This is a genomic window from Kineococcus deserti, from assembly GCF_050871945.1.
GTDB lineage: Bacteria > Actinomycetota > Actinomycetes > Actinomycetales > Kineococcaceae > Kineococcus.
Window position 1 is genome coordinate 114,987 of record NZ_JBJLSI010000005.1, and the last position, 90,120, is coordinate 205,106.

Annotated in this window: 82 protein-coding genes, 4 tRNA genes and 1 pseudogene; 40 read left to right on the plus strand and 47 right to left on the minus strand. The window is 73.8% G+C overall.

All coding sequences use genetic code 11. The features are described 5' to 3' along the window. Positions 1-27 precede the first annotated feature (27 nt). Genes ACRYR2_RS06030 through ACRYR2_RS06045 form a run of 4 tightly spaced genes read right to left on the minus strand, consistent with a single transcriptional unit; the run spans position 28 to position 2,125 of the window. The gene (locus tag ACRYR2_RS06030) at positions 28-480 is read right to left on the minus strand and encodes a hypothetical protein (protein ID WP_432561929.1); all 453 of its coding nucleotides are present in this window, start codon (positions 478-480) and stop codon (positions 28-30) included. Positions 481-525: 45 nt separating this feature from the next. Further along, positions 526-687, minus strand: a complete 162-nt coding sequence (locus ACRYR2_RS06035; protein ID WP_432561930.1) for a hypothetical protein — start codon at positions 685-687, stop codon at positions 526-528. Positions 688-689: 2 nt separating this feature from the next. Beyond that, complete coding sequence (locus ACRYR2_RS06040) at positions 690-1,397, minus strand: class E sortase (RefSeq protein WP_432561931.1); 708 nt, start codon at positions 1,395-1,397, stop codon at positions 690-692. Next, the gene (locus ACRYR2_RS06045; RefSeq protein WP_432561932.1) at positions 1,397-2,125 is read right to left on the minus strand and encodes a DUF881 domain-containing protein; all 729 of its coding nucleotides are present in this window, start codon (positions 2,123-2,125) and stop codon (positions 1,397-1,399) included. Before ACRYR2_RS06045 ends, ACRYR2_RS06040 begins: the two co-directional genes overlap by 1 nt. 137 nt (positions 2,126-2,262) lie before the next feature. Between ACRYR2_RS06045 and ACRYR2_RS06050 the strand changes: the two genes are divergently transcribed. Both ACRYR2_RS06050 and ACRYR2_RS06055 read left to right on the plus strand, forming a co-directional pair. Beyond that, a complete protein-coding gene (locus tag ACRYR2_RS06050) occupies positions 2,263-2,595 on the plus strand; it encodes a cell division protein CrgA (RefSeq protein ID WP_432561933.1) in 333 nt (110 codons plus the stop codon). Between the two features lie 112 nt (positions 2,596-2,707). Further along, positions 2,708-3,673 (plus strand): glycosyltransferase, encoded by a 966-nt coding sequence (locus ACRYR2_RS06055; protein ID WP_432561934.1) that lies wholly within the window; start codon positions 2,708-2,710, stop codon positions 3,671-3,673. 290 nt (positions 3,674-3,963) lie between these two features. On the opposite strand, the gene ACRYR2_RS06060 is transcribed toward ACRYR2_RS06055, so the two are convergent. Then, entirely contained in the window at positions 3,964-4,791 is an 828-nt protein-coding gene (locus ACRYR2_RS06060) for a rhomboid family intramembrane serine protease (RefSeq protein WP_432561935.1), read from the minus strand. Between the two features lie 48 nt (positions 4,792-4,839). Further along, positions 4,840-5,364, minus strand: a complete 525-nt coding sequence (locus ACRYR2_RS06065) for a peptidylprolyl isomerase (protein WP_432561936.1) — start codon at positions 5,362-5,364, stop codon at positions 4,840-4,842. Positions 5,365-5,536: 172 nt separating this feature from the next. Here ACRYR2_RS06065 and ACRYR2_RS06070 point away from each other — a divergent pair, with 172 nt between their 5' ends. Then, positions 5,537-6,427: a hypothetical protein gene (locus tag ACRYR2_RS06070; protein ID WP_432561937.1), complete on the plus strand. Its 891-nt coding sequence runs from the start codon at positions 5,537-5,539 to the stop codon at positions 6,425-6,427. A gap of 56 nt (positions 6,428-6,483) precedes the next feature. Here ACRYR2_RS06070 and ACRYR2_RS06075 read toward each other — a convergent pair. Both ACRYR2_RS06075 and ACRYR2_RS06080 read right to left on the minus strand, forming a co-directional pair. Further along, positions 6,484-6,556, minus strand: a tRNA-Ala gene (locus ACRYR2_RS06075). Between the two features lie 8 nt (positions 6,557-6,564). Next, positions 6,565-6,684 carry a DLW-39 family protein gene (locus tag ACRYR2_RS06080; protein WP_432561938.1) on the minus strand — a complete coding sequence of 40 codons (120 nt, stop codon included), beginning with the start codon at positions 6,682-6,684 and terminating at the stop codon, positions 6,565-6,567. Positions 6,685-6,792: 108 nt separating this feature from the next. Between ACRYR2_RS06080 and ACRYR2_RS06085 the strand changes: the two genes are divergently transcribed. Genes ACRYR2_RS06085 through ACRYR2_RS06105 form a run of 5 tightly spaced genes read left to right on the plus strand, consistent with a single transcriptional unit; the run spans position 6,793 to position 13,037 of the window. Beyond that, positions 6,793-7,914, plus strand: a complete 1,122-nt coding sequence (locus ACRYR2_RS06085; protein ID WP_432561939.1) for a glycosyltransferase — start codon at positions 6,793-6,795, stop codon at positions 7,912-7,914. Continuing rightward, on the plus strand, positions 7,911-9,266 hold the full coding sequence (locus ACRYR2_RS06090) for an O-antigen ligase family protein (protein WP_432561940.1): 1,356 nt from the start codon (positions 7,911-7,913) through the stop codon (positions 9,264-9,266). The genes ACRYR2_RS06085 and ACRYR2_RS06090 overlap by 4 nt, the downstream gene beginning before the upstream one ends. Further along, positions 9,254-10,378: a glycosyltransferase gene (locus ACRYR2_RS06095; protein WP_432561941.1), complete on the plus strand. Its 1,125-nt coding sequence runs from the start codon at positions 9,254-9,256 to the stop codon at positions 10,376-10,378. The genes ACRYR2_RS06090 and ACRYR2_RS06095 overlap by 13 nt, the downstream gene beginning before the upstream one ends. Next, positions 10,375-11,520 (plus strand): glycosyltransferase family 4 protein, encoded by a 1,146-nt coding sequence (locus ACRYR2_RS06100; RefSeq protein WP_432561942.1) that lies wholly within the window; start codon positions 10,375-10,377, stop codon positions 11,518-11,520. Before ACRYR2_RS06095 ends, ACRYR2_RS06100 begins: the two co-directional genes overlap by 4 nt. Further along, complete coding sequence (locus tag ACRYR2_RS06105; protein ID WP_432561943.1) at positions 11,520-13,037, plus strand: lipid II flippase MurJ; 1,518 nt, start codon at positions 11,520-11,522, stop codon at positions 13,035-13,037. The genes ACRYR2_RS06100 and ACRYR2_RS06105 overlap by 1 nt, the downstream gene beginning before the upstream one ends. Here the strand turns inward: ACRYR2_RS06105 and ACRYR2_RS06110 are convergent. Together ACRYR2_RS06110 and ACRYR2_RS06115 are read right to left on the minus strand one after the other, a co-directional pair. Then, positions 12,987-14,126, minus strand: a complete 1,140-nt coding sequence (locus ACRYR2_RS06110; RefSeq protein WP_432561944.1) for a glycosyltransferase — start codon at positions 14,124-14,126, stop codon at positions 12,987-12,989. The genes ACRYR2_RS06105 and ACRYR2_RS06110 overlap by 51 nt on opposite strands. Beyond that, positions 14,123-15,523 carry a sugar transferase gene (locus ACRYR2_RS06115; protein WP_432561945.1) on the minus strand — a complete coding sequence of 467 codons (1,401 nt, stop codon included), beginning with the start codon at positions 15,521-15,523 and terminating at the stop codon, positions 14,123-14,125. The genes ACRYR2_RS06110 and ACRYR2_RS06115 overlap by 4 nt, the downstream gene beginning before the upstream one ends. Positions 15,524-15,701: 178 nt before the next feature. Between ACRYR2_RS06115 and ACRYR2_RS06120 the strand changes: the two genes are divergently transcribed. Further along, positions 15,702-17,093 carry a tyrosine-protein kinase domain-containing protein gene (locus ACRYR2_RS06120; protein WP_432561946.1) on the plus strand — a complete coding sequence of 464 codons (1,392 nt, stop codon included), beginning with the start codon at positions 15,702-15,704 and terminating at the stop codon, positions 17,091-17,093. On the opposite strand, the gene ACRYR2_RS06125 is transcribed toward ACRYR2_RS06120, so the two are convergent. The 12 genes and pseudogenes from ACRYR2_RS06125 to dnaA form a co-directional block, all read right to left on the minus strand. Continuing rightward, positions 17,090-17,728 (minus strand): arsenate reductase/protein-tyrosine-phosphatase family protein, encoded by a 639-nt coding sequence (locus ACRYR2_RS06125; RefSeq protein WP_432561947.1) that lies wholly within the window; start codon positions 17,726-17,728, stop codon positions 17,090-17,092. The two genes, ACRYR2_RS06120 and ACRYR2_RS06125, sit on opposite strands and share 4 nt — an antisense overlap. Continuing rightward, a complete protein-coding gene (locus ACRYR2_RS06130) occupies positions 17,725-18,735 on the minus strand; it encodes an AAA family ATPase (RefSeq protein ID WP_432561948.1) in 1,011 nt (336 codons plus the stop codon). Before ACRYR2_RS06130 ends, ACRYR2_RS06125 begins: the two co-directional genes overlap by 4 nt. 45 nt (positions 18,736-18,780) lie before the next feature. Then, a complete protein-coding gene (locus ACRYR2_RS06135; RefSeq protein WP_432561949.1) occupies positions 18,781-19,203 on the minus strand; it encodes a VOC family protein in 423 nt (140 codons plus the stop codon). A gap of 77 nt (positions 19,204-19,280) precedes the next feature. Continuing rightward, positions 19,281-19,357: transfer RNA gene (locus ACRYR2_RS06140), tRNA-Ile, on the minus strand. A 70-nt stretch (positions 19,358-19,427) separates the two neighbouring features. Next, positions 19,428-19,799 carry a DUF3566 domain-containing protein gene (locus tag ACRYR2_RS06145; protein WP_432561950.1) on the minus strand — a complete coding sequence of 124 codons (372 nt, stop codon included), beginning with the start codon at positions 19,797-19,799 and terminating at the stop codon, positions 19,428-19,430. Positions 19,800-19,930: 131 nt separating this feature from the next. Then, positions 19,931-22,594, minus strand: a complete 2,664-nt coding sequence (gene gyrA / locus ACRYR2_RS06150) for a DNA gyrase subunit A (protein ID WP_432562011.1) — start codon at positions 22,592-22,594, stop codon at positions 19,931-19,933. 122 nt (positions 22,595-22,716) lie between these two features. Beyond that, on the minus strand, positions 22,717-24,783 hold the full coding sequence (gene gyrB, locus ACRYR2_RS06155) for a DNA topoisomerase (ATP-hydrolyzing) subunit B (RefSeq protein WP_432561951.1): 2,067 nt from the start codon (positions 24,781-24,783) through the stop codon (positions 22,717-22,719). Positions 24,784-25,038: 255 nt separating this feature from the next. Then, positions 25,039-25,668: a DciA family protein gene (locus ACRYR2_RS06160; protein WP_432561952.1), complete on the minus strand. Its 630-nt coding sequence runs from the start codon at positions 25,666-25,668 to the stop codon at positions 25,039-25,041. After that, positions 25,622-26,851 (minus strand): DNA replication/repair protein RecF, encoded by a 1,230-nt coding sequence (gene recF, locus ACRYR2_RS06165; RefSeq protein WP_432561953.1) that lies wholly within the window; start codon positions 26,849-26,851, stop codon positions 25,622-25,624. The genes ACRYR2_RS06160 and recF overlap by 47 nt, the downstream gene beginning before the upstream one ends. 20 nt (positions 26,852-26,871) lie before the next feature. After that, positions 26,872-27,798, minus strand: a pseudogene (gene gnd / locus ACRYR2_RS06170) (phosphogluconate dehydrogenase (NAD(+)-dependent, decarboxylating)); the annotation flags it as partial. Positions 27,799-27,868: 70 nt separating this feature from the next. After that, positions 27,869-28,996: a DNA polymerase III subunit beta gene (gene dnaN / locus ACRYR2_RS06175; RefSeq protein WP_432561954.1), complete on the minus strand. Its 1,128-nt coding sequence runs from the start codon at positions 28,994-28,996 to the stop codon at positions 27,869-27,871. Between the two features lie 830 nt (positions 28,997-29,826). Continuing rightward, the gene (gene dnaA / locus ACRYR2_RS06180) at positions 29,827-31,395 is read right to left on the minus strand and encodes a chromosomal replication initiator protein DnaA (protein WP_432561955.1); all 1,569 of its coding nucleotides are present in this window, start codon (positions 31,393-31,395) and stop codon (positions 29,827-29,829) included. 565 nt (positions 31,396-31,960) lie between these two features. Here dnaA and rpmH point away from each other — a divergent pair. The 8 genes from rpmH to ACRYR2_RS06220 all read left to right on the plus strand — a co-directional run bounded on the left by rpmH (position 31,961) and on the right by ACRYR2_RS06220 (position 37,834). Further along, a complete protein-coding gene (gene rpmH, locus ACRYR2_RS06185; RefSeq protein ID WP_432561956.1) occupies positions 31,961-32,098 on the plus strand; it encodes a 50S ribosomal protein L34 in 138 nt (45 codons plus the stop codon). 16 nt (positions 32,099-32,114) lie between these two features. Further along, on the plus strand, positions 32,115-32,465 hold the full coding sequence (rnpA, locus tag ACRYR2_RS06190; RefSeq protein ID WP_432561957.1) for a ribonuclease P protein component: 351 nt from the start codon (positions 32,115-32,117) through the stop codon (positions 32,463-32,465). Between the two features lie 79 nt (positions 32,466-32,544). Then, complete coding sequence (gene yidD / locus ACRYR2_RS06195; protein WP_432562012.1) at positions 32,545-32,775, plus strand: membrane protein insertion efficiency factor YidD; 231 nt, start codon at positions 32,545-32,547, stop codon at positions 32,773-32,775. Positions 32,776-32,806: 31 nt separating this feature from the next. Further along, entirely contained in the window at positions 32,807-33,817 is a 1,011-nt protein-coding gene (gene yidC, locus ACRYR2_RS06200; protein ID WP_432561958.1) for a membrane protein insertase YidC, read from the plus strand. Between the two features lie 52 nt (positions 33,818-33,869). Next, positions 33,870-34,478, plus strand: a complete 609-nt coding sequence (locus ACRYR2_RS06205; RefSeq protein WP_432561959.1) for a Jag family protein — start codon at positions 33,870-33,872, stop codon at positions 34,476-34,478. Positions 34,479-34,525: 47 nt separating this feature from the next. After that, positions 34,526-35,281 carry a 16S rRNA (guanine(527)-N(7))-methyltransferase RsmG gene (rsmG, locus tag ACRYR2_RS06210; protein WP_432562013.1) on the plus strand — a complete coding sequence of 252 codons (756 nt, stop codon included), beginning with the start codon at positions 34,526-34,528 and terminating at the stop codon, positions 35,279-35,281. Positions 35,282-35,300: 19 nt separating this feature from the next. Beyond that, complete coding sequence (locus tag ACRYR2_RS06215) at positions 35,301-36,680, plus strand: ParA family protein (protein ID WP_432561960.1); 1,380 nt, start codon at positions 35,301-35,303, stop codon at positions 36,678-36,680. Then, positions 36,677-37,834, plus strand: a complete 1,158-nt coding sequence (locus ACRYR2_RS06220) for a ParB/RepB/Spo0J family partition protein (RefSeq protein ID WP_432561961.1) — start codon at positions 36,677-36,679, stop codon at positions 37,832-37,834. The genes ACRYR2_RS06215 and ACRYR2_RS06220 overlap by 4 nt, the downstream gene beginning before the upstream one ends. Positions 37,835-37,970: 136 nt before the next feature. Here ACRYR2_RS06220 and ACRYR2_RS06225 read toward each other — a convergent pair whose 3' ends face one another. After that, on the minus strand, positions 37,971-38,504 hold the full coding sequence (locus ACRYR2_RS06225; protein WP_432562014.1) for a D-alanine--D-alanine ligase family protein: 534 nt from the start codon (positions 38,502-38,504) through the stop codon (positions 37,971-37,973). A 740-nt stretch (positions 38,505-39,244) separates the two neighbouring features. On the opposite strand from ACRYR2_RS06225, the gene ACRYR2_RS06230 reads away from it, so the two are divergent. Beyond that, positions 39,245-39,907 (plus strand): GNAT family N-acetyltransferase, encoded by a 663-nt coding sequence (locus tag ACRYR2_RS06230; protein WP_432561962.1) that lies wholly within the window; start codon positions 39,245-39,247, stop codon positions 39,905-39,907. 46 nt (positions 39,908-39,953) lie between these two features. Here ACRYR2_RS06230 and trxA read toward each other — a convergent pair whose 3' ends face one another. From trxA to ACRYR2_RS06255, 5 genes are all read right to left on the minus strand, one after another. Continuing rightward, entirely contained in the window at positions 39,954-40,280 is a 327-nt protein-coding gene (gene trxA / locus ACRYR2_RS06235) for a thioredoxin (RefSeq protein WP_432561963.1), read from the minus strand. Positions 40,281-40,297: 17 nt separating this feature from the next. Then, positions 40,298-41,326, minus strand: a complete 1,029-nt coding sequence (gene trxB / locus ACRYR2_RS06240) for a thioredoxin-disulfide reductase (protein ID WP_432561964.1) — start codon at positions 41,324-41,326, stop codon at positions 40,298-40,300. A gap of 109 nt (positions 41,327-41,435) precedes the next feature. Beyond that, positions 41,436-42,161 carry a hypothetical protein gene (locus ACRYR2_RS06245; protein ID WP_432561965.1) on the minus strand — a complete coding sequence of 242 codons (726 nt, stop codon included), beginning with the start codon at positions 42,159-42,161 and terminating at the stop codon, positions 41,436-41,438. 51 nt (positions 42,162-42,212) lie between these two features. Further along, positions 42,213-42,812: an RNA polymerase sigma factor SigM gene (gene sigM / locus ACRYR2_RS06250; protein WP_432561966.1), complete on the minus strand. Its 600-nt coding sequence runs from the start codon at positions 42,810-42,812 to the stop codon at positions 42,213-42,215. Then, positions 42,809-44,506, minus strand: a complete 1,698-nt coding sequence (locus ACRYR2_RS06255) for a protein kinase family protein (RefSeq protein ID WP_432561967.1) — start codon at positions 44,504-44,506, stop codon at positions 42,809-42,811. The genes sigM and ACRYR2_RS06255 overlap by 4 nt, the downstream gene beginning before the upstream one ends. A gap of 82 nt (positions 44,507-44,588) precedes the next feature. Here ACRYR2_RS06255 and ACRYR2_RS06260 point away from each other — a divergent pair, with 82 nt between their 5' ends. Continuing rightward, positions 44,589-45,539 carry a hypothetical protein gene (locus ACRYR2_RS06260; RefSeq protein ID WP_432561968.1) on the plus strand — a complete coding sequence of 317 codons (951 nt, stop codon included), beginning with the start codon at positions 44,589-44,591 and terminating at the stop codon, positions 45,537-45,539. A gap of 6 nt (positions 45,540-45,545) precedes the next feature. Here the strand turns inward: ACRYR2_RS06260 and ACRYR2_RS06265 are convergent, their stop codons facing one another. Continuing rightward, positions 45,546-46,619 (minus strand): C40 family peptidase, encoded by a 1,074-nt coding sequence (locus tag ACRYR2_RS06265; protein ID WP_432561969.1) that lies wholly within the window; start codon positions 46,617-46,619, stop codon positions 45,546-45,548. An 89-nt stretch (positions 46,620-46,708) separates the two neighbouring features. Here ACRYR2_RS06265 and murJ point away from each other — a divergent pair, with 89 nt between their 5' ends. Continuing rightward, entirely contained in the window at positions 46,709-48,367 is a 1,659-nt protein-coding gene (murJ, locus tag ACRYR2_RS06270; protein WP_432561970.1) for a murein biosynthesis integral membrane protein MurJ, read from the plus strand. Here the strand turns inward: murJ and ACRYR2_RS06275 are convergent. Together ACRYR2_RS06275 and ACRYR2_RS06280 are read right to left on the minus strand one after the other, a co-directional pair. Further along, a complete protein-coding gene (locus ACRYR2_RS06275) occupies positions 48,332-50,524 on the minus strand; it encodes a DUF6049 family protein (RefSeq protein WP_432561971.1) in 2,193 nt (730 codons plus the stop codon). The two genes, murJ and ACRYR2_RS06275, sit on opposite strands and share 36 nt — an antisense overlap. Then, positions 50,521-50,997, minus strand: coding sequence for an NUDIX hydrolase (locus tag ACRYR2_RS06280; RefSeq protein ID WP_432561972.1), 477 nt, complete (start codon positions 50,995-50,997; stop codon positions 50,521-50,523). Before ACRYR2_RS06280 ends, ACRYR2_RS06275 begins: the two co-directional genes overlap by 4 nt. A gap of 73 nt (positions 50,998-51,070) precedes the next feature. On the opposite strand from ACRYR2_RS06280, the gene ACRYR2_RS06285 reads away from it, so the two are divergent. Together ACRYR2_RS06285 and ACRYR2_RS06290 are read left to right on the plus strand one after the other, a co-directional pair. Next, a complete protein-coding gene (locus ACRYR2_RS06285) occupies positions 51,071-52,582 on the plus strand; it encodes a CCA tRNA nucleotidyltransferase (RefSeq protein ID WP_432561973.1) in 1,512 nt (503 codons plus the stop codon). A gap of 100 nt (positions 52,583-52,682) precedes the next feature. Further along, positions 52,683-54,635 carry a GAF domain-containing SpoIIE family protein phosphatase gene (locus tag ACRYR2_RS06290; RefSeq protein WP_432561974.1) on the plus strand — a complete coding sequence of 651 codons (1,953 nt, stop codon included), beginning with the start codon at positions 52,683-52,685 and terminating at the stop codon, positions 54,633-54,635. 7 nt (positions 54,636-54,642) lie between these two features. Here the strand turns inward: ACRYR2_RS06290 and ACRYR2_RS06295 are convergent, their stop codons facing one another. Both ACRYR2_RS06295 and ACRYR2_RS06300 read right to left on the minus strand, forming a co-directional pair. Further along, a complete protein-coding gene (locus ACRYR2_RS06295; protein WP_432561975.1) occupies positions 54,643-55,293 on the minus strand; it encodes a PilZ domain-containing protein in 651 nt (216 codons plus the stop codon). A 95-nt stretch (positions 55,294-55,388) separates the two neighbouring features. Beyond that, positions 55,389-56,027: a VOC family protein gene (locus ACRYR2_RS06300; RefSeq protein ID WP_432561976.1), complete on the minus strand. Its 639-nt coding sequence runs from the start codon at positions 56,025-56,027 to the stop codon at positions 55,389-55,391. A gap of 17 nt (positions 56,028-56,044) precedes the next feature. On the opposite strand from ACRYR2_RS06300, the gene ACRYR2_RS06305 reads away from it, so the two are divergent. Continuing rightward, positions 56,045-56,635, plus strand: coding sequence for a hypothetical protein (locus ACRYR2_RS06305; protein ID WP_432561977.1), 591 nt, complete (start codon positions 56,045-56,047; stop codon positions 56,633-56,635). On the opposite strand, the gene ACRYR2_RS06310 is transcribed toward ACRYR2_RS06305, so the two are convergent. Beyond that, the gene (locus tag ACRYR2_RS06310) at positions 56,632-57,060 is read right to left on the minus strand and encodes a ChaB family protein (RefSeq protein ID WP_432561978.1); all 429 of its coding nucleotides are present in this window, start codon (positions 57,058-57,060) and stop codon (positions 56,632-56,634) included. The genes ACRYR2_RS06305 and ACRYR2_RS06310 overlap by 4 nt on opposite strands. Positions 57,061-57,087: 27 nt before the next feature. Continuing rightward, positions 57,088-58,620 carry an MFS transporter gene (locus tag ACRYR2_RS06315; protein ID WP_432561979.1) on the minus strand — a complete coding sequence of 511 codons (1,533 nt, stop codon included), beginning with the start codon at positions 58,618-58,620 and terminating at the stop codon, positions 57,088-57,090. A gap of 98 nt (positions 58,621-58,718) precedes the next feature. Here ACRYR2_RS06315 and ACRYR2_RS06320 point away from each other — a divergent pair, with 98 nt between their 5' ends. Beyond that, entirely contained in the window at positions 58,719-59,303 is a 585-nt protein-coding gene (locus ACRYR2_RS06320) for a TetR/AcrR family transcriptional regulator (protein WP_432561980.1), read from the plus strand. 90 nt (positions 59,304-59,393) lie between these two features. Beyond that, positions 59,394-60,632, plus strand: coding sequence for a sensor domain-containing diguanylate cyclase (locus ACRYR2_RS06325; RefSeq protein ID WP_432561981.1), 1,239 nt, complete (start codon positions 59,394-59,396; stop codon positions 60,630-60,632). On the opposite strand, the gene ACRYR2_RS06330 is transcribed toward ACRYR2_RS06325, so the two are convergent. Further along, positions 60,629-62,419, minus strand: coding sequence for an ABC transporter ATP-binding protein (locus tag ACRYR2_RS06330; RefSeq protein ID WP_432562015.1), 1,791 nt, complete (start codon positions 62,417-62,419; stop codon positions 60,629-60,631). The genes ACRYR2_RS06325 and ACRYR2_RS06330 overlap by 4 nt on opposite strands. A gap of 115 nt (positions 62,420-62,534) precedes the next feature. Here ACRYR2_RS06330 and ACRYR2_RS06335 point away from each other — a divergent pair, with 115 nt between their 5' ends. Both ACRYR2_RS06335 and ACRYR2_RS06340 read left to right on the plus strand, forming a co-directional pair. Continuing rightward, positions 62,535-62,999: a MarR family winged helix-turn-helix transcriptional regulator gene (locus ACRYR2_RS06335; protein ID WP_432561982.1), complete on the plus strand. Its 465-nt coding sequence runs from the start codon at positions 62,535-62,537 to the stop codon at positions 62,997-62,999. A 38-nt stretch (positions 63,000-63,037) separates the two neighbouring features. Further along, positions 63,038-65,047 (plus strand): SpoIIE family protein phosphatase, encoded by a 2,010-nt coding sequence (locus ACRYR2_RS06340; RefSeq protein ID WP_432561983.1) that lies wholly within the window; start codon positions 63,038-63,040, stop codon positions 65,045-65,047. On the opposite strand, the gene ACRYR2_RS06345 is transcribed toward ACRYR2_RS06340, so the two are convergent. Together ACRYR2_RS06345 and ACRYR2_RS06350 are read right to left on the minus strand one after the other, a co-directional pair. Beyond that, on the minus strand, positions 65,044-65,529 hold the full coding sequence (locus ACRYR2_RS06345) for a GNAT family N-acetyltransferase (RefSeq protein ID WP_432561984.1): 486 nt from the start codon (positions 65,527-65,529) through the stop codon (positions 65,044-65,046). The genes ACRYR2_RS06340 and ACRYR2_RS06345 overlap by 4 nt on opposite strands. Positions 65,530-65,556: 27 nt before the next feature. After that, positions 65,557-66,690: a PucR family transcriptional regulator gene (locus ACRYR2_RS06350; RefSeq protein WP_432561985.1), complete on the minus strand. Its 1,134-nt coding sequence runs from the start codon at positions 66,688-66,690 to the stop codon at positions 65,557-65,559. A gap of 90 nt (positions 66,691-66,780) precedes the next feature. Here ACRYR2_RS06350 and ACRYR2_RS06355 point away from each other — a divergent pair, with 90 nt between their 5' ends. Genes ACRYR2_RS06355 through ACRYR2_RS06370 form a run of 4 tightly spaced genes read left to right on the plus strand, consistent with a single transcriptional unit; the run spans position 66,781 to position 70,191 of the window. Next, a complete protein-coding gene (locus ACRYR2_RS06355; protein WP_432561986.1) occupies positions 66,781-67,698 on the plus strand; it encodes a proline dehydrogenase family protein in 918 nt (305 codons plus the stop codon). Between the two features lie 15 nt (positions 67,699-67,713). Further along, positions 67,714-69,348 carry an L-glutamate gamma-semialdehyde dehydrogenase gene (gene pruA / locus ACRYR2_RS06360; protein ID WP_432561987.1) on the plus strand — a complete coding sequence of 545 codons (1,635 nt, stop codon included), beginning with the start codon at positions 67,714-67,716 and terminating at the stop codon, positions 69,346-69,348. Between the two features lie 55 nt (positions 69,349-69,403). After that, positions 69,404-69,874: a phage holin family protein gene (locus ACRYR2_RS06365; protein ID WP_432561988.1), complete on the plus strand. Its 471-nt coding sequence runs from the start codon at positions 69,404-69,406 to the stop codon at positions 69,872-69,874. Beyond that, the gene (locus ACRYR2_RS06370) at positions 69,871-70,191 is read left to right on the plus strand and encodes a DUF3618 domain-containing protein (protein ID WP_432561989.1); all 321 of its coding nucleotides are present in this window, start codon (positions 69,871-69,873) and stop codon (positions 70,189-70,191) included. The genes ACRYR2_RS06365 and ACRYR2_RS06370 overlap by 4 nt, the downstream gene beginning before the upstream one ends. Before the next feature lie 186 nt (positions 70,192-70,377). On the opposite strand, the gene ACRYR2_RS06375 is transcribed toward ACRYR2_RS06370, so the two are convergent. After that, positions 70,378-71,424, minus strand: a complete 1,047-nt coding sequence (locus ACRYR2_RS06375; RefSeq protein WP_432561990.1) for an LLM class flavin-dependent oxidoreductase — start codon at positions 71,422-71,424, stop codon at positions 70,378-70,380. A 110-nt stretch (positions 71,425-71,534) separates the two neighbouring features. Here ACRYR2_RS06375 and soxR point away from each other — a divergent pair, with 110 nt between their 5' ends. Together soxR and ACRYR2_RS06385 are read left to right on the plus strand one after the other, a co-directional pair. Continuing rightward, positions 71,535-72,029 carry a redox-sensitive transcriptional activator SoxR gene (gene soxR, locus ACRYR2_RS06380; RefSeq protein WP_432561991.1) on the plus strand — a complete coding sequence of 165 codons (495 nt, stop codon included), beginning with the start codon at positions 71,535-71,537 and terminating at the stop codon, positions 72,027-72,029. A gap of 20 nt (positions 72,030-72,049) precedes the next feature. Beyond that, positions 72,050-74,110 carry a SpoIIE family protein phosphatase gene (locus ACRYR2_RS06385; protein ID WP_432561992.1) on the plus strand — a complete coding sequence of 687 codons (2,061 nt, stop codon included), beginning with the start codon at positions 72,050-72,052 and terminating at the stop codon, positions 74,108-74,110. Here the strand turns inward: ACRYR2_RS06385 and ACRYR2_RS06390 are convergent. The 6 genes from ACRYR2_RS06390 to ACRYR2_RS06415 form a co-directional block, all read right to left on the minus strand. After that, complete coding sequence (locus tag ACRYR2_RS06390) at positions 74,032-74,496, minus strand: hypothetical protein (protein ID WP_432561993.1); 465 nt, start codon at positions 74,494-74,496, stop codon at positions 74,032-74,034. The two genes, ACRYR2_RS06385 and ACRYR2_RS06390, sit on opposite strands and share 79 nt — an antisense overlap. A 24-nt stretch (positions 74,497-74,520) precedes the next feature. Then, positions 74,521-74,593: transfer RNA gene (locus ACRYR2_RS06395), tRNA-Gly, on the minus strand. Between the two features lie 17 nt (positions 74,594-74,610). After that, positions 74,611-75,576, minus strand: coding sequence for a glycoside hydrolase family 6 protein (locus ACRYR2_RS06400; protein ID WP_432561994.1), 966 nt, complete (start codon positions 75,574-75,576; stop codon positions 74,611-74,613). A 215-nt stretch (positions 75,577-75,791) separates the two neighbouring features. Further along, a tRNA-Val gene (locus ACRYR2_RS06405) sits at positions 75,792-75,866 on the minus strand. 28 nt (positions 75,867-75,894) lie between these two features. Then, on the minus strand, positions 75,895-76,437 hold the full coding sequence (locus ACRYR2_RS06410) for an FBP domain-containing protein (RefSeq protein ID WP_432561995.1): 543 nt from the start codon (positions 76,435-76,437) through the stop codon (positions 75,895-75,897). A 42-nt stretch (positions 76,438-76,479) separates the two neighbouring features. Next, a complete protein-coding gene (locus ACRYR2_RS06415; RefSeq protein WP_432561996.1) occupies positions 76,480-79,254 on the minus strand; it encodes a putative bifunctional diguanylate cyclase/phosphodiesterase in 2,775 nt (924 codons plus the stop codon). A 223-nt stretch (positions 79,255-79,477) separates the two neighbouring features. Between ACRYR2_RS06415 and ACRYR2_RS06420 the strand changes: the two genes are divergently transcribed. Next, a complete protein-coding gene (locus ACRYR2_RS06420) occupies positions 79,478-81,241 on the plus strand; it encodes a putative bifunctional diguanylate cyclase/phosphodiesterase (protein ID WP_432561997.1) in 1,764 nt (587 codons plus the stop codon). A 59-nt stretch (positions 81,242-81,300) separates the two neighbouring features. Beyond that, positions 81,301-82,737 carry an APC family permease gene (locus ACRYR2_RS06425; protein ID WP_432561998.1) on the plus strand — a complete coding sequence of 479 codons (1,437 nt, stop codon included), beginning with the start codon at positions 81,301-81,303 and terminating at the stop codon, positions 82,735-82,737. 47 nt (positions 82,738-82,784) lie between these two features. Here ACRYR2_RS06425 and ACRYR2_RS06430 read toward each other — a convergent pair whose 3' ends face one another. Then, complete coding sequence (locus ACRYR2_RS06430) at positions 82,785-84,044, minus strand: allantoate amidohydrolase (RefSeq protein ID WP_432561999.1); 1,260 nt, start codon at positions 84,042-84,044, stop codon at positions 82,785-82,787. A gap of 182 nt (positions 84,045-84,226) precedes the next feature. Beyond that, positions 84,227-84,988 carry an IclR family transcriptional regulator gene (locus ACRYR2_RS06435; protein WP_432562000.1) on the minus strand — a complete coding sequence of 254 codons (762 nt, stop codon included), beginning with the start codon at positions 84,986-84,988 and terminating at the stop codon, positions 84,227-84,229. Between the two features lie 147 nt (positions 84,989-85,135). Here ACRYR2_RS06435 and ACRYR2_RS06440 point away from each other — a divergent pair, with 147 nt between their 5' ends. The 5 genes from ACRYR2_RS06440 to ACRYR2_RS06460 form a co-directional block, all read left to right on the plus strand. After that, positions 85,136-86,110 (plus strand): zinc-dependent alcohol dehydrogenase, encoded by a 975-nt coding sequence (locus tag ACRYR2_RS06440; protein ID WP_432562001.1) that lies wholly within the window; start codon positions 85,136-85,138, stop codon positions 86,108-86,110. Continuing rightward, positions 86,107-86,814, plus strand: a complete 708-nt coding sequence (locus ACRYR2_RS06445) for an SDR family NAD(P)-dependent oxidoreductase (RefSeq protein WP_432562002.1) — start codon at positions 86,107-86,109, stop codon at positions 86,812-86,814. The genes ACRYR2_RS06440 and ACRYR2_RS06445 overlap by 4 nt, the downstream gene beginning before the upstream one ends. Before the next feature lie 41 nt (positions 86,815-86,855). Continuing rightward, complete coding sequence (gene hisD / locus ACRYR2_RS06450) at positions 86,856-88,202, plus strand: histidinol dehydrogenase (RefSeq protein ID WP_432562003.1); 1,347 nt, start codon at positions 86,856-86,858, stop codon at positions 88,200-88,202. A gap of 5 nt (positions 88,203-88,207) precedes the next feature. After that, positions 88,208-89,617, plus strand: a complete 1,410-nt coding sequence (locus ACRYR2_RS06455) for a purine-cytosine permease family protein (protein ID WP_432562004.1) — start codon at positions 88,208-88,210, stop codon at positions 89,615-89,617. Between the two features lie 35 nt (positions 89,618-89,652). Next, a partial coding sequence (locus tag ACRYR2_RS06460; RefSeq protein WP_432562016.1) for an alpha-hydroxy-acid oxidizing protein occupies positions 89,653-90,120 on the plus strand: 468 nt, incomplete at its 3' end.

Consider the following 90,120-nt stretch of genomic DNA (forward strand, 5'->3'; position numbering starts at 1 on the left):
CGCGAGCCCTTCACACTCGAACGGAACTCAGGGGACCGCCGGGAGCGACTGCACGCCGTTCTGCTCGTTCAGCCGGTCCACGCACTGCTGGGTCGCGGCCTGGTCGCCGTTCGCCTCCAGCAGGCAGTCCCAGGCCTCGCCGCCACCGTTGTTCAGCACGTAGGCCAGGCCCGCGACGAGGAACGCCGTGATGACCGCGCTGACCAGCAGGGCCAGCACGTTGAGCACCAGGCCGGTGAGGGCCACGCCGCGGTTGGTCGCCCGGCGGCGTCCGACGCGGCGGAAGCCGATGATGGACGCGATCAGGCCGATGACCGCCAGGAGCAGGCTGACCGGGGCACCGATCACCGTGAACAGCAGCAGCAGCGCCACGATCCCCAGGACCAGACCGGCCACGCCGGCGCCGTTCTTCGGGGCCGCGTACGGCTCGCCGTAGCCCTCGTTGCCGTACCCGCCGCCCGGTGCGTACTCGCTCGACATCCCGTCCCCCTGGTCGCTTGCTGCGATGCTCCCAGAGGGAACGGGTCACTGCCCCTCGACGGTTCCGTCGTTGATCGCCAGGTGGTCCGCGATCGCCGGGAAGACGACGGTGAAGCACAGCAGCACGACCCCGGCGGCCACCAGCAGGCTGATCAGTGCCCGCAGCCACCACGGACCGGGCAGGACCCGCCACCACAACCCGTACACGCTCAGTTCCCTCCCACGGCGGCCAGCGACGCCGGTGCCCCCGCCGACCGGTCCTGCACCGACTCCAGCTCGGCGTGCACGACGAACCGCTGCCGCGCCGAGTGCTTCGGGTGGCAGGCCGTCATCGTCAGCCACGCCTGCGTCGGGGTCGCCCCCGGCTGGTCCGGCACGGGCGCGATGACGGAGACCTGCCGGGGGCTGACGATCTCGTGCGAGCGCACCCGGTAGGTGAACCACTGCGTGGCCGTGGCGACGACGACGGCGTCGCCGTCCTGCAGCTCCTCGACGCGGTTGAACGGCTTGCCGTAGGTCACGCGGTGACCCGCGATCGCGAAGTTGCCGACCTCACCGGGCATCGCGGTGTCGGCGTAGTGCCCGATGCCCTCCTTCAGCTCCTCGGTCCCGGTGCCCTCCACGACGGGCACGGCGTAGTCACTGCCCCACCGCGGGACGTAGACGATGGCGAACGCGTCCCCCGTCGGCGGCGTCTCGTCGACGTCGACCGTCGGGGCCGTCGCGGTCGCGGTCGGGGCGGTCGGGGTCGGGGTCGGCGCCTGCGCGGCCCACTGCTGCTCCAGGGAGCTGACGGTCGAGGCCTGCGCCCGGCCCGAGGTCAGGTCCGTCCAGTACAGCTGCCAGACGACGAACAGCAGCGTCAGCACCCCCGCGGTGACCAGGAGCTCGCCGAGCACCGACACGGCGCGGCGCATCACCGGCCTCCCCCGGTCGCCGGGACGCGGGCGTAGGTCGCCCGCGTCGTGCCGTCGAAGGCGGGCACCTGCAGGTCGTCGACGTCGGACACCTGGTAGCCGAGCCCGTAGGCGGCCACGTACTGCTGGTAGATCGAGACCTCCGCGGAGTCGTCGAGGGCGGCGTGCAGGCGGTCGACGTCGCCGATCGCGCTGATCCGGTAGGGCGGGGAGTACGTGCGGCCCTGCAGCACCAGGACGTTGCCGACGCAGCGCACGGCGGACGTCGCCACGATCCGCTGGTCCATGATCACCATGGCCTCCGCGCCACCGGCCCACAGCGCGTTGACGACGGCCTCGACGTCCTGCTGGTGCACGACGAGGTCGTCGGGGGTCGCGCCGGCCGGCCGCGGCTCCTCGGTCGGGGCGTCGTCGAGGGTGACGGTCAGGCCCGGGCCGGTGACCGCGAGCGCCCCCGAGGCCGTCCCCAGGCCCGGGTCGGCCAGCGGGTCCTCCCCCGCGTCCCCTCCGAGGGGCTGCTGGGCGTCCCGGCTCAGGGCGTCGACCTCCGAACGCAGGGCGGAGACCCGGGTGGCGCGCTCGGAGTTCTCCTGGGATCGCTGGGCCACGAGCGATCCGAGGTCGGCCGCCTCCGAGCGCAGGTCCGTTCCGCCGGAGGTCAGCGCGCTGGTGGCGAACAGCAGACCCGCCGCGGCGAGCACGGCGGCCACCCCCGCGTGACGGAGCACGCGTCGGCCCGTCCGACGACCAGTCACACGCCCCCCTGATGAGCGACCCGGAGACCCACCGCACAGCGATCGTCGCACTACGCTTACCAGGGAGGGGACGTGACCCGTCTCCGTCCACCCCCGACTGGAGGTTCGCCGTGGCCCGCCGCAAGAAGTCCGACGAGACGGACGTGACGAGCGACGCCGCCGGCGAGGTCACGGGGAAGGTCACGGGCGGCCGGCGCGGCCGCAGGGGCGGGTCCGGCGGTGCCGTGGCCGACGCCGAGGGCGCGATCAAGCGGAAGAACACGCTGACGCCCCGCTGGTGGATCTTCCTCATGGTGGCCTTCATGGTCGTGGGGTTGCTGTGGATCGTGGTCTTCTACCTGTCCAGCGCCCTGCTGCCGGTGCCGGGCTGGGAGAACTGGAACCTCGTCGCCGGTTTCGCGCTGGTGCTCGTCGGGTTCGCCATGACGACCCGCTGGCGCTGACGCTGCGACGACGGGTTGCTCACTTCGGGTGACGCCCGAACGCGGGACGTCATCTCTTCCCCCGCGTCACGGTTACGCTGTCGCCGCCGATCGACACCGACCAGGGGGCCGAGTGCTGCACGTCGTCTACAGATCCCACGGCGGTGAGAACGCCAAGGGCCGACCGTCCTGGTACTCCAAGCAGCTCGCGCTGCAGTCCTTCCTGCGGGCCGTCGCCGAGGCGGACTCGCCGGTCGACGTCGTCTTCCTGAACGACGGCCCGATCCCGGCCGACCGGCTGTCGCTGATGCGGGCCCACGGTCGCGTCCACGCCATCACCGGCGGCAGCAACCGGGCCAGCTACCTGGCGGCCCTGAAGCTCGCGGTGCGCTCGGAGTGGGCCGACAGCGACGCCGTGCTGTTCGCCGAGGACGACTACCTGTGGCGCCCGGACGCCCTGCGCTCGCTGGCCACGGCCGCCGGCCGCGGCCGGGTGGAGTACTTCGCGCCCTACGGGATCGGGACCCACGACGACATCGAGGGCCGGGTGCCGGAGTGGCGTCGCCCGCGCACCGAGCGCGGTGAGGACTCGGTGCCGGCCGACGTGGTGCGCTGGGTGCCGCACGAGAGCACCACCAGCACGTTCGCCGTCCGCCTGGGGGCGCTGCGCGAGGACCACCTGCTGCTGGTGCTGTGCTGCCTGTCCGGCGGCGACTTCGACCACACCAGCCTGCTCGCCGTGCAGGGCATCCCCCGCTTCACGGCCCGCGACCTGGTCCACCACCACCCGGGCGGTTCGACCAACCCTGCGGTGCGGCTGGCCCGTGCGCTCTACCTCACGCTCACGCGCGGGGCGGTGGACCTGGCCTCCCTGCGCCGCCCGTCGCGGCGTCGCCGGCTGGCCGCGGCCGACCCCGCCGTGTGCACCCACATGGAGGACGGCTGGCTCGCCCCGGCCCCGGCCGGGCGGCCGCGGTACTGGGAGGACCTGGCGGCCCAGACGTCGCGGTGGGCCGAGGGCCGGGACGCCCCGTCGGTCCCGCCGGTCGCCCGGGGAGCCGCCGAGGACGTTCCCGACACCGCGGACAAGGTCGGCTGAGCGCCGCCAGGAGGTCGTTGGGCGCGCGGGCGGGTTGTCCACTGCTTGGGGACGAGTTGTGGACAGCTGGGGATGACGGCGCCGTTGTCCACAATCACTGTCCACCGCTTCGTCCACACCCTGTGGACGGCTGTGGGTAACGGGGGTGGGAGTCCACAAGGGTGCCCACAACCGGTGGACGACGACGAGGTGTTCGCACACCTGTGCGAAAAGCCTGTGGACAAGGCGGGAGCGCCGTCCGCGCGTGGCGCCGAGACCCGGAGGAAGCGGGCGCGGGCAGGTCCGCTGGGTCAGAAGGGCGAACGCGTCGCCGCGTAGGCCAGCAACCCCAGGACGACGAGCGCGACGGCGCCCGTGCCGACCCACTGCACCAGCGGCTTGCCGCGCCGGCCACGGGCCATGCACGCCGCGACGGCCGCGCCGGTGAGCAGACCCCCCAGGTGGGCCTGCCAGGAGATGTTCGCGACGAACACCCCGATGAAGAAGTTGATCGCGATGAGCGCGGCGATCTGGCCGGTCTGCCGCCCCAGGTGCCGGTTGACGACGAACAGCGCCGCGAACAGCCCGAAGATGGCTCCCGAGGCGCCGACCAGGGTGCTGTCCTCCGTCCCGGGCAGCAGCAGCCCACCGGCCGCCCCGCCGAGGGCGGAGACCACGTACAGCGCGGTGAACCGGGCCCGGCCCAGCAGGGGTTCGAGGTACTGACCGGTGATCCACAGGGCGTACACGTTCAGCAGCAGGTGCAGCACGCCGCCGTGCAGGAACGCCGACGTGATCGGCTGCCACCAGGTGTCCGGGCTGAAGGCGTTGAGGTAGTACCCGTTGACCAGGGGCAGCCAGTCGTAGACCGACCCCGGCAGCACGTACCGGCCGGCGAACATCACCAGACAGGCGCCGATGAGCACCTTGGTGACGAGGGTGTCCCGGCTGCTGAGGGCACCGCCGAAGGTGCCCCGGGGCTGCCGGACCCCCTTGTTGCCCTCGGCCACGCAGTCGACGCACTGCACGCCGACGGCCGCGGGCCGCTGGCACTGCGGGCAGGTGGGCCGGCCGCAGCGCTGGCAGCGCACCCACGACTCGCGGTCGGGGTGGCGGGGACAGACGGGGACGTCGCTCACGTGAGGATCAACGCGCGGGACGCCCCCGTCGTTCGAGTCCAGGTGTCCTCAGTCGCGCTCGACGTCGACCGAGGTGATGACGACCGGGTCGCGCGGGGCGTCGGCCGGCCCGACCGGAACGGTCGCGATCGCGTCCACGACGGCGCGGCTGGCGTCGTCGGCGACCTCGCCGAAGATCGTGTGGCGGCCGTTGAGGTGCCCGGTGGGGGCCACGGTGATGAAGAACTGCGAGCCGTTGGTGCCGTGCCCGGCGATCTTGCCGGCGTTGGCCATGGCCAGCAGGTACTTCTTGTCGAAGCGCAGGTCGGGGTGGATCTCGTCGTCGAACTGGTAGCCCGGGCCGCCGCGGCCGTCCCCACGCGGGCAGCCGCCCTGGATCATGAAGCCGTCGATGATGCGGTGGAAGGTCAGGCCGTCGTAGAACGGCTCGCTCTTCTTCTCACCCGTGGCCGGGTCCTGCCACTCCTTCGTGCCTTCGGCGAGGCCGACGAAGTTCGCCACCGTCTTGGGGGCGTGGTTCTCGAACAGTTCCAGGCGGATGTCGCCGTGGTTGGTGTGCAGGGTGGCGTACATGCGCTCATCCTTCCACGGCTCCTGCACGGCGCTCGCGGGGCTCTACTGGCGCGATGGGCGCACCTGCGGTGGGATGACGGGTGGTGATCGTCGCCGACAGGACGCCCGGGCACGAGTTCGGCAGCCCGCGCGTTCGCGACGGCAGAGCAGGACGAGGCACGAGGAGGATCGGATGTCGCTGACGAAGAGCCAGAGCCGGACCGAGAAGCTGCAGGCCCAGGGCACGGCGCTGGCGGAGAAGGTGGGTCCCGCGGTCGGTACCGCCCGGGACTGGGCGGCGCCGAAGGTCGAGGCCGCCGTCGACTGGGCCCAGCCCCGGCTGGAGAAGAGCTGGCACAGCTCCGTGGAGGCGGCCGCTCCCCGCGTCGAGGTCGTCGTGCAGCGGGTCTCCCCCGCGGTCGACAGCGCCCGCGACAAGGTCGTGGACGAGCTGCTCCCCCGGATCGTCGAGACGGTCCAGGAGGCTGCGCACACCGCCAGGGAGGCCGCCACCCCGGCCGTCGCCGCCGCCACCACGGCCGCGGGCACCGCCGCGGCGACCACCGTGGCCTCGGCCAAGACCGCCCAGAAGACGGTGCAGACCGCGAGCAAGGCCGCCGGGGCCGCCGGGAAGGCCGCGAGCAAGACCGCCGCGGCCGGCGCGCTCGCGGGCGGGAAGGTCGCCCAGCAGCGCTCCGCGGACGCGCTCGCCGTGCTGAAGGGGGAAGCCGTGGTCAAGAAGAGCGGGAAGGCCGGCAAGAGCGGACGGGGCAAGAGGTTCCTCGTGCTCACCCTCATCGCCGCGGGCGGCGCCGCCGTCTACGCGGTCGTCAAGGGACGGCAGAAGGAGGACCCGTGGGCCGCGCCCGGCGCTGCGTGGACCCCCGCGCCGCCGACGAGCACGCCGACCACCCCGGCGACGGCCGCCGCCACCGAGAACCTCGAGAAGGCGACCGGGATCCAGGACACGGTCGACCCGACCGTCGAGGACGCCGTGGCCGACGTCAAGGAGGTTCCCGACTCGCAGAAGACGACGCCGGGCACCGTCGAGGACGCCACGCCCGACGAGCTCAAGGGCAACTGAGCCCGCACGCACCGAGGCCGGTCACGCGTCCGCGTGACCGGCCTCGGCCGTTCCGGTGGAGGCAAGGGGACTCGAACCCCTAACCCCCTGCTTGCAAAGCAGGTGCGCTACCAATTGCGCCATGCCCCCGGGTGGGTTCAGCGCACCGTGTCGGTGGCTTCCGCCCACAGGTCGCGCTCGGCCTTCTGCGACGCCTTGCGGCGCCACACCAGCGCGGCGCCGGTGAGACCGGCCACCACCAGCAGCAGCTTCTTCACCAGGACCTCCTCGCCAACCCGACACGACCTGCGGAAACGCTAGCACGCAGCACAGCGTGTGACCGTCCCGCTCAGGTCGGGCACGCCGGTGCCGACCGGAGGGGTGCCATGACCTCCCGCCCGGCCCTCCCCCCGGCCACCGCCAGGCGCACCGCCGTCGTGCACGAGTGGATCGCCGCCCGCGCCGGTGCGGAGCAGGTCTTCGAGGTCCTCGCGGGGATGTGGCCGGCGGCGGACCTGCACGCGCTCAGCGCCGAACCGGGTGTCCGGCTCGACCTCGGTGGGCGGCCGGTGCGCACCACCGCCCTCGACGTCCCCGCGCTGCGCCGGCACCGCGCGCTGTCGCTGCCGCTCATGCCGGCGGCCTGGGCCACCCACGCGCGCGACGTCGCGCGCCGCTACGACCTCGTCGTCACCTCCCACCACGCCTTCGCGACGTCGAACCGGCTCGTGGCCCCGGGCGGTGCCCACCTCGCCTACGTCCACACCCCCGCCCGCTACGTCTGGAGCCCCGAGCTCGACGGCCGCGGCGCCTCCCGCGCCCTGGCCCCGGCGCGGGCGGCCCTGGCCCACGCCGACCGCCGGGCCGTGCGGTCGGTGACGGCGCTGGCCGCCAACAGCACCGAGGTCGCCCGCCGCATCGAGCGGTTCTGGCACCGCGAGGCCGTCGTCATCCACCCGCCGGTCGACGTGGACGCCTTCGCGGCGCCCGGCCCGGACACCCTCGACCTGCCCGACGGGTTCCTGCTGGCCCTGGGCCGGTTCGTCCCCTACAAGAACCACCTGCTGGCCGTCGACGTGGCCGAGCGGCTGGGCCGCCCGGTCGTGGTCGCCGGGCGGGGACCGCTGCTGGGCCGGCTGCGCGACCGGGCCGCCCGCGCGCGGGTCCCCGTGACGGTCCTGGACGGCCCCTCGCGCGAGGTGACCCGCGAACTCCTGCGCCGGGCCGCGGTGCTGCTGTTCCCCACGGTGGAGGACTTCGGGATCGTCCCCGTCGAGGCGATGGCCGCGGGCACCCCCGTCGTGGCCCCGGCCCGCGGCGGCGCCGGGGAGACCGTCGTCGACGGCCGCAGCGGGGCGCTCGTGCCGGACCTGCGCGTCGAGGAGCTGGCCGGTGCCGTCGCCCGCGCCGAGACGTGCTCGCCGGCGGCCTGCCGGGAGCGGGCCGCCGCCTTCGCGGTCGACCGCTTCCGCGAGGCGGTGCGCGGCTGGGTCGGGGAGCACACGTGATCCTCGCGGTGGTGGTGGCCGTGGCCGCGGCCTTCACCGGCCTGCTGTGCTGCGTCACCGCCTCGGACCGCACGCGGCTGCAGATCGCCGCCTTCCTGGCCGTCCCGCAGGGGTTCGTCGGTCCCCTCGGCACGCTGAACCTCCCGCTCAGCCAGTGCTGGACGCTGCTCATCGCGGCCTGCTGGCTGGCCGAGCGCAAGGAGCTGCCCCTGCGCGACCCGGTGTTCCGCGCCGTCCTGGTGCTGACCGCCGCGCAGGGCGCGGCGATCGCCTGGTCGCCGGACCCGATGGTCGGCCTCCTGGAGGTCATGCGGCTGCTGTCGTTCGCCTTCCTGCTGCTGTACGCCACCCGGGTCGAACGCGGCCGGCCCGGCGCGCTGGCGGGCCCGTTCACGGTCGTCCTGGGCTGGGCCGTCCTGGACGCGGTGCTGGTGTGGGCCTTCCGGCTGTCCCCGGCGCTGGAGTCGGCCTACCTGCGCTCACCGCTGTCCAGCCTGGTGGCCGGCCCGAACGCCATGGCGGCGTTCTTCGCCGACGGCGCCAACAACGTCACCGACCCGACCAAGTCGGGTGGGTTCTTCATCAACGCCAACGTGTCCTCGATGTTCCTGGGCGTGGCGGCGTTCTGCTTCCTGGCCCTGGGCGTCGGAGCGCGCGGAACCCGCCGCCGCTGGTACGCCGCCGGCGCGCTGGTGTGCTGGTCGGCGACGTTCGCCACCGGCTCCAAGACCGCCGCCGCCCTGGCGCTGCTGCTGCCGGTGGCGGTGCGCGGGGTCCAGGTGCTGGGGCGGCCGAACGCCCGCTGGTTCCTGCCCCAGGCCGCCGGCCTGGTCGGCCTCGGGGTGTGGCTGCTGCCGGGTGTGCTGGAGCGGTACGTGCCCGGCTACGCCGACGCCTCGGCCGAGAGCCTGCAGAGCCGGCAGCCGATGTGGGACTTCGCGCTGCAGATGTTCCGCGAGCACCTCGTCCTCGGGCTGGGGTTCGGCGGCTGGCAGCGCACCATCGAGCAGTTCGCCGCGCTGGGCATCGAGACCCTCCCCCCGCACAACCTGTTCATCGCGGCCTGGGCCGCCAGCGGGCTGCCCGGGGTCGCGGCCCTGCTGCTGCTGGCCGGGACGATCCTCGTCGTCCTCACCGCGGCCGTCGTGCGCCACGTGGGGCTGCCCGTGGCGCGCACGACGGCGTTCGCGCTCGGCGCCTGGTGGTGGGTGCTCGTGCACGGGATGGGCGACAACACCGCCGTCTACGGGGAGGGCAAGTCGATGATCCTGCTGGCCATGCTGCTGGGACTGGTCGCCGCCCGCCTGCCGCTGGCGCGCCGTGGACCCGCGGGGGTCCCGTGCCCCGCGTAGCGGTCCTGCGCCACCGGTTCGGGATCCCGTCCGAGCCCTTCGTCCTCGCCCAGGCCCGGGCGTTCAGCCGCTGGGAACCCGTCCTGCTGTCCCGGGACGCCCTGCCCGAGGGGCTGGAGGGCTTCTCGCTGCGCGCGGCCGCCGGTGCGCGCGCCGCGGCCCTGCACACCGCCGGGCTGGCGTCCGGGCCGCTCGCGCAGGCGCTGCGGGACCTGCGGGTGGACGCCGTGCTGGCCCACTTCGGGGTCGAGGCGGCCTGCGCGCTGCCCGCCGCCCGCCGGGCCGGGGTACCGCTGGCCACCGTGTTCCACGGCTTCGACGCCACGACCGGGCCGCTGGACCTGCTGCGCGCGCGCAAGGCGAGCTGGGCGACCTACGTGCGGCGCACGCGCCGGCTGGCGCGGCAGGGGGACCTGTTCCTGCCGGTCTCGGACCACCTGCGCCACCGCGTCCTGGACCGGGGCTTCCCCGCCGACCGGACGATCACCCACCACCTGGGCATCGACCTGTCCGCGCTGCCCGCAGCGGCTCCCCCGCGTCAGGCGACCGTCGTCCACGTCGGCCGGCTGGTGGCCAAGAAGGGGCACGCCGACCTGCTGCGCGCCCTGGCCGACCTGCCCGGGGTGCGGCTGGTGTGCGTCGGCGACGGACCGCTGCGACCGCAGCTGCAGGAGCTGGCGCGGACGACGGGCGTGGCCGACCGCGTGGAGTTCGCCGGCGCTCTGGACCACGGCGCGACGCTGCAGCGCATCGCGACCTCGACCGTCCTGTGCCTGCCGAGCCGGACCGCGGCGAGCGGCGACCAGGAAGGGCTGGGGCAGGTCCTGCTCGAAGCCGGTGCCCTGGGCCGTCCTGTCGTCGCCACCCGGCACGGCGGCATCCCCTCGGCGGTGCTCGACGGCCGCACCGGGATCCTCGTGCCCGAGTCCGACCCGCTGGCCCTGGCCGCCGCGCTGCGCCGGGTGCTGACCGACGACACCCTCGCCCGCGCGCTGGGAGACGCTGCGGCGCAGCACGTCCGGGGGAACTTCGACGTCACCGTCCAGACCCGCCGCCTCGAGGACCTGTTCGACGGCCTGCTCGCGGGTCTGCTCGGGGAGACCCGCCGGTGAGCCGCGTCGTGGTCCTGACCCGGGGGCTGCCGCTGCACCACGCCGGCGGCATGGAGTCGGTGGCCTGGGACCTGTGCCGGGACCTGGCCCGCCGGCACGAGGTGACCGTGCTCACCACCGCCGTCCCGGGCCGGCCCGCCCGGTTCGGCCAGGACGGGGTGCAGGTCCGGGCGCTGCCGGCGCCGCCCGGACGCTACTCCCGCGCCTGGTTCGCCCGCTCGCGCGCGGCGCTGCACGACGAACTCGACCGCGGCGGGGTGTCGGGCGTGCTGTCGATCTCGGCCGGCGCGTTCGGCGCGGTCGACCTGCCCGCACGCTTCGGCGCCCGGACGGTGATGCAGGCGCACGGCACGTCGATCATGGAGCTGACGTCCAAGCTCGGCAGCCGGCGGATCCGCCCGACGGTGTCCGCCGTGCGGAACGTGTCCGGCCTGCTGCGCGACGTCCGCACCTACCACCGGTTCGACGACGTCGTCGCGGTCGGCCCCAGCGTCCTGCGGTCGCTGACCAGCGCGCCGCTGGGCCGCGTGGTCGCCATGCCGCCGGTGCACCTGGTGGAGAACGGCGTCGACCGCGCCGTCTTCCGGCCCGACCCCGCGGCGGCGGCCGCCGCCCGCGCCGCCCTCGACGTCCCCACCGGGGCGACGGTCCTGCTGGTGGCCGGTCGGCTGCACCCCCAGAAGCGGGTGGACCGCTCGCTCCGGTTGCTGCCCGCCCTGCCCGGGGCCGTCCTGGTCCTGGCCGGCGACGGACCCGACCGCGCCGGGCTCGAACTCCTGGCGGAGAGCCTCGGGGTGCGCGAGCGCGTCCGGTTCCTGGGGGCCGTCGACCGTTCCCGGCTGCCCGGGCTGTACGCGGCGGCCGACCTCTCCCTGCTCACCTCCCAGTGGCGCGAGGGCCTGCCGATGGCCGTCCTGGAATCGCTCGCGTGCGGCACCCCGGCCGTCACGGCCCGCACGACCGCTCCCGTCGCCGACGCCGGAGACGCCGTGGCGCGCGTGGACGCGGGCGACCCGGACGCGCTCGCCGCCGCCGTCCGCGGTGTCCTGGGCCAGGGCCGACCGAGCGGCTCGCTGCTGCCCACGCGCTACGACCTGTCGACGGTCACCGACCGCTACGCCGCCCTGCTGGGTCTGCGCTGATGCGCGACGCCGTCCGCCGCCTCGTCCTCGGCGGTCTCCTCGGCAAGCTCCTGGGCCTGCTGCGGGAGGTGCTGCTCGCGGCGGCCTACGGAACGGGTGCACCGGCCACGGCCACCCGGGTCGCCCAGACCGCCACCCTCGTCCCCGTCGACCTGTTCACCGCCGACGTCCTCACCGCCGGTTTCCTGCCGATGCACAGGGAGCTGCTGCGCACCGACCCGCGCCGCGCGGCCGTGCTGTTCCAGTCCCTGCGGCGGACGCTGTGGGTCCTGGGCCTGGCACTGACCGCCGTCTCGCTCGTGCTCGCCGGACCCGTCGTCGGCGTGCTGGCGCCGGGGCTCGATCCCTCGACCGCGACGACCGCGGCGCAGTTCCTGCAGGTCATGGCGCTGGGAGTCCCCAGCTACCTGCAGTACGCGTTGCTGAGCTACCTGGAGATGTCGCACGGCGGGTTCCGGCTGTCCAGCGTGCGGGCGACCGTGCAGAACACCGGCCTCATCGCCTCGCTGGGCCTGGCCTGGGCGTTGCAGACCCCCGTGCTCGTGGCGACCGGCTTCGCCGCGGCCTACCTCGGGCTGCACGCCTGGGGGCACCGGACGGTGCGGCGGCGCGGGATCCTGCCCGCCGCCCGGTTCCACGTGGAACCGGGCGTCGGGCGGGCGTTGCGGCGGGCGCTGTGGGTGCGGTTGCGGCCCCTGCTCCTGCTGCCGGTGGTGCTGCAGGCCTCGGTCGTCGTCGAGCGGGTGGTGGCCTCGCTGCTCGGTGACCAGGTGGTCGCGGCCGTCGACTACGCACGGTTCGTGGCGACCACCGGGGTGAACCTGCTGGCCGTCCCGCTGGGCCTGGCCGGGCTGGCGGTGCTGTCGGGGCTGGACACCGCGGCCGCCCGCGAGCGCCTCGGGGCGCTGCTGCCCGGGCTGCTGCTGGTGGTGGCCCCGCTCTCGGTGGTGCTGACCGTCGGGGCCGCCCCCGTCGTCTCCGTGCTCTACGCCCGCGGTGCGTTCGACGCCGGGGCCGTCACGACCTCGGCGGCCGTGCTGGCCGGGTTCGGGGTCGGTTTCTGGGCGCAGTCGGTCGCGTACGTGCTGGTCAAGGCGCTCAACGCCGCCAACCGGAACCGGATGGCCGCGCTGGCGCTGGTCGGCGGGCTGGCCGTGACGCTGGTGCTCAACGTCGCGCTGCACCGGGTGCTCGGCCCGGTCACCCTCGGCCTGGCCGGTTCGGCGGGGGCCGTGGTGACGACGATCGTCGCCGCCCGCGCCCTGGGGGTCGGCGGAACGCTGGCGCGGTGGGTCGCCGGCTGTCTGCCGGTGGCGGGTGCCGCAGTGCTCGCCGCGCGCTGGGCCGGGGGCGGGGCCGGCGGCTGGGCGGGTCTGCTGGCGCTCGCCGGCGCGGTGCTGGCCGTGTGGGGCGCCGCGGCGCTCGTGCTGCCGTCGTGGCGGCGGGTGGTCGTGGGGATCGTGCGCTCAGGCGGCGAGCAGGGACCCGGCCAGGGCGCGCAGTTCCCGGCCGCGTGAGGTCCAGTCGTGCCCTTCGGCCAGCGCCGCGAGCCGGGTGGCCCGGCCGGCGTCGGGTGCGGCGAGCAGGTCGCGGACGCGGCCGGCGAACGTCGTCCGGTCCTGCACCCACACCGCTCCCGCCACGGGCGTGACGGCGGGCAGCGCGGTGCTCACGACCGGCAACCCGGCCGCCAGGTACTCGTACGTCTTCAGCGGGCTGATCCCGGCGGTCAGCGGGGACGAGCGGTAGGGCACGAGCCCGACGCCGGCCCGCGCCAGCTCGTCGGCGAGCTGGTCCGGGGGCAGCGGGCCCACGACCTGCGCGCCCGCGGCCAGCAGCCGGTGCCACGCCGGGTCGCCCGCGACGTCGACGACCGGGCCCACCAGGCGCAGGGGCACCTGCTCGGCGAGGTCGGCCAGCAGCTCCAGGTCCACCTTGTGCCGGGCCAGGGTGCCGGCGAACACCGCCACGGGCCGGCGCTGCGGGGCGCGGCCGCGGGCGGCGGCGAACACCGCGACGTCCGCGACGTTCGGCAGGCACAGCGGGCTCGCGAACCCCTGTCGCCGCAGGTGCTCCTCGACGGCCGGGCTGGTGGCCAGCGCCAGGTCGGTGCGTGCGGCCAGCGCCCGCTCGGCCGCGAGCAACCGGCCCCGGTGCACACCGGGGTTCTCGTGCAGCAGGTCGACCAGGTGGTAGACGGTACGGTCGGCGTGGCGCTCGAGTCCGTAGCTGAACGGGGTGTAGGTCCACAGCAGCCGGGGCCCGGGGTGCTCGATCCAGCGGCGGACCTGCCGGTGCAGCAACGCGGTGTTCACGGCGCGGGTCGAGGCGGCGTGGTGGGGCACCAGCCGGGGGCTGAGGACGTCGACGCCGGCGGGCACCGGGCGCCCGGCCGTCCGTGGTCGCGGCGCCAGGCGGCGCGCGACGCGGCGCGCGTCGCGCAGGCGCAGCTGCCGCGTCCCGGTGCCCTCGGCGAAGACGACGCGGTAGCGCTCGGCGAGGGCCGCGGTGACGCGGTGCTGGTTGGTCGCCACGACCGCGTTCCAGTCCGCCGTGCCCAGCACGAGCACCAGCGGGGCCTCCGGGGTGCGGGCGTCCTCGCTCACCGCCCCGCCGCCGAGACCACCTGGACGACGGTCCGCAGCAGGATCTTCACGTCCAGCCACAGGGACCAGTTCTCGACGTAGTGGTTGTCGAAGCGGGCGCGTTCGGCGATGGAGGTGTTCCCCCGCAGGCCGTGGACCTGCGCCCAGCCGGTGACCCCGACGGGCACCCGGTGCCGCCACAGGTAGTCGTCGTAGTCGACGGTGAACTGCTCGACGAAGAACGGCCGCTCGGGCCGCGGCCCGACGAGGGACATGTCGCCGCGCAGCACGTTCCACAGCTGCGGCAGCTCGTCCAGGGACAGCCGGCGCAGCCAGCGACCGACCGGGCCGACGCGCCCGTCCCCCTCGACCGTCCAGCGGGTGTCGGAGTCGCCGGGATCGCCGGGGGCGGCGCGCAGCGTGCGCAGCTTCAGCAGCTCGAACGTCCGCCCGCCGATGCCGACGCGTTCCTGCCGGAAGAGCACCCCGGGCCCGACCTCGATCCGCGCCGCCAGCGCGCACAGCAGCAGGAGGGGGCTCAGGACCGCCAGGCCCGCGGCGGACGCGACGACGTCGACGACCCGCTTGAGCCGCCACGTCGGGGCGCGGAACGCCGGCCGCCGCAACTGCACCAGTGGCACCCCGCGCATCGACTGCAGGAGCCGGTGCGTGGTGGTGACCTGCCAGAAGCGGGGGACGGTCAGGATCTCGACGTCCAGGCCCTGGCAGCCGCGCAGGACGTCGACGACGACCATCTCGGGCACGTTGGAGTACGCGATGACGACGATGTCGACGCGGTGCCGGTGCACCAGCGAGGACAGGTCGGCGATCCCGCCCAGCACCGGCAGCGGACGGGCCCCGGCGGGCAGGCGCGGGTCGTCGTCGATGAAGCCGATCGGCAGCAGCCCGTGCTCGCCGGTGCCCATGATCTCGACCAGCTGCGCCCCGAGACCGCCGCACCCCACGACCAGGGTGCGGAACGCGACCCGCCCGCTGCGGCGGCTGCGGCGGCGGACGGCGTACACGACGGTCCGGGCGAGGACGACCAGCACCGTCTGACCCGCGGCGGTCCACAGCACCCGCTGGTCGACCGTCCCCAGCCGGAGCACCGCCGCGGCGATGGCGGAGACGCCGACGGCGGCGACGCCCGCGCCGAGCAGCATCGGCAGGTCGTCCAGGACGCTGAGGTCGAGGCGGGGCCGGTACAGCCCGGCGAAGGCGTGCACGGCGAGCACCGAGACGGCGGTCACGACGACCGGTGGGGCGCCGTGACCGACGAGGACGACCACCGTCAGCAGGCACACGGCGTCGGAGGCCAGCAGCAGGTGCGTCAGCTGCGAGCGCCGGCGGGAGGTCGCGGACGCGAGCCAGCGGCCGGTCGGGCGCACGGCCGTACCCGTTCCCCTGGTCGTGGTCACGTGGATCCTCCACGGTCGGGATCCCGTAGCAGACAGCTCGGGCTGGACTTCAGGATCGTCGTCGGACCGGCGTGTCGACTTGAGTTCCCCGGTCCCGCGGCCCCCGGTCTCAACCCGTTCGGCGGCACGCGTCGGAGGTTCTCGTCAGCTGGCCGCACCCGGCGCCGATGGACGAGCCGTGGACCTCGTCGACTACCTGCGCGCGTTGCGCAAGCACTGGATCCTGGTGGTCCTGTCGGTGTTGCTCGGCGTCGGTGGCGGGGTGGGCGCCTACGCGGTGACCCCGCCGGTGTACCGGGCCGACTCCCTGCTCTTCGTGTCCATGTACGACACCGGCAACGCCACCGCCCTCATGCAGGGCAGCATGTTCACCCAGCAGCGCGTGCAGTCCTACACCGGTGTGCTGACGAGCCCGAAGGTCCTGGACCCGGTGATCGACGAGCTGGGCCTGAACACGACGGCGCGGGCGCTGGCCGGTCACGTGAACTCCAGCGCGCCGGTCGGGACGGTCCTCATCGAGGTCACCGTCGACGAGTCCTCGCCGCAGCTGGCCGCCGACGTCGCCAACGCGATCGCCAAGCACTTCGGGAGGGCCGTCAGCGAGCTGGAACAGGCCACCCCGGACACCCTGAGCCCGGTGCGCATCAGCGTGCTGCGGCCGGCGGTCGTCCGCAGCGAGCCCATCGCCCCCGACCTGCTGCGGATGCTCGCGCTGGGTGTGCTGGGCGGTGCGGTCCTGGGGACGGGTCTGGCGGTGCTGCGGGAGGTCCTCGACACGACCGTCAAGACGCTGACCACGATCACCGACCAGGGGGCCCCCGCGCTGGGTGCGGTCCCGTCCGGTGAGGGTGGGCAGCGCCCCGAGCTGGTCCTGGAGGGTTCGCGCTCGCCGCAGGCCGAGGCGCTGCGGCAGATCCGGACCAACCTGCAGTTCGCCGACGTCGACCACCCTCCGCAGGTCGTCGTCGTCACCTCGGCGCTGCCCGGGGAGGGCAAGAGCACGACCGCGGTGAACCTGGCCCTGACGGCGGCGACCGCGGGCGTGCGCACGATCCTCGTCGAGGCCGACCTGCGGCTGCCGAAGGTCTCGCAGTACCTGGGCGTGGAGGACAGCGCGGGGCTGACCACGGTGCTCGCCGGCCGTGCCGACCTCGACGACGTCCTGCAGCCCTACGGGGACACCGGCCTGTCGGTGCTGGCCTGCGGGCCGATCCCGCTCAACCCGGCGGCCCTGCTCGGTTCCCGGCACATGAGCGACCTCCTGGCCCGCCTGCGGGAACGCGCGGACCTCGTGGTCATCGACTCCCCGCCGCTGCTGCCGGTGGCCGACGCCGCGGCGCTGGCCCGGCAGGCCGACGGCGCGATCGTCGTCGTCAAGCACGCCAAGACCACCCGCGAGCACCTGACCCGCGGGCTCGACCGGTTGCGGGCCGTCGACGCGCGCGTCCTCGGCGGGGTGCTCACGATGGTCCCCTCGAAGGCGTCGGAGTACTCCTACGCGTACGAGTACGGCTACGGGTACCAGCCGGCCGTTCCGGTCGACGCCGAGCACGTCGTGCTGGACCGCTAGCGGCCCCGGGCGGGTTGCCGGTCGGGCAGCGCCGCGACGACGGCCGCCAGCGCCTCGTCGAGGCGGCGGCCCGCCTTCAGCTGCTCCTCGAGCTTCTGTCCGTGCACGTCGCCCACGTCGTCGGCGGCGGGGTCCTGCGGTGCGGTCGGCCCACGCCAGGCCGGCGCGGCCGTGACCAGCGCACGCAGCCCGTGGGCGAGGGTGGCGCTGGGCGGCAGCCGCCGCTCACCGGCCAGCCGACGGGCGATCCGGGCCAGTTCCAGGACGGTGAACACCCGCCGCTGGGCGGGGGGCACGGTGGTGATGACGACCGCGCGCTGCTGCCGGGTCATCGTCAGCACGAGGTCGGCGCCGCCGACGAGCTCGGCGTCGAGCTGCCGCGCCGGTTCGGTCGGCACGACCGGCCGGCGCAGCGCCGTGAGGACCCGGGCCACGTCGGGGTCGGCCGGTGCGCCGACGAGCGCGGTGGTCCCGGCCGAGGCCACCCGGATCGTCACCGACTGCTCCCCGAACCGGTCGGTGAGGTGGTGGCGCAGCAGCGCGACCGCCATCGGTGAGCGGCTGACGTTGGCGGTGCAGACGAGCAGGACCTCGAACCGCGTCCGCACGAGCGTCTCCTCGACGACGCTCCTCACGGCGCCATCTTGAGCATCTGCCGGCGTTCGCGCAGCGCCGCGAGCAGCGCCGCCGTCTCGACCTGGGGGGCGCCGTCGAGGATGGACTGCTTGGCCGCCAGCGCGGCCGCGGCCGAGACCTGCTCGTGGCTCAGGCCGCTGGCCGTGGACGCCACCCGCGGCCAGTCCACCGCCCGCAGGTCCAGCCCGCGCAGCCGGCGCAGCACGACCTCCTGGACGACACCGGTGCTGGGCAGCGGGTAGTCCACGACGGTGTCGAACCGGCGCAGCACGGGACGGTCCAGCAGCTGGGGCCGGTGGGTGGTGACCACGAGGACGCTCACCGACTCGTCCGCCTCGAGGAACCCGGCGAAGGCCCGCAGCACGTCCCCCGGCCGGGTGCTGCCGGGCTGGCCCTCGGCGCCGAGCAGCACGTCGACGTCGTCGAACAGGCACACGCCGCGGCTCTGGGCGATCAGGTCGAAGACGAGCGACAACCTGGCGACGGCGTCCTGGGCGGTGAGGTCGGCGATCGTCTCCAGGCGCACCGTGAACAGCGGCAGCCCCAGCTCGGTGGCCAGCACCTCGGCCGTCATGGACTTGCCCGTGCCCGGCTGCCCGGTCAGCAGCAGCTTGCGCAGCGGCTGGAAACCACGCTCGCGCAGCGTCTCGGCGTGCCGCTGTTCCGTCAGGACGCGGTGCAGCCGGGCCATGACGTCACTGCTGAGGGCCAGGTCGGCCAGTCCCACCGACGGCAGCGCGACCGTCAGGACCCGGGCCAGCTCACCGCGCGGCTGCGCGACCGAGGACGGCGGCGCGGGCCGCGGCGGGGCGGGGGGTCGCACCGCGGCGCGCCGGACGTCCAGGAGACGCCGCAGCTCCTCGACCTCCCGGGCGCGGTCACCCTTGCGGCCGGCCTGGTCGATCAGCTCACCGAGGGCGGCCCGGAACCGGGCGTCGTCACCGGAGGTGTGAGCCTCCACGAGTGCCCTGACGTGCGCCGCGGTCGCCAGCAGCCGTCCCTCCACCCGTGAACCTTACCGTGGGTGACGTGACGATCACGGACTTCTCCGTCACCCGACGAGGAGGCAGAAGGGGTGCCCGGCCGGATCGGCGTACACGTACAGCGGCTCGGCCGGGTCGTCGGTGCGGTCCAGCAACAGCGTGGCCCCCAGGGCCAGCGCCCGCTCGTGGTGGTGGTCCAGCGCGGTGCGGTCGGGGACGGTGAAGTCGACGTGCGCCTGCATCGGGACGCCGGCGCTCGGCCACGTCGACCGCGGCAGGTCGTCGACCTGCTGGAAGGCCAGCACACGCCGGGCGTGGTCGTCGAGCAGCACCAGCCAGCCGGCCTCGTCGGGCTCGTCGGACTCGTCGGCCGGCGGCTCGTCGCCGGGCCGGTACTGCAGGGCGAGGAGCTCGCGGTAGAACTCCGCGAGCCCCCGGGCGTCGGTGGTGTCGAGCACCGTGTGCAGGGCACGGGGGAACGGGATCGCCATGGTCTCCAGCCTGAGGCGACCGCCCGCCGTGCGCTCCTTCAACGACGAAGGCCCCCGGGGGATCCCGGGGGCCTTCCTGGTGGGCCTAGGAGGACTTGAACCTCCGACCTCTTCCTTATCAGGGAAGCGCTCTAACCGACTGAGCTATAGGCCCATCACCGCTCGCGCAGCAGGAACAACCTTACCCGACGCGGAGCAGTGCCTCGTACCGAGGTCGTGACGGGTCAGTCGTCCGAGAGCGTCACGTGCAGGCCACCCACGAGCGCCGAGGAGACGTTGTAGAGGAAGGCCACGATCGTCGACAGGGCGGTGAGCAGCACGACGTCCACGACGGCGATGACGGTCGCCAGCGAGATGACCTTGCCGAAGCCGACGTAGTCGACGAGCGCGAAGTCGACGTCGTTGCCCACGACGTCGCGCAGCAGGCCGTCGAGGTCGGTGAAGACGCCCATGCCGTCCAGCACGCTCCACACGACGGCCGTGGCCACCACGAGGGCGATGCCGACGGCCACCGAGAGCAGGAACGACAGCTTCGTCACCGACCAGGGGTCGATGCGGGCCAGCGTCAGCCGCACCCGCCGCGGGACGGAGTCCACCCCGTTGCGGGCACGGGGCTGCTGCCCTGCCGACGGTCCGCTCGTCGGGCGGTTCAGCTCAGCCGCCGGCCGGCCGTTCGGGCCGCTCGAGGCGTCCGACGCCGACGATGCGGTCGCACGTTCGGCGGGAGTCACTCGTCACCTCCGGGATCAGGCTCGTCCGTCGAAGCCTCAGGCGACGGTACGCCATCACCCGCCCCCTCCACAGGCTCGCCGGCCAGTTCCTGCACAGGTGCTCCACCGATCGGGGCCTCGTCGGCCCCCTCGGCGGCGGCCTGGTCGTCCCCGGCGCCGGCGACGTCCGCGATCGGGTCGTCCGCACCGGTGGTCGTCGCCTCGGAAGCCTCCTCGGCCTCCACCTCGGCGTCGATCACCCGTTCGGCGTTGCGGGCGACGGCGATGATCCGGTCGCCGGTCTCGGGCCGGGCGAACGTGACGCCCATGGTGTCGCGGCCCTTGGCCGGCACCTCGTCGACGCGCGAGCGCACGACGCGACCGGCCTGCATGACGACGAGGACCTCGTCCTCGTCGGACACCGTGAGCGCGCCGACGAGGTCGCCGCGTTCCTCGGTCAGCTTGGCCACCTTGATGCCCAGGCCACCGCGGCCCTGCTTGCGGTACTCCCCGATCCGGGTGCGCTTGGCGTACCCGAGCTCGGTGACGACGAAGACGTACAGGTCGTCGCGAGCCACGGCCATCGCCAGGAGTTCGTCGTCGCCGCGGAACTTCATGCCGGTGACGCCGGAGGTGGCCCGGCCCATGGGCCGCAGGTTCTCGTCGGTCGCCTCGAACCGGACGCTCATCCCCTTGCGGGAGACCAGGAACAGGTCCTCGCCCTCGCCGACCAGGGCGGCTCCGAACAGTTCGTCGTCGACCTCCTCGGCCCCCTCGGCGCCGGGGCGCTGCCGCAGGTTGATGGCGATGAGCCCGCCGGAGCGGTTGGAGTCGTACTCCGACAGCCGCGTCTTCTTGACGATGCCGCCGCGGGTCGCCAGCACGAGGTACGGCGCCTGCTCGTAGTCCTCGATGTCCAGGACGGCGACGATCCGCTCCCCCGGCTGGAAGGCCAGCAGGTTCGCGACGTGCTGGCCGCGGCCGTCGCGACCGCCCTCGGGCAACTCGTACCCCTTGGCGCGGTAGACCCGGCCGAGGTTGGTGAAGAACAGCAGCCAGTGGTGGGTCGTCGTGGTGAAGAAGTGCTCGACGACGTCGTCCTCGCGCAGCGAGGCGCCCCGCACCCCGCGGCCGCCCCGGCGCTGGGCGCGGTAGAGGTCGGTCCGGGTGCGCTTGGCGTAGCCGCCGCGGGTGACCGTGACGACGACGTCCTCGACCGGGATGAGGTCCTCGGCGGTCATGTCGCCCTCGAAGGGCAGGACCTGCGTCTTGCGCTCGTCGCCGTAGCGTTCGACGAGTTCGGCCAGCTCGTCGCCGACGATCTGGCGCTGACGCTCGGGGCTGGCGAGGATCGCGTTGAAGTCCTCGATCATCGCCATCAACGTGTCGTAGCGGTCGGTCAGCCGCTGACGTTCCAGGGCGGCCAGCCGGCGCAGCTGCATGTCGAGGATCGCGCGGGCCTGGACCTCGTCGATCTCGAGCAGTTCCATCAGGCCCTCGCGCGCGGCCTCGACCGTGGCCGAGGCGCGGATCAGCGCGATGACCTCGTCGAGGACGTCGAGCGCCTTGAGCAGCGCGCGCAGGATGTGCGCTTCCTCCTCGGCCTTGCGCAGCCGGAAGCGCGTGCGGCGGACGATGACGTCCAGCTGGTGGGTGATCCAGTGCTTGAGGAAGGCGTGGATCGGCAGCGTGCGCGGAACCCCGTCGACCAGCGCGAGCATGTTCGCGCCGAAGTTCTGCTGCAGCTGCGTGTGCTTGTAGAGGTTGTTCAGGACGACCTTGGCGACGGCGTCGCGGCGCAGGATGATGACCAGCCGCTGCCCCGTCTTGCCGGACGTGTGGTCCTGGACGTCCGCGATGCCGGTGAGCCGGCCGTCGCGCACGAGGTTGGCGATGTTCTCGGCGAGGTTGTCCGGGTTGACCTGGTAGGGCAGTTCGCTGACGACCAGGCAGGTCCGGTTCTGGATCTCCTCGACGGTGACCACGGCCCGCATGGTGATCGAGCCGCGGCCGGTGCGGTAGGCGTCGGCGATGCCCCGCTGGCCGAGGATCTGCGCGCCCGTCGGGAAGTCCGGGCCCTTGATGCGCTGCAGCATCGCCGCGAGCTGCTCCTCGTCGGAGGCCTCGGGGTTGTCCAGCAACCACCTCACCCCGTCGGCAACCTCCCGCAGGTTGTGCGGGGGGATGTTGGTCGCCATGCCGACGGCGATGCCGGCCGACCCGTTGACCAGCAGGTTCGGGAACCGGCTGGGCAGGACGTCGGGTTCGGTGGTGTGGCCGTCGTAGTTCGGGGAGAAGTCGACGGTCTCCTCGTCGATGTCCCGGACCATCTCCATGGCCAGCGGGGCCATCCGGCACTCGGTGTACCGCGGGGCCGCGGCCGGGTCGTTGCCCGGTGAGCCGAAGTTCCCCTGCCCGTCGACGAGCGGGTAGCGCAGCGACCAGTCCTGCGCGAGCCGGACGAGGGCGTCGTAGATCGAGGAGTCACCGTGCGGGTGGTAGTGACCCATGACGTCGCCGACGACGCGAGCGCACTTGGAGTACCCGCGGTCGGGGCGGTACCCGCCGTCGTACATCGCGTACAGCACCCGGCGGTGCACCGGCTTCAGACCGTCCCGCACGTCCGGCAGCGCCCGCGAGACGATGACGCTCATCGCGTAGTCGAGGTAGGACCGCTGCATCTCGGCCTGCAGGTCGACCTGCTCGATGCGGTCGCCGGTGGGGGGTTCGGTGGTGCTCTCGCTCACGGTGGGGACTGCCTCTCAGCTCACGGTCTCGACGGATGTTCCACGTGGAACAGCGGCTACACGTCGAGGAACCTCACGTCGCGGGCGTTGCGCTGGATGAAGGTGCGCCGGGAGTCGACGTCCTCACCCATGAGCACCGAGAAGATGGCGTCGGCCGCCGCGGCGTCCTCCAGGGTCACCTGGAGCAGCGTGCGGTGGTTGCGGTCCATCGTGGTCTCGGACAGTTCGTCCCAGTTCATCTCGCCCAGGCCCTTGTAGCGCTGGGTCCGGCCTTCCTTGGGCAGTTTCTTGCCGGCGGCCAGCCCGGCCTCGATGAGCGCGTCGCGTTCGCGGTCGGAGTAGGCGAACTCGTGGTTCTCCATGCCCCCCAGCCACTTGATGCGGTACAGCGGCGGCTGGGCGAGGTAGACGTGGCCGCCCTCGACCAGCGGGCTCATGTAGCGGAACAGCAGCGTCAGCAGCAGCGTGCGGATGTGCTGACCGTCCACGTCGGCGTCGGCCATGATGATGATCTTGTGGTACCGCAGCTTCTCGAGGTTGAAGTCCTCCCCGATGCCGGTGCCGAAGGCCGTGATGAGGGCCTGCACCTCCTGGTTGCCCAGGGCGCGGTCCAGCCGGGCCTTCTCGACGTTGAGGATCTTGCCGCGGATCGGCAGGATCGCCTGGGTGCGGGGGTCGCGGCCACGGGTGGCCGAACCGCCCGCGGAGTCCCCCTCGACGATGAAGACCTCGCACTCGGCCGGGTTGTTGGACTGGCAGTCCTTCAGCTTGCCCGGCAGCGAGTTGCGCTCCAGCAGCGACTTGCGGCTGGCCTCGCGCGCCTTGCGGGCGGCCTGCCGGGCGATCGAGGCCGACTGCGCCTTCTTCGCGATCGTCCAGGCCTCCTTGGGGTTGGCCTGGAACCAGTGGCCGAGGTGCTCGCGCACCTGCGCCTGCACGAAGGTGCGGGCCAGCGTGTTGCCCAGCTTGGTCTTGGTCTGCCCCTCGAACTGCGGCTCGGACAGCTTGACCGAGATGACGGCCGTCAGGCCCTCGCGGATGTCGGAGCCGTCGAGCGACTCGTTCTCCTTGAGGATGGCCGGCTTCGCGGTGCGCGCGTAGTCGATGACGAGGTTCGTCAGCGCCGTGCGGAACCCCGCCTCGTGGGTGCCGCCCTCGGAGGTGTTGATGTTGTTGGCGTAGGTGAAGACCGCCTCGGAGTAGGCCGTGGTCCACTGCATCGCGATCTCGACCGCGATGCCCTTCTCCTTGTCCTCCGCCTCCAGCGAGATGACCGTCTCGTGCAGCGGGTCGTTCTTCTTCTGCGCGTTGATGTGCTTGACGTAGTCGATGAGACCTTCGTCGTAGCGGTACCGCACGCTGCGCTGCGGCTTGTCGTCCGTGGCGGCCTCGGCGGTCTCGTCCTCGGGGTGGATCCGCTCGTCGCACAGCGAGATCGTCAGGCCCTTGTTGAGGAACGCGCGCTGCTGGAAGCTCGTGCGCAGCGTCTCGTAGGAGTAGTCGGTCGTCTCGAAGATCTCGTCGTTGGCCCAGAACGTGATGGTCGTCCCGGTCTCGTCGGTCTCCTCGCCCTTGGCCAGCGGGGCCAGCGGCACACCGTTGGCGTAGGACTGCCGCCAGGCGTGGCCCTGCCGGCGGACCTCGACGTCCAGGCGCGTCGAGAGCGCGTTGACGACCGAGCTGCCGACCCCGTGCAGGCCGCCGGAGACGGCGTAGCCGCCGCCGCCGAACTTGCCGCCGGCGTGCAGCACCGTCAGGACGACCTCGACGGCCGGCCGGCCCTCACCGGGCATGACGTCGACGGGGATGCCACGGCCGTTGTCGACGACGCGGACGCCGCCGTCGGCCAGCAGCGTCACGTCGATGGTGTCGCAGTGACCCGCGAGCGCCTCGTCCACGGAGTTGTCGACGATCTCGGCGACCAGGTGGTGCAGACCGCGCTCACCGGTGGAGCCGATGTACATGCCGGGACGCTTGCGGACGGCCTCGAGTCCTTCGAGGACGGTGATCGCGTCCGCGCCGTACTCGGGGTTGGGGGCACCGTCGGGTGCGACCGCGTCGGCCAGGGAGGGAGCGCCCTCCGGGTTGAGATCCTCGGGACCGGGCGTCTGGTCGTCTGGCACGAGCGGGTGCTCTCCCTCCGCATCGAGGCGATCAGAGGGCAGCGTCCGGGCGAGGGCCCGTCACGCAGCACTGATCAGGGACAAGGGCCCTCACGACCGCCAGCTTCACCACCATTCTACCCCGAGAACGCCCGGCCTCGCGCTGCGCGCGCCCCAGCGCGCCCGGAGAGCGGTTCGACCCCCCGGTGGTGTGGGGGACCACACACCGGGGGGCTGACGCGGCGTGAGAGCTGATCCGGGGCAGATCACCCGGATCTACCCGTAGGTGTCGCGCGGTCCCCGCCCACCCGGCGCCGACCGGCCGCCCTTGCGCCACGACGGTCCCTGCGGACCGCGCACGACGACCTTCGTCACCACCCCGTGGCCCAGCTCCTCGTCCAGCCGGCGCACCAGGTGGCTGGTCAGCAGCCGCACCTGCGTCGCCCAGGCCGTGGACTCGGCCCGCACGACGAGCGTGCCGTCCTTGAGCGTCTCGGGAGTGCAGTGCCCGGCGAGTTCGGGCCCCACGACGACGTCCCAGCGCCCGAACGCGCCGCCGACGGCGACGGGCTGCTCCCAGCCGCGCTCACCGACGAGCCGGCCCAGGGTGTTCTCCAGCGATTGCGGGTCCCGGGCGTCGGGCCAGGCCCCCGAACGGGCCGACGCGCTGCCGCGACGTTCCTCGCGCCACTCCTCGCGGGACTTCCCCGCCCCGCCCAGGGGGACCCGGCCGGGGCGCAGGCCCTTGGCGGCCGCGGCGGCCCGGGCGCGGCCCAGCGCGGTGCGGGCGAGGTCGGCTCCGGTGGTGTCGCCCTCCTCGGGGAGCTCACCGCCCTCGGGTCCGTCCTCGCCCGGGCCGTCAGTCACCGCCGCCTCCTCCGCCGTCCCCGGCACCGTCGTCGGCATCGTCCACCTCGTCCTCCCGGACGGCGAAGCCGGTGCGGACGTGCACCCGGTCGGCGCGCTCGCCGCGCAGCGCGGCGGGCACGTCCTCGGGGACGGCCGCGGTGACCAGCACCTGCTCGGCGTCGGCCACGACCTCGGACAGCCGCTCGCGCCGGCCCGCGTCCAGCTCGGCGAAGACGTCGTCGAGGACCAGCACGGGGCCGCCCGGGTCGTCCATGGCGTCGTCGGCCAGCAGCAGCCGGTAGCTGGCCAGCCGCAGGCCCAGGGCCACCGACCAGCTCTCCCCGTGACTGGCGTACCCCTTGGCCGGCATCCCGCCCAGGGTCAGCACCAAGTCGTCGCGGTGCGGGCCCACCAGGCACACCCCGCGGTCCAGCTCGGCCTTGCGCTGCTCGGCCATCTCCGCCAGCAGCGCCTCACGCAGCTCCTCACGTCCCGGCGCGGCGCCGCCGGGGGTCGTCGCGACGCCCTCGGCCAGCAACGGCAGGGACGAGCGGTAGCCCAGCTCGAGGTCGCCCTGGCCCTTGCTCACCGAGCGGTAGGCGTCGTCGGCGGGTTCGCGCAGGTCGGCCAGCAGCGCCAGCCGCGCCGACAGCAGCTCGGCGCCCGTGGCCGCGAGGTGCTCGTTCCACACCTCGAGTGCGTGGGGGTCGGCCCGCCCCGAGCGCACCGCGGCCCCGGCCGACTTCAACAGGGCCGTGCGCTGGCGCAGGATCCGGTCGTAGTCGGCCCGCACCCCCGCCACCCGCGGCCACCGGGTGACCAGCAGCTCGTCGAGGTAGCGCCGGCGTTCGCCGGGGTCGCCCTTGACGAGGGCCAGGTCCTCGGGGGCGAACAGCACGGTCCGCAGGACGCCGAGGACGTCCCGGGTCCGGCGGACCGGGTTGCCGTTCAGCCGCGCGCGGTTCGCCTTGCCCGGGGTGATCTCGAGCTCGACGAGCGCCCGGCGGCCGCCGCGCACCAGCCCCGCCCGCACGACGGCGCGCGCCGCGCCCTGCCGCACGAGCGGGGCGTCACCGGAGACCCGGTGGCTGCCCAGCGTCGCGACGTACCCGATGGCCTCGACGAGGTTCGTCTTCCCCTGCCCGTTGAGGCCGACGAAGGTCGTCGTCCCCGGACGGAGGTCGAGCTCGAGGCGCTCGTAGGAGCGGTAGTCGACGAGCGACAGGTGCGCGACGTGCACGCGGCGTCAGTCCCGGCGGGTCAGCTGTTGGTCGACCCCGAGCCCGAGCTGGGCCCGGCGGAGGTGACGGCGTGGCCGCCGAACTGGTTGCGCAGCGCGGCGACGGCCTTGATCGACGGCGAGTCCTCCTGGCGGGAGGAGAAGCGGGCGAACAGCGCCGCCGCGAGCACCGGCATCGGCACGGCGTTCTCGATGGCCTGCTCCAGCGTCCAGCGGCCCTCGCCGGAGTCCTGCGCGTAGCCGCGGATGTTGTCCAGCTTGGGGTCCTCCTCCAGGGCGCGGACCATGAGGTCCAGCAGCCAGGAGCGGACGACGGTGCCGCGGGTCCAGGCCTTGAAGACGGCCGGGACGTCGTGGATGATCCCCTTCGCCTCGAGCAGCTCGTAGCCCTCGGCGTAGGCGTGCATCAGGCCGTACTCGATGCCGTTGTGGACCATCTTGGAGTAGTGGCCCGCGCCGACGCCGCCGGCGTGCACGAAGCCCTCCTCGCGCGGGCCCTCGGGGCGCAGCGCGTCGAAGATCGGCATCGCCAGGTCGACGTGGCCCTTCGTGCCGCCGACCATCAGGCCGTAGCCGTTGTCCCGGCCCCACACGCCGCCGGAGACACCGCAGTCGAGGTAGCCGGTGCCGCGCTCGGCGAGCAGCTTGGCGTTGACCTCGTCGTCGGTCCACTTGGAGTTGCCGCCGTCGATGACCAGGTCACCGTCCTTGAGCAGCGGAGCCAGGTTGGCGACGGTGTCCCGGGTGATCTTCCCCGAGGGGACCATGACCCAGACGACCTTGGGCGAGGGCAGCGCCTCGACGAGGGCGGCGAGGCTGGGGACGTCGGTGACCTCGGGGTTCGGGTCGTACCCGGTGACCTCGATGCCCTTGTCGCGCAGGCGGGAGCGCATGTTCCCGCCCATCTTGCCGAGACCGACGAGACCGATGTGCATGGCCAGACGCTTCCCTTCTCGCGCCCGGCCGTGCGGCCGGGCAGTTGTTCGTACCGAGCTGTGCCCCGGGCTGAGCCCGGGCTCAGCCGGCGAGGCGGACCGGCATCAGCAGGTACCGGTAGCTGTCGTCGTCGTCCCCGTCGAGGTCCGCTTGGCCCGTGAGGACCGCCGGGCGGGTCGCCTGGGTGAACGAGAGCCGGGCGTACGGGGCGGCCAGCGCCCCGAGCCCGTCGAGCAGGAACTGCGGGTTGAAGGCGATGGCGATGGACTCACCGACGAGGGTGGCCTCGAGAGCCTCCGTCGCCTGCGCGTCCTCGCCCTGCCCCGCCTCCAAGGACAGCACGCCGTCCTCGAAGCGCAAGCGCACGGGCGTGTTGCGTTCGGCGACCAGGGCGACGCGCTTGACGGCCTCGGTCAGCGCGGCCGTCGAGACGACGGCGTGCGTGGGCGACTCGGCCGGGAACAGCGCGCGGACCTTGGGGTACTCCCCGTCGACCAGCAGCGACGTCGAGTACCGCCCACCGGCCTGGAAGCCGATGAGGTCGCTCTTGCCGTCGGCCAGGGCGAGGGTGAGGTTGCTGGAGGAACCCAGCGAGCGCGCGACGTCCGACAGCGTGCGGGCCCGGACGAGGGCGACGGCCGAGATGTCGGTGGACGTCGGCTTCCAGCGCAGCTCGCGCACGGCGAGGCGGTACCGGTCGGTCGCCAGGAGGGTGAGCCGGTCGCCCTCGATCTCCATCCGGACACCGGTGAGGATCGGCAGCGTCTCGTCCCGGCTGGCGGCGACGGTCACCTGCGCCACGGCCTCGGTGAACTCGCTGCCGGCGATCTCGCCCGAGGAGTCCGGCAGCTGCGGCAGCGAGGGGTACTCGTCCGCGGTCATCGTCAGCAGCGTGAACCGGCTCGCACCGCACGTCACGACGACCTTGGAGCCCTCGGTCGTCAACGTCACGGGCCGGTTCGGCAGGCTGCGGGAGATGTCGGCCAGCAGCCGCCCCGAGACCAGCACCCGTCCGGCCGTGCGGACGTCGGCGGGGAGCTCCACCCGGGCGGAGACCTCGTAGTCGAAGGTCGCCAGCTTCAGCGACCCCTCCTCGGTGGCCTCGAGCAGCACACCCGCCAGCACCGGCACCGGCGGCCGCGAGGGCAGAGCCCGGGCCGCCCACGCGACGGCGTCGGCCAGCACGTCGCGCTCGACCTGCAACTCCACCAGGCACCGCCTTCCGTCGTGATCGTGAACTCCAGGCCCGTGCGGTGCCGAACGTCGGCCGACCGGACTCGTCGGTCGGACTCGTCGGTCGAGATCGTCACCACGGGCGGCTTCCGACAGTAGTGGAGAGCGGGGACGGGGGTGAACGCGCCTCCTCGACTCGGCCGTCGGTCACTCTCCGTGGCGATCACTGTCCGTAATCACTCTAGATCACTCTCCGTGATCACGTCCTGGAGGTACCGGCACAGCTTGTTCGAACGGGGTCCCGGAACCGGGCGTCCTCCTCTGCTCCGGGCCGTCCTTCCCCACAACCAGTCCACACTGGACGTGGGTTGACGGACTTCACCGTAGAGGGATCAGTCGTAGTAGTCACCCTTGTGGACCCTGTGGACGACGCGGCATCTGCGCAGGTCAGGGGCCGGATGTGTGCCTGTTCGACGTGTGGAGGACCTGAGGATCCGCAGTCTCCGTCGTCCACAGGACGTCGCGGTCCGCGGCCGTCGTCCACCGTCGTCCCCAGGCGGTCCCCATGGCGCCCACGCGTTGTCCACCGCGTTGTCCACCGGTGGGGACAGCTTTGTCCACAAGGCTTTCCCCAGAGTGTGGACAACTGTGGACAGCGCGGTGGGCGGGTGCCCGGCGTGACGGGTGGTGCCCGGGCGCTCCTCCTGGCTGCTTCGCTGTCACCCCTGACCGGCCCGACCCCGAAAGGCCGCTGCGGGCCCGCTCACAGGCCGGTCAGGAGGGCTGGACGGGGCCGTCGGACGCAGAACAGCCCCCGACGCGCTGGGCGTCGGGGGCTGCTGGTGCGGACTGCTGAGGGCCTGGCGTCAGGCGCCGGCCTGCTTCTTGATGCGGTTGGTCAGCTCGGTGACCTGGTTGTACGTGCTGCGTCGCTCGGCCATCTGCTGCTTGATCTTGCGCTCGGCGTGCATGACGGTCGTGTGGTCGCGGCCGCCGAAGTGCTGGCCGATCTTCGGCAACGACAGCTCGGTGAGCTCCCGGCACAGGTACATCGCGATCTGGCGGGCCGTCACCAGGGTCCGCGAGCGGGAGGTGCCGCACAGGTCCTCCAGCGTGACGCTGAAGTACGAGGCCGTCTGACCCATGATCGCCGCCGCCGTGATCTCCGGCGTCTCGTCGCTGGGGATGAGGTCGCGCAGGACGATGTCGGCCAGCTGCATGTCCACGGGCTGGCGGTTGAGGCTGGCGAAGGCCGTCACCCGGATGAGGGCACCCTCGAGCTCGCGGATGTTCGAGGAGATCTTCGAGGCGATGTACTCGTTGACGTCCTCGGGGACCTCCAGCCGTTCACCGATCGCCTTCTTGCGCAGAATGGCGATGCGGGTCTCCAGGTCCGGCGGCTGGACGTCGGTGATGAGTCCCCACTCGAAACGGCTGCGCATCCGGTCCTCGAAACCGGACAACTGCTTGGGCGGCAGGTCGGAGGTGATGACGACCTGTTTGCTCGCGTTGTGCAGCGTGTTGAAGGTGTGGAAGAACTCCTCCTGCGTCTGGACCTTGTTCGACAGGAACTGGATGTCGTCGATCAGCAGGACGTCGACGTCGCGGTGCCGGCGCTGGAACGCCTGCGCCTTGTCGTCGCGGATGGAGTTGATGAAGTCGTTGGTGAACTCCTCCGAATTCACGTACCGCACCTGCACACCCGGGTAGAGGTTCTGCGCGTAGTGCCCGATGGCGTGCAGGAGGTGGGTCTTGCCCAGCCCGGACTCCCCGTAGATGAACAACGGGTTGTACGCCTTGGCCGGTGCTTCCGCGACGGCGACGGCGGCCGCGTGCGCGAAACGGTTGCTGGAACCGATGACGAAGGAGTCGAAGATGTACTTCGGATTCAGCCGGGAGTTCTCGGTCTTCGCGGTGGAACGGTTCCGCGGCGCCTGCCGGCCGGTTCCGGGGCCCCGGTCGACCTTGTACCCGGTGAACAGCAGGTCGGGGTCGGAATCGTCGAGCGGCGATTCCTCGTCGACTCCGGCGAGCCGGTCGTCGGCCGACCGCCCGGCCGTCGACGCCTCCGAGTCCAGGGCCGTGGGGGCCCCGACGCGTTCCCGCTCCACGCTCGGGACGCCGTCGTCCCCGACCGAGCGCTCACCGGTGCGCTCGGGGGTGAGCATCTGGGCGATCGAGGGGTCCACCGTCACGGCGAGGCGGATGCTCGAGCCGTAGGCGTCCGAGAGGGCGCGGGTCAGCGGTTCGCGGACCTTCTGCTCGATGACGTCCTTGGTGAGGTCGTTCGGGACGGCCAGCAGCGCCGTGCCGTCCAGCAGGCCGAGCGGCCGGGTGAGACGGACGAACGCTCGCTGGTGCTGGGTGACGTTGTCGTCCAGTTGCGCGACGGCGCGCTCCCAGACGCTGGGGAAGTCCCCTCCGTCGGTCTCCACTCGAGCCCTCTCCCCCGTCGTGACGCATCCGGTCGACGGGTCTTGTCCACACCCTTGTCCACAGCTGTGCATGGAGATCGGGTGCGACGAAGAAGCCCGTCGCGGCCCCTCGGACGGGTGCGGGCGTCGGCACGTCGAGCGGGACCGTAACAACGGCGACGGCTGGCGTTCAAGTGCCGTCCGCCCGTCGTCTGCCCGGGCTCCCTCGGAACGTCCGCACGACTCCGCCGTCCGGCAGCCGTCTGCTCGGCGCCGGGCCCTGCCGTCGGGACCGCGGTACCGGCGGGTCGTTCCCTCCGGTCCTGCAGGAGACGGTACCTTCCCGGCATCACCCGGACGGGCCCGTCCACCGCGCTGTGGACGACGGAGCCCCGATCCGGAGCCCCGGTGGGGGCCGCCAGGGGTGCCGCTCGCGCGCGCTTTGACCAGGTGTCACCGGGACCGTACTCTGCTGTGGATTGTGTTCCGCATCGCCACTGGCTGGTTCGTACGATCTTCGTCCGATCCCGCTGGTCGTCCGGCGGGACCCACCCCGCACCAGTCCCGCTGAACTTGGAGTACCGACGTGAGCAAGCGCACCTTCCAGCCGAACAACCGTCGTCGCGCCAAGGTGCACGGCTTCCGTCTGCGCATGCGCACCCGCGCCGGCCGCGCGATCCTCTCCGCGCGCCGCGCCAAGGGCCGCGCGCAGATCTCCGCCTGACCTTCCTCGCGCCCGCGTGCTGTCCGCGGAGCACCGCCTTCGCCACCGGGACGACTTCACGGTCGCCCTGAGGACGGGCAGTCGCGCGGGCACCCGTCGTCTGGTCCTGCACTGGGCGGCCACCGATCGAGCCCACCCCACGCGGGTGGGCTTCGTCGTGTCCAAGGCCGTGGGCGGGTCGGTCGTCCGGCACCGCACGCAACGCCGGCTGCGGCACCTGGCGGTCGCCCGGCTCGCGGTGCTGCCGGCCGAGGGGGGGCTGCTGGTCGTCCGGGCCCTGCCCGCTGCCGGCGACGCCACCTCCGCCGAACTGGCGGGCGACCTGGACCGCGGGCTGCGCCGCCTGGGACTGGTCGACCGTGGATGAGCGCAGAGTGCCGCCGCAGGAACCGGCCGCCGCGTCACGTGGCCGCCGCTGGTGGCACCCCCAGCGCTGGCCTGCCCTGCTGCTGCTGGGACTGGTGCGGGTCTACCAGCTGGTGGTCTCACCGCTGCTGGGGCCGACCTGCCGCTTCTACCCCTCGTGTTCCGCCTACGCCGTCGAGGCGTTGCGGACCCGGGGTGCCGTCGTCGGGACGTGGCTGACCGTACGGCGCTTGCTCCGCTGCCACCCGTGGAACCCTGGGGGCGTGGACCCCGTTCCGCCGAAGGGCCACTCGCGGGTGAAGGCCCCGTGAGCCCGACCCCTGTGAGAGGACCAGCAGGACGATGATCGAGTTCTTCTACGACCTGATCTACCCCATCCAATGGGTGGTTGCGTGGATCATGGTGCGCTTCCACGACCTGTTCACCGCCGTCGGCTTCGACCCGGCCGGCGGTGCCGCGTGGTCGCTGTCGATCGTCGGCCTCGTGGTCGTCATCCGCATCCTGCTGATCCCGCTCTTCGTCAAGCAGATCAAGGCGATGCGCGGCATGCAGGTCATCCAGCCCGAGATGCGGAAGATCCAGCAGAAGTACAAGGGCAAGAACGACCCGGCGTCGCGGCAGGCCATGCAGCAGGAGATGATGGCGCTCTACCGCGAGTCGGGGACGAACCCGATGGCGAGCTGCCTGCCGATCCTGCTGCAGTCGCCGATCTTCCTGGCGCTGTTCCACACCCTCAACGGCATCGGCCAGGGTAAGTCCGTCGGACCGTTGAACGCCGAACTGGTCGAGCAGGCGGACGCAGCGACGATCTTCGGTGCTCAGCTGTCCGACGTCTTCATGCGCTCGTGGGGCTCGGGCGACTGGAACGCCATCATCCTGACCGCCGTGATGATCGTCCTCATGTCTGCGTCGCAGTTCGTGACCCAGAAGCAGCTGATGGCGAAGAACACGTCCTCGGCGACGATGGACTCGAACCCGTTCGCGCAGCAGCAGAAGCTGATGCTCTACATCCTGCCGATCATCTTCGCCGTCTCCGGCGTCAACTTCCCGATCGGTGTGCTCCTGTACTGGCTCACGACGAACGTGTGGTCCATGGGCCAGCAGTTCTTCGTCATCCGTCGCATGCCGAACCCCGGCTCCCTCGCGGAGAAGGAGCTGCAGGAGCGCAAGGCTCGCCGGGCTGCGCGCCGCGGCATCGTCCTGACGAAGGACGCCGACACCGAGGCCACGTCGCCCGAGCACACGACGCCCGCTCCTGCCCGTCGTCAGCGGCAGCAGCCCAAGCGCGGCGGTAGCCGTGAACAGCGGCGCCCGGGAGGCTCCCCCCGGTCGAGCCAGGGCCCGAACCGCTGACCTTCGGGTCAGCCCTGAACCAGCTCCACAGCCACACCAGCCAGGAGGACGTGTGAACGGCACGACGGACGCGGTCGAGTCGACCCCGGTGGAAGACACCGCGCCCACCGACGCGACGCGGACGGAAGAGCCCCGTCGCAAGGGATCGTCGAAGTCCCGGCTCGAGGAGGAGGGCGACATCGCCGCCGACTACCTCGAGGAACTGCTGGACATCGCCGACCTCGACGGTGACATCGACATCGACATCGAGAACGGTCGAGCCTCGGTCGCCATCGTGGCCGATGAGGCAGGTACGCCGGCGCTCGAGCGCCTCGTGGGCGCCGACGGCGAGGTCCTCGAAGCCCTGCAGGAGCTGACCCGGCTCGCCGTCCAGGCGCAGACCGGCGACCGCACGCGGCTCATGCTCGACGTGGCCGGACACCGGTCCACCAAGCGCAGCTCGCTGGTGCGTCTCGCCAACGAGGTCGTCGCCCGGGTGAAGTCGAGCGGTTCGGCCGAGCGACTCGACCCGATGCCGGCCTTCGAGCGCAAGGTCGTCCACGACGCCGTCGCAGCGGCCGGGCTCGTCAGCGAGTCCGAGGGCGAGGAGCCCCGTCGTCGCGTCGTGGTGTTGCCCACCGCGGTGGAGGCGGGAGACGGTCCACAGGCGACCGACGACTGACCGAGTCGGCCGCCCCCGGCCGATAGGGTGTCGGGGTGTCGGATGATGTGCCTGAGGGCGGTGGTGTTCCACGTGAAACACCACCGCCCTTCGTCGTTCCTGGGGACTCTGCGCAGGCCCCTGTCGAGGCGTCCCGGGTGTTCGGGGACCGAGCTGACCGCGCACAGGCCTACCGCGACCTGCTCGCGACGGCCGGCGTCGAGCGGGGCCTGATCGGCCCGCGAGAGGTGCCGCGGTTGTGGGACCGCCACCTGCTGAACTGCGCCTACCTCGGTGAGGTGATCGACGCAGAGGCGAGCGTCATCGACATCGGTTCCGGGGCAGGGTTGCCCGGGATCCCCCTGGCCTTGGCGCGACCCGACGTCCAGGTGCGGCTGGTCGAGCCGCTGGAACGTCGCTACACCTTCTTGCGCGAGGCCATCACCGAGCTCGGCTTGCGCGACCAGGTAGCCGTCGCCCGGGGACGAGCCGAAGACGTCCGGGGTGAGTTCTCCGCCTCTGTGGTGACCGCCCGCGCCGTGGCGCCGTTGTCGACGCTGTACGGCTGGGCCTTGCCCCTGGTGCAGACCGGTGGGCACCTCCTGGCCATCAAGGGCCGGAGCGCCTCCGACGAGATCGCTGCCGCAGCGGAGACACTTCTGCGGATGGGAATCGCCGACACCCCGGAGATCGTGCAGGTGGGCCCCGACGAGGAGTCTGGGACCACGGTGGTGCGGGTGCCTCGCGGGCACGGGCCGCTACGGGCCGCCGCGGCCGCCCCCCTCACTCCGAAGAAGCGCGCGCCGCGGGGTCGGCGCCGGTGAGCCACGAAGGGATCGCAGCGTGACGCAGCTCGGCTGGTTCGGGAGCCAGCAGTCCGCCACCGCCGACCAGGGGCAGCTCGGGTGGTTCCCGGTGCATCCGGTGGATGTTCCACGTGAAACATCCGAGCCGGTCACCGCCGAACCAGCCGCTCAGGAGCCTGCTGTCTCAACGGTCACGACCTCTGAGGTGGCCACCGAGTCCCCCGGGGCAACTGCTCTGGCCGCATCGACCGTCCCGGACGTTTCACGTGAAACTGACCAGGCAACGGTCCTCCTTTTCGCCGGAGAGGCCGGCGAGGGCGACGACGTTCCACGTGAAACCCTCGCACCCGTCGTGGAGCTGCGCGACGTTCCACGTGAAACCGACGCCGCACTCGAGCTTGGGACCCTCCCCGAGCTGGAGCCGGAACTGGTGGACGAGGCGCCGGCGGTGTCGCCTGTTCCACGTGAAACCCCGGTGGTCGAGCGGTTCCCGCTGCCCACGGAGACGCGCATCATGACGATCGCCAACCAGAAGGGCGGCGTGGGCAAGACCACGACCGCGGTGAACATGGCGTCGGCGTTGTCGGCAGCGGGCCTCAAGGTGCTCGTGCTCGACCTCGACCCGCAGGGCAACGCGTCCACCGCCCTCGGGATCGAGCACCACTCGGGGGTGCCCGGGACGTACGAGGTCCTCGTCGAGGGCAAGCCCCTGGCCGACGTGGTGCAGCAGTGCGCGGAGGCCCCCGACCTGTGGTGCGCGCCGGCAACGGTCGACCTGGCCGGCGCTGAGATCGAACTGGTGTCGATGGTGGCCCGGGAGTCTCGGCTGCAGCGAGCGGTCACCAAGTACCTCAAGGGCCTGGAGAAGGCCGGAGAGCGCCGCGTCGACTACGTCCTCATCGACTGCCCGCCGAGCCTCGGGCTGCTGACGATCAACGCGTTCGTGGCTGCTCCCGAGGTGCTCATCCCGATCCAGTGCGAGTACTACGCACTCGAGGGGCTGAGCCAATTGCTGGCCAACATCGAGCTCATCCAGGAGCACCTCAATCCCGACCTCGCGGTCACGACCATCCTGCTCACCATGTACGACGGCCGGACCCGGCTCGCCGCGCAGGTCGTGGAAGAGGTCCGTCACCACTTCGGTGACCAGGTGCTGCGGTCGCTGGTGCCGCGGTCGGTCCGCATCTCCGAGGCGCCGAGCCACGGGCAGACGGTGATGGCGTACGACCCGCTGTCCTCCGGGGCGTTGGCCTACCTCGAGGCAGCGCGCGAACTCGCCCAGCGTGGCGTGCACGAGGAACCGGCAGCTGCAGGGGATGCTGACGGCGGCTCACCGCCCCACGTGGCGGACCCCTGGGCGCGGTGGACAGACGGATTCGCGACGCGACGTGTCGCGTCGAAGGAGGGTGGAGCGTGAGCGACAAGCGGCGTGGACTGGGGCGTGGACTCGGTGCGCTCATCCCCAGCGGGGGAGCCGGTGCCGGGACCGCCACGGCGAACCGGAGCGGTTCGGCGACCACCGTCCCGCCGGCGATGCGTCCCGCCGCGCGCCCGGTGGACCTCTTCTTCGACCAGCGGACGGCCCCGGACCCCGAGCCTGAGCAGGTGGAGGAGCGCCTCGGCGACCTGGCGGTCGTGACGACGGAGGAGGAGGAATCCTCGTCGGCGCCGACCGAGCCGGCCGTCGAGCAGCTGTCGACGGACACCGTCGAGGTGGAGGCGGCTCCTGACGAGCCGGCACTGACCGACGGCCTGGTCGACGTCCCCGGAGCGCGCTTCGCGGAGATCGCAGTCACGGCCATCACGCCGAACCCGCGTCAGCCGCGCACCGTCTTCGACGAGGACGACCTCGCCGAGCTGGTCCACTCGATCCGGGAGATCGGTGTTCTGCAGCCGATCGTCGTGCGCTCCGTCGCGCCGGCCGAGGACGGCTCGCTGCGGTTCGAGCTCGTCATGGGCGAACGTCGCTGGCGCGCGGCCACCGAGGCCGGGCTCGAGGCGATCCCCGCCATCGTCCGCGACACCGCCGACGACGACCTGCTCCGGGACGCGCTGCTGGAGAACCTCCACCGCAGTCAGCTGAACCCGCTCGAGGAGGCCGCCGCCTACCAGCAGCTGCTCGACGACTTCGGGTGCACCCACGAGGAACTGGCCTCTCGGATCGGCCGGTCGCGGCCGCAGATCAGCAACACACTGCGGCTCATGAAGTTGCCCCCGCTGGTGCAGCGTCGAGTCGCCGCGGGCGTCATCAGCGCCGGGCACGCCCGCGCGTTGCTGTCGCTGGAGGACGGTGCCGCCATGGAGCGCCTGGCGCAGCGGGTCGTCGCCGAGGGGCTGTCGGTGCGCGCGGTCGAGGAGATCATCGCCGTCGGCGACGCCGACACCGCACCGCGCCGCCGCAATCCGACCCAGCCGCAGCCGGAGCTCGAGACCCGGGCGACGTTGCTGGCCGACCGGCTCGACACCCGGGTGAAGATCAGCATGGGTCGCACCCGGGGTCGGCTGACGGTCGACTTCGCCGGCATGGACGATCTCGACCGGATCCTGCGTCTGCTCGAACCTCGGGACTAGAGCGCGCTCTCGACGATCGCGCGGTGGACGGCGTCGAGTTCGAGCCCGGCCGCAGCCGCCGCCTGCGGCAGCAGCGACGTCTCGGTCATCCTGGGGGGCCGCGTTGGCCCCAGGAAGACCGGGTCACCGCCGTCGGTCACCATGAGGTCGACGGGGGACATGCGGCGCAGACCAAGCGCCTCGTGCGCCGCGCGGCCGAGGCGGAGAACTCGGTCGCCCCGGTCGTGCAACAGGCCGTGTAGTCGTAAGAACCGCCGTCGGCGACCACTTCGACGGCCGGCATCACGCGGACTGTGCCGTCGACCTCCACGACCGAGACGGCCACCTCGGTGCCGGGGACGAATTCCTGGATCAGCGCGGTGTCGCCGTCGGCGAAGGCGTCGACCACGGCGCGAGCCAGGTGCCGGGAGTCCCCGACGACCGCGACGCCGAGCGCGGAGCCTGCGCGGCTCGGCTTCACGACCAGCGGGAAGCCCGCCCAGCCCACCGCGGCGGCCAGCACCGGCTGTGCCCAGGTCCCGGAACGTCGTCTGCGGCAGCGCCGGCGAGGCGGGCACGCTGACCCCCGCGGCAGCCACCAGCGCCTGCGCGACGGGTTCGTCCCGCGCCAGGCGGCACGCGGCGGGACGGGCCCCGACGTCGGGCAGGCCGAGGACCTCCAGCACGCCACGCAGGGCACCGTCCTCCCCGATGGCCCCGTGCAGGACCGGCCAGACGACGTCCGGACGCTCCTGCTCCAGCCGAGGCAGCAGCGGCGCATCCGCGTCGAGGACGACGACGTCGCACCCGGCGGCTCGCAGCGCGTCGGCCACCCGGCGCCCCGAGCGCCCGGCGCGCGGCGGGGAGCCGGACGCCGGCGCACCGAACAGCCGCAAGGACTGCCCGCCGGCGCCGTCGGCGTAGAACCCGCCTCCGGGCACCTCCTCGCCCTGACCGGAGCCGTGCTGCCACGCGACGGCGCCCTTGTCGGCGACGAGCCGGGCGGAGATGTCGGCGACGGCCTCCAGCGGCAGGGCGGGCAGGTAGGGCAGGCCACCGGCCAGGGAGAGGACCTCGGGACGATTGGCCACGGCGAACAGGGCGCGGACCTCCGGGGCCGTCATCGACGAGGTCCGCGCGGCCGAGGAGGACATCCAGCGGTCCAGGCGGTTCCCGCCGGAGGCAGCGGCGGCACCGGCTCCGGCCGCGGCGGACGCGACGTGCGCGTCACCGTGACGGGAGAACGGCGGGTGCTGGCTCGTGGCGGCCTCCTGCGGCGCTGTGAGATCGTCACTCTGAGACGGAGCGAGTGGGACGAGCGGTTCGTCGCACACGACGAGACTGCCACCTAGGATGCGGGTGGTCGCCTCGATGCACGGGCAGCATCGAACGAGCAGGTCCGAACGCGAACGCGAGATGGGGGGCGCCCCGGTGGGTCGTCGGATGGCGCCGTTGACGCTCGACACGGTCGCCGACCTGCCCAAGCAGTCCCGCCAGTGCGTCTTCTGGGAGCTGGACGCCGCCGCCGCCGCACGCGTCGCCGAGGCGGGGTACCCGGACTTCGAGAAGGAAGCCTGGATCTCCACGGTGCTGCTGCAGTGGGGTCCGTGCGGCCGGCTCGTCTACGTCGACGACCAGCCCGTCGGCTTCGTGATGTACGCGCCCCCGCTGTACGTGCCGCAGCAGAGCACCTTCCCGACCTCGCCCGTCAGCGGCGACGCGGTGCTGCTCACCACCGGCTGGATCGAACCGGCGTTCCGGGGCGAGGGCCTGGCGCGGATGCTGCTGCAGGGGGCCGCGAAGGACCTCACGCAGCGCGGGGTCAAGGCCGTGGAGGCCTTCGGCGGCGGCCCGGCCGCCGCCGGAGGGGACGGCAACACCGACTCCGCCCACGACAGCAGCGACCCCTGCGTCCTGCCCGCGCACCTGCTGGAGTCGGTGGGGTTCACGATCGTCCGCCCGCACCACCGCTTCCCGCGGCTGCGGCTGGAGCTGAAGAACGCGCTGAGCTGGCGCGAGGACGTCGAAGCCGCCCTCGAACGGCTGCTCGGCAGCGTGCGTGTCCCCACCCTCACCGGGGTCGCCCCGGCATGACGAGGGGCCGGTACCCCGCGGGTACCGGCCCCTCCTCACGCCGGCATCAGCCGACGAAGTCCTCGAGCTCCTTCAGCAGCGCCGGCTTGGGCCGCGCGCCGATGATCGTCTTGACGACCTCACCACCGGAGTAGACGTTCAGCGTCGGGATCGAGGTCACGCCGTACTTGGCCGCGATGCGCGGGTTCTCGTCGGTGTTGACCTTGACGACGGTGATCTTGTCGCCGTGCTCGGCCGCGATCTCCTCGAGGATCGGGGCGACCTGGCGGCACGGTCCGCACCACGGCGCCCAGAAGTCGACCAGCACCGGCCCCTCGGCCTGCAGGACGTCGACGTCGAAGCTGTCGTCGGTGACGGGGGTGGTGGCACTCATCGTTGTCTCCTCGTTCTTCAGCGGATCTGCGGACGGGCGACCGTCTCGGCGGCGGCGACCGAGGGGTCGGTCTCCTCGCGCGGCGGGTTGGCGTCCTGGGCGACGTCACCCAGCGCGGCGAGGTACTTCTCGGCGTCGAGCGCGGCGGAGCAGCCCATCCCGGCGGCGGTGATGGCCTGCATGTACTCGTGGTCGACGACGTCGCCGGCGGCGAAGACACCGGGGATGTTGGTCCGGGTGCTGCGCCCCTCGACGAGGACGAAACCGTTCTCGTCCAGGTCGATCTGACCCTTCACGAGGTCGGTGCGCGGTTCGTGGCCGATCGCGATGAACAGGGCGGTCGCCGCGATCTCCCGCATCTCACCGGTCACGGTGTCCCGCAACGTGAGTCCCTCGACCTTGTTCTCGCCGGTGATGCCGACGACCTCGGAGTTCCAGGCGAAGGAGATCTTCGGGTTCTCCTCGGCGCGCTTGGCCATGATGCGCGAGGCGCGCAGCTCGTCGCGGCGGTGCACGATCGTCACCGAGCGGGCGAACCGGGTGAGGAACGTCGCCTCCTCGACCGCGGAGTCACCGCCGCCGACGACGACGATGTCCTGCTCGCGGAAGAAGAACCCGTCGCAGGTCGCGCACCAGCTGACGCCACGACCCGACAGCCGCTTCTCGTCCGGCAGACCCAGCTCCCGGTACGCCGACCCCAGCGCGAGGATCACCGCGTGGGCGCGGTACGTCTGCCCGCCGCCGGTGGTGACCTCCTTGACGTCGCCCTCGAGGCGGACGTCGACGACGTCGTCGGTGACGAGTTCGGCACCGAACCGCTCGGCCTGCGAGCGCATGTTGTCCATGAGGTCCGGGCCCATGATCCCCTCGGGGAACCCGGGGAAGTTCTCGACCTCGGTGGTGTTCATCAGCGCACCGCCGGCGGTGACGGACCCCTCGAAGACCAGCGGCTGCAGTTCGGCGCGCGCCGCGTACAGGGCCGCGGTGTACCCGGCAGGACCCGAGCCCACCACGATGACGTTGCGGATCTCGTTGGCGTCGCTCACCTGTGCGGACCTGCTCCTTCGATCGGCGCCCGCCCCGGAACCGGGGCTCGTCGGCGTTGCTGACTGTCCGAACCGATCGTAGGGGCCTGCTGTTCCCGGCGCCGACCCCTCAGGAGGCGCCCGGCTCCGTCTCCGGCAACGGCACCGCGACGCGGCTGTAGGCCTCGTCGCCGGGGGTGCAGTCGAGGTCGACGACGACGACCTCGGCGCCCTCGTCGACCCGGTGCACCACCAGGGCGGCGGGTTCCTGGCGCCAGCTGGCGATGGTGACCGACAGCACCGAGTCCGGGTCGACGCCCAACTGCTTGGTGCACGCCAGGACCCGCTCGGCCGCGGGCCGCTGGGAGGGGTCGCTGGTGGCCGACTCCTCCGAGGAGGGCGCGTTCAGCAGCTTCCGTTCGCGGTCCCCGGACAGCCCGGACGTCGCGTCGGGCGCGGCGGCACCGGAGTCCTCCTCCAGCGTGTCCTCGGCCAGGTCCTGCACGGCGGCGGCGTCGGCGTAGTCCTTGCCGGACAGCAGCAGCTTCGCCGACGGCGGCACCTGCTCGGTGCTCGGAGCGGCCACCGGCGTGGACGCGGTGTGGTCCAGCGCCGCGAACACGGCTCCACCGCCCAGCACGGCCACCCCGGCCGCGGCGGCGACCAGCCGCGGCAGCCGGCGGCGACGGCGCGCGGCCAGCGAGGTCACCGGCGTCTGCTCCCGGGCCTGCTCGAGGGCCTGCTCCAGCCGGGCGACGACGTCCGCGGGCATCGGACCGACGTCGGCGCTGCCCCGCAGCAGGGCGCGCACGCGACGTTCCTGCGCGCTCAGCTCCTCGTCCTCGAAGTCACCCACCGTGACCGTGCCTCCTCACCGATGAACCGGAACTACGACGCGTCGACGTGCTCACCGGTTCCCCGTCTCACCGAGCAGTTCGGCCAGCGCCGCCCGACCCCGCGAGCAGCGTGACTTCACCGTGCCCACCGCGACTCCCAGGACCTGCGCCGCCTCGGCGACCGGGACGTCGTACATGTCGACCAGCACCAGCGCGGCCCGCTGGGCCTCGGGCAGCCGGGCCAGCGCGGCCGTGACGTCCAGCTGCGCCTCGACGTGCGGGGTGGCGTCCTCGACGACGACGGGCGCGGCACCGGTCCGCAGACCGTCCTCGCCCGTGCCGACCTCCTCCTCCAGCGGCCGGGTGGGGCGCACGGCCCGGCGCCGGGCCCGGTCCAGGCACGCGTTGACGACGATCCGGTGCAGCCAGGTGGTGACGGCCGACTCGCCACGGAACCGGTCCGCGGCCCGCAACGCCGACACCAGCGCGTCCTGCACGGCGTCGGCGGCCTCCTCGCGGTCGCCCGTCGTGCGCAGCGCCACCGCCCACAGCCGGTCGCGGTGCCGGCGCACGACCTCCCCGAAGGCCTCGGGATCGCCCGCGACGTGGGCGGCCACCAGTTCGGCGTCGGTGCGCGGGTCGACGGGGGTGCCGGGGCCCGCCCCGCTCACGGGACCGGGACCCCGGTCACGGCGATCTCGGCGACCGAGGCCCGGAAGACGCCCTCGGTCCTCGGCAGCTCGGTGAACCACACCACGAGGTAGCGGGCCCGCACGGGCTGGGCCGGCACGAGCGCCTGCTGACCGCCCGCGGCCGCCGTGGCGACGGGTGCCGACCCGTCGAGGGAGGGACCGGGCGCGGTCAGCAGGGACACCGCTCCGCCCTCGCCGCCGTCCGCCAGGTCGACGCGGGTCACGTCCACCTCGACGCCGAGGTCGAGGAGCAGGCCGATGCCGTCCTTCAGCCCGCCGAACGCGGCCGAGTTGTACCGCTGGCTCTCCCACACCGTCGCCGGGTCGCCGTCGAGCGCGCGCGGGGCCGTCTCGGAGGACTCCCCGTCGCCCTGCGGGTCCAGCGCCGAGATCGCAGCCACCGGCACGAGGACCGGGGTGGCGCTCGCGCTCTGCGTCGGGGTCGCCGTCGCCGTCGCCGTCGCCGTCGGGGACGGGGCGGCGGCGGTGGACGTCACGGTCGCGCTGGGGGTGGGCTCGGCCGTGCTGCGGGAGCCGCCGATCTGGCTGAGCTGCCACAGCGCCAGCACCAGGCCGACGACCACGACGGCCCCGACGAGCGTCAGGACGAACCGGGAGTCGTCACGGGCGGGCCGCGCGGTGGAGTGCGGCCGGGTGAAGGGGACCGGCGGCTCCTCCTCGGGTACGACCTCCTCGCGGTTCTTCAGCCGCCCCCGCACCTCCGCGGCCGCGGCCTCGCCGCGCATCCGGCGCAGGACGTCGTCCCAGGGCGCCATCGACCACGGCGCCAGCTGCAGGGCCAGTTCGGCCGGGTCGCGCGGACCGTCCTCGTGCGGACCGAACGTCACGGCGCACAAGGTGTCCAGGTCGTTGGGCACGTCGGGACGGATGTCCTTGGGCGGCAGCGGCCGCCCGTCCGCCGTGGGGGCCTCGGGCAGGGACCCGTGGGCGGTGAGCCCGTCCAGCTCGGGCCAGCGGGCCACGAGCCCGGCGTAGACCAGGGCGACCAGGCCCACGGCGTCGGCGCGGTTGGCCAGGGCGGCCGCGCGGGCCGCGGACACCGCCGGCGGGTCGGGGTCGAGGGCTGCCTCCACCCCCACGCCGCGGACGCGGACGATGCCGTCGGGTCCGAGGAAGACGTCGTCGGGGGTCAGCCGGGTGTGGTGCAGGCCGCGGCGGGCGGCGGAATCCAGGGCCGTGGCGACCTCGCCGACCAGCGCCCGCACGGCGGCCGGGCCGAGCGGACCGGTGCGCAGCAGGTCGGTCATCGAGCGTCCGACCACGGCCTCCTCCACGACGTAGACCGTCGCGGTGTCCGGGTCGGTCCCGGCGTCCAGGATGCGCGGGATGCGGGGGTCGCTGAGCATGGCCGCGCGCCGGGCGGAGTCGAGGAACTCCTCGGCCCGGGCGTCGCCGGCGTCCAGCGTCCGCACGCGCACCGGCCGGTCCAGCGTGAGGTCCCGTCCCAGGTAGTCCCGCGTCCCGAGCTCGGCGGCCACCGACAGCTCGCGGTCGAGGACGTAGCGGTCGGCCACGAGCTCCTCGCCCGTGCTGCGGCCTGCCCCGTCCAGAGCTACCCCCCAGTGCTCGTAGTCGATCCCGGCCCGTGGCCCGGTGGTCACCAGGAAGAGCCCACCACCCAGGGCCGCCGACCAGCGCGACGTTCCTGTCACGTACCCGCCCAACTCTAGGGGGGCGCACGCCCGACCCCGGTCCGGGCGCGCGGGCCGTCGGTCGCGGACCCACGATGGAACGATGACGCATTCGGTGCACACCTCCGGGCGCTGGTCGCGCGGTCTGCTGGGCGGCCTGGCCGCCGGGGCCGTGGGGACGGCCGTCCTCAACGCCGTGACGTACGCCGACATGGCCTGGCGCGGCCGGGACGCCAGCACGGTGCCCGAGGACACCGTCGAGGCGCTCGCGCAGCGCGTCGGGCTGTCCGTCGGCGGCTCGGGGACCGAGCGCGGCAACCGCCGCACCGCCCTGGGCGCGCTGTCCGGCACGGTCGCCGGGCTCGGCGTCGGTGCCCTCGTCGGGACGGCCCGCGCGGCGGGGCTCCGGCTGCCGGCGGGCGTCGGGGGCGCCGTGACCGGCGTCGCCGCGATGGCGGCCACCGACCTGCCCGCCCACGCCCTCGGCGTCACCGACCTGCGGACGTGGACGGCGCAGGACTGGGTGTCCGACGTCGTGCCGCACCTGGCGTTCGGGGTGGCGGCGCACTCGACGCTGCGGATGGTCGACCCGCCCGAGCCCGGGGGATCGACGGCCGTCGTCGACCGACCGGCGAAGGCCTCGGGCGGACTGGTGGCGCGCTCGGCGCTGCTCGGGGTCGCCGCGGGCGGCCGCAGCACGCTGGGGCTGGCCGGTCCGGCGCTGACCGGCGGCAACGCCGCCGCGAAGCTGGGGGCGGTGAGCGCGCTCGGGGCCGAGGTCGTGCTGGACAAGAACCCCAGCACCCCGAGCCGGCTGTCCGCGGCCGGGCTGCCGGCACGGCTGCTGGCCGGCGCCTCCGGGGCGGTGGTGCTGGCCCGGCGCGAGCACCAGCAGGTCGTCCTGCCGGTCCTGGCCGGGGTGGCCGGGGCGCTCGTGGGCTCGGCGGCCGGGGTCACCTGGCGGGCCTTCGCCGCCGAGCTGGCCCCCGACTGGCAGGGCGCCGTCGTCGAGGACGTCGCGAGCCTGACGCTGGCGGTCCTCGCCTCCCGCTGACCGTCCCTACGCCGCGCCGGGCCGGACGGCGCCGTACAGGCCGGGCATGGCCACGCCCGCCTCGCGCACGACGTCACCCGTGTGCGGGGCGTGCAGCACCTTGCCCTCACCGAGGTACAGCGCGACGTGGTGGATGGTCGACGGAGAGCTGCCGGAGGCGTAGAAGACCAGGTCACCGGGCTGCAGCTGGTCCAGCGGCACCCCGGGCAGGCCCGCGTACTGCTGCCGCGAGGTGCGGGGGATCGAGACGCCCGCCTGCCGGTAGGCCCACTGCGTCAGCCCGGAGCAGTCGAAGGTCGTCGGGCCCGTCGCGCCCCACACGTAGGACATGCCCTCACGGGTCCGGGCCGCGGCGATCGCGGCCTCGGCGGTGCTGGACGCCGTCGCCACCGCGTCCGCGACCCCGGTGGCTGCGGCCTGCTGGGCAGCGGCGGCCAGAGCGGCCTGGCGGGCCTGCTCCTCCTCGGCCGCCACGGCCTGCGCGACGGCGGCGTCGGCGCTCTCGAGCAGCCGCTGCTGCGCGGCCAGGGCCGCGGTGACCTGCTCCTGCGCGCTCTCCGCGGCGGCCTGGGCGGCGCTCCTGCCGGCCCGCACCTGCTGCAACCGGACCTCGGCGGCGCGCGCGTCGGCCTGGGCGGAGGCGGCCTGCGACACCGCGGCCGCGTCGTCGCGGAGGACGGAGGCGGCGATCCGCGCGCTGCTGGCGGCGTCCTCGACCTCGCCGAGGTCACCGGTGGCCAGGACCCCCAGCCCGGTGGGCAGGTCCGGCCCGGACATGTACAGCGAGCGGACGCGGCGGGTGGCCTCGGTGGTCGCGGTGCTGCTCGTGCCGGTGGCGGCGTCGAGGACGGACCGGGCGCGCACCTCCTCCGAGACGGCCTGCGCGGTCTCCTCGACGGCGGTGTCGTAGGCCTCGGTGGCGATGGAGGCCTGCAGGCGCAGGTCCTCGACCTGTGCGCGCAACGTGTCGGCCCGGGCCTGCAGGGCCCGGCTGCCGGGGACGGCGTGCGCGGCGGTGACGGGGGCGGCGAGCGTGAGCGCGAGGACCCCCGCCGACACGACCCGCTGGACCCTGTTCACGCGTTCGACGTCGTCACCGCGTGTGAAGACCTTGACCGGACCGGGGGCGTGATGACCCGGACGGCGCAGGCATCGGGGACCATCGAGGCGTGGCGACGCAGGACGAGCAGATCGAGGACTCCAAGTCATCCCTGGCGCGCTCCAGCGCGCTGATGGCGAGCGGGACGCTGGTCTCGCGGGTGCTGGGGTTCGCCCGCAGCGTCGTGCAGGGCGCCGCGATCGGCGGCACCGTCGAGGTCGGCGCGCAGGTCTTCGACGTGGCCAACAAGGCGCCGAACGTCTTCTACATGCTGCTGGCCGGCGGGGTCCTCAACGCCGTGCTGGTCCCGCAGATCGTGCGGGCCCTGAAGCAACCGGACGGCGGCAAGGAGTACGTCGACCGGCTCATCACCCTGGCGCTGATCATCATGGCCGGCGCCACCGTGGTCCTGACCCTCGCGGCCCCGGTCGTGGTCCGGATCTACGCCTCGACCTTCCCCCCGGACTGGCTGGCGCTGACCACGGCGCTGGCCTTCTGGTGCCTGCCGCAGGTGTTCTTCTACGGGCTGTACACGGTCCTGGGCCAGGTGCTCAACGCCAGGGGCAGCTTCGGGCCGTTCATGTGGGCGCCGGTGCTCAACAACGTCGTCGCCATCGCCGGCCTGGCCGTCTTCATGGTCGCCGTGCCCGGGGCGGCGACCATGAGCGCCGACGAGTGGCAGCCGTGGATGGTCGCGCTGCTCGCCGGTACCGCGACGCTGGGCATCGTCGCGCAGGCGCTCGTGCTGTTCTGGCCGCTGCGCCGGGCCGGGTTCCGCTACCGGCCCCGGCTGGGGTTCCGCGGCATCGGGCTGCGCAGCGCGGGCCGCGTCGCGGGGTGGACGTTCGCGGCCGTCGTCGTCGGTCAGCTCGTCTTCGCCTTCACGACCAACACCGCCACCCGGGCCGGGTCCGCCCTCGCCGACCAGGACGTCCACGGCGCCACCGGCGCCTCGTACACCTACGCCTACCTGCTGTTCATGCTGCCGCACTCGCTGGTGGCGGTCTCGCTCGTGACGGCCCTGTTCACCCGGCTCAGCTCGGCCGCGGCCAGCGGTGACACCGCGGCGGTGCGCCGCGACTTCTCCACCGGCGCCCGGACCGTCACCGTCGCCGGGGCGCTGGCGACCGCCGCGTTCGTCGCCCTCGGCCCGTGGATCGGCGCGGCGATGGTCCCCGGGGGCCGGCCCATCGGCCAGGTCCTCGTCGCGATGACCGTCGGCCTCGTCCCCTTCAGCGTGAACTACCTGGTCAGCCGCGTCTTCTACGCCTACGAGGACGCGCGCACGCCGTTCTGGGTCTCCCTCGTCAACGCCGTGATCACCGCCACCGGCAACCTCGTCTGCTGGTTCCTCGTCCCCGCGCAGTGGACCGTCGTGGGCATCGGCGTGACCATGAGCGTGGCCAACGTCGTCGCCTGCACGGTGGGCCTGGTGCTGCTGCGCCGTCACCTGAACGCCCTCGACGGGCGCGGCCTGGGCGGCTACCTCGTCCTGCGCACGGCCGTGCGGGTCGGGATCGTCGCCGTGGTCGCCGGTGGGCTGGCCTTCGCCGGGGCCCGGTTCGTCGGGCCGGTGGACCCCCAGGCGCTCAACCTCGCCGTGGTCCTGGTCGGCGGCGTGCTGGTGCTGGCCGTCTTCGTCGGGCTGTGCCGGCTCATGCGGGTGCGCGAGCTGGACGACCTGGTCGGGCCGCTACTGCGCCGGCTGCCCGGGCTCGGACGGCGCTGACCGCGGCTCGTCCCGCGGCGCGTCCTCCGGTGCGTCCGCGATCGGCGCGTGCTCGGCCTCGTCCACCCGCCGCCTGCCGCGCTTGAAGGCCCGGACCAGACCGACGACCAGCAACGCGGCCGCGCCGCCGCCGACGACGCCGCTGATCCAGTTCTCCACGTCGGCACGCACGTTGAGGTCCACCTCGACGGCCTCGCCGATGGGGCTGCCGGCCGGGGTGCGCAGCTGCGCCTCGACGACGACCGACCCGTTGGCCAGGGCCCGCACCGGGACCGCGACCCGCTGCTGGCTGCGGGCCGGCACCGTCTGCCGCGGCACCGCGTCCAGCTGCACGCGCGGCGAGCGGGGTCTGAGGACGAGGTCCACCTGCACGGGCACGTCGAGCTCGTTGACGACCGTGATGGGCAGTTCGCTGCGCTCGGCGGCCAGGTTGCGGACGCTGCCGCCGGCGATGGCCACACCCCCGGTCAGGGTCTGCACGGCCGCCTGCAGCGCGTCGCGGGCCGCGGGCAGCTCCGCGACGTGCCCGCGCCAGGACGCCCCCAGCAGCAGGAGGGCGGCTCGTTGCCGGGACAGCGGTCCCGCTGCGGGCTGGTCGCTCACCAGGGCGGTGGCGAAGTCGTCGACGTCGCCCAGCACGTCGTGCACGGCGGTGACGTGCGAGCCCGGCAGCGTGGCCCGGGCCGAGGCCGTGGGGATCTGGGGATCCGACCGGTCGACCGCGGGAGCCGGGGTCGACCTCAGCGTCGACAACGACTGCCAGGCCGCCCAGCCCGACGCCTCGAGGTCGGTGATCAGCCCCGCGAGCACGTCGGCGGCGGGGGCGAAGCTGCGCGGGGCGACGAGCAGCTGCCCGCGGGCGTCGCTGGGACGCTGCAGCGTCGTCGTCGCGGCCTCGGCGACCAGCCGTTGCCGGACCAGCACGACCTCCTCCGGGTCGGCGAGGTCGGCCAGCACCGAGGACATCGTCCGGTCGGCGACCAGCGCCTCCACGGAGGTGTCGAGCAGGTCGATCCCCGCGCGGGCCACCGGCGTGTAGGTCAGGTCGGCGTCGGGGGCCAGGCAGGCGTCGTCGAGCACGACCGTGGTGGCGCCGTTCTGCACGCAGAAGGCCAGCAGGTCGTCGTCGGCGGCCTGGTCGGCCGGCCAGGCCACGTCCCGGCGGAGGGCCGCGCCGGCCTCGGCGAGCTGGTCGAACGCCCCGTCGGCCGCGGCGGTGGCCCGGACCAGCAGGTCGGTGCCCACGCCGGTGCGGTCCAGCGCGGCCAGGTCCGGGTCGCCGAACGGCAGCCCCAGGACGTCCCGGCCCGCCGCGGCCACCCGCAGGTCGTCGAGCCAGCCGACCAGCGCACGGCTCTGCTCGTCGGTGGGCTGCGGCGTGCTCGAGGCCGTCGGGTCCGGCGACAGCGCCGGCGCCGGGGCCTGCGTGGCGGCGCGCACCTGCTCCCCGGTGGTGATCAGGGCGGGGTCCAGCGCCCAGGCCACCCGCGGGTCGGCCCCGCCGGCCAGCAGCGGGCCGAGCCGGTCGGCGACGGCGCTCGCCAGCCCGCCGGCCGTGCCGTCCCGCCCGGCCACCAGCGGCAGCAGCAGGGTCAGCGGGGTCGGGGCGACCGCGGTGGGCGCGGAGACCAGGAAGGTGCGGGCGATGCCGACGCGGCCGTCGTCGTCGGAGACCTCCACGGCCGCGAGGTGGGCACCGATCCCACTGCCCAGCGAGCTCGCCGGCAGCGTCAGCTCGACCTCGGCGCGGCTGCCGGGAGCCAGCTCGCCGGTGCCGACGACGACGTCGTCGGAGCTGGCCGAGGACCGGGTGATGGACGTGCGCTCGGTGGCCCGGGCCCACTCGTCCAGCGCCGAGCGCGTCGCCGAGGCCGACCGCTGCGCGACCAGCCGGGCGCTCACCCCGGTGAGGGTCTCGTCGCCGCGGTGCTCGACGCGGGCGCGCACGACGATCGTCGAGCGGGCCGGGTCGTCGGCCGCGTAGGCCGTCGGGGTGACCTCCAGCAGCACGACCCGCAACGGCAGCGACGTCCCGGTCGGCGTCGGGCTGGGGGAGGGCGTCGTCCGGGCGGCCGCCGCGCCGGCGCCGGCGAGCACGGTTCCCGACGCGGCCAGACCCGCCAGGAGCCCCCGTCGCGTGAGGCCCTGGGGTGTCACGCCAGTTCGCCCAGCCGCAACGTCGCGGCCACCGCGGCCCGGCGCTCGGTGGGGATGGCCAGCCGTTCGGCGCGCGCGCCCAACGGCACCCACTCGACGTCGATCGCCTCGGCGTCGGGATCGTTCTCCACGGTCAGCGTGCCGCCGACCGCCTTGAGCAGGAACAGGTGCACGACCTTGTGGATGCGCCGGCCGTCGGCGGAGAACCAGTAGTCGATGCTGCCGAGGTCCTCCACCACCTCGCCGCGGATCCCGGTCTCCTCCTCGATCTCGCGCACGGCGGCCTCCTCGAGGGTCTCCTCGCCCTCCACGTGGCCCTTGGGCAGGCACCACTCGGCCCGGCCGGCGCGGTTGAGGCGGCAGATGACCGCCACCCGGGGCATCCCGGTCGAGAGGTCGACGACGAGCCCACCGGAGGAGGTCTCCTGCACGGTGGGCAGCCGGCGGCGCGGCTCCCGGGCAGGCTTGACCATCGGCTCACTGTAGCCAGCACCGGTGCCCTTCCCCTGCACGTGACGGCCTCGTGACGTGGCAGGCTTGGACCCCGTGCCGCACGACCCGAGTCCCCTCGCCACGCCCCAGCAGCCCGAGACCGCCCTCGAGCGCGCCAAGGACGAGGCCCGGGACCGCGCGATCGCGGCCCTGCAGCCCGTCATGCCGCTGCTGGTGGACCTCGGCCGGGTCTTCCAGGAGGCCGGTTTCGAGCTGTCCCTCGTGGGGGGTCCCGTCCGTGACGCGTTCCTGGGCCGGCGCTCGAACGACCTGGACTTCACGACCGACGCCCGCCCCGACGACACCGTGGAGCTGCTGAAGGCGTGGGGCGACGCGTACTGGGAGATCGGCCGTGACTTCGGGACGATCGGCGCGCGCAAGAAGAACCTGGTCGTCGAGGTCACCACGTACCGCTCCGAGAGCTACGACGCCGACTCCCGCAAACCCGAGGTCTCCTACGGCGACGACCTCGTGGGCGACCTGTCCCGGCGCGACTTCACCGTCAACGCCATGGCGATGCGGCTGCCCTCGCTCGACTTCGCCGACCCGCACGACGGGCTGACCGACCTCGCCGCCGGAGTCCTGCGCACCCCGGGCACCGCCGAGCAGTCGTTCTCCGACGACCCGCTGCGGATGATGCGCGCGGCCCGCTTCGCCGCCCAGCTGCAGCTGCGGGTCGCCCCGGAGATCACCACGGCCATGACGGCGATGGCCGACCGGATCGCGATCGTCTCGGCCGAACGCGTGCGCACCGAGCTGGAGAAGCTCGTCGTGGCGGCCGACCCGGTGGCCGGGCTGCGGATCCTCGTCGACACCGGGCTGGCCCGGCACGTCCTGCCCGAGCTGCCGGCGCTGCAGCTGGAGATCGACGAGCACCACCGGCACAAGGACGTCTACGAGCACTCGCTGACGGTCCTGGAGCAGGCCATCGACCTGGAGGAGGAGGGCCCGGACCTGCTGCTGCGGCTGGCGGCGCTGCTGCACGACATCGGCAAGCCCCGCACCCGCCGGTTCGAGGACGGCGGCGGCGTGAGCTTCCACCACCACGAGGTCGTCGGCGCGAAGATGGTGACCAAGCGGTTGCGGGCGCTGCGCTTCGACAACGACACGATCAAGGCCGTGGCCCGGCTCACCGAGCTGCACCTGCGCTTCCACGGCTACGGCGACGGGGAGTGGACCGACTCGGCCGTGCGCCGCTACGTCACCGACGCCGGCCCGCTGCTGCCGCGGCTGCACAAGCTGACCCGCAGCGACTGCACGACCCGCAACGCGCGCAAGGCCAAGCGGCTCTCGGACGCCTACGACGACCTCGAGGCGCGCATCGCGCGGCTGCGCGAGCAGGAGGAGCTCGACGCCGTCCGCCCCGACCTGGACGGCAACCAGATCATGTCGCTGCTGGGGATCGGGCCCTCGCGCGTGGTGGGCCGGGCCTACCAGTTCCTGCTGGGGCTGCGGCTGGACCGTGGGCCGCTGGGGGCCGCGGAGGCCGAGCGGGAGCTGCGGGCGTGGTGGGCACAGCAGCCGGAGTCGCAGCCGGAGTCGCAGCCGGAGTCGCCGCAGGGCTGACCGCCGGGAGCGGGTGCGGGTGGACACCGCCCGTGGTCTGCTACCGGGAGGTCCAGCTGCGGGCCGTTCGCCGTCCGACCGAGGAGCGTCGACGCCGCCCGTGGACATCGCCGAGAGCTTCCGTGCCGCCTGGGTCTTCGAGGCCGGCTGGCACGGCGACGAGCTGCTGCCCACCGCGCTGGCCCGGGCCGCCGCCCGGGTGCTGGCGGTGGACGCCGCCGGCCTCAGCCTCATGGAGGACGCGCACCGCGTCCCGGTGGGGGCCAGCTCCGCCGAGGCCGCCGAGGCCGAGCGCTGGCAGTTCACCCTCGGTGAGGGACCCTGCTTCGCCTCCGTCCAGGACAGCGAGGTCGTCGTGGCGGACGACCCGACCCTGCACCGGCGGTGGGAGGCCCTGCGGGAGCAGCTGCACCGCACCAGCCCGTTCCGCTGCGTCGTGGCTGTCCCCCTCGTCGTCCGCGACCGCCCGATCGGTGCCCTCGACCTGTACTTCACCGGTCCCGCGCCCGGTGCCGGGTTCGACCCGGCCGCGGCCCAGGCGGTGGCCGCCCTCATCACGGCCTCGCTGCTGGGCGCCGAGCGGGGCGCCTGGGAGGACGGGCGCGAGCCGGAGTGGATCAGCACGGGGAGCGCGCGGCGACGGCACGACGTGTGGATCGCCCTCGGGATGGTCAACACCGCCCTGAGCCTGAGCACCCCCGACTCCCTGGCGCTGCTGCGCGCCCGGGCCTACGCCAACGAGCAGACCGTCGACGACCTCGCCGCCGACATCGTCTCGGGCCGCCTGCCGGCCCAGTCCCTGCCGGCACCGGAGGACGCCGACCTCGCCGCGGCCAGCTTGTTCGGCTCGTTCCTGCGACGGACGCACCTGAGCCGGCCCAGCGACCTGCCCGACATCGTCGTCGAGGAGGCGTGGCGCGGTCTGGGGGCCACCGAGGTGGTCATGTCGCTGGTCAACCACGAGTTCACGGCCCTCGTGCCGGTCCCCACCCGGCGCTCGCCGTCCCGGCCGCCGCAGCCGCTGGACGGGTCCATGGCCGGGCGGGCGTTCACCACCACCACCAGCGTCTTCGCCGACGCCGAGCCGGTGGCGCACCAGTCCATGCGGCGGATGTGGGTCCCGGTGCTCGACGGCACCGACCGGCTGGGCGTGCTGGAGATGACCCTGCCCGCTCCGAACGGTTTCCTCGATGCCGACCGCGTGGCCGTGTGCGAGCGGTACGCCCACCTCGTGGCGCAGACGGTGGTGTCGAAGTCGATGTACAGCGACCTCTTCGACCAGGTCCAGCGCACCCGGACGCCGTCGGTGGGCAGCCAGCTCATGCGGGCGATGCTGCCCCCGCTGGTGTACGCCACCGACGGCCTGGTGATCTCGGCGATGCTGGAGCCGGCGTACGACAACGGCGGCGACGCGTTCGACTACGCCGACAACGGCGACACCCTGCACCTGGCGATCTTCGACGGCATGGGGCACGGGCTGGCGGCCTCGACCGTCACCGCGGTGGCGCTGGCCGCCTACCGTCACGCCCGTTCGACCGGACTGGACCTGCCGGCCACCTACGCGGCCATGGACCGGGCGGTCCTGGACATGTTCTCCGGGGAGCGGCACGTCACCGCGGTCGTGGCCGAGCTGGACACGTCCACCGGACGGTTGTCCTGGGTGAGCGCCGGCCACCCTCCGCCCCTGCTGGTGCGGGACGCGAAGGTGGTCAAGGCGCTGACCGCGCCCGCGTCCTTCCCGCTGGGCTGGGACGTCGAGGGCGTGGGCACGGTGACCACCGAGGCCCTCGAGCCGGGGGACGCCGTGCTGCTCTACACCGACGGTCTCATCGAGACCCGGCTGCCGGAGCGCCCCCTGCTGGGGGTGGAGGGCCTGGCCCGGTTCCTCGAGAACGAGTCGGCCGCCGGCCGCCCGGCGCCCGAGACGCTGCGGCGCATGCGCCGCGCGGTCCTCGAGCACCAGGACGGCGTGCTGCAGGACGACGCCACCGCCCTGCTGGTCGAGTGGCGCCGCGGCACCGAGGAGCTGCTGCTGCCCGAGACGGTGCGCTGAGCGCCGGTCAGTCCCGCGACTGCCGCGCCAGCTCGGTGAGCACGCTGCGCTCGAGCGCGACGGCCGCGTCCTCCTCGAGTTCGACGAACCGGACGACGGCCTCGCCGGAGGCCTCGTCGATGCGCAGGACCTCGCCGCGGGCGTGGACCTCCAGGCCGTCCCCGAGCTCGAGGGCGATCTCGACGTCGGCGTGCTCGGGCACGTCGGTGGCGCCTTCGACGCGCATGCCGTCGCGGGAGTAGTCGACGGTGCGCAGGTCGGCGACGCCCTCGGGAGTCGTGAGGTGCACCGGCAGGGAGCCGGGGACGCGGACGGCGGCGCGGCGGGTCTCCGAGGCCAGCAGCATGACCCCCGTGAGGGCCAGTTCGTCGTCGCGGTGGGCCTGGGCGACGGCCTGGAAGACGGCGTGCGGGGTGACCTCGTCGCCGTCACCGGCGTCGGTGCTGACCCACACGCGCTGCCCGTCGAGCTCCTCGACGACCTGGGGGGTGGCCGCGACGTGGCTGGTCACCACGAGTCCGGCCGCGCCGGCCGTCCAGGACCGCACGGTCCCGGTGTGCCAGGCCGTGCCGTGGCCGTTCGTGGTGGGCATGAGCGTCACCGTGGTGTCGACCGCGGGACCTTCGGTCATGAGCAGGCCGCCCTGCGCGCCGTCCATCAGTTTCCCCCTGTACGTGCAATTGTGTGATCGCCTGAACACGCTACGTCACATCTTGGGGCGTCTCCAGGCGAACGGTGCAGGTCGTGCGGTCCTCACGACCACGCGCAGTCACATCCGTCACTCGGTGCGCAGGGGCCCCACGTCCGGTGGTGGCGGAGGGTTCTCCTCCACGCCGCCCGCAGCAACTCCTCCAGGTGGTCGCTGGTCGACCGCGCCAGGTCGACCGCGGTGACGCCCCCGGTGCGCACCTCGACCCCGGTGGCCGAGATCCGGGCGATCCACGGACCGCCCACCCGCCGGTACTCCAGCCACCCCTCCTCCTGCAGTTCGACGACCTCCGGCAGGGTGAGGGCCAGGGCCCGCAGGTCCGGCCGGGCCGGGGAGGAGGCAGGGCCCTCGACGACGAGCTCGTAGCCGGCCGGGGTCTGCAGGCGCAGGGTCCAGTCCCCGGAGGGCTGCCGCTGCGGTTCCTCGTGCACGACCACCCCGGCGGCCAGGGCGGCGGCCAGCACCCCGGGCACGTCGTCCACCTCGAACTGCCAGGACAGACCCGGCGGCGGCACGGTCACGTCCGCGTCCACCCGGCGCAGGCCGAAGAGCGCCCGGTCCCGTTCGAGGGCGACGAAGTCGTCGTCGCGGTGTTGCACGTGGAACGTCAGCCTCTCGTAGAACGCCGTCTCGGCGTCCAGGTCGTGCACCGGCAGGACTGGGAGCGCGCGCAGGAACTCCATCGGGTTAGCGTCCTCCTGTGTTGTCCGTCCCCGCTCTGATCTCCGGACGTCGTCGGCAGGGCTCCACCGCCGATCCGGTGGTCCGCGCCTACCTCAACGAGCAGCTCGCCGCCGCGACGGGCCTGGGTGAGCAGCTGCGCCGGGCTGCGAGCCTGGAGGTGCTGGTCGCCGAGCGGACGACGCTGCTGCGCGTGCGGCGGGAGGTCGCCGCGGACCGGGCCGCGCTGCGGGCGGCGATGCGCCGGCTGGGCGCGAACACCGACTGGGCCGTCGTCGGCGTCAGCTGGCTGTCGGCGTACGCCAGCCGGGTCACCCCGCTGCTGCACCGGCTGCCCGTGGTGGACCGCGTCGCCGGGGCCCTGCCCGCGGCCCACCCGAACCGGGAGGCGGTCGTGGAGGCGTTGCTCGTGCTGGAGGACGTCCTCGGCGGCCTGCACCGGCGGGCCGTGGCCGCCCGGCTCCTGGGCGAGCTCGTCGCGCGCGAAGCCGCCCAGGGCCACGGCGAGTGGACGAGCGGGGTGCGGAGCCTGGCCGACCGCGCCCAGGTCCAGCTGGAGGACGTCGAGGCCGCGCACCGCCGCTGCGCCCGGCCGCTGCTGGAGCGTTAGTCCCGCGCCTTCGCGGTCCTGCGGTCGTTGGCCTTGCGGATGGCCTCGACGAGCTCGGCCTTGGTCATCGACGACCGCCCGTGGACGTCGAGGTCCCGGGCGATCTCCATCAGGTGCTCCTTGGTGGCGTGCTCGTCGACGCCGCCGGAGGAGCGGCGGTCGGTGTCGGCGCCGCCCTCGGACTGCGGGTCCGACGGGCCCTTCCGGCCGCCCTCCTTGGGCTGCCAGTGGTCGCCCACCTTCTCGTGGGTGTGCTTGACCGCTCCCCAGGCGACGCGGTTGGCGCGCTGCTCGTCGCCGTCGTAGGTCTCGGCGGCGGAGTCGTGGGCCTTGGCGAACGTCTCCTTGGCCTTCTGGTCCGACCGCTGCAACGTGCTGGGCAGCTCGTCCTCGATCGGCTTGCCGGACTTGGTGGTCTTGGGCATCGGGCGCTCCTCTCGACGCCCTCGACGCTAGGCCCGTCCGGCCGGTGCCACATCCCGGGAACCCCGCAGCGAGCGCCACACCACGAGCGCCGCGACCGCGGTCAGCAGCATCCCGGCGACGGCGGTGGCGTCCAGCCCGCGGGTGAAGGCCTCGCGCGCCGAGGCGAGCAGTTCCTGCCCGTCGGGTCGCGCCGCCGAGACCTCGACGGCGGCCCCCAGCGTCTCGCGGGCGGCCTCGGCGCCGGCGGGCACCTGGACCTGGTGGCGGTAGACGGCGTTGAGGACGCTGCCCAGCACCGTCGTGCCGAGCACCGCCCCGACCTCGTAGGCCGTCTCGGAGATGGCCGACGCGGCGCCGGCGCGGTGCGCGGGGGCGGCCGACAGGATGGCGTCGTTCGTCAGGGTCTCGGCCAGCCCGGCGCCCATCGACAGCACGACGAAGGCGATCGCGAGCTGCAGCGCGGCCCCGTCGGCCTCGCCCGAGCCCAGGAAGGCCATGACGGTGTACCCCGCGGTCCCCAGCAGCAGACCGGTCGGGATGAGCACGCCGAGGCGGACGGTGCGGGCCAGCCGTGCGGCGAGCAGGCCCGCGCCGAAGGTCACCACGGCCCCGGGCAGCAGGAGCAGCCCGGCCGTCAGCGGGCGCAGGCCCAGGACCAGCTGCAGGTACTGCGAGACGGCGAACAGCATCCCCGTCATCCCGCAGATGCTCATGAGGTTGGCCAGCACCGAGGAGCGGAACACCGGCAGCCGGAACAGGTCGACGTCGAGCAGCGGGTGCGCCAACTGCAGCTGCCGCCGGACGAACACGACCCCGAGCACCACGCCGGCGGCGAAGACGGCGACGGCGGTGGTCGCGACGCCGTGCTCGGCGAGGGCCTTGATGCCGTAGACCAGTCCCGTCAGCGCCAGGATCGAGACCGCGACGCTGACCAGGTCGAGCTTGCCCTGCGGTTCGGCGGAGCGGTGCTCGCGCACCACGACCGGGGCCAGCACCAGCAGCGCCACCATGAACGGCACGTTGAGCAGGAAGACCGAACCCCACCGGAAGTGCTCGAGCAGCCACCCACCGACGATCGGCCCGAGCGCGCCCCCGGCGGCGAACCCGCCGGCCCACACCGCGAACGCCGTCCGGCGCTGCTCGCGGTCGGTGAAGGTGCTGCGCAGCAACGACAACGTCGACGGCATGAGGGTCGCGCCGAAGACGCCGAGGGCCACCCGCGCGGCGATGAGGGCCGTCGCCGAGTCGGCGAAGGCGGCGAGGAAGGACACGACGCCGAACCCGGCCGCGCCGAGGAGCAGCAGCTTGCGCGCGCCGTACCGGTCGCCCAGCGTGCCCATGGTCACCAGCAGCCCGGCGATGGCCAGGGAGTAGCCGTCGACGATCCACAGCAGCTGGGTCCCGGTGGGGGAGACGGCCTCGCTGATCGCCGGCAGCGCGAAGCTCAGCACGGTCATGTCGATGGAGATCAGCAGGACCGGCAGCACGAGCACGGCCAGGGCCGCCCACTGGCGGCGGGTCGGGCGGGTGGTGGCGGGCTGCTGTGCGGACAGCGTCATGGTCTCGTTCCTCGTCGAGGGCCCGGGACGGCCCAGCAGTGACTCCCGACAACTGTACCGTCCGGACGGTACAGTTGGCGAGTGGTTAGCCTTCCGCGGTGACCCGAGACCCCGCCGCGACGCGTGACCGCCTCGTCGACGCCTTCGCCGGCCTCGTCGTCAGCACGGGCGCGCGCTCGGCGACCCTGGAAGCCGTCGCCGCCCGGGCCGGGGTGTCCAAGGGCGGGCTGCTCTACCACTTCGCCTCCAAGGAGCTGCTCGTCGAGGGCCTGCTGCAGCGGCTGGACGCCCTGGCCACCGAGGACCTCGAGCAGATGCGCACGGCCCCGGAGGGTCCCGCGGAGTACTACGTGCGGACGTCGGCGACCGAGGCGTTCGCGCCGTCCGGCTCGGCCCTGGACCTGCTGTCGACCTCCCTCATCGCCACCCTGCGGCTGGCCCAGGAGGGCGATCCGCGGGCGGCGGCGGCCTACGCGGCCGTCAACGACTCCTGGCGCGGTCTCATCGAGGTCCAGCTCGGCGGGGACCGGTCGCTGGCCCGCATCGTCCAGCTCATCGGCGACGGGTTGTGGGGGTCGGCGTCGATGGGCTTCCCGGTGAACGACCTGGACGAGATCCTCGCCCAGGTCCGTGCGCTGGTGGGCGGCTCGGGGCCCGGCTCCCGCACCGCCGCACCGGGCTGAGCCACCCGATCGGCCTCTCGCGCGGCCCCGGCGCGACGCCGACACCTCCTGGAGCAGGTCCACGAGGACGCTCCGGGAAGGGGGTGGGCGGTGACGCTGGAACAGTCGGTGCCGGCGACGGTCCGGTCGCTCGACGGCTTCCCCGAGGCCACCTGGTCCGTCGCCGCCGACGGCCTGCTCGTCGGCTGGAACCGCGCCGCCGAGCACCTCTTCGGCCGCCTGTCCGCGGACGTGGTGGGCCGACGGCTGCCGGAGGTCCTCGGCGCCGTCCCGGCGGCGGGTCCCGTCGAGCTGCCCGGCGCCTCCGGCCGGCCGGTGCGCGGCTCGGTCGTGTCGTGGGACGAGGCTGGCGTGCGGCACTGCACGCTGCGGACGGCTCCGACCGGTGCGGCCGGGGAGAGCGCCGTCGTGGGCCGGCGACTGCTGGAGGGCCTGCTCGAGCACGTCAGCGACGCGATCGTCACGATCGACGCGGACGGGGTCGTGCTCTGGCTCAACCGGGGCGCCGAGACGATGTACGGCGTCCGGGCCGTCGACCTGGTCGGCCGTCACGTCAGTGGCCTCACGCGGTTCGACGACGCCGAGGGCTACCTGTCCGCCATGCGGGCCACGCTCGAGGCGGGTGAGGTGTGGGGCGGTGTCGAGGTCGAGGTGACCACCCACGCCGGCCGCTCGGTCCACGTCGACAGCGCCGCCACCGCGCTGCGCGACGCGCGCGGCGGCTACGTGGGCGCCGTCCTCGTCAGCCGGGACGTCAGACCCGTCCGCGAGCTCGAGCAGTCGCTGCGAGCGGCCACGCGTGCGTTGCGCGACCGCGCCGCGCAGGCGGCCAAGGCCACCCACCGCGACGCCCTCACCGGCGTCGCGGCCCGCAGCCTGCTGCAGGAACGGCTGGCCGCGGCGCTGACGGCGTCCGCCGACACCGAGGAACCGGTGTGCGTCCTGGCCGCCGACCTCGACGGTTTCCGCGCCGTCAACGACTCCTACGGCCTGCCGACCGGGGACGCCGTGCTCATCGCCTTCGCCGCGCACCTGCGCTCGGCGCTGCCGCCGGGCGCCACCGCCGGCCGCCTCGGTGCCGACGAGTTCGCCGTGGTCCTGCCGGGCGCCGGCGAGCAGGAGGCGCACCGCATCGCCCGGCTCCTGCGGGGCTGGACCCCGCCGAGCCCGCTGCCCACGCGGGGGCGACGCGCCGCCGACCCCGACGTCGGCGTCACCGTCGCGGTGGTGCGGGCGACGGCGCAGGAGTGCCGCTCGCCGTTCGACACGGGCGTGCGCTCGGTGCTGCGGCGCGCCGAGGACGCCCTCACCGAGGGCAAGCGCTCCTAGCGCGCACCCGGCGCCGACTGCTGGACGAGTTCGGCGCGCGCCTCGTCCGCGGCCACCAGTTCGGCGTAGCGGCCCCCGGCGGCCAGCAGGTCGTCGTGGGTTCCGCGTTCGACGATCCGGCCGTGGTCCAGGACCACGATCTGGTCGGCGCCGCGGACGGTCGAGAGCCGGTGGGCGATGGTGATGGTGGTGCGGCCGCTGGACAGTTCGGCCAGCGCCCCGGCCATCGCCCGCTCGGTGCGGGTGTCCAGCGCCGAGGTGGCCTCGTCCAGCAGCAGCACGGGCGGGTTGCGCAGCACGGTGCGCGCGAGCGCGATCCGCTGCTTCTCGCCGCCGGAGAACCGGTACCCGCGTTCGCCGACGACGGTGTCGTACCCCTGGGGCAGGGCGCTCAGCGCGTCGTCGATCTGCGCGATGCGCGCGGCCCGGCGGATCTCCTCGTCGGTGGCGTCGGGTTCGGCGAACCGCAGGTTCTCGGCCACCGAGGCGTGCAGCAGGAACGTCTCCTGGGTGACGACGCCGACGGCGTCGGACAGCGACCGGGCCGTGACGTCCCGCACGTCGACGCCGTCGAGGAGCACCGCCCCGGAGTCGACGTCGTACAACCGGGCCAGCAGGTACCCCAGCGTCGTCTTGCCCGACCCCGTCGCGCCGACGACGGCCAGCGAGGTGCCCGCGGGGACGTCCAGGTCGACGCCGGCCAGGGTGGGTTCGTCCGCGCCGGGGTAGGAGAACGACACGTCGCGGAACTGCACGTGGCCGCGGACGGCGGGCAGTTCCACGGCGCCGGGCTTCTCGGCGACCTCGACGGGGGTGTCGAGGTACTCGAAGACCCGGGCGAACAGCGCCATCGAGGCGTGCAACCGCACGACGATGCGCAGCAGCGCCCCCAGCGGCCGGAACAGCTGCCCCTGCAGGGTGACCAGCGCGACGAGGGTGCCGATGCTCAGGGCCGTGCCCGTGCCCCGGATCCAGCCGCCCAGCAGGTACGTCAGCGCCGGGACGGCGGCCATCGTCAGCGTGATGAGCGACCACTGCCAGCGGCCGGCCATCTCCGAGCCCACCTCCAGCCGCGCGACGTCGTCGGACTGGGCGGTGAAGCGGTCGACGACCTCGGGGGTGCGGCCGGTGGTGCGGGTCAGCAGGATCCCCGAGATCGACAGGGTCTCCTCCACGGTGGCCGACATCTCGGCCAGCTGCCGCTGCCGCTGGGCCGTGATGCGCCGCCGCAGCCGGCCGACCCGGCGGTTCAGCCACACGGAGAACGGCAGCACGCAGAACGAGAACACCGCCAGCCGCCAGTCCAGCGCGAGCATCGCCACGACCGTGACGACGACGGTGGCGAGGTTCTGCACGAGCTCGGCGCCCGTGCTGGTGACGACGGTCTGCATGGCGCCGACGTCGTTGGCGATGCGGGACTGCACCTCCCCGGTGCGGGTCCGGGCGAAGAACCCCAGCGACATGCGCTGCAGGTGCCGGTAGAGCGAGACGCGCAGGCCGTGCATGACGGACTGCCCCACGCGGGTGGTCAGCAGGCCCTGGACGACGTCGAGCGCGGTGCTGACCGCGACGATCCCGACGAGCCCGGCCGCCAGCCACGCCAGCAGGCGCAGGTCGCCGTCCGGCAGGGCGGTGTCGACGACCTCGCGGATGAGGAAGGGGGAGGCCACCCCGGCGAGCGCCGAGGCGACGATGAGCAGACCCACCACGGCGAGGGTCCGCACGTGCGGCCGGAACAGCCGCAGGACACGGGAGAGCTCCGCCTCCCGGGCGGGAGCGTGGTCCAGGTCGCCCCTGCCGGGGCGGAAGGGGTCGCGGTTGGGGTCGCCGCGCAAGCGCACCTCCGAAGATCGTGTGGTCACCTCACATTGAGGTTACCTCAGGATCAGCTAGGCTGCCAGCGTGGACGACCTGGACGGTGAGCTCTTCGAGACGCTGCGCTCGCTGCAGTGGCGGTTGCGCCGGCGCAGCCACGGCGACGTCGACGACCTCGGCATCACCCCCGCCCAGGGCCGGGTGCTGCGCGTCGTCGGCCGCTGCGAGAGCGCGCCCCGGATGGGCGAGGTCGCCGAGCGCCTGCACATCGCCCCCCGGTCCCTGACCGACCTCGTCGACCCCCTCGAGCAGGCGCAGCTGCTGCGCCGCACCCCCGACCCGACGAACCGGCGCTCGCTCCAGCTCGTGCTGACCCCCGCCGGCCGCGCCGTGCTGGACGAGCTCGCCCGCCGGTCGCGGCAGAGCGCCGCCGACGCCTTCGCCGTCCTGGACACCGCCGACCGCCGCCGGCTGCTGGACCTGCTGCACCGCGTCGAGGAGGCGCTGGGCGAACCGCACGACCGGCCGTGGCCCACGCGCGGGGGCCACTAGAGTCGTCACTCAGCGCAACTGCCGGGGGGAGGAGGACCGTGCCCGACACTCCTCGCGCGCGGCTCGACCTGGCCCTGGAGGCGGCCGGGCTCGCCACCTTCGAGTACGACCTCCTCGACGGCACGTTCACCTCCGACGCCCGGCTCGACGCGTTGTTCGGCCATCCGCCGGACACCTCCGCGACCGGGTTCCAGGGCCGGCTGGCCGAGCTCGTCTCGGCCGAGGACCTGGTCCGCTTCCGCACGGCCGTGACCGACGCCATCGCCGGCGGGGGCGGTTTCCGCCTGGAGTTCCGCGTCCGGGCGGCGGCGGGGGCGCAGCCGCGCTGGATCGGCATCCGCGGCCGGGTGCTGTCCCGCGACGGCGTCCCGCGGCGCCTGCTGGGGGTGGTCCACGACGCCACGCGCGAGCACCTGGTGGACCTGTCCAGCGCGCTGGAGTCCCTGCCCGCCGCCTACTACGCCCTGGACCCCGACGGCAGCCTGCGCGACCTCAACGCCGAGGCCGAGCGGCTGTCCGGGCGGTCGCGCGCCGAGCTGCTCGGCCGCCGCTGGGGCGAGGTGTTCGCCGCCGGCTCGCCCGTCGAGGGCGTGCTCGCCGACGTCGGGCGCACCGGCCGGGCCGCGACGGTCGAACTGGAGCACCCCGACCCGCTGGGCCTGTGGTGCGAACTGCGGGCCTGGCCCGACGGCGAGGGCACCAGCGTCCTGCTGCTGCCCACGGCCGCGCGCCGGGCCGCGGAGGAGGCCGCCGCCCGCGCCACCACCCGGGTGCAGGTCCTGGCCCGCGCCGGCGAGCACCTGGCGGGGACCCTCGACGGGGAGACGGCGGTCGCCCGCCTGTCCGGCATCCTCGTGCCGGCACTGGGGGACTGGTGCCTGGTCACCGTCGTCGACGAGCACGGGACCCTGCGCGACGTCGGCTGGCAGCACGCCGACCCCGCCCGCCAGGAGCTGCTGGGCACCTACGCCGCGACCCGCATGCGCACGATCCTGGGCCGCCACCCCGGCGGGTCCTCCTACATGAAGCAGGCGATCCGCAGCGGCGGGCCCGTCGTGCTGCCCGAACCGGCCGCCCAGGCCTTCGCCGAGGTGCTCGGCCCCGGGGCCGCCGCGGACATGGTCCGGGACCTGGACCCCGAGTTCGCCGTCGTGCTGCCCATGCGGGCCCGCTCGCGCACCGTCGGCCTGGTCACGCTGGCCCGCGACCGCGGCCGCCGGCGGTTCGACGCCGAGGACCTGGCGACCGTGTCCGGGGTGGCCGAACGCGCGGCGCTCGCCCTCGACAACGCCCGGCTCTACGGCCAGCAGCAGAAGATCGCCGAGGGGCTGCAGCGCGACCTGCTGACCCCGCCCGCGCAGTCGCCGCACTGGCAGACCGCCGTGCGCTACCGGCCGGCCGCGCAGGCGGCCCAGGTCGGCGGCGACTGGTACGACGCGTTCCACCAGCCCGACGGCTCGACGATGCTCGTCATCGGCGACGTCGTGGGGCACGACATCGGCGCGGCCGCGGCCATGGGCCAGCTGCGCAACCTCCTGCGCGGTGTCTCCTTCGCCGCCCCCGACGGGCCGGCCGGGCTGCTGGCCCGGCTGGACGCGGCGATCGTCGGTCTCGGCCTGCCGGCGATGGCCACGGCCCTGGTGGGCCGGCTGGAGCCCCAGCCCGACGGCGTGTTCCTGGAGTTCTCCAGCGCCGGTCACCCCAGCCCGGTGATGCTGCGCGAGGGCGGGATCGTGGTGCCGCTCGTCGTGGCCGAGCGTGGGGCCGACGGGCGCGAGGGCCCGGACCTGCTGCTGGGCGTCGACGCCACGACGCAGCGCCACGACGGTGAACTGCTGCTGCGCTCCGGCGACACCGTCCTGCTGCACACCGACGGCCTCGTCGAGCGCCGCGACCAGAGCCTGGACGTCGGCACCGCCCGGTTGCTCGAGGCTGTCGCCCGGCACGCCGACCTGGGACTGGAGGAGCTGTGCGACGCCCTCCTCGACGACCTGCTGCCCGAGCACCCCGAGGACGACGTCGCGCTCGTCGCCGTCCGGATCGCCTAGTCCAGGCCGCGCGTCAGGACGCGACAGCGCGTGCGGTGCAGGTAGGTGGTGCCGTCGGCTCGCTCGGCCGTCCACGAACTCGTCCGGACCCCACCGCGCCGGTAGCCGAGCCGTTCGTACAGCGCCAGCGCCCGCGGGTTGTCCACCTCGACCTCGAGGTACGCCTCGCGGTTCCCCCGGTTCCGCACCCGCTGCTCCAGCGCCCCCACGAGCGCGGTGCCCAGACCCTGCGACCGGTGGTCCGGGTGGACGACCAGCTGGAACAGCGCGCCGCGCCCCGGCGTCGCCCGGTGGTCCACGGCCCCGACCGCCCGCACGAGCCCGTCCCCGCCGTCGGTCACGACACCGGCCAGGTAGTCGACCTCCCCGCGGGCGGCCCGCTCCAGCTCGGCGGCCACGGACCGCAGGTGCGTCGGCGACCCCGCCCACCCCAGCGCGGGCAGGTCGTCGGCCCGCAGGTCCCGGAACTCCACCGCGCCCACGGGCCGAACGCTAGCCCTCTCCCGTGATCAAGCACTCCCGTGATCAGGCACGGCCGCCGGGGACCCGAGCAGCAGCGCCAGGTGCAGCGCCAGCCGGTCGCGGCCGTCGTCGAGGTCGTACCCGCTGACCGCCGACACCCGGCGCAGCCGGTGGTACAGCGTCTGCCGGTGGATCGACAGCGCCGCGGCCGTGCGCTGGGCGCTGCCGGCCAGGTCCAGGTACGTGCGCGCCGTCAGCGCCAGCTCAGGATCGGCCAGCACCCTGCGCGCCCGTTCGTCCACGACGGCACCGGCCAGCGCCGGGGCGTCGGCGAGGGCGTGCAGCCGCAGCGCTCCCAGCCGTTCCCACTCGCGCACCCCCGGCCCGCCGGAGCGCAGTGCCGCGTCGGCCTGCTGCCAGCCCGTGTGCGCGGCGCCGGCGGGCACGGTTCCCGACACCCCCGCCGCGATGCCCGCGGGGTGCTGCGGCACCAGCGCGGCCGCGGCCCGCTCGGCGACGTCGAGACCGCGCAACGGCGCCGGGACGACGAGCGCGGCCCGGTGCCCGACGACCGCCGACAGCACCGCCCGCGGCAGCAGCCAGCCGTTGACGACCCCGGTCGGCCCGCCGTCGACGGGGCCCAGGGCGACCACGGTCACCGTCGGGGTCAGCAGACCGTCGCGCCGCAGTTCCTCGACGGCGCGGGCGCGGGAGCCGGCGTCGGTGGACAGCAGCTCGCCGACCGCCCACGTCGTCCGGTCGGCCGCGCGGGCGCGGGTGGCCAGGTGGGCGGCGACGAGGTCGAGGGCGTCGTGGACGCGGTCGAGGTGCTCGGGTCGCACCCGCTCGTGCGGGTCGAGCAGCCACAGGTACCCGTAGGTCACACCGCGCCAGCGCACCGGCAGGCACCACCGCGCCAGCCGGCCGGTCGCGGGGTCGCCGGGGATGCGCAGCGGTCCGGTCGCACGGGCGATGCCGAACCCGGCGAACAGCTGCTGGACGACGGGGTCGGACCGCCGGCGCAGGATCGAGCGGCGCCGCACCTCGTCGATCTCCGCGATGTCGTCGTCGTGGCCGGAGGAGGCCACGAGCAGCAGGTCGCGGTCCTCCAGCGTCGCCGGTGCCCCCGTGAGCTCGGCGACGGTGTCGACGAGGTCCTGCAGCTGGTCGGCGGGGTTCACCGGCCCATCATCCACCTGGATGATGGCCGGGCCCCGACGTGTGACCATCGTCAGTGGCCTCCCGGACGTACGGGGGCCTAGCGTCGGGGTGTGTTCGGACAACTCCTCCTCGGTGTCGCCGGCAACGGCGGCGTCCGCCGGCTCGTCACCGGCAGCAGCGTCAGCCGCCCCGTCGTCGCGCGCTTCGTCGCCGGTGACGACGTCGCCGCCGCGACCGCCGCCACGCGCGACCTGGCCCGCGACGGCATCGCCGTCACCCTCGACCGGCTCGGGGAGGACGTCACCGCCCCCGACCAGGCCGACGAGACCGTGGCCGGCTACCGCGACCTCGTCGAGCGCCTCGCGGCCGAGGGACTGGCCGAGGGCAACGAGGTCTCGATCAAGCTCTCCGCCCTCGGGCAGGGCCTGGGGCCGGACGGCCCGGCGCGGGCCACCGACCGCGCGCACGCGCTCGTCGGGCACGCGTACTCCCGCGGTGTCGACGTCACGGTCGACATGGAGGACCACACCCGCGTCGAGGACACCCTGGAGACCGTCCGCACCCTGCGCGCGGACTTCCCCCGCACCGGCTGCGTCCTGCAGTCGATGTTGCGCCGCACCGAGGGCGACGTCCGCGACCTGGCCCGCCCCGGGTCGCGCGTCCGCCTGGTCAAGGGCGCCTACAACGAACCGCCCGAGGTCGCCCACCCCGCCAAGGCCGACGTCGACAAGGCCTACGTCCGGGCGCTGCGGACCCTGCTCGACGGCGGCGCGCACGCCATGGTCGCCACCCACGACCTGCGCATCGTGAAGCTCGCCGAGGAACTGCTGGCCGCCGGGCCGGCGGGTTCGGCGGAGTTCCAGATGCTCTACGGCATCCGCTCGCCCGAGCAGCAGCGCCTCGCGAAGCACCACGCGATGCGGGTCTACGTGCCCTACGGCACCGACTGGTACGGCTACTTCTCCCGGCGCCTGGCCGAACGGCCCGCGAACCTCGCCTTCTTCGCCCGTTCCCTCGTCGCCGGCTGACCGGAAGGAAACGACGTGCAATCCGTGACCGACGTCCCCGCCCCGCGGAACGAACCCGTCCACACCTACGCCCCGGGAACTCCCGAGCGCAAGATGCTGCTCGACGCCCTCGCCGACCACGTCGCGAACCCCGTCGAACTCACCCAGACCATCGCGGGGCAACCCGTCTTCGGCGGGGGACAGAAGGTCGACGTCGTCCAGCCGCACCAGCACTCCAGCGTCCTGGGAACCTTCGGCACCGCCACCCGCGACCAGGCCCGCGCCGCCGCCGACGCGGCCCTCGCAGCCCGCCCGGCGTGGGCCGCCATGGACTACGACGACCGCGCCGCGGTGTTCCTGCGCGCAGCCGACCTGCTGGCCGGTCCGTGGCGGGAGAAGATCGCCGCCGCGACGATGCTGGGGCAGTCGAAGACCGCGCAGCAGGCCGAGATCGACGCGCCGTGCGAACTGGTCGACTTCTGGCGCTGGAACGTCGCGTTCGGCCGGCGGATCCTCGCCGAGCAGCCCGTGTCGAGCCCGGGCGTGTGGAACCGCCTCGACCACCGCCCGCTCGAGGGTTTCGTCTACGCCGTCACTCCGTTCAACTTCACCGCCATCGCCGGGAACCTGCCGACGGCTCCGGCGCTGATGGGGAACACCGTCGTGTGGAAACCCGCTCCGACGCAGACGCTCTCGGCGTGGTGGACGCTGAAGCTGCTCGAGGCGGCCGGGTTGCCACCGGGAGTGATCAACCTGCTGACCGGTGACGGGAAGGAGGTCTCCGAGGTCCTGCTGGCCGACCCGCACCTGGCCGGCATCCACTTCACCGGGTCCACCGCGACGTTCCAGCACCTGTGGCGGACCGTGGGTGAGAACATCGCGAACTACCGCACCTATCCGCGGCTGGTCGGCGAGACCGGCGGCAAGGACTTCGTGCTCGCGCACCCGAGCGCCGACCCGCGGGTCCTGGCCACCGCGCTGACCCTCGGCGCGTTCGAGTACCAGGGCCAGAAGTGCTCCGCGGCCTCCCGCGCGTTCGTGCCGAGGTCGGTGTGGAACGTCGTGGGCGAGGAGTTCCTCGGCACCGTCGACTCCCTGACGTACGGCGACGTGTCCGACCTGTCGAACTTCGGCGGCGCCGTCATCGACGCCCGCAGCTACGCGAAGAACGTCGCGGCGATCGACCGCGCGAAGGCGACCGACGGCCTCACCGTCGCGGCCGGTGGGACCTACGACGACTCCGAGGGCTTCTTCGTCCGCCCGACCGTGGTCCTGGGCCAGGACCCGACCGACGACGCGTTCTGCACCGAGTACTTCGGGCCCTTCCTGGCCGTGCACGTCTACGACGACGCGAAACCCGGCGCGTGGGCCGAGGTCCTGCGTGCGGTGGACGAGGGGTCGCCCTACGGCCTGACCGGGTCCGTCGTGGCGACCGACCGCGCGGCCGTGGCCGAGGCGTCGGCGGCGCTGCGGTTCGCGGCGGGGAACTTCTACGTCAACGACAAGCCGACGGGTGCCGTCGTGGGGCAGCAACCCTTCGGCGGGTCGCGCGCCTCGGGCACCAACGACAAGGCCGGCTCGATCCTGAACCTGCAGCGCTGGACCAGCCCGCGGGCGGTCAAGGAGACGTTCGTGCCGCCCACCAGCCACCTGTACCCGCACATGCGCTGACGCGTTCTGGACGTTCCGAGGTGTCGGTCCGGCCGGACGAGGGTAGACCGGAGTCATGAGCCATCCGACGGGGTCCACGCGGACCGACGACCTGAGCGTGCAGCACGGGCCCGGGCCCGTCGCCTCCCCGGGCCCGAAGCGCACCGACGAGAGCGTCGGCCAGCTGGTGAGCCAGCTGACCGAGCAGATGTCCCGCCTGGTCCGCGACGAGGTCCAGCTGGCCAAGATCGACCTCACGGAGAAGGGCAAGAAGGCCGGCATCGGCCTGGGCATGTTCACCGGCGCGGGGCTGATGGCCTTCTTCGGCGTCGGCGCGCTGGTGACGACCGCGATCCTGGCGCTGTCGCACGCCGTCAGCGGCTGGCTGGCCGCGCTCATCGTCGCGGTCGTGCTGTTCGCGATCGCCGCCGTGCTGGGTCTGATCGGCAAGAAGGAGGTCCAGCAGGCCACCCCGCCGGTGCCGCAGGCCGCCGTCGACGGCATCAAGCAGGACGTCCAGGCCGTCAAGGAGGGATTCCACCGATGAGCACCCCGACGAACGGAACCCCCACCGACCGCGACGCGCTCGAGCGGGACATCCAGCGCACGCGCGACAACCTCGCCGCGACCGCGGACGCCCTGGCCGCCAAGGCCGACGTCAAGGGCCAGGCCCAGGCCAGGGTCGAGGACCTCAAGGCCACGGCGCAGCACAAGGTCGAGGACGTGCGGAACCAGGCCAACGCCAAGGTCCACGACGTCAGCGCGAGCGCGCCGGGCAGCCCCACGCAGCAGACCGGCGTCCTCGTCGGCGTCGTGGTGGTCGCGACGGCGCTGGCGATCTGGCTCGTCGTCCGCAAGCGCTGAGCGCCTGTCGTCGCCGGGATGGTCCACCGGCCGGCCCGCTGGCGCCCTCGGCCGTCGTCGTGCGCGGAGCTCACGAGGTCCTGGCCCGGGGACTGATCCACAGCCCGCCTGTGGACGGTGTGGACAGCCTGTGGACAGAAGTGCTTGATCACCACGGGAACCGTTGCGGGTCAGGCACTTCCGTCATCACGCAGTTGGGGACAACTCCTTGCGCACCAGCGGCGCCACCTCGGTGCCCAGCAGCTCGACGGCCTTCAGCACGTCGGCGTGCGGCATCGTGCCGGCCGACAGGTGCAGCATGAAGCGGTCCAGGCCCAGGTGCTGGTGCTGGAAGAGGATCTTCTCGGCCACCTCCTCCGGCGAGCCCACCAGCAGCGCCCCGCGGCGGCTGCGGGCCGCCTCGTAGCTGGTGTGCGAGAAGTAGCCCCAGCCGCGCTCGTGGCCCAGCCCGTTCATGACGGCCTGGTAGGGCCGGAAGTGCACGTCGGTGGCCTGCCGGGTCGTGGGGGCCACGAACCCGTGCGAGTGCGTCGCCACCTTCAGGACCGACTCGTCGTGCCCGGCACGGCGGCCGGCCTCGCGGTACAGCTGCACCAGCGGCGCGAACTGCTCGGGCATCCCGCCGATGATGGCCAGGGCCAGCGGCAGCCCGAGGGTGCCGGCCCGCACGACCGACTGCGGGTTGCCGCCGACGGCGATCCACACCGGCAGCGGGTCCTGCACGGGCCGCGGGTAGACGCCGAGGCCGGCGATCGGCGCGCGGTGCTTGCCGCCGCCCCAGGTGACCGAGTCGACCGAGGAGCGGATCTGCAGCAGCAGGTCCAGCTTCTCGGCGAACAGCTCGTCGTAGGCGTCCAGGTCGTAGCCGAACAGCGGGAACGACTCGATGAACGAGCCGCGGCCGGCCATGATCTCGGCGCGTCCGCCGGACAGGCCGTCGAGCGTGGCGAACTGCTGGAACACGCGGACCGGATCGTCGGAGCTGAGCACCGTCACGGCGCTGGACAGCCGGATCCGCGAGGTCCGGGTGGCCGCGGCGGCCAGCACGACGGCCGGGGCGGACGCGGCGTAGTCCGGGCGGTGGTGCTCGCCCAGACCGTAGACGTCGAGCCCGACCTGGTCGGCGAGCTCGATCTCCTCGACGACCTCGCGCAGCCGCTGCGCGTGCGGGATCGTCTGCCGGGTCTCCGGGTCCGGCGTCGTCTCCGCGAACGCGCTGATGCCGATCTCCACGACTGCCCCCTGCTGCTCCGCCGACAAGTGCTTGAATCCTCAACGATACGGGACGAGCGTACCCGGTTCCCGGCGCATCCGGCCACAGCCGCAGCGGACCGGACGTCAGGATGTCCCTCGTGAGCGCTCGGGACGACCTGCTGAGCATCGGCACCGTGGCCGCACGCGCCGGGCTGTCCGTGCCCGCGCTGCGCTACTACGAGGAGCGCGGCCTGCTCACCCCCGTCCGCGACGGCGGTGGCCGGCGCCGCTTCCCCCGCCACGTGCTGCGCCGGCTGGCCGTCATCGCCGCCGGTCAGCGCGTCGGGCTGTCCCTGGCCGACATCGGGGAGGCGCTGCGGACGTTGCCCGCCGACCGCGCCCCCTCGGCCCGGGAGTGGGCCCGCGTCGGGGAGGTCTGGCAACGGCTGCTCGACGCCCGGATCCGCGAGCTGCAGGCCCTGCGCACGTCGCTGGACGGCTGCATCGGCTGCGGCTGCCTGTCCCTCAGCCGCTGCACGCTGTTCAACCCGCACGACACCGCGGCCGGCGAGGGCAGCGGATCGCGGTGGCTGCGCAACGCCGGACACGGGGGGCTGAACGGCGACGACGCGCCGTCGCCGTAGATCACGGATAGATTTCGACCGTGGTCGCGAGTCTCCCGTTCGGTGTCGCCGCGGAGCTCCGTGCCGCCTACGAGGCCGTCGACTGGGCCGCCACCCCGCTGGGGGAGCCGGCGCGCTGGCCGCGGTCCCTGCGCCGGGCCCTCGAGTTCGCCCTCGAGACCCGCTTCGCGGTCCTGATCTGCTGGGGACCGGAACTGGGGATGGTCTACAACCAGGCCTACGCCGACATGATCGAGGGCAAGCACCCGGACGCACTGGGCCGGCCCGTCCGCGAGGTCTTCCCCGAGGCCTGGAGCGAGATCGGGCCCCTGTTCGAGGCCGCGCTCACCGGCGAGGCCACCTGGTCGGTCGACATGCCCCTGCTGCTCGACCGCCGGGGCTTCCCCGAGGAGGGCTTCTACACCTTCTCCTACTCCCCGCTGCGCGACGACGAGGGCCGCATCGTCGGGATCATGGACATCGCCACCGAGACGACGCGCCAGGTCCAGGACCACCGCCGGCTGGAACTGCTGTCGCGGCTGGGGGACCTCGCCACCGAGCTGCAGGCCCCCGACGAGCTCGCCCGCAAGGCGCTGGACGTGCTGAGCACGGCCGTGTTCGACCTGCCGGAGGTCGACCTGCAACTGCCCGGCGGCCCGGTGCGCCTGCCACCGCCGCCGACGGTGCTGCGGCCGCGTCAGGTCCTGGTCCGGGAGGACGCCGACGGCGGCCCGCTGGCGTGGGTGCTCATCCCCGCCGCCCTCGGCGGGGTGTCCCCCGGTGTCCTGGCCGCCCGGCTGAGCACCGTGATCGGCGTCGACGCCGACTACCGCGACTTCCTGCGCCTCGTCGCCGCCACCGTCGGCGACGCGCTGTCGGCCGCCGCCTCCTACGAGGCCGAACGCCGCCGCGCCGACCTGCAGCAGTGGCAGGCCCAGCGCCTGGCCGGCCTGGTCGCCGTCGCGCAGGCCCTGTCCGACGCCGACGAGGAGTCGGCCGTCCTGCAGGTCCTGGGTCGCGGAGCGGCGGCCCTGCTGTCGGCCGACGGCATCGTGCTCGGTCTCCTCGAGGACCGCAGCCTGCAGATCCTCGGCGACCCCGCCGACCCCGCGGCGGGCGCCCTGGCCGGCGCCCTGACCGGAACTCCCGTCGTCGACGGGGACGACCGCACCACCGCGGCCTGGCCGTTGCGCTCGGCCGACCGCGTCGTCGGCGCCATCGGCCTGTCCTGGCGCACCCGCCGGGAGATCAGCTCCGAGGACGCCGACCTGCTCACCGCGCTGGCCGCCTCCACGACGCAGGCCGTGCAGCAGGTGCGCGCCCTGCGCGCCGAACGGCAGTCCGCGGCGGCCGTGCGCAGCCTCGCCGAGACCCTGCAGCGCAGCCTGCTGACCTCCGCCCCGCAGCCGGAGCACCTCGAGATCGCGGTCCGCTACCTCCCCGCCGCCGAGCACGCCCAGGTCGGCGGCGACTGGCACGACGCCTTCCTCACCGCCTCGGGCACCGCCTGCCTGGTCATCGGTGACGTCACCGGCCACGACCAGGACGCCGCCGCCGCGATGGGCCAGGTGCGCAACCTGCTGCGCGGCATCGGGTACTCCCTGGAGGTCTCCCCGGCGTCGGCGCTCGCGGCCCTCGACCGGGCCATGCGGGACCTGGGCGTGGGGGCGCTGGCGACCAGCGTCCTGGCCACCGTCGAACCGCTCGAGGGCTCGGCGACGTGGCGGTTGCGCTGGTCCAACGCCGGGCACCCGCCGCCGCTGGTCATCTCCCCGGACGGATCGGTGGAACTGCTGAGGACGGCCCCCGACCTGCTGCTGGGCCTGGAGGCGGACTTCGTGCGCGCCGACCACGTCCACGGGCTGCCGCCGGGGGCGACGGTCCTGCTGTACACCGACGGCCTGATCGAACGCCGCGGTGCCTCCATCGACGACGGGCTGGAGTGGCTGGCGCGGACGGCGGCCGGCGGCGCCGGGATGGCGCCGGGGGACATCTGCGACCAGGTGCTGCAGCTGGTCGAGGGTCACGCCGAGGACGACGTCGCCGTCCTGGCGGTGCGGGTGCGCGAAGAACCCCGCCTCGTGGTTCCCTTCCCCTCCTGACCCCTGCGCCGGCCCGGGGCGTAGCCGCCGTCCGCCAGCCCTGCCCAGCGTTCGAAGACGTTGTGCTGCGGGCGGTTGCGGGTCACCAGCGCGTTCAGGCCGTACAGGGCCAGGAACGGCACCGTCCCCAGGAGCGCGTACTGGTCGGCGTGCTTGACCTCGTGCCGCCGCCGGTCCGCACCGCCCAGGTCGCCGTACAGCCAGACGTTCCCGACGGTCGTCCCACCGCGGCCGAAACTGCCGCGGGGCATGCCGGAGCACTCGACGAAGAGGTCGCTGCCGAGGGTGGTGGTGGCGCCGTGCGCCCGGGCCCAGGCCAGCGCGAGAACGCTGACGGGCAGGTTCCGCCAGGCGCGGTAGACGATCCAGGCGGTGCGTCGGTCCACGGGACCGACGGTACTTCTCCAGAGAGCGGACGACGAGACTCGAACTCGCGACCCTCACCTTGGCAAGGTGATGCGCTACCAACTGCGCTACGTCCGCAACGTGCGTGGCCGACTCTACACGCCCACCAGACCCAGGGCGTAATCGCCCCACCACTGCCCCGCAACCGGTTCCCCGGGCCGGCACGCACCGTCGGACTCACCGGGAGCCTTGACCCACAACCAGGCGTCGACGAGTTCCTCACCGGTCAGCGTCGAGGGCACGTGCCCGAGAGTGCGTCCGGGCGGGTTGCACCAGCTGGTTCCACCGTCGTCCCCGGGCAGCGGGCCGGAGCCGTTGCGGCTGGTGTCGACGACGAAGTGCGCCCCACCGGTCAGCGCCGACAGCCTGCGGCCGTAGGCGACGCTGGCCGCACTCGACTGGAAGTTCGAGACGTTGAGGGAGAAACCCGCCGCCCGGTCCAGGCCGGAGGCGCGCAGGGCCGCGGCCAGCGCGTCGAGGTCGGCCACCCAGCCGGCGTGCCCGGCGTCGACGTAGACGTGGGTTCCCGCCCCGGCGGTCAGGACCTCGACGGCCCGCGCGAGCAGCGCGTACCGCGCCGGGGAACTGCCCGCGCACCCGGTGACGGTGTGGGCCAGGGCGTCCGGTTCCAGCACGACGACCGCCGGCCGGTCTCCGATGCCCGCGGCCAGCTCGCTCACCCAGGCCAGGTAGGCGTCGTCGTCACCCGCCCCACCCGCCGAGTGCTGACCGCAGTCGCGGCCGGGCACGGCGTAGGCGACGAGGACGGGCAACTGCCCGGCGGTCGCGGCGGCGCTCGTCAGTGCCTCGGCGCGGGCCCGCGGCGGGCCGCCCGTGAACCAGGTGGCGGTCGGCGCCTCGGCCAGCGGGCGCAGCGCCTCGGCCAGCGCGGTCTGCCCCGACGTCTCGTACACGGCCAGCTGCTGCCGGGCCAGGGTGTCCGGGGACGCGTACAGCGGTCGGACCCCCAGCCGGGACGTCGGTTCTCCCACGCTCGCTCCCGTGCACGTCAGCGCCACGACGAGACCGCCGACCACCCCGAGCAGACCCGCCCGACGCACGCCACCTCCCGCGGTTCCCGTCCCGACCTCTCCGGAGGACCAGGGAACCCGGTCCGGCCGGTCGCGACGACCCGGGGTGGAGGCGCAGGAGCCACCCGGGTGACGTGGACGACCCGCCCGGCGCAACGGGACGGGGTGCGGGCGTCAGCGCTCCGGTGGTGGACCGGCGGTGGATCGACGCGGGAGCGGACCTCGGCAGAGGTGCCGGGAACCGGTGGTGGGCGATACTGGGATCGAACCAGTGACCTCTTCCGTGTCAGGGAAGCGCGCTACCGCTGCGCCAATCGCCCGGGCCCCCTCGCGGGGGAGTTCATGCTCTCACACCCCGCGGGTGCCTCGGTCGGCGGTCGCCAGGACCCGCTGCGCGAACGCGACCGCCCGGTCCCGCAACGCCTCCCGGCGCTGGGAGATGCTCAGCCCCGGGTCGGGTTTCAGCGTCGGCGTGGCCCGCAGCACGCGGACGTTGTCGGCGCAGGCCAGGTCGCTGCAGACGTACGTGCCGACGGTGTTCAGCTTGCGGCCGGACTCGCCCGCGCGGGCGGCGACGAACAGCGCCACCTCGCCCGGGGCGCGGGTCGTGCGGCACAGGTCGCACATCGCGGTGGTCCGCACGCCCTTGCCGGGGGTCACCCGCAGCGCCAGGCCGACGACGGCCTCACCCATCGGGACCAGCAGCCAGCCGCGTTCGGGAGCCTTGGGGTCGCGCCAGCCGACGACCTCGTGCACGGGGTCGCTGGTGTGCACCCACTCGGGCACGCGCATCCGGTGCGCCTCGCCCCGCGAGCAGTTCGTCATCGTCGAGCGGATGGCCTCGTCGGTCAGGTGACCGGGGTCGATCCCCCGCACGGTTGTCGTCGACACGTCGTCTCCTCCAGCGGCAAAAACAGCGAGAGGCTACGCCTGTCAGCTCGCCGTTTCGAACCGGCAGGTGGCGTCGAAGACCTCCGCGCAGCCCGTCACGGCCGCCGGCAGCCGTCCGGCCGGCACCGGCCGGGAGAAGTAGAAGCCCTGCGCGGTGTCGCACCCGGTGGCCTGCAGCGCGTGGACCTGGGCGGCCTGCTCCACGCCCTCGGCGACGACCCCGAGGCCGAAGCTGCGGGCCGCGCCGACGACGAGCCGGACGAGCTCGACCGTGCGCGGGTCGTCGGAGTCGACGAAGCTGCGGTCGATCTTCAGCACGTCCACCGGGACGCGGGACAGCTGCCCGAAGGAGGTGTAGCCCGTTCCGAAGTCGTCGATGGCCACCCGCACGCCGATGGCCCGCAGCTCCTCCAGGCGGGACCAGGCGCCGGCGTCCTCGACCATGACGGTCTCGGTGATCTCCAGCGTGAGCCGGTCGGGGGCGGTGCCCGCGACGGCGAGCGCCGTGCGGACGTCGTCCACCAGCCGCGGCGAGCGCAGGTGCCGGCCGGAGACGTTGACCGCCACCCGCAGCCCGGCGCAGGGACCGCCGGCCGCGTCGAAGGCGGCCAGTTGCGCCAGCGAGGTGCGCAGGGCCCACCGGCCCAGGTCGCAGATGAGGTCCGAGCTCTCCGCGACGGGGATGAACCGGCCCGGGGGGACCAGCCCCTCGCCGGGCTTCTCCCAGCGCACGAGCGCCTCGACGCTGCGGACGCGGCCCGTGGCCAGGTCGGTGACCGGCTGGTAGTGCAGGACCAGTTCGTCGTTCGCCAGGGCGTGCCGCAGCCCGTCCTCGACGGCGGCCTGCGCGGCCAGCGCGGCGCGCAGCGCGTCGTCGTAGACCTCCACACGGCCTCGCCCGCCGAGGTGGCCCGCGTCGTCGCCGCCGGTGCGCCCGGCCTTGGCGCGGTGGGCGGCGGTCTGCGCCTCCTGCAGCAGCCGGTCGGCGTCGACGCCGACCCGCGGGTCGGTGTCGTCGGCCGGGGGGTGGCTGACCGCGATCCCCACGCTGGCGCCGACGACGGCCCGGGTCTCGGTGGACCCGGGCAGCGCGATGGGAGCCGAGACGGTCTCGACGAGCGTCTGCCCGAACTCCACGAGGTTGCGCTCGTCCTGGACGTGCTCGACGAGGACGACGAACTCGTCGCCCCCCAGGCGCGCGACCACGTCGACGGTCCGCACGCGTTCACGCAGGCGCTGCGCGACGGCCTGCAGCACGGCGTCACCGGCGCCGTGGCCCAGGGTGTCGTTGACGGTCTTGAACTGGTCGAGGTCGAGGAACAGCAGCCCGACGCGCTCGCCCGTGCGGCGGGCGCGGCGCAGGGCCCGGTCGACCTGGGCCAGGGCCTCGGCGCGGTTGGGCAGGGTGGTCAGGGCGTCGTGCGTGGCCTGGTGGGCCAGGTCCTCCTGCAGCCGTTCGCGGTCGCGCATCGCGCTGATGATCTGCAGGACCGACGCGTGCACGACGCGGCCGAGGGGGCCGCCGAGCGGGCGGCGCAGGATGTCGTCCTGCAGGTTCCCGTCGGCGACGGCCTGGGCCTGGGCCTGGACGGTGCGCAGGCTGGCGACGGCCGCGCCGAGGCCGCGGGCCACGGTCCGGGTCTCCGGCGGTCCCTCGATCCGCACGTCGATGAGCTCACCGCGGCTGATGGCGCCGGCCGCCTCGGCCAGCCGGGCCAGCGGGGCTCCGATGGAGCGGCTGGTGACCAGGGTCGCGCCGACGGACAGCAGGAGCAGGACGCCGGTGGCCAGGGCGTACTCGACGAGGTCGGCGTGGGCGGCGCCGCGGTAGGCCTCGGCGGCGGCGACCGCCTGGTGGGCGGCGGTGTCCAGGACGGCGCGCAGGGCGTCGTCGCGGCCCACGACGGAGGAGCTGAGCGTGAACAGGACCTGCGAGGTCGGCCCTGCGGGGGCACCACCGCCGACGGCCGTGGCCAGGGTCGTGTCGACGGTGCGCGTGTCCGGGTCGGCCAGGGCGGCCGTCCAGGCGGAGCGGACCACGGCCTGCCGCGCGGTGGAGACGTCCTCGGAGGCGAGCCTGAACCCGGCCCAGCTGCGCAGGAACAGCTGCTGCGCGGCGTCCTCGGTGCCGGCCGGGGCCGCGAGGTAGCCGAGGTAGTAGGGCACCTCCTCGCCGGCCAGCGTGGTGGCGCGGGCGGCGAGCCGCAGGTCGGCGACGGCGTCCTGCAGGTCCTCGTCGGCGCCCTCGGTGGCGGCGGTGGCCAGGTGCGCGTCGACGGCGTCGCTCAGCTGGGAGACGAGGTAGCGGTACTTGTCGAAGAGCATCCGGTTGCTGGTCTCGCGGGCGCTGGCGGTCCGGCCGGCGTCGCGGGAGGCGCGGACGGCGGTCAGGCGCTCGACGGCCGCCTCGACCTGCGGGCCCACGAGTTCCTCGGTGCCCGGGACGTCCGTGGCCCGCAGCACGGCGTCGTCGGTGCGGGCGACGGCCTGGTCGTACAGCTCCTGCAGGTCGGCGGCCAGGTCGCTGCCGTCCGCGGTGCCTGCGCCGGGGGCTTCGGCGGCCGTGAGGTCGAGCAGTTCGACGCCGGAGACCAGGGGGATCGCCTCCTCGGCGATCCGGGCGCGCAGCGCGTCGAGCGCGACGGCGGCGCGGACCTCGCGGACGGCGTCCTCGGCGGCCCGGGCGCGCTCGAACCGCTGGCTGACGAGGATCGAGGCGAAGGCGGTGAACCCGATGAGGGGGACCAGCACGAGCACGAGCAGGCGGGCGCGCAGGCTGATCGCGCGTCGCACGTGCTGTTCGGGGAGGTCCGCCACCCGTTGTGGATCGGTACGCGGAGCGTCGATCCTGAGCGTCCGTCCGCGGGACGTCCGCGGTGACCTCCGCGCGGTCGGTGGCGCCGGGCCGGTGGTGGCGCCGGCGAGGCGACCGCGGCCGACCCGCACCCGTTTGTGTCCTGGGCAGGAACCCGACACACTCATCGCTCGGCTGGATTCTTCTAGAAGTTGTGCTGATGAGTTTCCCGAGGGGAGGTGTTCGGTGCAGCACGAGCCAGGGCCCGACCTCGCCCACGTGGTGATGTCTGCGGCCGTCGGCATGGCCGTGACCGACCTGCGGGGTCGGGTCGTGCGCGTCAACGACGCCTTCGCCCGCCTGCTGCACGTCCGCGGCCAGGACCTGCTGGGCCGCGAACTCGGGGGGCTGCTCCGCGCGGTCGGCGGCGCCGAGGGCGCCGTCGACCTCGAGGGCGTGGTCGAGGAACTGCTCGCCGGGACGCCGACCGTCACGGCCGAACTGCTCGTGCGCCGGGCCGACGGCACCGCCCTGCGGGGCCAGGCCGTGTGCTCGCTGGCCCGTTCCGCACCGCCGGAACTGCACGACGGGGGGCGCGGGGGCGGTTCCCCGGTCGTCCTGGTCCAGCTCGTCGACGCCGACCAGCGCGGCCGCGGGCGCGGCAGCGACCACGACCCGCTGACCCGGCTGCGCAGCCGGTCCGGGGTGGTGGCCGACCTGACGAACCGGCTGGCGTCGCGCTCCGGTCTGCTGGGGGTGCTCGCCGTCGACCTGGACCGCTTCCGGGTGGTCAACGAGAGCTACGACCACGCGGTGGGCGACCAGGTGCTCGTGGGGATCGCCCGCCGGCTGCTGGCCGGGGTCCGCGGTGGGGACAGCGTGGCCCGGCTCGGCGACGACGAGTTCCTCGTGGTCCTGGACGGGCTGACCGACGGCGAGGAGGCCGCCGACGTGGCCCGCCGGCTCACCCGCAGCCTGGCCGCGCCGCTGTCGGTGGACACCGAGGACGGGCCCCAGGAGCTGCGTCGCTCGGTCAGCACCGGCCTCGTCGTCGTCGACCTGCAGGCCCCTCCGGCGGTGGGCGCCGGATCCAGCCCGCAGGTGGGCCGGGGCACGACGCCGCCGCTGGACGCGGCGACGCTGCTGCGCGACGCCAACACCGCCCTGGACGCCGCCAAGGCGGCCGGCGGCGGGTGCTGCCGGCTGTTCACCGACGCCATGCGCGAACGGGCCGTCCGCCGGCTGACCCTGGAGAACGACCTGCGCCGGGCGCTCGAGCGCGGTGAGCTGCGCGTGCACTACCAGCCCGTCGTCAGCCTGCGGGACGGTCACCGCACGGGTTTCGAGGCGCTCGTGCGGTGGGCCCACCCCAGCCGGGGTCTGCTGCTGCCGGGGCAGTTCCTCGACGTCGCCGAGGACTGCGGTCTGGTCACCGCCATCGACGCCGTCGTCCTGGAGGAGGCGCTGGAGTTCCTCGCCCGCCACCCCGAGGTGCGGGTGGCCGTCAACACCTCCGCCCGGCGCCTCGACGGCACCTTCGCGGCCTCGGTCGCGCGCGGCCTGCGGCGGCGCGGACTGGACCCCTCGCTGCTGGCCGTCGAACTGCTGGAGACGTCCCTGGTCTCGGGGGACGCGGTGACCGAGCAGGAGCTGCGCGACCTGCACGAGCTCGGCGTCGCCGTCCTGCTCGACGACTTCGGCACCGGGTACTCGGCGTTGTCCTACCTGCGCCGTCTTCCCGTCAGCGGGCTCAAGCTCGACCGCTCGTTCGTCGCGGACCTTCCCGAGGACACCAGTTCGGACCGGATCGCCGCCGCCGTCGTGAGCCTGGCCGGCAGCTTCGAGCTGTCCTCGACCTGCGAGGGGGTGGAGACCCCGGCGCAGGCCGCCCACGTGCGCGCGCAGGGGTGGCAGCACGCCCAGGGCTTCCACTTCGGGGTTCCCGCCCCGGAGGAGCGCTGGTTCCCGCGCACCTGCGCCCCGGCCGGGAGCGTGCGCGTCTCCGCCTGATCCCTCCCGGTCCGGGACCCACCCGGCCGCTGTGGACCGATGACCCCGACGCTGCCACGATGAGACGGGTCCGGACCGTGGCACCGCCGTGGGAGGCCGTCGTGAGCGCCGCCGAGGTTCAGAACGAGTCCCCGCCCGAACTCAAACGCGTCATCGGGCCCAAGCTGCTGCTGCTCTTCATCGTCGGGGACATCCTCGGCACCGGTGTGTACGCGCTGACCGGTCAGGTCGCCGGCGAGGTCGGCGGCGCGGCCTGGCTGCCGTTCCTGGTCGCGTTCGCCGTGGCCACCGTCACCGCCTTCTCGTACATGGAACTGGTGACGAAGTACCCGCAGGCGGCCGGTGCGGCGCTGTACGTGCACAAGGCCTTCGGCGTGCACTTCCTCACCTTCCTGGTCTGCTTCGTCGTCATGTGCTCGGGGATCACCTCGGCCTCGGCCGCCTCCCGCGCCTTCGCGGCCAACCTCGTCGAGGGGTTCGGCCTCGGGCTCGGCAACGTGGGGGTCCTGCTCATCGCGATGGGTTTCATCCTGCTGGTGATGGCGGTGAACTTCCGCGGCGTCAGCGAGAGCGTGAAGCTCAACGTGGTCCTCACGCTGGTGGAGCTCACGGGTCTGCTGACGGTGATCCTGCTGGGTCTCTACGCGATCTTCGGCGGTGAGGCGGACTTCTCCCGGGTCGTGCTGTTCGAGACGCCCGAGGACAAGAACGTGCTGCTGGCGGTGAGCACGGCGACGTCGCTGGCGTTCTTCGCGATGGTGGGTTTCGAGGACTCGGTGAACATGGCCGAGGAGACGAAGGACCCCACCCGGATCTTCCCCCGCACCATGCTCACGGGGTTGTCGATCACGGCCGTCATCTACGTGCTGGTCTCGATCTGCGCGGTGGCCGTCGTGCCGGTGGGGGTGCTGCGGGAGAGCGAGACCCCGCTCGTGGAGGTGGCCCAGACCGCCGCCCCGGGTTTCCCGATGTCGGACCTGCTGCCGTTCATCTCGATGTTCGCCGTCGCGAACTCGGCCCTCATCAACATGATGATGGCCAGCCGGTTGCTGTACGGCATGAGCAGGCAGCGGGTGCTGCCGCCGTTCCTGTCGGCCGTGCACCCGTTCCGCCGCACGCCGTGGGTCTCGATCCTGCTGACGACGGCCATCGCCCTCGCGCTCATCTCCTACGTCTCGCTGGCCCCGGACTCGCCCGTGGTGGCGATCCTCGGCGGCACCACGTCGCTGCTGCTGCTCACCGTGTTCTGCGTCGTGAACGTCAGCGTGCTGGTGCTGCGTCGGGACCGCGTGCCGCAGCGGCACTTCCACGCCGGACCGGTCCTGCCCGTGGTCGGCGCCGTGGCCTGCGCGTACCTGGTGCTGCCGTGGACGTCCGGCCGCGATCCCGAGCAGTACCGGATCGCGGGGATCCTCGTGGCGCTCGGCGTCGTGCTGTGGGGGATCACCTACGTGTGGAAGCGGCGCAGCACGCAGCAGGTCGACGTCCGTCGCTGAGCCGCCGGGCGGCCCCTCGACGGGAGCCCGGTGGCCCGGGCGGACCGTCAGCCGGGTGGGGTTCCGCAGGAGTGCCCGGTGAGCAGGTCGGCCAGCACGTCGGCCAGGGCGACCGACCCGAGCTCGGCGTCCTCGTCGGTGCAGAACTCCTCCGGCGAGTGCGACACACCGGTCGGGTTGCGGGTGAACAGCATGGCCGTCGGAACCCGCTCGGCCAGCACCCCGGCGTCGTGCCCGGCGCCGGTCGGCAGGTTCGGAACCCCGCCCAGTGCCGTGGTGAGCCGCCGCGCCAGCGCCGGGTCGAAGTCGACCGTGGGGCTGAGCGACTCCTCACGCACCTGCACCGTGCAGCCCTCGTCGGCGGCCAGCTCCTGGGCGCGGCGGGAGATCTCGGCGACGACGGCCGCGGTGACCGCGTCGTGCGGGTGGCGCACGTCCAGCCACAGGTCCACGCGGGAGGCGATGACGTTCGTCCCGCCGGGCACCGGCTGGAACCGGCCGACGGTGGCCCGCGTCCCGGGGTGGGCCGCGGCGACCTCGCGGACGGCGACCACCAGCCGCGAGGCCGCCAGCAGCGGATCGCGCCGGTCGGCCAGCAGCGTCGTGCCGGCGTGGTTGCCCTGGCCGTGCACGGAGAACCTCCAGCGGCCGTGCCCGAGGATCGAGGACGCCACCGCGACGGGGGCGTCGAGGTCGACCAGCCCGCGGCCCTGCTCGACGTGCAGTTCGACGAAGGTGCCGATCCGCGCCAGCGTCTCGTCGTCGCGACCGAAACCGGCCGGGTCCAGCCCGGCGGCGCGGGCGACGTCGGCGAAGGTGTTCCCCTCCGGATCGGTCAGACCCAGCGCGCGCTCGGCGGAGATCGCCCCGGTCAGCAGCCGCGACCCCAGGCAGGCCACCCCGAACCGGGAGCCCTCCTCCTCGGGGAACACCGCCAGGCCCAGGGGCCGGGCCGGCTGGATGCCGCGTTCGCGCAGCAGGTCCAGCGCACGCAGTGCCGAGGCCACCCCCAGCGGGCCGTCGAACGCACCGCCGCCGGGTACGGAGTCCAGGTGGCTGCCGGTCACCACCGCCCCGGCCGGCGGCGCACCGGTGGGGTTCCACCAGGCCCACACGATCCCGTTGCGGTCGGTCTGGGCTTCCAGCCCGCGGCGGCCGAGTTCACCGACGTACCAGTCGAGCAGTTCGCGCTCGGCGGTGGAGAACACCGGACGGGAGTACCCGCCGCGGACGGCGTCCCGCCCGGTGCCGGCGATGGCCGCGAGCAGCTTCCCGGTCGTCCCGGTCGTTCCGGTCGTCTCGTGCATCGACAACACCTCGGAGGGCTCAGGCGGACGGATCGCGTGGCGGTGCCGGTGCCGGTCCGCCGTCCGACGCGGCGGCCGCACCTCCGTACGGGGCCAGTCAACCCGGCCCGAGCCGGGGTGCACACCCGGCGGATGGACCTGGCGTCCAGGATGCTGGACAGGTCATCTCGCGGCAACGCCGGTCAGACGCCGCTGAGCGTCCGGGAGAACTGCTGGGCGAGGTCCCGCACGTCCGCGGCGTACTCCTCCGCCGGCCGGGGGCGCGTTCCAGCCACCATCGCGATCCCGATGGCCGCCACCGCGCGTCCGTCCGGCCCGACGACGGGTGCGGCCACGCACTCGATGCCCGAGGTCGTCGAACCGACCTCCACCGCGTGTCCGGCCTCGCGCACCTGGGCCAGCACCTCTCGCAACGCCTCCAGCGAGCTGATCTGCACGTCGGTGCGCCGTGGCCACTCGTACTCGGTGAACACGGCGCGGAGTTCGGCGTCGGGGAGCAGGGCCAGGATCGAGCGGCCGACGGCGGTCAGGTGCGCCGGCAGGCGCGTGCCGACGTCGGTCACCAGCCGGATCCCCGAACCCCGGGGTTCCCGCTTGTCCAGGTACAGGACGTCGGTGCCCTGCAGCACCGCCAGGTGACTGGTCTGCCCCGTGCGCGCGGTGAGGGCGGCCAGGTGGCGCTGGCCGGCGTGCTGCAGGTGACCGGTGCGCAGGTAGGCCGCGCCGATCTCCAGGGCGCTGGTGCCCAGCGACCACACGCGCAGATCCGGCCAGTACGCCACGTAGCGCCGTTCCTGCATGACGTTGAGCAGGTGGTGCGTGGTGCTCTTGGGCAGTTCCAGCGCGGCGGCGATCTCCAGCGCGGTCATCGGAGAGGCCCGGTTCCCGAGCAGGTCGAGAACGGCCATGACGCGTTCGGCGGACTTCACCTTGCTGCTGGACACGAACTCCCACCTCGCCCGACGCGTGGAAACCTGCGGAAGGTCTTCCGGAGCGGAGCGAGTTCCCCCTACTCTCTCTCCGAGCCGAGACATTAGTCTCGTATCTCAGACTCGACAAGGGTTTCTGCGCGACGCGAGGGGACGGCAGTGATGAGGGCCATGCTCCTGGACCAGGACCTCACCCTGAGGGTCGGGGACCGCCCGGACGTCGAACCCGGCCCCGGAGACGTCGTCGTGGAGGTCGCGTGGACGGGCGTCTGCGGATCGGACCTGCACGTCGTGGCCACCGGCGACTGGGTCGAGTACTGGCCCGCCACGCTGGGGCACGAGGTCGCCGGCACCGTCGTCGAGTCCCGTGCGGACGTGGCCGTCGGAACCCGGGTCGTCCTGGACTCCAGGATCCCCTGCGGGACGTGCGACGGCTGCTCCCGCGCAGCGCGCCTGTGCACCGCGATGGCCTGGCTGGGGGAGCGCATCCCCGGCGGCTACGCCGACCGGCTCACGGTGCCGGCCGCGTCGGTGCACGAGGTCCCCGCCGGCCTCGACCTCGCGGTGGCGGTCCTGGCCGAACCCGTCGCGGTCGTCGCCAGTGCCGTCGACCGGATCCGGGACGTCCCCCGCTCGGTGCTGCTGCTCGGCCACGGCCCGATCGGCGCGTTCGCCCACGCGGAGTTCTCCCGGCGCTGGCCCGGGGTTCCCGTCACGGTCGTGGAACCCCGTGCCGTCCGGGCCGAGCTCGCCCGGTCGCACGGCGCCGACACCCTGGCCGGCCTGCCCGCGGACGGCTCCTTCGACCTCGTCGTCGACGCGGCGGGGTATCCCGGCAGCCTTCCGGACGCGGTGTCCCGCACCGCCTCCGGGGGCACCACGCTGCTGGTGGCGCTGTCGAAGGAACCGGCCGGCCTGGTACCGGCCGACGTCGTGGAACGGTCGGTGACCATCACCGGCAGCGTGGGTTTCGACACCGCGCACCTGCCGCGGGCGCTGGCCGCGCTGGCGGCCGACCCCGACCGATACGCGAGCGTCGTCACCCACCGGGTTCCGCTCCAGGAGCTCCCTGAGTTCCTGACGCAGCAGCGGCACCGGACGGCCGGCAAGGTGATCGTGGAGGGCGGCCGGCCGTGAGGTACCTCGTCACCGGCGGCACCAGCGGCATCGGGCGCGCCTGCGCCGACCACCTGTCCCGCGCCGGCCACTCCGTCTGGATCACCGGCACGACCGCGCAGGGCGTGGCCGCGGTGGACGGTGTGCAGGGCGGCAGCGTCTGCGACGTCCGCGACGACTCCGCCGTCGACTCCGCCGTCGCCGAGGCCGTGGCCGGTCTGGGTGGACTGGACGGGGTCTTCGCCAACGCCGGCGTCGACGGTGCGGGCCGGCCCGCCGCCGAGCTCGACAGCGCCTCCTTCCTGGGTGTCCTCGACGTCAACACCGTGGGCGCCCACCGGGTGGCGCGGGCGGCGTACCCGCGGCTGAGCCGTCCCGGCACGATCCTCGTCAGCGCCTCGGTCAACGCCCAGCGTCCCGAGGCGGGTTTCACCGACTACAACGTCAGCAAGGCCGCCGCCGTGGCCCTCGCCCGCTCGCTCGCGGTGGAGTGGAGCGGCGAGGGGATCACGGTGCTGGCCCTGTGCCCGGGGTACTTCCCGTCCCGCATGACCAGCGCCTGGCTCGAGGACCCGGTGACGTCGGCCGAACTGCTGTCGCACATCCCCGCCGGCCGGTTCGGGGACCTGCGCGAGATCGGCGAGACCGTCGAGTTCCTGCTCGGGCCGAGCGCCCGCTTCATGACCGGTGGCGTCGTCACCCTCGACGGTGGCCGCTCGCTGTGACGTCCCCCCACCCCACCCACGGAACACCCGAGGAGTTCCCCGTGACCACCACGACCGAGAAGGCGCAGGTGCTGCGCGAGCGCGGCCGCTGGGCGGACCTGAGCGCGGACGAGCGCGACGACCTGCTCACCCGCGGCACGTCCGCGATCTTCGACCCCCAGCTGCGCGAGAGCGTGCTGGAGATCGTCGAGGACGTCCGCGCGAACGGCGACGCCGCGCTCGTCCGGGCGCTGGAGAAGTTCGACGGCTGCACCGTCGCACCGCAGGACATCAAGGTCACCGCGGCCGAGTTCGCCGCCGCCCGGGCGCAGGTCAGCGACGAACTGCTCGCCGCGATCCGCGACTCCATCGCCCACGTCCGCCGGTTCAACGAGCAGCTCGTCGCCAAGGGCGACTGGAGCTTCGAGACCGCCCCCGGCCTGACCGTGGGGGAGAAGGTCAGCCCCATCGCCAGCGCCGGTCTGTTCGTCCCCAGCGGAAAGGGTTCCTACCCCTCGGTCCTCGTCCAGATCGGCGTCCCGGCCGTCGTGGCGGGGGTTCCCGAGATCGCGGTCGTCGTCCCGCCGGTCCCCGGTTCCGGCGGCGAGGTCGACCCGGCCGTCCTGGTCGTGGCCGACGAACTCGGGCTGACGAACGTGTTCCGCGCCAACGGCCCCGCCGGCATCGCCGCGCTGGCCTTCGGCACCGAGACCGTCCCGAAGGTCCGCAAGCTGTGCGGTCCGGGCAGCCCGCCGGTCGCCTGCGCGCAGCTCGAGGTCCAGCGGTTCGGCACCGTCGGGGTCGTGCTGCTCGGACCCAGCGAGAGCCTGGTCCTGGCCGACGACTCCGCCGACCCGCGCCTGCTGGCCGCCGACCTGCTCAACGAGGCCGAGCACGGTCCCGACTCCACCAGCGTCCTGGTCACCGACAGCCCCGGACTCCTGGCCGCCACCCAGGCCGAACTGGCCCGGCAGCTGCAGGAACTGCCCGAACCCCGCCGCACCTACGCCGGCAGGGCGCTGGGGGTGAACGGTGGCGTCGTCCTGACCCGCGACATGGCCGAGGGCGCCGAGGTCGCCAACGCCTTCGCCCCCGAGCACATGCAGCTGGTCGCACGCGAGGAGGAGGCCGTCCTGGACCTCGTCGTCGACGCCGGGGAGGTCCTGCTCGGCCAGAACACGACGGTCTCGATGGCGAACTTCGTCATCGGCTGCCCGGCCTCGCTGCCCACCAGCGGCTACGCCAAGGTCTCCAGCGGCATCACCGCCGATGCGTTCCGCAAGTGGACGGCCGTCGCCAAGGCCGACCGTCCCGCGCTGGAGGCCACGGCGCAGACCGTGTTCGCGTTCTGCGACCACGAGGGTTTCCCGGCGCACGCCGCGTCCGTCCGCGCCCGGCTGGAGGCGTGAGCCCGGTGGCTGCACGGTCCGTCGCGAGCGTCGAACGCCGCTCGATCGACTTCGTCCCGCTGAACGAGCGCCACGGTTCGGTCCGCAGCCTGTTCACGCTGTGGTTCGGCGCGAACATGACCATCACCGCGATCGCCGCCGGCGCCGTCACGGTCGCCGTCGGGGTTCCGCTGCCGTGGGCGCTGCTGGCCATCGTGCTCGGCAACCTCATCGGTGCGGTGTTCATGGCGCTGCACTCGGCGCAGGGGCCGCTGCTGGGCATCCCGCAGATGATCCAGAGCCGCGCGCAGTTCGGTTTCGTCGGTGCGGTGCTGCCGCTCGTGCTCGTGCTGCTGATGTACGTGGGCTACTTCGCCAGCAGCGCCGTCCTGACCGGTCAGGCCGTGGCCAGCTGGCTCGGACTGTCCGTCGACACCAGCATCGTGCTGGCGAACGCCGTCACGGCCGTCCTGGCGATCTACGGCTACCGGTTGCTGCACGCCACCGAGAAGTGGCTGTCGCTGCTGTCCGGGATCGGTTTCCTGGTCCTGTCGGTCCAGCTGGTCCGCAACGTCGGGTTCGGCGAGTGGACGACGGCCGGGTTCTCCTGGGGACCGTTCCTGCTCGCGATGGCCGTGGCCGCGACCTGGCAGCTGACCTACGCGCCCTACGTGGCGGACTACTCGCGCTACCTGCCCGTCGACACCCCGGTCCGGGCGTCGTTCTGGTACACGTACGCCGGCACCGTGCTGGCGGCCACCTGGATGTTCGCCTTCGGGGCGGTCGCCACGGCCGCGGCCGCCGAGGCGTTCGACGGCGGCTCCGTCGACTTCATCGTCGGCCAGGCCGGCGCCGCGACGTGGGCGTTCTTCCTCATCGTCGTCGCGGGCAACATCGCGGTCAACGCGCTGAACCTCTACGGCATGTTCATGTCGGCGACCACGACCCTGACGGTGTTCTCCCGCGAGCGCGTCGGGGTGTGGCTGCGGGCCGCGATCATCCTGGTCGCCGCCGTCGTCGGCACGGCCATCGCGATCGTCGGCCGCGCGAACTTCCTGGACAACTTCACGAACTTCATCCTGCTGCTGGCGTACTTCCTCATCCCGTGGACCTCGATCAACCTGGTGGACTTCTACCTGGTCCGCAAGGAGCGGTACGTCATCGAGGACATCTTCGAACCCCACGGGCGGTACGCCGGGGTCGACTGGCGCGCCATGACGGCCTACGTCGTCGGCATCGTCCTGGAGCTGCCGTTCGTGAACTCCAGCTTCTACGTGGGCCCGTTCGTCGAACCCCTCGGCGGTGCGGACGTGTCCTGGCTGCTGGGCATCTTCCTCAGCGGTGGCCTGTACTACGTGCTCATGCGCGTGGCCCCCGTCCGCCGCGGGCACGTCGCCGTGCACGGTGACCAGCCGGTGGGGAGCGTCGCACCGTGAGGTTCTCCGAGGTCCGGGAACTCGTCCAGCTCAAGGTGCCCGAGGTCGGCCGCAGCCGGGTCCTGGGCAGGGCCCGCACGGTCGAGGACTTCCGCCGGGCCGCGCGGCGTGCGCTGCCCCGCTCGGTGTTCGACTACGTCGACGGCGGCGCCGACGAGGAGGAGAGCCTGCGCGGCAACGTCGAGGCCTTCCGCCGCTGGCGGTTCGTCCCGAACTCCCTGGTCGACGTCTCCGAACCCGACCTGACCACGACGGTCCTCGGGCGGCCCGTCGCGGCTCCGCTGGGCCTGGCCCCCACCGGGTACACGCGGATGATCTCCCCGCTGGGCGAACCGGCCGTGGGGGGGGGGGGGGGGGGGGGGGGGGGGGGGGGGGGGGGGGGGGGGGGGGGGGGCGGGGGGGGCGGGGGGGGGGGGGGGGGGGGGGGGGGGGGGGGGGGGGGGGGGGGGGGGGGGGGGGGGGGGGGGGGGGGGGCGGGGGGGGGGGGGGGGGGGGGGGGGGGG

What these genes read in the sequence shown, in the direction of transcription:
- ACRYR2_RS06030 (WP_432561929.1), bottom strand. Translation starts at nt 480, where the DNA reads ATGTCGAGCGAGTACGCACCGGGCGGCGGGTACGGCAACGAGGGCTAC.
- ACRYR2_RS06160 (WP_432561952.1), bottom strand. Translation starts at nt 25,668, where the DNA reads ATGCCGACGACGGTGCCGGGGACGGCGGAGGAGGCGGCGGTGACTGAC.
- ACRYR2_RS06425 (WP_432561998.1), top strand. Translation starts at nt 81,301, where the DNA reads ATGAGACGGGTCCGGACCGTGGCACCGCCGTGGGAGGCCGTCGTGAGC.
- ACRYR2_RS06105 (WP_432561943.1), top strand. Translation starts at nt 11,520, where the DNA reads ATGCGCGACGCCGTCCGCCGCCTCGTCCTCGGCGGTCTCCTCGGCAAG.
- gyrA (WP_432562011.1), bottom strand. Translation starts at nt 22,594, where the DNA reads ATGCAGCGGTCCTACCTCGACTACGCGATGAGCGTCATCGTCTCGCGG.
- ACRYR2_RS06085 (WP_432561939.1), top strand. Translation starts at nt 6,793, where the DNA reads ATGACCTCCCGCCCGGCCCTCCCCCCGGCCACCGCCAGGCGCACCGCC.
- ACRYR2_RS06280 (WP_432561972.1), bottom strand. Translation starts at nt 50,997, where the DNA reads ATGGTCAAGCCTGCCCGGGAGCCGCGCCGCCGGCTGCCCACCGTGCAG.
- ACRYR2_RS06315 (WP_432561979.1), bottom strand. Translation starts at nt 58,620, where the DNA reads ATGACGCTGTCCGCACAGCAGCCCGCCACCACCCGCCCGACCCGCCGC.
- ACRYR2_RS06040 (WP_432561931.1), bottom strand. Translation starts at nt 1,397, where the DNA reads ATGCGCCGCGCCGTGTCGGTGCTCGGCGAGCTCCTGGTCACCGCGGGG.
- trxA (WP_432561963.1), bottom strand. Translation starts at nt 40,280, where the DNA reads ATGAGTGCCACCACCCCCGTCACCGACGACAGCTTCGACGTCGACGTC.
- ACRYR2_RS06440 (WP_432562001.1), top strand. Translation starts at nt 85,136, where the DNA reads ATGAGGGCCATGCTCCTGGACCAGGACCTCACCCTGAGGGTCGGGGAC.
- ACRYR2_RS06370 (WP_432561989.1), top strand. Translation starts at nt 69,871, where the DNA reads ATGAGCACCCCGACGAACGGAACCCCCACCGACCGCGACGCGCTCGAG.
- ACRYR2_RS06310 (WP_432561978.1), bottom strand. Translation starts at nt 57,060, where the DNA reads ATGCCCAAGACCACCAAGTCCGGCAAGCCGATCGAGGACGAGCTGCCC.
- yidC (WP_432561958.1), top strand. Translation starts at nt 32,807, where the DNA reads ATGATCGAGTTCTTCTACGACCTGATCTACCCCATCCAATGGGTGGTT.
- ACRYR2_RS06070 (WP_432561937.1), top strand. Translation starts at nt 5,537, where the DNA reads ATGTCGCTGACGAAGAGCCAGAGCCGGACCGAGAAGCTGCAGGCCCAG.
- ACRYR2_RS06135 (WP_432561949.1), bottom strand. Translation starts at nt 19,203, where the DNA reads ATGGCGATCCCGTTCCCCCGTGCCCTGCACACGGTGCTCGACACCACC.
- ACRYR2_RS06065 (WP_432561936.1), bottom strand. Translation starts at nt 5,364, where the DNA reads ATGTACGCCACCCTGCACACCAACCACGGCGACATCCGCCTGGAACTG.
- ACRYR2_RS06295 (WP_432561975.1), bottom strand. Translation starts at nt 55,293, where the DNA reads ATGGACGGCGCGCAGGGCGGCCTGCTCATGACCGAAGGTCCCGCGGTC.
- ACRYR2_RS06430 (WP_432561999.1), bottom strand. Translation starts at nt 84,044, where the DNA reads ATGCACGAGACGACCGGAACGACCGGGACGACCGGGAAGCTGCTCGCG.
- ACRYR2_RS06300 (WP_432561976.1), bottom strand. Translation starts at nt 56,027, where the DNA reads ATGGAGTTCCTGCGCGCGCTCCCAGTCCTGCCGGTGCACGACCTGGAC.
- soxR (WP_432561991.1), top strand. Translation starts at nt 71,535, where the DNA reads ATGTCCCTCGTGAGCGCTCGGGACGACCTGCTGAGCATCGGCACCGTG.
- ACRYR2_RS06365 (WP_432561988.1), top strand. Translation starts at nt 69,404, where the DNA reads ATGAGCCATCCGACGGGGTCCACGCGGACCGACGACCTGAGCGTGCAG.
- ACRYR2_RS06260 (WP_432561968.1), top strand. Translation starts at nt 44,589, where the DNA reads ATGACGCATTCGGTGCACACCTCCGGGCGCTGGTCGCGCGGTCTGCTG.